This is a genomic window from Paenibacillus taichungensis, assembly GCF_003287275.1.
GTDB lineage: Bacteria > Bacillota > Bacilli > Paenibacillales > Paenibacillaceae > Paenibacillus > Paenibacillus taichungensis_A.
In genome coordinates this window covers 1-115,343 of the sequence record NZ_QEVW01000019.1, presented here as the reverse complement: position 1 = coordinate 115,343, position 115,343 = coordinate 1, and the positions used below count along the sequence as shown (strand labels likewise).

Below are 115,343 nucleotides of genomic sequence, written 5' to 3'. Positions count from 1 at the left end.
GGTCTATGCAGAAGATATTCTATGAGGACATCGATTTGTTTACACCAATCTTGGTGATGACCGTATCATACGGAGCCAGTTCGAGCGTTTGTTTTCCGTAGTCCGTATCAATTGTCGTTGTTTGAACTTGATCACTATTGTTAATGACGACCAGTATTTTACTCTCCGGATAATAAGTACACTCTGTAAATAAGTTATCCGTGATGTACTTTGAATCATGGAATTCATGACCTGCAAAGCGAATCAGATTCAGCAGCAGCCTTGTGTTCTCCCAACTGAATTCAAATGAAGGCAGGTAGATTCCTTTTCCTTTACCAAAATCATGTGTAGACAATGTAATCATACCATCCGTTTCATCCACCACAGCAGCTGTTCCATCGGTAAGATATATGTTATTCTTCGGCGTTATTCTTGCCCCTTCCGGCAACAAACCATGCTCATCGCAAGTCTCATATGTCCATTTTCCATGAACCACCCTGGCGCCAGTATCCTCATCCACCCCAAGAACATGTGCCATTCTGAAAAAGCTGTCGTACCCTTCTACCGCCGAGGGCTGGTTGATGCCAATAAAAGTACCGCCTTCATACACCCATTTGGTCAGCAGGTCCACACATTGGTGGTCATTCCAATGTTCTCCGCCGCTCCAGGCTGAACCGGCAGAGCCGGCATTAATCACGACATCTATATGTTGCAGAACGCCCTGACGGATATCTTCAAAATCAATGAATTGCACTTCAACCGGTAAGCCTGACAAGGCTTCATTTACATGAATCAAGTCATGCATATACGTCTCATGGAAATGGCCGGACAACGTCCACGATCTTAGTTTGCCCCAGCTATGCAGAACAGCTACCCTCGTCTTAATCTGATAGGGCTCGCCTGCATGATGAAGCTCTTTTATTTCCCTGAACTCGTTCGAAATCTTCTCAATATAATCGCAAAAGTCCGGGTAAGGCTCAACCAGATGCAGGTATCCACCCAGTCCAATCCGGTCAATTGGCTCTCTGAGCAAAGCTCGCCTGATATTGATCCAATACTTTTTGGCATCCAGCGTAGGGTCTCCACCCTCCTTAAAGGTCGGAAGCCCACCTAATCCCACTGGAAACAAGTAGGGATGCAGACGAATTTCATGGGTATCCACGTTAACACCTGAACACATCCTCGCCTCATAACCGGAAAACACACATTTAATCATCCCATCGAATCCAAACTCCTGAAAGCGGTCATTATAAGGCTCCATACCAACCCAGCTGTCATCATAGAAGACATACGCCAGCTTGCCGTGGTTATGCACGATATCAATTAACTTCTTCCCGAATTCGATCACAAAATCATTGATAAACGCCATCCAGTCCAGCTTGCGCTGCTGCGCCGGGATATGGCTTACGCGATATTTGCCGCCATTCACAAAATCCTCAGCAGAGAGTGAATATCCAAATTTTTTGGCAAACAAATCAAGTGCTCTTGAACTTACCGTAAAATCATATGATCCCCAATCCGAGAATAGATGGCGATTACGTTCGTCGCTGCCCCAGATCCATGCGAAATTATAAAATAATGAGGTAAAACGAACCACCGTTGTTTCCGGATGCTGCCGGCACCAATTCTCCATCCAATCCAGCAGATAGGTCTGCGTTTCCGAATAGATCGGATCAATTTGCATCAAATGCTCCTTGTCCCAATGATTCGTGGTGTGATTGTACATCGAAATCTCTTCCCAGATCCGATAGGCCATGAAGCTTACCGTGTATTTATGCCAAGGGACGATGCCGGTAATGACTACATGACCGGATTCCCTCTCATAATTCCACTGTCCTCTTGGCACTTCCTCCCCGGTTGTCCGGTCAAAGACCTGCCAATATTTAAACGCCTCTTTCGAATCATTCACCTTGAATTGTTCGGCAAAAAAATCCTCCATCAGATAGAACGATACATAATCTTGTACAGCTACCTTCGGATTTGTAATTAAAAAACATTGCTGCAATTTATCTTGATTGCGGGATGCCCACTCGTTATGATCCCGGATGATACAGATGGTCGAATAAATGCCATACCCCGCGTTGATAATTTCATCGGATAATTGTGTGCCATCACTGTCACGAATGACATCGGCACCCCACCGTTCGGCAAGTTCCAAAGTCAGTGCCTCATAACCGGATTCGCCGGGTAGCGTAAAGGAGCCTTTGATTGGTTTGGACAATTGGGTTCCCTCCCTATTTCAACATATCGGACAGGAAAGCGAGTGCCAGGCCCTGACCCCAGCCCTGAATCCAGTCTTTTGGAATATTGCGATATCCATCCCGATCTTTCATGACCGCTGTGCCACCCGATACACCCAGTACACGTCCGTCTTCACTAATATTTTTCAAGATGCCTTCCAGGGCCTTTTGCACGTATTTCGTATGCAACGGATTACCGTTATTAATCATCGCTGCTGCAATACCGGCGGAAGCCGACACCTCTTCATACGACTCTTGGTCATCCAGTACCGTGCGCCATAGGCCATTCTCGGTCTGAACGAGCTTCAACGCGGCCAGTTGATCCCGCAATGAGCATTCCACGTCCATGCACTGCGGATATAGATACCAGTCCTTCAACTGTGGTTTTACCTGTGACATGGTGTAGGCGCCCCAAGCGTTCGCTCTGCCCCAATATAATCCGGACATATGATCCTTGTTGACGTTATTGTAGCCGTGGTACCAGAAGCCGCTGCTCGGATCTTGCAGGTATTTGATATGCCAGTAATATTGATTAAGGGCATCCTGGATCATGTCCTGATCCTTTAATTTGCTTCCTACACGGAGCAGGAAAAATGCCGCCATAAACAAGGTATCCGCCCATGCCTGCTCGGGAAAATCATTAGAAATGGATACGGTATGCTGCAGCACGTTATCTCCGAATCTAAGCGCATGATTTTGAAGATAATCCACCTTGCTCATTACAATATCCCAGTATTTCTGGTTCCCTGTTTCTTCATATAAAGTAATCAGCATATGGCCCATCGCACATGTATTTACGGTCCAGTCCGGCAAGCCCAGCTCGATGTATTCATCCGCCCATTGGACAAGCCTGTCCAAGTACTCTTGATTGCCTGTCGTTTGGTAAGCTCTGGATACACCATAATATGCCACACCGCAAGGCCAATCCCACGTTAAATCCATCGCCAATGTTTTTTTCGTAACGTTATCAATAACTTTTAAAATTTCTTCCCTGTCATATTTCACTTGAAGCATCGGTGATTCCCCTCTCGTAGCGCACACGCCCCCAAATGTGCTTGAGAGCTGTCCGTCCATGGTTTGAAAACGCTTTACTTATACCATTGTACGCAGTAAAATAGTGTCAATCTAAGCATATTCGCAACAAAACTGCGCAATTTCAATCATTTATGAATGGGAGTTATTGAATGTGCCCAGAAAAAAGCAGCCTATTATTGAATATCGCCATTACAGCTTGCCGATCCACTTTCCTATTCTGCTGCTAAGCGGTGAACGTTGGAAGATCTCCGATATCAAAAGTGAACATCTTCATTTCCACAACCATCTGGAGATTGGCATTTGCCATTCGGATAGCGGCATTATGGAGATCAAAGGTGAATCGGTACCTTTTAAAGCCGGTGACGTAACCTTTATCCCCAGATATCTTCCTCATACAACATATAGTACACCCAATGAAGCCAGCTTATGGTCTTATCTCTTCTTCTCGCCCGAGGACCTCTTTCAACAGTCGTTTAAGAACAGTGCCTACAGTAACTTTCAGCCCAATTTGAAGGCAATTAAGGGATTGAACTGCATTTTAAACAGGGAGGAACATCCGAAGATTTATAACCTTGCGACATCTGTCGTAGAAGAATTGAAGCAGAAAAATCCTCTTTATCAGGAAAGCGCCTATGGCCTATTGTTATCCCTTTATATCGAACTCCTGCGAATCCATTCCCGGAATGAACCTTTGGCAGATCAAGAAACGCAGCATAATCTAAAAGGTGATCTTGTTATTTCTCCGGTGCTGGAGTATATCACCAAAAACTATATGTCGCCCATAACCATCGATTATCTCGCTGATCTGTGCCATCTGAGCACCACACATTTTCGCAGGAAATTTCATGACATTATGGGAACCGCACCTCTGGATTTCCTGAACAGCACCCGGATTGAAGAAGCCTGCAAGCAATTAAAAAGCACGGACGCTTCCATTCTTTCCATCTCTGAACAAGTCGGTTTTCAGTCCATTTCCAGCTTCAATCGTTGCTTCTCCAAACTTATGGGTAAATCGCCGAAAGAATGGCGCAAAGGCGCAAAGTCCGAAGTGCAATCTGCGAAAGCCTCCATTTTGGAGATTACAGGGTGGATATGAATTGAATTCATGTACACACCCGAATCACTTACGCAATATAAGCTAAAAAAGCCCGGAAGTCGCAATGACTTTCGGGCTTTTTTAGCTGGTATAGCTCACTTACATTTACAGCAAATCCAGTTCTGCAAGCAGTCTGCGGACTAGAGTCGCCATCTCGGCACGAGTTACCGGAGCTTTGGGCTCAAGTGTCGTTGCCGATTTGCCTTGAATCAGACCTAGCTTCACTGCTTGCGCAGCACTGTATTTGGCCCAATTGGACAACGTTGATGCATCGTTATAGCCTTCAAGACTACTCGCTGCACTACTCGCTGCTGGTGCAGCATGTCCTGCCATTTCGTATGCACGGATCAGCATGACCATCACTTGCTCGCGTGTCATGGCATCCTGTGGACCGAAACGGTTACCGTTATAGCCCGTCATCAAGCCATATGCAGTTGCCGTTTGCACCATATCATTGTACCAATCCGCTTCCTTAACGTCTGCAAATGTTGAACTTGCGGCTGTGTCCGGTTTCAGGCCGAATGCCCTCACCATCAATGCAGCAAGTTCAGCTCGAGTCATGCTGCGCGAAGGTTCATAGTGAGCAGATGACACGCCATTTACAACCAGACGTGATGCCAGATCGTGAACCGCTTCGCTTGCCCAGTGGCTCTTCATATCACTAAATAAAGCATCATATCGGATAGGCAAGTACACGCTGTTCGTCATACTGCTTGCGATGGCAACCATCCGACCTTCCCGTACTTCAAAGCGGGTCGGCACATGCCGCAAGCTTCCGTCAGCTTCAAGTACCACCACGGTCGATACGGAACGCTCGTCCTCTCCGAGTGGCAGAACCAGTTCTTTGGTTGTCATTTTCAAAAGCTTATCAATCTCGATTGACTTGGTGCCATCACTTGCCGTCATGTTGAAGGCAACCGGAGATCCTCGTGGGATCGTGCGTCCTTCATCGGCAAGCTTCGCAGCAAGCTGTTCGTATGCCTGATCCGATTTACCCACATTCAAGCTTACTTTGATGTCCTCGCCCTTTTGCGCCGGGAACGCTGCTTCAAGTGCCTTCAGATCGATGGCATTCCAATCCAAACGATAACTTCCCCAATCGCTCTCCAGATCCATTGCAATGTCCTTGCCAGCGAGCTGTTTAACCAGGTCCGCATCCAGTTCGAAGCGCAGCTGCTCCAGTTGCCCCGCAACGTGTAGACGAATTCGCTGTCCTTGCTTGGCTGCATCAAGCAGCGCTTCTCGCACAGGATGAGCAACCACGGTTGGACCATTGGCGCCTGGAATAACATCAACCAGCAACAATCCATCCTTATGCACTGCATCCAATTCCAGAGGTATCTTCATGTCTCTACCTCCAACGGCACTATCGATGGCTACACCACCCACCGTCAATGGACCAACAGGCACATTCGATGCCGGCGGTTTGCTGCCGCCCGAGCTTGGCACGCTTGGCTCCACGCTTGAAGAGATCCGCTCATTCACCTTCACGGCAGCAGAGGATGCTGTCGTGAGTTTTGGCTCACGGTTTGTACGTTTGGCGATTACAACCCACTCGCCTGGTTTTGCTTTGATCACTTTATCAGAAGGCAGCGTGTTCCATCCGCTGATATCCTGTTCAAATGTTGGCAGCATGACTTGGGATTTGTCCGCAAAGATGCGGTACGCCAGTTCACTGCCAACCATGTTGCCTTTATGTCCGGCAGCGCTGATCGAGACACGTGTCTCTCCCTTGTTGCCCGTGCCGATGGTGGATGCTTTGATCGTATCCATGTAATCCGGCGGCGCAGTTCCCGTCTTCGGTGCAACTACGGATACGATATCCGTCGTGCTGAGCTCCGTACCTTGCCACTCATAATCCGCTTGGATCAGAGCCGCCCCAACACGTTTACCCGCAATAACGCCATCATCCTGAAGGGCTGCATTCGCTTCACCCATAACTAGGCTGTATGTGATGTTATCGTTGTCCGCAAGTTCGCGAGTACCGTCTGTATATTCAACATAAGTCTGAACCGCAGCTTGCTCACCGCCAGCAACAACTTCCTCTGGCATGACCAGTTTCAGTCTGCGCGGCAGTTTGAACTCGCCGTTCAGCACCTCGACAACGGCAGAATTAACATTGCCTGCTGCGTCCTCGGTTTTAATCCGGAGACGTGTCTTCAATCGGTTCACATCAATCGGAACCTCATGTTTAAAGACCCCGTTCTCGTCCGGCTTGAACTGTGCCAATTGTTGATCACTATCCGCATCCGTTACCGTCACTTGGGCATCCGTCATCGTTGTGCCCTGTACGAGCGCCACACCTGCCTGTACCCGTTCACCTTGTGAAGGTGAATCCAGATAGATCATCGGAGCCGTTGTATCGATTGTAACGTACAGCATCGTGACAGACGTATCGCCCGTACTGGTGTTGCGGGCCTTGAGCTGGACGGCATAGACGCCATCGACCTCAAAGTTGAACTTCAACTTGTCTGTTGCAGCAAGGTTAAACGTACCGAGTGAACCATCGTCGGTCGAAGCCTCCACCACCACGTTTGGCTGATTGGCGGCCGCATTCACGGTTACCTGATTCGAACTTGTAACCACCTCGTATTGGTTGTTGACCACTTGTTTGTTATCGAGCGAAAGCACTGGCCCTGCAGGGACAGGAAGCAGCTTCGGCCCGCTGTATGTCGTCGTGGATAAACGAAGATTCGTTTGCTCATCCGATGCCGGTTTACGTGCAACCGTAACACCCATGCGATACGATTTACCTGGCTCCAGTCCGGAATGACGTACCTCTTTATCCTCCATGACAATCGTACCGTCTGCATTGCGCAGCAACTTGCCGTCTGCACCCAGCTTCGGTGTTCCCAATTCATTCCATCCGCCGACGGTTACATGATACTTGCCGTCCTTAAGTGTGCCTTTCAAGTCGGATTCACTGTATCCTTCCTCCCCGAACGGATCGTATAGATGTCCTTGCTCATCCGATGCGGTCAGGATATAAGTGAACTCCTCCGCTTCTTCTGCTGCTGTTTTGGTGATCGCCGGGAAAGCGACCTCGAACTGCCCGTTACCAATGCTTGTCGTTTCCACCGCTGCCACGGCGTTCGGGGCAAACGGGTCCACGAGCGTATACGCTTCCTGTGAAGATAGAACAGAGAACGCCATGACCGTTTTCAGTTCCGTACGCAGGTAATAGGTCCCTTGTTGCAGCAACCCACGAAGGTCTGCTCCGCCGAGGTACGCAATCTGCTTCACGTCAAAGGTCATTTCGCCGGATGCACGACCGTCCGCACCAATATCGGCACTTTCGATCTCGATGCCTTTGGCAATCATGATTCCTGGATCAACGGATTCATCCGGTGTAGGGGTTGCCTGCAAACGATCCGAAGACAGATACAGATCTACCGTATCTCCCGGCGAAGCGTTGTCCACGGTCCAGGTTGCCGTGAATTGATCCGAATTCTGTGTGTCTACTGCCAGTGCCGTTGATGACAGTTCCGGAAGTACCGGAATGTTCATCAGCTTGGACTTGACTGATTGACTGGACGTCAGCGTCCAGCTTCCCGTTTTTGCATCTTCCTGTGGAATCGCAATATAAATCCGACGGATATCGGTGCCCTGAAGCTCTTCTTTTTTGGTGACTGCTGAACCGTCGCTCTTCAGATCACCCTCTTTAGGTGCTTTGATAATCTGTTCAAATGCGGTTGCGTTCCGATCTGTTGCTTCTCCGTACACGATATCGTACGTGCTTCCGTCGTCCCGCTTGAGGGTCAGGGTAGGTCTGGTTGTTGTAAAATACTCCAATTCAAGAAGCGCATCCCCTGTCACTCCGCTCATCGGAATCACATGCGTTTTCCCTCCATTGGACGTACGAATGCCGCCAATGCCGAGATTTTGCGAGCTGTCCTCGATCATGTCGATGCCGTCCGCAACGGCGGTATAGCGAATCTCGTAACGCTCTGGCTCCTCATTCTCCCACGAGGTCGCAAGCGTCTGAATCCCTGTTCCGATCTCTAACAGGCGCGGCCCCTGCTCCGGATCATTAATCGACAGATGTGCGAGCGCCTCGTTGTCCAATGCCGATCCATCGGTCATGAACGAGATGCCGCCACCCCAGTAATATTTGATACCCAGGGTGAGGAATAACAAGGAGATCCCTGCCCACAGCTGGTCATTATTAGCTCCTGCTCGGACGCCGAATCCCAAACCACCAACAACCGGCACCGATCTCGGCACCTGTATTTTGGAGCTAACCATGCCTTCAAAATCGACTCGTCCCTTCTCCAGGTTCTCGCCGATAAACAAGCTGGCACTGCCCACGATAATATCCCATCCACCGACATCAATCTGTGCCCTGGCCCGGATAAACATCGGGCTGGCCCATTGGGTCTGGACAAGTGCTTCCGTCAGCATCGGGATGACTTTGCTGCCTTCACCGAAGCCAAGTTTGCCCACCACTTTGAATCCGGTAGCTTTGAGCGTCAGGTCTACACTACCTGAGAAAACAGCTGGCTTCTGTCCCAGCTCCATGTCGATACCTGCCTCCAGCGTCAGCGGCAAGCGCTCGGTACCACCGGCAATCGTCATCGCAAGTTCGCGGATTGCGCCGCGCAGGCTTGAAATTTTGGTAGCCGGATTGATCATGATACCCGGATCAGGAAGATCCGATCCAAAAGCAATGACGTCCGGAATAATCCGTCCATCCGGAACCCGTTTAAAGGCAAGCTCCGCACTGATGGAGAACATGTTCTCCAGTTTGGCCTCAAAGTTAACGCCATACGAATTCATGACGCCGTATTTGTTCGGATCTTTGTAGTGCGTAACATTGATACCTCCCTTTACACTATCCTCGGAGTCCGGTTTGAACAAACCAATTCGATTATCCAGTTCAAACGCCAGTGAGGAATCAATGCCCACAAAGCCCGACTGGTTGAACATAACGTTGCTAACTTCCCCGTTCACAATGAACATCTTCATGGAACCACCGAAGGCCACACCATCCTGCCGCAGCACGAAGTCATTAAGTTTCAACCCAAAGCCATTCAGCGAGAAGGTAGGTGTTGAGAACAGTGTATGTTTATTAAAATACACATAGGAGACAAGCAGATTACGGTAAGGATTGAGCGCATCGCCCAGCATACCGTTAGCCCATGTCAGAGTACCGTTCAAGGTAGGGTCTTCCGGATTGCGTCCGTTCTCCCATTCCTGCTCTTCATCCGTCAGCTTTGATTCCGTGCCGAGTGACTTATCAAATCCGTTGTAGAAATCAACGGTCCATTCGCCCGAATGGAACACGAACCCGCTATTGGCCACGCTCAGCGTACCGTCGCCACCCACAAAGAGGGTCTGCAAGAACGGCGTATCCGTATTTGCTCTCAAGTCTTGGGCAAGCGGAAAGTTCCCCATGGAAATGGTAAGATCTTTCCCTTTATAAGCAACACTCTTGTTGATAATTGCAGGCTCGGTATCGGATTGAACCGTGTATTGCGCATTCGCACCTGTACCGGACTGCACGATTTTACCGCGTACCTCCAGTACGATCTCCTGCTCGGTATCGTCATCCAGATCTTGTTCAAACGTTTCGAAGGCCGCTTCATTTTCGAACGTTTTGACTGCATATACCGGAGAAGCCGATACATCGATAGCTCCGGCTATATCCAGGGCAGGGTCCAGCTTGCGTGAAGCTGCCACCATTTCCTGCTTGGCTGCATTGAGTCTCGCCCGATCCTGATCGAGCTTGGTTTTGAACTGCGAGTCCGTCAAATTACCGTACGTCCATGGCAGCACGCTAGCAAATGTCGCTTTCTCGCTGGCGCCAGCATTTAAGTCCAGGTTGGTTTTGTATACAGCGAGAATGCCCGCCTGACGAACCCGGTTCTCTTCGTTCTCAGTTACGGCAAAGGTCTGATCTGTCTTGAAGCTGAGTGCTTCAGCCAGTTCGGGAATGGTTTTGTCCCGGTAATCCACCTGCACCGCATATTCACCCAGCGGCAAAATTGAATCATTCAGCACTTCGAGCGTTGTACCGTCCGCCCTCACCTTTTCACCGCCGCGATATACCAGCTTCAAGTCTCCCGCGAACCCGTTACCAAGCGGTTGGGACGTTACAGACCGGGTCACCGGCACTTTGTACCGATCTCCGTTCTTGACGTTCACCAGGTACATGTCAAAGTTAGCGGCGGTAGATGTCGCTTCATTGCCGACATTGTATGCGGCGATATTGGACACGTTCAGCGTGATGTACTTCTCATCCTTACTGTACGTTTCCTCCGGTGACATGGCGTACACCAACGTCTCTCTTAACTCCCCCACCGGCGGCAGGAAAATAAAACCTGCTCTCGACGATTCATAGATTGCACGAATCTCCGATTCCGGCAGTCCTTCGCTCTCACTAACCGCCGTCTCCAGCTTTTTCTCGGTCTCCGGGCTGCTCACCGTCACCATGTACTGGCGCGTTGAAGGCCAGGCTTTCCCTGTCCCCTTCACCCGCCATTTGGCAGCGACGACTTCTCCCGGTTTATACGGGATGAATTCGACGCCCTGTGCGGCTTGTTCCGGTGGAACATCCTTGCGAAACGTGAGTTTTTGGCTTGTCGAATTCAGCACCTTGCCGTCCTCATCCACGAAGCTCAAGCCGTTCTCCAGCGTCAAGGTTACATCGATCTGGCTATGGTTCATGTTGAACATCTCCAGATTCTCGATCTCCGTATTCACTTCGAACACGCCGTCATTGACGTAACCTGTCTCTTCCTCATTCGTCTCCAGCTTCTGCGTTGGATCAAGGAAACGTACATCGAATACCTTCTCAGGGGATACAATCTCACCCAAGCCATACACCAGTTCAAACGAGTGCTGGCCGCCAGCCTGAACCGTATCAGGCTCCCAATAGAAAGCGACCGCCGTATCGGCTGTACCGTAATCATTCGTATCCTGTGTAAAGTCGAAATTCTCGTCCGGTTCATACTCCCATTTCGTTCCGGCGAGGTTGGCCCAGTGCCCGACGATCATCTCATCGACGATGTTAATCCCGCCTTCGAACAAGTTGTTAAATCCATAGGCAATGACATTCGTCGCCAGCGGATTGCTTGGATCAAGCTTGTCCCGCATTACCCAGTAAGGTGGCAGTTTATGCAGATTATACGCCTGCTCGTCCACATTTTTGTCATAACCGAGCTTCTCTGGCTCGTGGACCAGCTTGCGCTCCACGGTAAGTGGAACGGAATAATTCTGCCCGATCTGGAAGGCCGGGCCATCATTGCCCCCGACCGACGTGTCCAGCAATACACGTGATCCAATTTCCACTTTGGCATTCGTCGTATTATCTACCATGTATTGGACACGCACATTGCCGCCCTGATCTTTATCTTCCTTCAACAGCAAGGTGATTACCTGACTGATACGAATGCCTTGCACTGTCCATACCGTAACCAGACTTTGGGTACCGTCATTTCCCGTTACGACCTTCGGAGGTGTAACCTCCGAGGTCCAATTCGGTGCCATTTTGTACGGATTACCGAAGATCAGATCTGTTCCGTTAATGCGGAATGTCGTGAACGACGTCTCCGGGTTATCTCCACCGAAGATCATATCCACGCCGTTGTCCTTTTTACGGATCGGCTGGCCGTCCTCTGTACGAATACTGAAGCGACCGCTTGCATTGTCCACCGTTACCTTGATCAACCCGTTCTTAATGGATGTCGTTCCCGCTGAGGAAACGGCCGCTGCCGCGATATGAAGCGGCAAGATGCTGATCAACATGATCATGGCCATCAACGTTGCGATTATCCGAATGATTTTGTTCCGTCGCATGGGTGAACCCCTTCCGTTTCTCTATTTGGCCCGATTAACGAGCAGCGTGGAATATACGCGTTCCCGTTCCTGATTCTGCACAATAATCGTATACCATCCCGCTTTGGGCAATGTTACCTTGAAATCTTTGCTGATTAGTTCCTTATAGGTCACTCTGGTCGCGATGTATTTCATCTGTCCTTCACGTACCAGACCCGGGAAATAATAAATGTCATACGTGCCGAATTCGTTCTCCATCTTGGTTCCGCCCGAAGTCTCGATCGTTCGGAAGTTGCTCACATTAAACGTAACGGTCCCTGTATTCACGATGGCTGTTTCGGACTCTGTGTCCGACAACGGAATGCCATTGGCTGTAACGAACATGCCGTCCGTCGAACGTACAAACACCGTTTGCAGCACATAGCCTGCATTGCCGAGCTGATCTTTCGCCGTGTAACGAATGGTGTGTTTACCCGCAACCATCAGGTTCAGCGGCTTCTCCACGTATTGTCCACCTTCCAGCACATATTCCGCAGCTGTTACCTGGATATGCTCCGCATCGGAGAGATTATCGCTCACTTCGTAGCCTCCCAGATCGGTGACCAGATCAAAGCCTGGTTTGTTTTGCAAAATCGTAGTGGAGGCTTTGTTCAAACGAATTGTTGGTGCGGTGTTATCCAGACCGCTAATCTTAAAGTTAACCTGTTTTTTGTTGCCAAGTGCGTCTGAAAGCAAGATTGAATGCTCGCCATTGCTGGCGTAATCGGTACTGAAGCCCGACACTGGAGTTGCCCCCGCATAGATCGTATTGCCTTCCACCACAGATGATGGCATAACCAGACCCACGCGCACTTTCCCTTTGGAGTATGCCTGATTGCCGATCTGCACCATTTTGCTGTCATCGATGATCTGTCCGTCATTGTCTACCCGAACCATCGTGATCTCTTCTACAGCCGGGATCGATCCTACCAGAGTTGTAATTGCTTCGGACTCCAACTTCGCATGGTTCCCGGCAGCATCTGCCAGTGAGAAGCGCGCTTTGCTGCCGGAAGTCATGACCATTGAAGACTGGTTCGTTCCCGCGCTATTGGAGACCACCTGATAATCCTGTACCTGTCCCTGTTTCGGTAACACTTGCGCCACAGTCAGATTGGATGCAATCACATTGCTGGTTGTCGGTGCTGCGAAATGAGTAAATTCTCCGTTTGCGTTGTACCCATCACCCGTGCTGTCCACAACAGCAGTCCCGCTGCCGTAACGAATCAACGCCTTGAGATCCGGATGGTTGTAATGCATAACAATATCTGCTTCCGGCGGCGTGGTATCAATATTGCTCACCATTGCCGTCACACTGCCTGTGAAGCCAACCGCATCTTCATACTCAAACGTGAATTCACCGTTCTCACGGAACGTTTTGGATGACGTCGGTAAATTGGTAATGCGGATCGGTTCACTCGATTGCAGACTTACTTTAACTGTGCCATTCGTTGCCGCAATGGTGGAATACTTCACGTTCACCATTGGCGGCGTATCATCAAAGTTAGAGACCACGATGAATACCGTTGCTGTATTGCTGCCATCCTTCACAGTAAAGGAGTAGCTTCCATTCCGGTATATTTTGAACCGTTTGTTCGCCTCCAGCGTTTCCGGCATTTCCGGGTTACTGTTCGTTGGCTTCACGGTTTTGCCATCAACGAGGTCAAACAGGATCTCTTGTCCTTCGTTCTGCCCACCATCCTGTACCTTCTCGCCACCACGAATCGGTATGATCTGCTCCAGGGAAGCAAGTCCATAAGCCGGGGCATCCTGAAGCTGAATCTCAGGTGTTACGATATCGCTGATATTGTCATAATAGCCTTTGAATTTGACCCGGACCTGTGATTTGAGCTGTGCCGCATCGTTGGTATCGACAGGAACGCCAACATAGTTCGTGTAAGGCAGCCATGTACTCCAATTGTCCCCGCCATTGGTCGAAACGGAATAGAAGTAACCTTCCTGTGCCGGTACATCTACCGTCAATTCCATAATCGCGGTGTATCCGCCATCTCCCGGACCTTCTGTCCGAATCAAACGTGCGCTTCCAACAGGCGGTTCACTGCTCAGATAGAACACGGCAAACAGACCACTTGTATGATAGAGCTTGCTGTTGCCCAGGCTGTCGCTGGCATGAACATAGAGACGGTAATTACCGTTGTCCTTTTTGTTGTCTACCTGCAATGTGATCAAACGATCCGCAGGCGACACGCTCCAGCCTTTACCTTCCGGATCTGGCTCCAGTTCGTCTTGCCCGTCAATCACCTTAACCCATTGGTAACGAATGTTTTTGGCTGCAACGCCGTTAAAATCCACCAGTGTGTCAGACACATCAATCTGTACCGTCTGCTCCGGCATCGGATATAGGTAACCCTGCGAACCAAATTTCGTAACAGGTGGCAAATGGTCGAATTTGTACTCCTGATAATAGTAGTAATAACGTCCGGTATCCTGCTGCTTGATGCGTACGTGTGCGTACCAGGTCCCGTTCAACGTTTTGTTGGCAGGAAAACTATAGCGCTCGGCGGGTACATCCCCCAGCTTCGTTTCCTTCGGTGCATCCTCAAAAGCAGCCCATTTACTGTTCCCGATAGGGCGCTCGGAGCTTTCCGTGTATTGATATTCAATCGTGTCGATCGGTACACCGCCAACGGTGAAGTCGGGTCCGTCATTGATCGCATAGGTGCCCGGGTAGGCTTTGAACTTGGTTGAGATGACGAGCACGTCCACCGCTTTGGGCTCGGCAATGGCTGTATGACCAGCCACATCCTCAGCTTTGGCATGCAGCTCGTATCGTCCGCCTTTGGCAATCGCCGGATCATTCAATGTCGATATCTCAGCTTCACCTTGTGCGTTCAGTGCAGCATCCTGCCACCCGGAAGTAACAGGGGTTTTGCCTGCTTGCACGAACTGGTATTGAACCTTGTTATTTTTAATAGAAGATGTCGGATCGGTAGCCTTAACCGTAATCTTCACATTGTCTGAATTATTGTCCACTACGTTCGCGACTTCGACGGTTGGATCATCGTTGTCAATCTTCAACAGGCCGACATGGTACGACCAATTGGAATCATCATGTTTGAAATCGGCCAAAGGCCACTGCGTTGTATTGCCGTAATCGGACAGATTTGGCAAAATACTTGAGCGATAATATTCCTCCAGCTCAGCAGATGTTGCATCCTGATGTTGGGCAAGGTAAGCTGCACGTTCACTGCTGCCTTTGTCATATTGAATCCGTTGACGTGCCGAGTCCCAGCTCATATCAGCAGTCCATGTATGCAAATACCAGTTCCCGTTCAAGCCTGTGCCATCATCCGGCAGTTGTACCTTCACGCCATTCTGTCCGGCAGACAGTACCACGTCCTGAAAACCAGATGTATACAGCTCCTCGGAAGGCTGCTTCTGCGTCAGGGAATACCGTTTCACCGCAGCAAAATTGTCGTTTTGTTCCGCGAAGGGATCATCCGGACTCTGGTTCAGCAGATAATATACAAGCCCGGAACCGCTACCTGGTCGGAACAATCCTTTGCTTGTCTGACCGTTCAAGTCAGGGTCGAACGCATTGATTGTGAACGAACCATTCCCCACATATTGCCCTTCGGGAATGATTTCTCCGTCCTGATTTTCATAGACAAAATTCACTTCGGGTGCCGTGTTATCCACGGACAATCCGGCCCAATCAATCTTCTTGATCGGCTCAGTAAGCACGTTACCGGCGTAGTCCGTCAGCGCCTTCCCATCGCCAGGGTTGCTGGCATGCTCCAAAGCAGCTGTCTCCAGCAATGACGTTTCGATACTCTTGCCTTCCGGCACCGTCATACGGAACGTCCATGTATTGGTGTTCTGACCGCCGACATATGCTGCGGTCAAGCCGTTGGCAAACTTGAGACGTGTATCCTCGGTTGGCGTAAATGAACTGATCACCTGTTCATTAAGGTTTACAGTAAAATCAACAACGTCGCCCTTGTTCAGTACAAGTCCCGTCAGCACTTCAGGCTGCACGCCGTTGCGGGATGCCGAGTACTGCGGTACTCGCGCGTCGATAATGGTACGGAACGTGCCGCCCGGGTTCGCATTATCGGCAAAAGGAACCGTACCAATGCCGCTAAAAGCTGCAACGGGATTACCAGCACCATCAATAAAGCCCGCTGCATTCATCCGTTCCAGCAATGTTGGACGATCCTCCTCCAAAGGCGCGATCAGGCGCTTCGGATCAATAGGGATGTTGCCTGTGCTATCATTTAACGCAGCCTGATAACGAAGGTTGAATATGGAGCGTGCATGACTGTTCAAGTTTAGTCCACCCGCCGCAAAGTCACTGTATCCGCTATCTGCGCTCGTTAGATAATAAACGGACGGATCGAAGCCGTCTCCACCTGGATTACTAAACAGTTCCGTACGCATAAAGCTGAATTTGCCATCAATCCGGTCAGAGGCATCCTCTGCAAAAGACGGAAATACCGGCTCGCTGAAGTTCAGCGCCAGGTTGAGGTTACTTCCCTGCTTCAGGAACAATTCATTCTTCTGTACCGCAGGGTCGGCATTGAACCGAACCACGCCATTATGGGTCAATGTATTTCCTGTATAAGTTGGCGGCGTGATGTCTGCGAAATACAGTTCAATGTCACTTGCCCCACGCAAGGCTCCTTCCATTACGATATCGATGGTATCGTTGGGACCAAAAGCAATCCATGACGAGTTTGCCGATTTATCGAAATTAAACTGGGTGAATTTTTCCTTCCCGTTAATGGCCACTTGGATCAGGGCTCCACCCAGAAATATGTCCAACGATCCGATTTTCAAGAGCATTCTGGCTTGTCCGCCTTCAGCTAATCGTCTAAGCGATGGATTCGCAGCAACTGAAATCGTGGCGGACAATGAACCAAAGCCATTCATTTTCACATGTCCTGCACTTAACGCTTCGACGCCTTCTTTCTTGGTTGATGTTCCCGGCGCACCAGCAGCAAATATGCCAAAGCTGTTGGCCTCAAACTTTTTAATATTGTTGTTCCAAGAGGACATATCCCCCTGATTAATGATTTTGCCACCGCCGTTCGGAATATAAATATCCGTATAACCCGCAGCTGCGGAAATGGTCGGCATTTGTGGCCAGCTCACTGACGTCAATGTCAGCAAGGCGACAAGCAGGCAGAGTGATAACTTTTTGAACATGCGAGATTCCCCTTTTTCCCGTTATGTATTCGACTTCTTCATCAGCTTGTGAATATCTTCGACCGTTACACAGATATGAATGCCGTTCATTGTGCGAAACGAACCGGAGATCAATCCGATCACGCGACCATCTTCGTTTAATAAAGGACCACCCGACATTCCCGCGGATACCTGCGCGGAAGTCAGCAACCGAACAACGTCGTTCACCTCGGCGGTTGGTGCATTCACAATGCCCTCTGTAATGATCTTGCCATCCTTCAGTGGGTAACCAATTGCGAAAGACCGTTGGCCATATCTTGCAGTCTTCTTGTCCCCGGACAGGGTAAGTACCGGACGTTTTTTGTTAACCTGCACAGACAACAAGGCAACATCGGTATTCTCATCGGCGCCCGAAACTGTTATTTTTTGAACGGAGCCATCTTCAAATACCGCCTCGAAAGACACCCCATCCTTCACAACATGGGCTGCTGTAAGTGCTTTACCATCACCGATTAGAAAACCGGTACCTACCGTTTTGAGCGTCCCGTCCTTTCGATATGCTTTCAAGTAAAAGACGGCTTGCGCCGCGGACTGATACACTTTTTCAGCCCCGGATACAGCCGCTTTTTCGGTTCCGGCTGCTTTGGCGACAGATAGACCCGTATATCCATTCAGACACGTCACAGCAATCAGAACGGCCAGCATGCCAAACATCCGCCACCGCAAACGCCAAGATGTGATGTTTCTCTCCATTTACTCAACTCCATCAGCCCATAGTCACGCAAAGATAGGTCTTTCGCCGCTTTTTCCGATCCCATTCGACATATCTTGCTTTCGCAGTATATAGGATCACAATAAACAAGCAATAAACAGAAGAAAATTGTCGAAATATGATTGCGTCCTTCTATGGATATCCTTTACAATGCCGATAGAATACTTGAGCTTTTTTCCAATCTACTAAAGGAGCAGCATTTCGTGTTATTAAAAATATCAGGCGTCGTCCTGACAGCCGTGCTTGCCATTTCTGTACTGCTCTTATCCACCATCAAGGAACCGCAATCTGCGGCATTTGATGCCCGTCAGGGCGTTCTGGACCTCTCCGCATGGAACCCGGAAAAGGACCAACGGATCAAGCTGGACGGAGAGTGGGAATTTTACTGGAACCGTTTGCTTCCTGCTGAATCTGTAAACCTGACCGGGCAAACGAGAGAACCTGATGCGTATGCTGATATTCCCGGCTCGTGGAATGGGCTTGAAGTGGATGGCAAATCGCTACCCGCCAACGGCTTCGCCACGTATCGACTGGTTTTGCAAAATGTACCTGTTGAGGGCACACTCGCTATCAAAAAAAAGAACATCCGTTTTGCCAGTGAAATCTACATCAATGGCAGCAAGCTGTTAGAAGACGGGCATGCCGCGTCAAAGCTCGCGGGGTACCAACCGGGCAATTCGCCCCAGATCGGCTTTTTCCCCTATCATGGTGGGGATATTGAAATTTTGATTCGTGTAGCTAACTACGATTACACCGACGCCGGGATTCCTGGTCCCATCTTCTTTGGCGAACAAGCGGCCATGCTGAAAACACATCAAACCAGCACAGCTGTCGAAATCGGTACATTGGCTGTACTGGCTACCATTTCAATCATTTTCCTGATTAGTTACTTAGGGTCTGCACTATATCGGAACAGGGACGACTCCCTGCTGCTGCTAGGTCTGATCTGTCTGCTCTATGCCCTCTACAACGGTATGATTAGTGAACGTGTGCTGGCCATGATAGGCCCCGAAATTTCCTTTAGCACGCTCTATAAAATAAAAGATTTCTGCTCCGTGGCATGCCTCGGTCTGATTATCTTTTACTTCTACCGATTCAGAACAGGCATCCTGTCTGGATGGCTCACGGCTCTAACACTGTTCATCTTCGGAGCTTATATATGCATAATCGCACTGCTTCCTATTTCAGTTTACGGGCTGGCTGCACCCTACGTCATCGTTCTATATACGCTGATGCTGATGTGGTTGCTGTACCAATGCGCATTAAAGTTTCTGACCAGTGAGCATGGCGATCGATTGTCTGCTTTTTTGTGGTATGCGGCTCTGCTCAGCATCACACTGTATTGCCTTGACATTAACCTCTTTTCGATCTCCATCAAGGAAAATATGAACATCGGGCAGGCCAGTATTGTCCTGTTCAGCATCCTGATGCTGTTTCTGGCCGTACTTCGGTTCTTCGAGGCCTATCGTACAGTCCATGCGCTCAAAGACCAGCTGCTCCTACTGGACAAGGTAAAGGATGACTTTCTGTCCAATACCTCGCATGAGTTGAAGACGCCGCTGAACGCGATCGTGAACATCAGTGAGAGCCTGCTCAAAGGTGCCGAAGGACCGCTTACCGACAATCAGGCACATAATCTGGCGATTGTGACGGGAAGCGGCAGACGATTGACCTACCTCGTGGATGAATTGCTGGACTATTCCAAAATGAAACATGGCGACGTGCCGCTCCATCGGTCTGCGACCGATCTGTCCTCGTTCGTCGAATCGGTCTTGCGTATGCACTCCTTTTTACTTGGCGCGAAAAAGGTAGAGCTCATTAATCGTATCCCTGCGCATTTTCCGCCCATCTTTGCGGACGGTAACCGTTTGATTCAAATTATGCATAATCTAATTGGCAATGCCATCAAATTCACAGAACGTGGAACGGTAATCATCACTGCTTCGGTTGTTCAAGGCAAAGCGGAAATACGTATTGTCGATACCGGCCGTGGCATCAGTCCGGACAAGCTGGAGCATATCTTCCTGCCGTTTGAACAGGAAGCGGATACGGGACCTGTCGTTGCTGGGGGCACCGGTCTGGGCTTGAGCATTACGCGTAAGCTGGTCGAGCTGCACGGCGGAACTATTCATGCGGAATCGGCACCCGGCATGGGTGCCTCATTTATCCTGACCTTTCCGTTGGCCGATGGCAAAGGAGAGAAACGGTCCAATATTTTGCCTCTCGCCATGGCCCCTAAAGGTGCTGGTAATCGGCTGCTTCGGTACGAAGAGCCTTCCATTGTGAAAGGAGTAAGGGACGAATGGATCGTTGTTGTGGATGACGACTCGGCCAATTTGCAGACAATTGTAAATCTGTTGAAGCTGGAGGGTTACAGTTATGCGGTAACCACCCGTTCTCCTTCCGTATTGGAGCTGCTGGTCAAGCTTCCTGCCGTGCATCTCGTTATTGCCGACATCATGATGCCCGACATGTCAGGTTACGAATTGCTGGAACGGATCAGGGAGCGCTTCTCCCCTTCCGAGCTGCCTGTACTTATGCTGACGGCGAGTAACAAAGCCCATCAATTGAAGCTGGCCCTGGAGAAAGGTGCTAATGACTTTGTCTCGAAGCCGTTTGAATCGGAGGAATTGCTGGCACGCATCGGCGGTTTAACACGGATGAAGGCCTCGGTTCAGGCCGCGCGAGATGCGGAGATATCCTTTTTGCGGTCACAGATCAACCCGCATTTTCTGTATAACGCTTTGAATGCCATTGCTGAATTGTGCGTGGATGCGCCGAATCGGGCTGAACAACTCATTTTGCAGTTATCAAGCTACTTGCGACGCAGCGTGCACTTTAAACATCTCGATTCCAAAACCAGCCTGACGAACGAATTGGAAATGATCGAAGCATATGTAGCCATCGAGCAAGCCCGCTTCGGCACGCGGCTGGAGGTTATCATTGACGTGGATGCGGACGTGGACCGGAACATGGACATTCCACCACTCACGCTACAGCCGCTGATCGAAAACGCGATTCGCCATGGCTTGATGTCCAGCATTCGCGGAGGTCGCGTCATGTTGTCCATACGTAATCTGAATGATACGGAAACACGCTTCACCATCGAGGACAACGGAATTGGCATAACCAGACAACGGATGGACGAAATTCGGCAATCCACGGACGGTAGTAAAGGCGTGGGACTATGGAATATCTCCAGCAGGTTGAAACTGCTGTATGGCAGACATTTTCAGATGGAGAGCCTGGACGGCGAGGGAACGCGGATTACATTTGATCTTCCAAATCAACGTATAGGCACAGATGGGAACGGGGGTTATGAAACATGATGAAAGTCATCATCGTGGACGATGAGGATTTGTCGCTCAAGCGACTGAATCGTATTCTTACCGAAAGTGGAGAAGTCGAAGTATGTGGTGCGTTTCACGACCCGGAGGAAGCTTACGCCTACGCGGTGGAGAATAGCTTCGATGCGGCATTTCTGGACATTACGATGCCCCGCATCTCTGGCATGCACCTCATTGGTGAATTGCGCAAACATCACCCTTCGCTCCCAATCGTGCTGGTGACCGGATACGAGGAATATGCAGTGCAGGCCTTCGACAAAGACGTTATTGATTACGTCATCAAGCCTGTCACAGCAGAGCGACTGAACCGCAGCATAAAGCGGCTGCAGCAGAAGCTTCACGAATCTAACACGTCTCCTGAACCAACCATGACGGAACCTAAACTGACTGTTCGTATGTTTGGTGAGTTCACCGTGTATGGTGGTGCCGGAGCAGACAGTCCCCTCAAGCTAAGAACGCCCAAGACGGAGGAACTGCTCGCCTTCTTGCTGTATAAAAAATCGACCAGTCGCGATGCGCTGGCCGATACGTTGTGGAAGGACCTCAGCCCACAGAAAGCCTGGACGAACATCAATTCTACACTGTACTATGTGCGACGTGCTATCGGCGACAACAGTGACGTTCCGATTATTTTAAAAGACAGGAACGGCATTCGTATCGACCGGGAAGCTATCAATTGCGATCTGTATGAATTCGAGGCTTTGTTCCGGCAGATGCGTCAGGTATCGGCACATTGCCCCGAGCTCTTTGAGCGAATGGACATGCTGTACGCGGGTGAACTCCTGAAAGGCAGGCACTACGAGTGGGCTTTCGCTTGGTCCAGGCAGCTGGAGCTGGATTTCATCAAGACGATGGAGACTGCTGCTCACTATCATGTGAAGGAAGGCGAGCCGCTGCGTGCGCTGTATTATTTTGAACGTATCCTGCAGATTGATTCGATTCGGGAAGATATCCACCGTGAAATCATCCTGCTGTATCTTTCTCTTGGACGAAGAACCGAAGCGCAGCGACAGTATCTGGTGCTGGAGGAATTGCTTACCGAGGAGCTTGGCTCCAGCCCGGCAGCGGATATCAGACAATTGCTGCGACAATCATAGAACAGCAAAAAGCCCATGCCTTGGCGATAATGCCTTAGGCTTGGGCTTTTGTAGAAACAGATTGCTATTCATCCATCGGTGCCGAATGACTTTAAATTGGTTTCTCCATTACCATCCGGCTAACCAAATTATGCTGTTCTATGCGATCCTCATGCGGGCTGCGTATGAATCGCAATTCGCCTAGAGCGTCTCCGTATTAAGCGTAAACCCTTCAATTACAACATCTTCATCCACTTCAATCATGATACACCGTCTGCCTTGAAAATTTACTTGTTTCACATATCTCAAGTCTTGTGGGCTAACCGAAATCGTAGCCACTTTGGTTTCAATCTTAATGGACTTGGATGTAAACTTCGGCATAACACTGGTCGCTTTCATTTCATAATTCTTGTTGTCGACGATGGTTTCAAATGCACGTTCCACTTTCTCCGATGTCAGATCCTCTACACCGCTTGCGGTCAGCACACGTTCCAGATCTTTATAATCCAGCTTCGGAGGTTCTTCTTCATGTGACTCTTCGTTAATTTCGATAACCCGGTTGATCTCCTCGTACACATGTGCAATTGTAGCTGAGTCGAGCTGTTCACCGGCAACTTCCTTCACGATATCTTCGAAGATCGCCCGTTCTTCCAGTGCTGTCACAGACCGTTCTCCATTCAACACATTTTCAACAAAATGCGGGTCCGGGAAATTGGATTTTCCCGTGCAATACAGAACACGGTTTACATCGGAGTAGTTGTCCGTCACGCTGGGGTACAGAAACCCTTGCTCTGGCGTGCTTAATTTGACAACTGGATCTACAATGACATTGTACTTAAATTCTCTCTCCACGTAATCAAACAAAAGTGTTTTCCGCTGCTTCTCCGTGGAATTCACACTGCACAGAATGAATGGATGTGCGAACACTTCGTTTTTCTCGCTCTCTTCCGCTTCATCGTTTCGAGCCTTGGTAGGCAAGTAATACTGTCCACGAACAAACGTGACCACCATATCCCGTTCATACTTGGCATCTGCCAACATTCGTTCCACCAACAGAAGCATCAGGTCCTGCCACTCCTCCGGATCTCCTGTTACCAATGCTTGGTGAAGCATCACCTGAGCCGGCTCCTCCGCTTGCTCCTGGAACCTCAGCTCAAACAATTTCTGATCCAGCTCGCCTGTCAGCAATTTTTTGAAATTGCCCATGTACAGCTCCTGCTTCTCTCTATCCACCAGTTCAAACGGATGTCGCTCCCAATGATAAATCTCGTTCGTTTCTTTTGTAATATACACGTTGAGAATATCGTAAATATTCAGTAGATCATGATCCATCTTAAACTGTTTGCGTATATGCGCGACTTCTTTTTTATTCATGATTCGTTAGACAACTCCTCAAGTAAATTGGCCTTACAAGTATAAACGATATAAAAAACCTTCGCTAGAAGGACCTTTATCTTTATAAGTCATCTGCGGTAACTAAACAGAAAGACGCATCAGGAATGATTCCCGTGCGTCTGTTTTCGTTTCACTGCTTATCTTTTCATTTAACTGCTGCTCGGCAATATATCTGCATTCAAAAGTGGTTCACGGCTGGGAGACACTTTGTTACCTTCACGCAAAAACAGTAACCCCATGAGCAAGGACACAACGCCAATAATAATCAGCAATGCCCCCAACTCCAGACTGTAGGCTGTAAGCGCTCCGTCCCGAAAAGCCATTCCACGAATCAAGCGGTTAAGCCAGTTCATCGGTAGTGCCCATGCGAAAATTTGGAACGGTTCTGGAAATGCCAGCGGTGTTAGTTGAATTCCCGTAGCTAGAAAGGACGGATACAACACAAAGCTGGTTCGTAGGCTTACTTTCGATATGTCTTTGGCTGTGTATCCAATCAACATACCCAGAAGTGACAAGGCAAAGGCATAAATAACGAGTGGAATGATAAAAAGATAAGGCTCAGCTTCAAACCGCATCCCCCCTACTTGCTTTAACAATCCATAGGATAGAAGCAGCGAAATCGAACTCAACACAGTGTAGGGTACACACCGAATCCATAGCTGGAAAGGTGACGTTCCGTTTGCAAACAGTTTCCCTTCCTGACGAAGCCGAGGTGCAATCGACCCTGCTGCGCTTGTCGTAATCATCAATACTACGATATTTACAAATCCTAGCACCATAAAACCGACATAACTGGTGGTTGGATTAAACAGCATCCGCTGTTGAAGGGATAACGGCGATACGATTCCTTTAGCTGTTTCGGCATCCATCCCTTTCTGAATCAGACGTGTCATGGAAAGGGTCATATTTTCCGTCTGGATGATCTCCTGAATCGCGGTCCGAATTCCGGTTAGCCCCGAAGGCATTGTGTTATCCATCAAGATGCCGATATTCGTCGATTTTCCCTGCTGTTGACGTAATCCCAATTGATCGGGAAGCATAATGACCGCTACTGCCTGCTCGTTAGCAAGTAATGTTTCCGGACTCATTCGGCTCGCATATACACTTTTGACGCTCATATATTGCGAGGCATTTATTTTGGAAATCAACTGCCGTGAATATTCGCTATGATCCTCATCAATGATCACAACTGGCGATTTGCTAATTTGATTCTGCGAGAACATTAAACCAAAGAATAAGGCTGCAATAAGCGGGCCGATAAAAATCAATCGAACATACTTACTTCCCGATACGTACTTCCACTCGTCAATCAGTGATTTCATCAAGTTTCACCTCTGCTGTCATCCCCGGAAGCAAATCAGCACTTGAATCCATCGATATTCGGACCAAAAACATACTTAGATCGGCTTGCCCCTTTTCTCGTGACATGCGCAAGCTCGCGAATTGTGGGGCAGATGAGATGGACGTAACCACCCCGCTCACCTGTGTTGGCTGATCCAAGTACGGAAAATGAACATCAATGCTTTGATTCACTTCAAGCTTTTGGATTTCACTTTCCTGGATATAGAGGTCCGTATAGTAATTATTTTTTTGCAGAACCGCCAGCGGCACTCCTGCTTGTACCTGATCTCCCTGCTTCACAGTAACGCGGTCGACCAAACCGTCATACGGTGCGAGTACATCCACATCTCCTTCCCCAGTTGATTTCACTTTGAACAGCACCTCTCCTTCTTTCACGGAGTCCCCTGCAGATGCACCAGCCTCTATAATCGCCCCAGGACTATTCTGATAAAACAATGTCGTTTGCTCTGCCTCAAGTAAGCCTTGTTTCCTGCTCTCGGCCTGACTTACAGCATCCTTGCCCTTAACAGCCAGAAGTGAACCTCCAACAATGAATACCACCGCAATTCCGATGTACAAACCTGCTTTTAACTTCATCCTTTTTCTCTCCCATTCCCAATCCTCGTGTATAGTCAAATTTGTTGACTATTTTTGCTTTTTCATTTTGGTGACCGCGTTCTCGGCAGCCTCCATGATCACTTCTCCCAAAGTGGGATGAGGGTGAATGGTCATGGCCAGATCCTCCACGGTTGCACCCATTTCAATTGCAAGTGCGAGCTCCGATATCAGTGTGGATGCCTCCACGCCAACGATTTGCGCACCAATGACAATTCCCGAGGTCGGGTCAGCCACTATTTTCACAAATCCTTCGATTTCCCTTAATGCCAATGCTCTTCCGTTGATCCCAAAAGAAGATTTTCCGATAATCACCGGAATGGCCTGTGCTTTGGCTTCAGTCTCACTTACTCCAACACTGGATAGCTCCGGATCCGAAAAGACGACAAGCGGAATCACCTTGTAATCCACTTTGGAGGTAAGACCCGCAATGGCCTCTGCTGCTACTTTGGCTTCATAGGATGCCTTGTGAGCGAGTGCCGGACCAGCCGTAATATCTCCAATGGCATAAATGTGCGGAATAACCGTCCTGCACTGTTCATCCGTCTCAATCAGTCCCTTATTCGTTACGGACACGCCTATGCGTTCCAATCCTAACTGGCCGTCTGTATTGGGTTTCCTGCCGATTGTGACCAATACATATTCTGCCGTAACCTGGTACTGCTCCTGATTTTTTGAATAATGCAGTGTAATGGAATCAGCATTCTGCTCCACCTTTTCAGCAATTGCTCCGGTTACGATGTGGATGCCGTCCGCCTTCAATTGTTTGACTACAGGTGCTGTAAGTTCCGCCTCGAATCCGGGCAATACTTGTGCTCCACCCTCTAGAATCGTTACCTTTGTTCCGAATTTGGCATACATCTGTCCAAGCTCCACACCAATATATCCTCCGCCGATAACAACCAGACTACTCGGAACCTCAGACAAAGACAGTGCTTCTGTGGAAGACAAGATACGACCTCCAACTGGAAATGCTGGCAGCTCAATCGGGCGAGATCCCGTTGCCAGTATGAGGTTTTTAAAAGAGATGTTTTGCTCCTGTCCAGTTTGCTGAATCAGCGCTGTGTGCTCATCCACCAGACTGGCATTTCCTTCGAGAATGGTCACACCCGCAGTTTTTAACAAATAGTGGACGCCACCTGCCTGTTTATTCACAACCCCCTGTTTAAAATCCTGTGCAATCCTAAATGTCGCTTCTGCGCCAGCTTGATTGAACTGTCTGAACAAATCATAGCGATGTGATTCCGCAATTAATGCTTTGGATGGTATGCAACCCACATGCGTGCAGACCCCGCCGAGCTGTTTACGTTCAACGATTGCCGTCTTCATCCCCAATTGCGAAGAACGCAGCGCCGCCACATATCCTCCCGGACCTGATCCAATAACTAACGTATCTACAGATTCAAGCTTACTCATATCCTGATTCCCCCGATTTGCAGTCAATTTAAAATATGATGATCATAATATATTATAACCATCATATTTTGAGACAGTCAATAACCGTAATTGTCCCCTTTGTAAATCAACAGATATCCAGTCGCCAAATTGACAGACTTTATTATGATGACTATAATATTTTGAAAAAGCAGGATTATTAACCTATGGAGTGAATGATAATGCCCTATCCCAAAGGCCATAAAATAAAAGTACGAGGTAAGATTGTTGAAAGTGCCGCTCGGGCTTTTCGCACCAACGGTATTCAGGACGTCAGTGTACCGTTCATTATGAAGGGAGCCGGATTAACTCATGGAGGGTTCTATTCGCACTTTGACAACAAGGAACAACTGGTTGCCGAAGCCTGTGAATATGCCATTAGCGATACCATCGCACTTCTTCAGAAAGTCGCAGATCAGGAAGAGCAGAACCCCAAGATTAATACAGTCATTGATTATTATCTCAGTCCCTATCACCGTGACAAAACGGAAATGAGCTGTATTTTCCCTGCCCTTTCCGGGGAAATATCCCGCTCCTCCGAAGAGATTCGGCAGGTATTCACTCATGAACTGGAGCGGATGGTTACTTTTATCTCCGATCTAGCAGATATGGATGTGTCCAAAAGTCGTGCACTGTTTAGTACACTAGTTGGTTCGCTTGTTCTTGCACGCTCTGTTAATGATCCTGAACTAAGCGACAGCTTCCTCGCGGCAGGCAGGCAGCAAGCTAAAGAAATGGTTAGAAGTAATTAAAAAGTAAACGCTCCGGGTCCTTATAAAATGCGTATATTTGATGCTGTTACATTTTTAGTATCCAGCTGTAAACACAAAAAACACGCCTATAAATGGCGTGTTTTCACTTATCTATATACAACTAAATAATGCTGATTTTAATGTTCTCTATACCAAAATTGACGACAACTATTCAGCTTAACATCTTACATATTTACGCTTGAATCCAGTGCGCTCTTTCTCCACTGCCTTTTGAATATTTTCGGATGCTTGCAGGAACTTGCTCTTGGGCTTGTCCTTGTTAACTTCAACAGGGCCAACGACCTTGGCCGTCTCCACCGCCTGATCATGCAACGGAAGGTAGGAAACTGCAACGGTGTAGAGGAAGTTGTTCATGGAATACTTGGTGCGCTCAGGTGATTCGTGAATCGTCTGTTCTACCTGTTTGAGCATATCGTTCAGCTTACTTTCGGAGAATTCGCTATCTGGTCGGCTACCGAGTAACCAGCAATAACAGCTCCATCCAGCTGACATTTTCAAATCATCCCCGCTCGCGATCCACTTGTCCGAAACCGCTTGGGCAATATCCGTCTCTGCCAACGTGACGGAAACGATGAAGTCAGAGATCATGTAAAAATAAGCGGCATCGATCCAACGGTCAAAATCAGCTTCTGTCATCGCTTGGGGATCGGCAATCACGCCAGCAAAGTACATGGCATCATAGTTCCCCGTAGCGTAAAGCAGCTCAGCCAAAGGTTGATCCTTTTTTATTTTCTTCGCGATAGGTTTCATCGCTCCAGTTGCGACTCCAAAAAGCGGTTCGTGTGCACCATTGGACATATATATTTTTTTTGTTCGTTCTTTCCCTAGCGCTTCTAGCTCCTCCATAACCTCTTCCAAATTCATTGTGCAAAACTCCTTTTTCATAGGACATATATATTTCTAATTTATCTTTTGAGGAAGTACAGCTTGCGAGATAATCCGTATAACAATTTCATTTTCATTGTATCACAGCCTGTTCTCACGCTATACATCCAGATTCCACTAAATTCACTCCCATTCCAACCTCACCAATGATGCTAACAACTCCTTTCTCTCCTACAGTGTCTTAATCACCGATCTGAGAAAGAGCCACTTATCGCGCAATACAATGGCGGTACAGATACATCCTGTGAGGCTGCACTTAGTTATGCTACTCGAGTATGGTCCTGCAACCTTAAGCAAGAAACGACGTTATTTTGGGGAGAAAAGAGGTATAAAAAAAGAGACGGCTCGCAGGTCCATTGCTGGTCCTACGAGTCATCTCTTATAGCTGAAAATGCTACTATTCGGAATTAGTTTTCCCAGTATTGCTTGGCAATCTTTTGACCTTGTACGATTTTGGCCCATTGCTCAGCTTCGCTTAGTTCGTTACCGCCATCGCAGGATGCAAAGCCACATTGGTGTGAAAGCAATAGACGATCCTTATCAATAATTTTGGATGCTTCATCAAGCAAACGGATTACGCGCTCTTCATCATCAAGTGTACTTGTCTTAGATGACAACAAACCTAATACGATTTCCGTTTCAGGTCTGTCCTTGAAAACTTCCAATGCTTCGATAGAACCCGCACGATCATCATCCCACTCCAGGAAGAAACGATCATATTTCAATTGCTTCAGGAACAGGTTCGCGATTTTCGCGTAAGATCCACCGCCCATGTTGCGGGAATCATAGTTGCCGCGGCAGTTATGTGTCCACATTTTCAATCCCAGGCTATGTCCGAAGTCAATCACTGTATTGTTAATATCAATAAATTCGGTAGCGAGACCCTGTACTTCCTCTTGGTTAATATGCTCCCCTGTAAACGGAGAGTTCGGGTTGTCGTCTGCAAACAGCTCCCACAAGCAGTCATCCATTTGCAGGATTTTACCGCCTACCGCAGCGAATTCTTCCACAAATTCCTTATAAGCTTTCACAAGACCTGCTTTGAGCTCCTGAATATTCTGATAAACAGCGTCAGTACCGCCGATATTATCCGACCAAGAGAGTTCACCAAAAATATGGGATGGCGATGGAACGCAAAGTTTCGTTTGCTGGTCACCCGCCGTGTCTTGCAGTTGTTTGAACAGTTGAATGAAATGATGATTTTTACCGCTCAATTCGCCCGTTATGCGCAGGCCAATATCTTTACGTGTTTCATATTTTGATGATCCATCGACATCACGGAAAAAATATCCATGGTCTGCAATATAACGCTCAACTCCACCAAAGCCCCACACAAAATCCAGATGCCACATCGATTTGGAAAACTCTCCATCTGTAATAATCGACAGGTCATGCTCGATTTCTTTTTTCACCACTTGTTTGATGGCCTCAGTCTCGCATTTTTCATAACCTTCAAAACTCTCATAGAATGGATATTTGATATCATCACGATGTTCAATTTGCGTTTTATATGTCAGCAGCTCTTCAGGACGCAACAAACTACCTACGATCTGGAACTTATCAGTCATGTCAAAAACCCCCTCGTTGTATACTACTATCATATCATGCAGAACGAGGTTGGCTGAGATACTTAAATGCCATAACGAGTTATAGTTAAAAGCTATAGCAAAAATTGAACAATAAAAAAGTAGACTTACCTACATGCGCAGGTTGAAGTCTACTTGATCATCTCTTTTCTTGTTAAGCTCATATTCAGTAGGACTAGCCTAAATACAGGGTGCCCGTCATTGAAATTTATTAATTTTCACAACGTACTGCGCCTTAATTCATAAAAATACTGCACAGCTGGATGCTTTAACTTTATCTGCTCGGACATATTTAGGATTCTCTTTTTACCAACTCGTCTGTCTATTAAAGCCAGAATATTCAACAAGATATCGTTGCTCTCCAGATTATCCTCTATCGAAGTAGATAAAAACGTAGTCGCTACAATAGTAAAATTCGATTTACTTAATGCGGCCTGCGCAGAAAGGAGCTCTTTGGCATGTCCTGAGCTTTTTCTGCTTCTTGCTATGACTTGAAGACGATCCTCTGGAACGATCCCTTTGGTATCTTTTCTGACGGCTTCAATCTCTTCATGACTTACAGGAATCAGCAAATCCGGGTCGTTTTTGATCTCCTGCTCCGTCAGATACCATCTGATCGAGCTAGTGATATCACTCATATTGAGTACGTTCCTTTTATCTACGGTAATGTAACAATTTCCTGATTTATCAGGTGAATAGCGGTAGCTGGTTGCCCGGTACTCGACCCTTCCAACTAACGCCGGACTAAGGAAACTCTCCAGTTGCTGTTTCAGTTTACTCCAGGACATGTGACCTCCTGTATTCTATTCATTTTCCTCTGCCCTATCATGTTCCTGAATTCCAAACTCATCGAGCAATTCCCGTACTCTAGTCGTTGTTTTGGCATTCATTAAGCTGTTTCTCAGCTCACTTGCCCCGCGGAATCCACGGACGTAGATTTTGAAAAAGCGGGCCAGCGGGCTGAACGAGCGCGGTTCAAGCTCTGAATATTGATCATGCAGTTCCAAGTGCAGCCGCAGCAAACGAAGGAACTCCTCTGTGGTATGCTCTCTTGGGTCCTTTTCAAAAGCAAACGGATTCTGGAAAATGCCTCGTCCAATCATAATGCCATCCACACCGTACTGTTCGGCGAGTTTGAGTCCGGTCGCACGGTCTGGGATATCTCCATTAATGGTTAGCAGCGTATTCGGTGCAAGCTCGTCCCGAAGTTTCTTGATCTCCGGGATCAGCTCCCAGTGCGCATCGACTTTGCTCATCTCTTCTCTTGTCCGCAGGTGAATGGATAAATTTACAATGTCCTGCTGCAAAATATGAGTTAACCAGTCGCGCCATTCGTCCACCTCGGTGAACCCGAGCCTTGTTTTTACACTTACGGGCAGTCCTCCGGCTTTAGCCGCCTGAATGATTTCCGCTGCAAGTGCAGGACGGCAGATCAGACCGCTCCCCTTCCCATTCTCTGCCACATTAGCTACAGGACAACCCATATTAATGTCGATGCCTTTGAAACCCTCTTTTGCCATCCCGATGCTCATCTCGCGGAAGAACTCCGACTTGTCTCCCCAAATATGTGCCACAATCGGCTGTTCATCCGCTGTAAAAGTCAAACGCCCACGCACACTTTTGTTACCCTCCGGGTGACAGTAACTCTCTGTATTCGCAAACTCCGTAAAAAACACATCCGGTCTGCCCGCTTCGCTTACGACATGGCGAAACACCACATCTGTCACATCTTCCATCGGTGCAAGTATAAAAAATGGCCGTGGCAATTCACGCCAAAAATTGTCTTTCGTCATATCCAAAACCTCTCTATGCATACTAGGGAAATCACTTATCCCGAAATAATTCATCATTTGTAGAACGATTATATCACACCCTTGAGAGAAGCATACTTCTCCCGTAAAAATGTCTAAACAAGTCGCCTGCGTCCCAGAGACTAACGAAGATTAGGAATATGAATATAAAACTCTACATCCTAAATGAAAAAAACGGAATGAAGGCTGGTTCTAGCCCTCGTTCCGCTTTTCTCTTAGCCAGGCGATATACCTGCCATTACTGCATGAATCGTTTAATCACCTATCACTACTTAGATTAAATTCGACTTCTGTAGCAATCTCTGCATAATCGTTGCAATCTCGGCACGTGTGATCTGACCCTTAGGTACAAGTAAAGATTGACTGCGACCCTGCACAAGACCGGACTTCACGCTGTCTGCTGCACTGCTGCGTGCCCAGGAGGATACAGCAGTCTCATCTTGGAACAACTGGAGCGTTGTATCTAAAGATTCTGTATCCAAGCTGTCTGTCAGCCCAGTAATCGTCATTGCTTTTGCCAAAATGACCATCGCCTGTTCTCTCGTAATGGTTTCTTTCGGATGGAAAGTACCATCCTCAAAGCCGTTGATCAGTCCATAAGCATGTGCTGTACGAATCGCACCGTTGTACCAATCCGTGGTTTGAACATCCGAAAATGGTGTATCTCCACTCTCCGGGCGAAGTCCTAGACCACGAACAACGATTGCGGCAAACTCTGCGCGAGTCACGGCTCGATCAGGGTTGAAGTTGCCGTTGCCAACGCCTTCCACAATCATTCGAGATCCCATGTCGTTCACAGCATCTTTACCCCAATGATTCGTTACGTCACCAAATTGTAGCGGATGCCATACCACTGCATATGTGCTATTGGTAAGACTGTTAATTTGAGCTTCGTATCTTCCATTGTTTTGACGTACTTTGGTCGGAACATGGCGAACCGATCCGTCTGGCTCCACGACAACGCCAGTTGTAATTTTGTTCGGATCCACGTCATCTGGGATAGCAATCGTTCTCTCGACATAAGCATCAAAATTTTTGACTTCAACGGACTTATCACCATAAACAGCATTAACTGTAAAGTTAAGCGGCTGTGCAACTAGCGTCAACTCATTCTGAGCGACTGCGCGCCCTACAATGTCCGATTGAACAGAGGTCGGAGCTGCAATTTCAATCTGTACCTTGATTCCCTGCAAGTCGTTAGACCCTCCAACTTGACTCGCAATCTTCCCAATGCGAATCTGCCCTGCAGGCACGGTGTATGAAGCTTGCTCCGTTTGGAATTCCAGTACAGCTTGATAATCTTCCATCGTCCTGATCATTTCGCCAGTAAGCTCACCAACAAAGATGTCAAACGTTTGACGAATGGGAATCGTAACAACAGCATGTTGTCCTTCCGCTGCCAATCTATCGTTCAGCTTCTGCTGATCCACCACAATCGTCAAAGCGGTTTGTTGATCACGCCGGGATATTGTCGCTTGTCCAGCATTCTCTACTTTCCCATTAACCAGAATATCAACACCTGTCGTTGCCGTTGTAGGCGCTGTTGTCGGTGGTTTGACAGGTGTTACTGGTGTGGTCGATGGAGCTTGTGTTACAGGCGGATTGGTTGGCGGAGTAGAGCCCGCTGTAGGCACAACTGCATTGGACTTAGCTGAGTCTGTGCTTTTACCTGCACCGTTAATGGCTTTCACCGTGAACGTATAGCTTGTTCCATTACTCAATCCTGGAACTATAATTGGACTAGCGTTTCCTGTAATTATCGTGTTCCCTGGCCATACAGTCACCTCGTATCCCGTAATTGGACTTCCACCATCATGGGCTGGCGCTGTAAATCTCACAGTGGCTTGTCCGTTGCCCGGAGTCGCCGTCACATCTGTTGGTGCCCCCGGAGCGCTTGATGGAGTAACGCTGACCTGATTGGAGGCTTCACTAAGCCCTCCCTTATTCTCTGCTTTTACAACAAAGTAATAGGTCTTACCGTTAACCAACTCAGGAATCGTATAAGGTGACGATGCTTTGTCTGTGATTTCAACCCTTTGGTCAGGATCATCATCTGTTGCCATATAAATCCGATACTCTACATCGGGTTCCGTTTCCCATTTCAACGTTACATGACCATCCCCAGGTTCAGCTGTCAGATTCCGAGGGTTGGCTGGCGCATTAGGCAGATTTACTGCCTGTGTTACTTTGAAAGTGACAGGCAACATGTGATCTGCCGTCAAAGTAACCGTAGCTGTATATGTTCCTGCTGGCAATCCGTCCTTGGCACGCAAGGTAAAATGGGTCTGTTCTCCAGCGGCCAATTCAGTATCCGGCTGTGTGATCACAAAGGCATCCGAATCATCCCCGCCATGAGATGCAGATAAATGAACCAGATTTCCCGTACCCGTATGCTGAATGGAAACGGTAGTCGTTTCCTGAGTACCAGATTCATAGCCGAGCAATAGAGATTCCAATGTGCGATCTTCAATCGCAGCAATCGTATATGTTGGAGCTGCTGTTACCGTAAGAACCATGCTACCTTTTTTGCTGATATCTACTGTAGAAGTCGCGAAAATGGTATATTCCCCTGGCTCAGCATCGGCTTCAACCGTAACATAACCTGTATCGCTGACCTTCACCTTATTCGTTGCATCGCTACTGCTCCACGTCACCGTTACATCGGCTCCGCCTACGGTGTCTACCGTTGCCGTCAGTTGTCTGCTCTCTCCCTGCATCAGGGTATCCGTAGTCGGATTAACAATGACGCTGTTTACGGCCGGGGCATACGTTACCTTAATTACTGCCGTTGCAACCTTGGTTAGATCGGACACTGAGGTTGCTGTAATGATATAGTCACCTGGCACAGCGTCGGAAGCAACGCTAACATTCCCCGTGGTGCTCACCGTTACCTTGTTGGTGGAATCGTTGCTTGTCCACATCACGGATGGATCGGCTCCACCCACCGCAGTTACCGTGGCGGTGAGTTGCTCGCTTCTTCCTTGCGCGACGTTAGCACTTTCCGGATTGACAGTGATATTGTGAATGGCTGGCGCATACGTCACTGTAACGGTTGCCCTTCCCGTTTTGCTGCCGTCTTCAATTGATGTAGCTGTAATCGTGTAGTCCCCTGGTACAGCGTCTGTTGCAACCGTTACATAGCCTGTATTACTTACCACAACTTTCCCGGTAAGGTCGCTGCTGCTCCACGTTACATCCATTGAGGCTCCACCTACTGCTTCAACGACAGCCCCTAACTGCAAGCTATCTCCTTGCACAATGCTTGCTGGATCAGGTGTAACGATAACTCCGTTTACTGCTGGTGCATACGTCACCGTCATGGTTGCTGTACCCAACTTACTACTGTCTACCGTTGAAGTTGCCGTAATCGTGTAGTTCCCTGGCACAGCATCTGCTGCAACCGTTACGAAGCCGGTATCGCTTACCGCAACCTTGTTATCCGTGTCACTGCTGACCCACGTCACCGTTGTTGCCGCCCCACCTACAGCGTTTACCGTTGCTACCAGCTGTCTGCTCTCTCCTTGCATCAAACTGTCGGTATCTGGGCTGACGCTAACGCTATTAACGGCTGGTGCATACGTCACCGTAATAATGGCCGATTCTCTCATGCCAGTATCATAAGCGGAAGATGCTGTAATGGTATAGTCACCCGGACTAGCATCTGTTGCCACACTTACCTTCCCCGTTTCATCAACTGTTACTTTATTACTGAGATCACCGCTATACCATCTTACCGTATCTGGCGCTCCACCTACTGCCACTACCGTTGCCGTTAACTGGGTGCTTTCTCCCTGCATCAGGCTAGCAGTACTTGGATTAACCGTTATACTCTGAACCGCTGGTGCATATGTTACCGTAACGGTTGCTGTTGCTTTTTTGGTGTTATCGTATGTGGAAGTCGCCGTGATCATGTAATCACCTGGTGTTGCGTCCCGTGCAACAGTTACTAAACCCGTAAAATTTACTGCGACCTTGTTCGTGGCGTCACTACTGTTCCATGTCACCGTCGTTGGCGCCTCTCCTACTGCATTAACAACAGCCGATAGTTGTCTGCTACCACCTTGCATGATACTTGTCGTAACTGGATTCATAGTAACGCTGGTGACGCTTGGTGGAGGTGGCGGCGTAAATTGGGCTGCCCTTATATTTACCACTGTTCTGTCATTCTCGTCCCACACCGCATACAGCGCTCCATTCATTGCTGTTATGGCAGGGTTGCTGGCGGTTTTAGTTCCAAAAGCATTCAAGCCACCATTTCTTCCATTTTCGGCTAAAACCCATCCATTGCCGTCATACTTTTTCACGCGGATCTTGAAAACGGGGACTCCGTTAGCCATTTCTCCCGAATTTTCGGACCAAATAGCATATAATTCATTATTCAAACCCGCTAATTGAACCTCGAAAGCTCGAAATCCAGTCCTTACATTTATGCCATATTCACCATCTCCATCTATATTAGTCCAAGTGATGCCGTCAAATTTCTTGACACGAATCTGATCATCCGTGCTATATTGACCCCCACGAGCTTCCACCCATGTGACGTACAAATTATCATTGATAACCGTTGGAAATGGGGTTATTGCGTTATTCCAACTTACCTTATTTAAGCCTGTGCCACCATCAGCCACAATCCAGTTGGTTCCGTCATACTTCTTTACCCGCAATATATTGAAGCCTGTGCCTACTTTTTCAGCCCACATTGCATATAGATCATTGCCAAATACAACCATAGCTGGCCCACTTGCTCCACTGCCAGGGTTTACATTCAACCCATCTGTTCCGCCACCGTCGAGACTTGTCCACGTGGTGCCATTGTATTTCTTCGCGCGAATTTTACCTGCCTCTCCCCATATAGCGTACAAGTCGCCTTTGAATGCAGTCAATTTCGGACCGGTCGCTTTTACGGAGGGATTGACGTTGATTCCGACCGGGTTCCCGCCCTCGGCACTCATCCAGCTTGTACCGTCATATTTTTTAACCCTAATTTGTTCAATAGAAGAAGCATTCTTCTCCGTCCATGTCAGATACAGCGCATTGTCATAAACAGCTAGAGCCGGAGACTCGACATCTTTGGTGACATCATAATTCAAACCATTTGTTTGATGAGCCCCATCAACACTAACCCAATTTGATCCGTTAAATTTCTTCACTCTGATTTGGTTGATCGTAGGCGTACTCTGGATACTTTCTCGCCATGCCACATAGATTTCACCATTCCATTCCACTATGGCAGGTTTTTCGCCCCTCATGGATGGATTTACATTGATTCCAGTTGGTCCGTACCCATCAATGATCGACCAGCCGGATGCTGCGGAAGTGACCCCGCCCCCAATCACCAAAGATGGTATAAAGAGAATGATGGCTAGCAACAAGTGTGCCATTCTTCGAAAATGTCTGTTGTATCTCTTACTTATTGTTCTCACTGAAATCATTGCGCATCTATCCCTCCGCCTTCTCGTTCTATTGATGCATCTATACATGTATGCTCAGCATAACGGACGGCACCTTAAAAAAACCTTAAAAATTGACTCCATTCGACATACTTCGACCATATCAATCGATATATTAACTTTTCAACGCATACAAAAAAGCCCCATCGCAAATACGATGGAACCCTGTGATACTACGCACTTTTCCCTTAAGACTGTATATCAGGAATACGAAAGGCAACACTCGTTCCACGCCCCGGCTCGCTCGCAAGTTCCAGTGAAGTCCCGTATTCAAATCTAAGTCTCTTATTGATATTCCGCAAGCCTACCCCGTGCTCACCATTCGATTCGTTTTGTTCCAATAGCAGATCTATTCGCTCAGGAGAAATTCCGACTCCGTCATCAATTACAGTGAATAACCAATCACCTTCGGATCTCTCTGCTGTCAACTTTACCGTTCCGCCTTCGATTCGAGCCCCGATGCCGTGACGAACTGCATTTTCAACCAAAGGCTGTAACAGCAGCGGCGGCATCTTCGAACGATAAGCCGCTTCGGGAATATCATATTCGAAGCAGATTCGATCCCCAAACCTTGCTTGCTCAATCTCCACGTACGTTTGAATAAGCTGGAATTCTTCATCAAATTCAATACGTTCATTCGTATTACTGAACCGGAAGCTTCCACGTAAATAATCTGCCAGAGAAACAATCATGTTCCTCGCACGCTCTACATCTGTATAACTGGAAGATACAATGCTATTAAGGACATTATATAGAAAATGTGGCTTGATCTGTGATTGAAGGAATGCCACCTCCATATGTACTGCCCGCCCCAACGATTCCTTCATGGCAAGCAAGCTTCCGATTCGAGCTTTCAGTTCTTCCAAATCAAATGGTTTCGGCAAATAATCGTTAGCTCCCACCTGGAAGGCTGCCACCTTATCCTGCGGTTGCAGCGCTGCTGTTACCATGAGTACAGGCAAGTCCAGTAGTGAATACCGTTTGCGAATTTCTAGACAGACTTCATATCCAGACATACCAGGCATCATGAGATCAAGAATGACCAGATCAATTCTGCCTGGTTGGTCGATCTGCTCCAGTGCCTCGTATCCATCTTTAACCGCAATAACACGATAATTGAGCGATTGCAACGCATCCAGCAAGACCTTCAGATTCACATACTGATCGTCGACGATTAATACCGTACGTTGGCCTTCAGCATTCATAACATAAGGCGTCGAAAATGAATATTCCTTCTCCAGGGGATGATTATAGGCAGTAGATGAAGGAACCCAAGGATCGCTATGTTGTAATGCCGTCGGCAGTGTAAACGTAAAGGTAGTACCCACTCCCAACGTAGACATTACAGCTAGCTTACCTCCTTGCAAATCGATCAGTTGCTTCGCAATTGGCAGCCCAAGCCCGAAGCCGCGTTTCCGTGTTTCCTCCATGGATTTAAACGGCTCGTAAATATGCGGCAGATTTTTTGGATCAATGCCTGCACCTGTATCCCTAACTTCGAATTGTAGCAACCCTCCGTGTTCTTTCCCGGTAACAACGATTGTTCCATGCTCCGTGTGCTTGATCGCGTTATCGAGCAAATTACTGATGACTTGGCTTATCCGATTTTCGTCAGCTTGCGCGAGAGGTAAGTCCGCTGGAACCTGATTGATGAGTTGAATATTCTTCTCTGTACAGAGATAGGCGTAGAAACGGATCTGAACCTCCACGACAGAACGCACATCCACTGGTGCAAGCACGATCCTGAATTCTCCCTGTTTCAGTTTGGACAAGTCCAGAATGTCATAGACAAGCTGAGACAGCTTTCTGGTGATCTCAATCATTAATTGTAGCTTTTCTCGCTGCCCAACTGTAACCGGATTGGCAACATCATTAAGCATGGATCGCGATATGTTCATCACGCCGTGCAGAGGCGTCTTGAATTCATGCGAGGTACGCGCAAGAAAATCGTCCTTGTGTTTGTCTGCCTCCAGCAATTGCTCGGAAAGCTCCTCAATCCGTTGAAAAGCATTGGAAAAGCGAAGCGACATCAACAGTGCAAGCATGAGGAGCACAAGGAACGGCTCGACTGGTGCCAACGAATAGATGGGTACTCCGAAATATACGTTCAAGTTCTGGTTCAAAATTAGAGCGTTTAACGCCATAGCCGCCACGGCAAGATACCAACTGCCAGCTACCTTATGTAGAACTGCGTGAACAAACACATAGGTTGCGTACAGCAATGCAAACGTGACATATAGTGACGTCACAAGACGTACCGGTCCTGTTGTAATCTGTGTAGCAAAGCCCAAATGCAAAAGGATTAAACATGTCCCTGTAACTAAGCTTCCTTTAGTAAGCCATTTGTGGCTGTAGGGGCGGAATGCGGTATACACATACAGGAAAAAGCCTACGCCTACCCCAACGGTCACCACCATTTGAATGCGGAAATAGAGCCAGAATGGGAATGGCCCAATCACATCAAACAACACCCGCTCGCCACTGACACTTGTAAACGCTGCGATAAACAAACAGACGAGTCCAAATACAACAAGCGAGAGATCGTTCCTCCGCTGAGAGAATAAACCGATAAAATATAGTCCCATGATCAGAAAGGCGGTCAATACCACCCAGTCATGTGCTGTCGCGAGATCCCGAATTCTTGAAATCTGATCAGCCTTACCAAATTGAATCGATTCACCAATTCCGCTAGCAACCTTAAATTCGTGATTAGCAACCTCGACCAGAATATCGTTCCAACCATGCTTTAGTGTGAAGTAACTGACATATGGCTTATTAAGTGCCCCATAATCTTCTTTCAGACTAGGGTCTCCGCTGGAGCCTACGACTTGACCATTGACGATAAGCCTGTTAGAGATCAGAACGGCAGCCGTTTTAATCCCATATACGACATTGTCATCATCAATTAGAACCCTCAACCGGTATGTAGCCACGCCCAACGTATTCATCTGCTTTGCCCAATAACCAGGTACCTGAATCAATGAAGGTGCCTGATCTCTCGTACTATCTGAATCGAGTGGCCGACTGAAGAGCAGTCGATGGGGATAAAACTCCCATTGTCCATCCAAGCGAACGATGCCGTTCTCTTCAAAAGCCCATTCGGTCAAATCCATCGTTCCATTTGTTGCAATCGGCATCGTTTTCTTATTCACTGTGAAATATGTCAGCAATAACCCATAAGTAGCAAACAGCATCGCTATTGTTATAAGTGCCGCAATGATTTTACGATTCATTAGACTGTGCACTCTGCCTTTCCATCGTTTGTTGAACCAGTAACATCGTTTCCTCCTCTAATTCTGTTCCAAGCTGAATGCGTACAGCCTGTTCCAACTGCAAACATACACGGTACGCCTCACTCCGGTTGCCGAGCTTCAGATGGAGTCTGATCAGCGCACGGCCGTCGATCTCGGAGTCTGGAAATATTGTCAGCAATCGCTGTAAACTATCTGCTGCAAGTGAGAGCTTCTCTAGGCCATGGTAATACCTATTCCATTTGCGAAGAACACGAACATACAATGATTTGATCTCCAACTGTCTGGCAATAGCCCAGTCGAAATTGCATTCACCCATATAATCTCCGGTGTACATCTCGTTCATCTGATGGTAATGCTTCTCATGCATATTCTCTTCGTCCAATATTCGGTTCAATAATGTCTCGAATGGAGAGGCATCTGTCGTAATATCGTTCAGTTCAGCGGAGAAACCTTGATTTCCTTTACGGATATGGATAGGAATACCTTGATCCGTCAAGCTTCTCCGAAGATAAGAAAGACAAGTGTACAAATACGACTTGGCTTTGTCGAGGTCATACCCCGGCCACAACGCTTCAATAATGACGCCAGCATTCACACTCTTGCCTTCATGATGAATCAGAAATGCGCAGAGCTCTCGCTCTTTTTTTGTTTTCCACACTATTTCTGTGCCGGTCTTGAGCGGTGAAACGATGTGAAACCCTCCAAGAGATTGAACAGACGGAACAGGAGCTTTATTGGGCGGCGCTAGGTCTGCCTTGTATAGGTTTTTGATTATCCGTGCTACTGTATTCTCTAATCTGCCTACCGTAAAAGGCTTCAGCAAATAATCCGTAGAATCGATCTCAAACGCTTCCAGTGCATATTCCGCGTAGGCAGTCGTGAAAATAATGGGTAGCTCAGGAGAGATGCTTCTGATGCGCCGGGCAGCTTCGGTTCCCTTCATACCGGGCATCTGGATATCTAAGAACACTGCATCGACCATTGTTTCGTTTAGAGCATCGATTGCCTGAATGGGATTGAGATACGTCCCGGCAATTTCGACATTCCCCACTTGTTTAAGCAATATTTCAAGCAATTTCAATGCATCTGCTTCATCGTCAATTAACATGACACGTATCATTGGCTGTTGACTCCTTTTTGGTTCAAGCTAAGGGCTGGCGGCTTTGAGTCAATGTTCACATTTGATGATGATTTATATATTTATCGGGCGGGTACCTTCGTCTCATTAGATTCTTTTCGTTTTCTGCCATGGGCAATCTTCAAACAACTAAGTTTCGCTGTTCATTTTTTTCCATTACTCTTGTCGAACTGGAGAAGCTGCTCTACAATAAAAGCTTGGCAGGCTTTTGTACCTGCAATTGTGACATGGAGGAGGCCTGGATCAAACATGGAAATTACACTGGATATTATCAAAGACAAAGTCGAATGCTTGCAGGCTTATGACTTCAATGAACTGGAACGGTCGATCGAGGACCGAATCGGAATGAACAAGGCATTGCTGCTGCGTGTGAAACAGGTTCAGCATCAAGTGACGTTCGACCCCCTTCGAAATAAGATGTTATATAGTGCAGTCGTGCATTTTGCTGCAGAGTGATGCACGAGGTTTTCACGTTGTTAACGCTACATGTGGCAGGTCATTTCGGAACCCATGGAATCTGTAGATTATGGTATCTACATTTACCCCGCCGCCGTGTATTAGATATAAACTAGCAGAATTACCCCCGTCTAGATAAATAGACGGGGGTAATCTTTTTAATCAGCTTGTTCAATTCAATTTTACAATTACATGTTCCAGATGCGGTACAGAATCACCGCTGCTTCAGCACGGGTCAATGGTTCGCCTGGCGCGATTTTGCCATCTTTGCCGTTGACGATTCCGCTTCCTACGAGGGAAGTTACACTATCCATCGCGTAAGTGGAAATGCTTGCAGCATCGGAATAAGGAGCCAGATTTCCGTTACCGGCAGATTGCTTACCTGCTGCCTTTAATGCTTTCGCCGTAAGAACCATCATATCTTGACGGGAAATCTTGTTGCCTGGCTTGAATGTGTTGTCTTCGAATCCAGAGGCAATTCCAAGTTCTTTGGCAATGGCCACAGCCTGTGCATAGTGAGCAGTTGGCTGTACATCGCTGAAGGCTGCCGTGTTCGTGCCCGGACCTTTCAACTCAAGTGCTCTGACAAGCAAGGTGATAAAGTCGGCTCTCGTGATGGAAGCTGCAGGAGCGAAGCTGTCATCAGAGATTCCTTTAATAATATCGCGTGCAGCCATCGCTTCGACTGCTTGTTTTGCCCACAGGACATTTTGCACATCGGCAAAGGTCTTGGTTACGTAGGCTACTGCATAAGTGCTGAAATGAGTTGTTTTGAACACCATCGAACCGGTTTTAGCATCATAGCGTCCGCTTGGCACGGCTGTTGCATGGCCTTGATTGTCAATGTAAAGAATCACGATTTGATGTGCATTGACAAGCTCCTGTGCAGCAGGCGTGTACGGAACAGATACCGTTACAGGCGCCGCAGGATTGTTCCAGGCAATTAGTCGGTCACCAGCTTTTACGCTTAGATCGATCACCGGACGGCTGCCCACAATAGCGCGAACATCTGCGCCCAGAAGATCTGCTGAGACTTTGTTAATCTGAATAGAGACTTGATCGGCTTGCTCCGTAATATTAGAAAGCATATTGGACGGAATTCGAAGTGTTGCATTCTCCGTCTTAAGCACAAACTCAACATTATTGTTGCTTTGCAGGATGGAAGTCGGCATCTGCACCACATAGGATTGGGCATTGGCCTGCTTCGGCACTTCGATAGTAACCAGCTTCTTGCCATTTGCACCTGGAGAAGCTTTTTCAATCGCTTTATTCAGGCTGTCGCTTGAAATGGTTGCTGTGGCTGTTCCATTTTCGACCTTAATTACCGGTACTATCTTGGAGTCGTTGTCTGGAAGCTGTGGTTGAGGTTGCGGAGTAGTCCCGGAATTTGATCCGCCACTGCTACCACCATTGTTCCCCCCGCTGTTATTACCGCCACCGTTGTTGCCACCAGAAGAAGGTTTGCCAATCAGCGTCAATTCACCGAATACGGACGTATCCTGGTAACCCTGACCAGATGGATCATTCCATGCATTCACGCTGATTCTGTTGCCGTCTTTCGCATCATTAATCTGCGCATCAAAACCAATTTTGGCATTGTTCGCAGGCTTAACCTTTTTGAACGGAATCTTCATTTCAACGGTGTAGTTGGTACCGGAAACAGTGACTTTGGATTCGAAGCCTGCAGCGATTTCCGCAGGATTAAAGGAAGCTGCGTTTTCAAAGTTCACTCTGTATTGTCCATCATCATCTTGGAAGCTGGACGTTTTGCCGTTATTTTCATCGACGAATACTTCAACGGAATCCTGCTCCCATGCATTCGGGTTGGACTTGTTCAGTTGATCATCTCTGACCTGAACCAACACATACAGATTGTCGTCATCCCACAGTGCTTTTGCTGTTCCTGTCGCACCTGACCATGCCATTTGCTTCGTATCCAGTTTCATTTCAGGAGCTTGGCTCCATACACTGTCTACAGAGCCATCAATAGTTGGTGTCCCATAGTGCGCGCTTGATTTCTTGTATTCAAGGGCTTCGGGTGGATTTTCCAACATGTACTTTTGCGGATCAACTACCGCGTAGAACGCCTTTTTTGCTTGAAAATTCTTGTCAAACAAGGTTGGATTCTGCTCGGCTCTCCAGCTCGTGCTGTCATTCAATCCCCAGAAGGTCACACGTGGAATATGCGCACTGTTCTTCTTATAGAGATCCATTAATTGAGCATACAGATAGGCCTGCTGCTTTGCTTCTTTTTCAGTAATTGTAGAATTGGTGCCTGCCATAATGTCCAACTCGGTGACACTGACTTCTACTCCCAAGGAAATAAAACGCTCGAGCGACATCTTGACATTGTCCAATCTCGTACCCAAATTATAGTGGGCTTGCATGCCGATGCCATCAATCAGTTTCTCGCCATGGTGATCTGCGGCGTACTTCTCATTGATCTCTTTCACCATGCTGTAGATGGCTGTAGATTTGTTCTGGTTGTCATCATTGTAATCATTGTAGTAAAGCTTGATATCCCAGCCATTTTCATCAATGACTTCTTTTGCCGCAAGGAATGCCTCCTCTATAAATTCAGGGCCGATGGCTTGTAACCAGCCTGAATTACGCAATGCATTTTTCCAGTCTTCCGGATTAGCCGGGTTATCGTTCATCGCTTCATTGACAACATCCCAGGAAATAACTTGGTCACCGAAGTGCTCAACAACCGTTTTAACATGTGTTTTTAGATTCGTCAGAGCTGCTTCACGGCTCAATGGTTTACCACTCTCTGCCGTATAAAGCCATGTTGGTGACTGCGCATGCCATACAAGCACGTGACCGTGCAAATCAAGGCCTGCATCCTTTACTCTTTGGACAAGAGCATCTTCTGCGGTGAAATCAAATTGTCTGTCCGCGTTATATGCATAATCCGGCTTCATGTCATTCTCAAACGTGACGACATTGTGATGTTTCTTCAGAAGCTTGAGCCGTGTCTCGTCAAAGGTAGACGGATTAACAATGTTCCCAATCAGGAAATCATCCTCGTAAATATCCTTGAGATTAGGAAGATTTTCTTGGATCGGAGGTGCAGCAGCTACGGGTCCCACATATTTTAGAGTAAAGTCATCCAAGAAGAAGGTACGGTTGCCGCCGTCATTGTTTGCTGTTTCAATGTAAGCATTAAGCACGCTTGGAGTAGTGGTGAGCGTATACTTACCCGTTAAGTGAACCCAATCCTGATCGGTAACGGTTGCATTTGATGAAACGTTCGCAAAGCCGCTGTCTGCATATTGAACACTAATACGAAGGGTTGTAGGTGCTTCGCCAGGAGCCATTTTCACCCAAGCAGAGAGCTCGTATTCATGATTCTTTGCCATTTTGCCATCAGCATTAACCAAGGCTGCATCATATTGTGCCGTAGTCGTCACAAGCAAGCTTTGCTTGCCGCCAGATGTATGATTATCGTCTTCGGAAAGGACTACCGTTTCACGGCCGTTCCGTGCTTTGAATCCTTCCAGACCATTCTCAAAGTCTGCAGAGATGCCCGTTTTATCTACATTTTCCGGCGCGGTTTGATCAGGGGTTACATCGGTGATGATGACTTCATCAATGTAAATATCCGAGGTTAACGTATTGTTTGATGGTTCAACATAGATGATGACCTCGCTCGTTTTGGAAGGCATTTCATAGCCTTTGGTTTCAAATAAAGTCCAGTTGGAATCGGTTACATTTTTATTCCCTATAATCCAAGGATACTTCTGACCATCCGGCAATATTTCAGAATCTATCTTGGAAGCCAGATGGAACTGACCTTCACCTGAACCGAGTCTAACCTTGAGGGAAATATCATACTTACGGTCGGATTTCATTTTGCCCGTAAGTACGAGAGCAGGAACAGCCTTCTCATCGGCCCGGTTGAAGAATTTCAGAGATTTCGTGCCTTCGGAGGCTAAGTTATCAACGACCGCAGTATCCCCGTTCGATCCCCAACCCAGCTTGCTCCAGCCTCCGGTATTTCCATCTTCAAAACTTTGGTTAAGGACTACCGTGGGTTCGACAGGTGTTACTGTCTGGGTGATCGTGATATTCCCAATATAGAAAGAGACACCCTTATCTGCTTCATCAGACTTGATTCGCAGAGCTGTCTTCTCCACACTGGTTACGGAGAGAGCGGCGGATAGCGTAATGCCTTGTCCTGCTTTAAAGTCAGCAGAGCTAATTCCAGTGTATCCTTCTGAGCCAGCAACGCCCTTATTAGATACAATCTCCAGAATGGCTTTACCAGCTGCAGGTGGGTTAGCATCCGTATCTACATAAACGGAAGCGGTTACAGAATACTCTTTGCCAACGGACAAACCAAGGTCATCAAAAGCAAGGTCCACGCCATCCCAGTTATTAGATCGGTTACTAACTTTTAAAGCTGCTCCATCATCATTGCCTTCAAACGACTTACCTGTTACAGTGCTCAACTGGGCACCACCTGATTGAGTCACCTTGCCTTGACCATTCTGGAATGTTTCCTGATACACAATTTGTGAATTAGATGCCGCTAGATCCGCAGCGCTAACTTCCGGAGCTATCAAGCCGCCCGGAAGAAGCAGAGCCGCTGCGAGTAACCCGGAAACGACCTGCTTAAATGATTTCCTCATTTCGAAGCATTCCCCCCACACCAAATTTTTTATAAAACATATGAAGCGCTTACATAAATTGCTGTAGCCAACCTCCTTTCACCCCAGATAATACCACTTCATGGAAGAGAATTCTTACTCCAAATTAAAGGGGAATCTTAGTTTTTTACAGAACTCTTCCAACTCTGATACTCGTACAGACTTGCTCTTCTTTCCGATGATCAGGTCGCGGCAATAAATTCGATAAGCTATATAAGCTGAAACGGTGTTCATTACTCGTCACGAAATTGTTATGTTCAATATCATGATAAATCTCTATCAAATACATAAAATCCACAGTCATGCATTTCCGTGAACGATGCTTGATATATCAGTTTAAGTACTGGATAATACCATTAATATACAGACAGTCACTTTTGCGGATTAAGGGGGAACATACAATGCAGGAATTTATATTTAAGAAGGATTATAGAAACAATGAAACACTTCGAACAAGTTTCTTCGAACTTGCTGCTAACACTTTTGATATAAAATTTGAAAATTGGTACCAACAAGGGTTTTGGGGAGAACGATATATACCTTTTTCATTTGTAGATGGAGACCAGGTTATTGCCAACGCTTCTGTTAACATCATTGAACTCATCATTCATGGGGAAAAGAAAAAAGCAATTCAAATCGGAACGGTGATGACACATCCCGATTATCGAGGGAAAGGACTATCCACTCGTTTAATGAACAAGATTTTAGAGGAATACGACAACAAGTACGACCTCATGTACCTTTTTGCCAATGAATCGGTGCTTGATTTTTACCCAAGTTTGGGTTTAAGCCTGTGGAAGAACATCTTTTTTCAATGGATTATAAGGCAAAAAAATCACCCGAGCCTGAGAACCTTCGGAAACTCGATGTTACTAACGCGGAGGATTTGCGCCTTATCCACAAATTTGCATCCGAAAGACTACCTGTTTCGCAGCATTTTGCAACCGATCATGCCCAGGGCATATTCATGTATTACTGCCTGAATGTTTTTAGTGATGATATTTATTACTTGGAAAATGAAAACGTCATCGTTATTTATCAGAAAGAAGACAATCATATTGAGCTCTTCGACGTTGTTAGCTTAAACGAAATGAATATGAAAGATATCTTGGATAAGATTGCAGATGAAGATACGGAGAAAGTAACCCTCCATTTCACACCAGATGCAACAGATCATATCGTTCTAAAAAGTACAATCACCAATGAAGGTTTATTTGTGAGAACCCCTGGTGATCATCTCTACCCTGTGCAAGTTAAACATCCGATTACTTCGATCGCTTAAAGACTTATGTAATAATGCCTACCACCAGCCTTACTTAAAAAAGATCAAAAAGGAGCAGGATTCCCCCTGCTCCTTCGCAATGTGAAACTTCTTACTCTCATCAAACGTAAATTCACAAGGTATAATGAAGTCAGATGACCATTCGGCATGATCTTATGACCATCATAATGAAGGAGGGGGACATTCGTGGCTTTTATCCCGTTAAACTGTCCCAACTGCAACGGAAGAATTGAATACAAAGAGGGTGAGATTTTAAAGTGTCCCTATTGTGAAACAGAGCTCTTATTGAAGCAAAATAATGTCTATTACGTAGACCAGACCATTAATCATTACCACGGAACGCCCCCTAAAGCACCGCTGAAGCAGGCTGTCTCCGTAAAGCTAATGCTGATGCTAATGTTAGTCCTAACTGGCGCCATCGGTACTTATTTTTATTATAGCAACAACTCCACCTATCCAAAAACAGAAGCCAATCTGCCTGTGCGAAAGATGCCCGAAAGCGAGGTTCTGCTCTCATTTTTGCGAGATATCTTCGATAAAGGCTCTGCCCTGCCTACCGAGGAGGAATTGGCTCGTCTTCGCTATTTAACCGTAGAGCATTCGGAGAATGATCAGTGGAAGTTTACATATAGCCTCTCCGATCCCTTCAGCGATGAACAGGCCGAGAAGATTACTTATGTTACTCAGGACAAGAAACTGAATACTCAGGAGATCAATCAGCGAGATTTTGAAGCCTTTACGGGACTGACGACGTTGGACCTGACGAATACCTATGAAATCTCCCAGACGGACCAAACCACTTTGGCTCATATGCCCGGATTAAAAAGTTATGGAGGCGCTTTTAACGAATCTTTCAGCACGTTTTCCGGCTACTTTGGCGACAAGTCCAAAGTTACGGAGCTTTCCACTCAGCTTCGCAGCAATCAGGAATTGGCCCTGCTGCTGGAATTTCCTAATCTGAGCTCTTTATCCATTACCTATGTGGATGAGTCCGTAACGGATTTCTTTCTGTTGAATAAACTGCCACTCAAGTCCCTGTCGCTCACCTTTGTCGATGAACTCGAATGGTTGTCGTCCATGACCGGGCTGTCATCCTTGTCCATACATTACAGTGAAGCTACAGACCTACAGCCGCTGTATGCCTTAACCCAGCTTCAGGAGCTTCAACTTTCCTATTTAACCAACGTAAAGTCCATCGACTTTGTGCAAAATATGCCTGCTCTACAAACGTTAGATATTGAAAATGTAAACTTCTCCAGTCTGGAGCGTCTGACCGACAAGACTTCCATCACGAAACTACGCCTGGCTTCTTTAAGCAAGCTCAGCTCGGTCAAACCCATCAATAGCCTATCCTCTTTGCGGGAATTAACGTTGTCCGGCTACTACGAGAATGCAGGAGCGCTGACATTGCCTAATGTAGAGCGGGTGGAAATTCCAAGCTCCTTTCTCACCGGGCTGAAAGCGCCCGCCGCAACCAGCCTGACGCTCCGTGGCGGAAGTGGAGAGTTGAATTTGGCGGCGCTTGGGAAATTCCCGAGACTTAAGCAGCTTTCCCTCTGGGAGATCAGTGAAATAACCCGCCTTCCCGCCCTGGACGGCTTGTCTCGCCTAGAGGCCCTAAGCATTTACGACTCGTCACTATATAAGGAGAGCGATGCTTTATTTCGTTTGAAGCAGGTCAGATCTCTGATGTGCTCCGAGTGCAGGCTGGATTTTGAACAAAAAGCGGCCGCGGAGAACAACGTGCTTGAACAATTGACCTTAGAGCAGCCTTATTTCAGCATAAACAACACCTCTGTTACTGAAGTTGACCAGATGATGCCTTACTTTGCCAACATGTCCGCTCTACGTTCTTTCACTATGCAAGACAGCAATCTGGATTCTCTCGAATTTATGAGTAACTGGCAGGCCATAGAAGAGCTTCATCTCGAGAACAATGCCATTTCCAATATCGAGACCCTAAGCCAGCTGCCTAATCTTCAAAAGGTATATCTATCCGGTAATTCCGTACAAAACAAATCCGTACTTGGTACGGGTGTGCATGTGTATTAATTAAACTTACTCCAGAATTACTCACAAATTAATGAATGGTATTGAAACAAAGACAAGAAGGGGTTCGAGAATCATGAATAAATTCTCGAACCCCTTCTGTTTTTGTTTAGCTTCTAACCAACATCGCCACTGACTCCACGTGGACCGTATGCGGAAACATGTCCACCGGCGTCACCTCAACCGTGCGATACCCGCCATCCTCCAATACACGCAGATCACGTGCCAACGTACTCGGATTACAACTCACGTACACCACGCGCTCCGGTTTCATCTCCAGAATCGTATCCAACAAACGCGGATCGCAGCCTTTCCGCGGTGGATCGACAACGATGACGTCTGCTTCAATGCCTTGTTCTTTCCAGCGTGGGATGACATCTTCGGATGCACCCACTTCGAACTTCACGTTTCGCATCTCGTTCAACAGTGCATTGCTGCGTGCGTCTTCGATCGCTTCAGGCACGATCTCAACCCCGTACACCTGATCCGCATGTTGCGCAAGGAAAAGAGAAATCGTACCGATGCCGCAATAGGCGTCAATTACCGTCTCTTTACCGCTCAGTCCTGCGTACTCTACCGTCTTCCCATAAAGTACTTCTGTCTGCACCGGATTCACCTGATAGAACGAACGCGCCGAGATGGCAAACTGCACATCCCCGATATAATCATAGATTACATCACGGCCCCACAGGACGCGGGTTTCATCGCCGAAGATAACGTTGGTCTGCTTCTTGTTTACGTTCTGGCAAATGCTCGCCACATGCGGGATCGCTTCACGGATACTGCCAATCCATTCGTCCTTGTACGGAATGTCGCGGCCATTGGTGACGAGAACAAGCATCATCTCACCTGTACGAAATGCCTTCTTCACAACCACATGACGCAGCAAACCGCGGCCTGTCTCCTCGTTGTAAGCACTAATCCCGAAATGGCTACCGATCTCCTTGACCTTCGTGACCACTTCATCATTATGCTCATGCTGAATGAGGCAGTTATCCATATCGATGATCCGGTGACTTCCTTTGGCGTAAAAACCACCTACCAGACCACCCTCGGCTGCACCGATAGGCACCTGTGCCTTGTTGCGATAGCGCCACGGCTCGTCCATACCCATGGTAGGCAGCACACGAATGCCCTGTTGCTCGGCACCTTCCTCATCCTCCACCATCACGTTCAGCTTGCCGATCCGCTGCAAATTATCCACCACCAACTGGCGTTTCCAGGCAAGCTGTCCGGCGTAACTCATATGCTGGATTTGGCATCCGCCGCACTGATCGTAGATCGGGCAAGGCGCGGAGACACGATCCGGGCTGGCCTTCACGATCTCCAACAGTTTGGCGTAGCCGTACTGCTTTTTGGTCTTCATCACGCGTACGCGGACGGTTTCACCCGGGAGCGCGCCCTGCACGAACAACGTGTATCCATTGGCACGGCCGACACCTTCACCGTCATGGTTCATACCGATGATGTCGATGACGGTCTCTTCATTTTTGCTGACAGGAAGTCCTTCGATTGGTGCAGATTCACGTTCCCGTCCCTTCGGACGAACGGCAGAAAGAGATGCGCCTTGTAGCCGCACCTCTTTCCCTTGCTGACGTGTAGATGGACGAGATGATTTGCTCGGCTGACGGGATGCTGAAGCATTCCCTTGCCCCTGAGAGGCAGCCGAATTCCGGCGGTTTTTTCCACGACCGCTGCGGTTCGTATTAGACAACGTACATTCACTTCTTTCTTCATATATGTTCATCCCTTGCGCAAGGGAAATTCCATTCATTTTCAGGCACCATGAGATTATACGTGATCCCACTGCACACAGCAACAGGAAATCACATTTTCTCCCCGATCCATACTACGCTTAACGATACAACATCAGGTGATGACGCAGATTCTTGAATGTCGCAGGCAATGTGCCGCCCAACTCGCCATCCAAATTCAACTGAACATAGCCCGGCGATGTTACTTCCATATAATCCGTTTGGAAATGAACAACTTTCTTGTCATTCAGATGTTCACCACGCAGCGCAAGGGTTACGAGGCGAATCATGTCAGCCAGATTACATTTGCGCACACCAATTACATCGAACAATCCATCATCAATGGTCGCACCCGGAGCCAGCTTCTCGAAGCCCCCGACAGAGTTTGTATTGGCAATGAGGAACAGCATGAATTCATCATGAATTTCTTCCTGACCCGCGGCACGGATAACCAGCTCCTGAGGAGACAGGCTCGCCATTTTCTCAATACCCTTCATATAGTAGGCGAGCTGCCCAATCATCGTTTTCAGACGGCTTGGCACCTCATAGGTCAGTTCGGTTAACGAACCCCCGCCTGCGATATTGATAAAATATTTATCATTCGCCTTGCCCAGATCGAGCGGACGAAGCTGCTGGTTAATGACCAGATCCACGTAATCTTCCCACTGTCTCGGAATGCCCAGCGCACGCGCAAAATCATTCGTCGTTCCCAAAGGAAATACACCCAGTGGAGGACGATTCTCCCGCTCGGCCATACCGTTAATGACCTCATATAACGTACCGTCGCCACCAGCGGCAATAATCATGTCATATCCGCGTTCGATCGCCAGCTCCGCTTCCCGGGTCGCATCTCCCTCACCCGTTGTTGCGTGACACGAGGCTTCAATACCACCTTGATCCAAACGCTGCAAAATATCTGCCAGACGTTTCTTCATTTCTTCCCGGCCTGAGGTCGGATTATATATCAAGCGAGCTTTTTTCATCTCATACGCCACCTATTCCACATTATCCATGAGTCTGAACGACCTCATATTCTTACTATCTGAGAGTGACCGTAGTCGGGTATCATTTTACACAATGACTCACGTCCGTTAATCCTGCCCCAACACTTTTTCTCTACTTATATATATGCATAAGGAATTCCGTCTCATTCCAAAGCCTTTATGTACTATCATATCATCAAATGTGAAGATGTCCTAGCCTGTGATACATAAGTAATTATTTTCATATCGATTATAGCGAAATTTACATTTGGATAACAATAACGATACATCCTAGAGAATTACCTCGTTCCAGCAATGGCCATACAATGGAGTTTAAGCTCTCTGTTCACTTCCGAACTTGTCTATCCTTTACAAAATAAACCTCTGGCACTCCTCTTGAATCTAATCCTATGAATTTGCTGTCATTTATAACCATCCATAACCATTCTGCCCGCTTGGGCCGTAAATAGTCTTATCCCCTCTCAAATCATGAGGACAACCATATCCTGCAAAAAATTAACAAAAACTAGAACGAGATGACAAATAAAATGAAACCTTTTCCAATATAGTCTTAGTGCATCCTTAACATATTCCAATATCCTACCCATGAAGGAGATCACCGAATGAAAAAACTTGTATTATTGCTTTTGGTTTCGCTCTTGGCCTGTATTCCCTTTGTCACAGCCGTTGAAGCGGCGGTCATTAACCATGATCAGGTTGTCGGATTCCAGGAAGCAACTCCCGTCACAGTCACGCAAATAGCAGCCAAGCGTTTCCAACCCTACTTAAAAGTCTACCATGGATGTGTTCCATTCCCCGCCGTGGATCAACAGGGCAATACCAATGCAGGCTTGCAAACCTCCGGTTCACCTAATGGAAATTGCAGCTCAAGTACAGGCCAAGTCTACTCCCGTTCGGCATGGCATAATGGCGTATGGGCGATTATGTACGCATGGTACTTCCCGAAAGACTCCCCTTCCTCCGGCCTCGGCCATCGTCATGACTGGGAAGGCATCGTAGTATGGGTAGACAATCCCGCAGCACAAAATCCTCAAATCCTCTCCATCGCCTATTCAGGACATGGGCAGTTCACGAATGTTGCACCAAGTAACACGAACCTGAACGGTACTAATCCTTTGATTAGTTACAATAGTACCTGGCCTCTAAATCATGAGCTTGGTGTGACTGGAACCGTGGGTGGAACGCAGCCTTTGATCGGCTGGGATGATCTGACGTCTGCGGCACGCAATGCTCTGAATACGACCGATTTTGGCAGTGCCAATGTTCCGTTGAACGATAGTAATTTTACGAACAATTTAAACAATGCCTGGTTTAGATAAAAAAAGTAAAAATCCCCTTCAAGTAGACCACAGAACTTGGAGGGGATTGTTTTTGCAACTACATTTAGTTTATAAGCCAATCTTTCTGCCCGCTCGGAGCTGTTTATACCAAAAATATACGGTGCAGCCCACACAGTAACCGAGCAATGCGGCACTTGCAGCCAGGAGAAGCATCGACGAGAAAATATAACCTGCTACCTGCCAACCAAGGCCGAATGAGACAAGTGCCAGCGTGAGAAACAATATGGCCAGAACATTGTTGAAGCGTTGCAGTTCCACTGCCTGTGTCTCTGTCCCTTTTCCCGTTAACACGGCCTTCCCAATCTGCACAAACAGATTAAGCTTGCCTCCAGATGCCAGACCGACAACTTGGATGATCCATAACGCTCCCAGAATTAACGGTTGATTGAACAGAAATGACAGAACAACAAATAGGACAATCCCAATCTGGTTTGCTTTGACATAGCGCATAGGCACTTCCCGCATCTGCATATCTCCTTATCCCCATTTTATTAGTTGGTTTAATTGTAGTCGGGATCGGGACTTTGAGCAATAGTCATCTCATTTGAGATCAGAATATTCTTTTTTGAGCACATCCCAATGAGGAGTAGGCGTGTTAGTAGCCTTTTTCCAATCGGTAAATGCATCATTTAAAGCCTCGATCTCCCCAAAGGAACCGGCAACCAGTTTATAGATCGGAAGCATACTGTAAATCTTCAACAGAAGATAAAACATCCGTTGATGTTTGCGAATCAGTTTGGCCTGAATCTCCGGTATAATTGTTATGCCCATAGCCTCAAGCACACTAAAGCCCTCATCCATCGCCCCAATCATATGCTGAATTTGCTTTCTGCTTCCTTCCAGCTTGATCATCTCACGCTTCTCATTAAAGCTCACCGCATTAAGCATCAGAATGGGCACAATATGGCTTTTCAGCCAGGCATCGATATCGTTCAGGTAATTCAATTTGTATTTCGTCTTCTCAAAAGCTTGATCCAGTATGGATTTAAAGGTAATCTCGCCGTCCAGCCCACCAATCACCATTTGCCCGCTTGCTCCACCAATGGATAACATACGGTCTTCCTGCCTCCGCCCGCCGCTGACCTGGAAACCAAAGGCGACCTTTTTCTCCACCTTGCTATTTTCCTCCAAAAAGATTTGCATGCTACGTGCATCTGCGTTATTGCCGACGATCACTATGTTTCTGCTCTGATTGGCAGCCAAAATAGGCAGCACCGATGGGAAATCGTTATACTTCATAACCACGAAAATAAGATCATAGTTATCGTTCACTTCCAACGTACGGGTTACCCGAACTGGATCTATGGTCGTTTTAAACTGAAACACATGACGAATGACAATACCATCCCTCTCCAGTTCCTCTGCCCGTTTCCCTCTAGCCAGAAGGGTAACGTTATTTCCCCCACGTACCAGAACCTGCGCCAACTGACTGCCCAGAACACCTGCGCCATATACTAATATATTCATTAGTTATCCCTCTATTTCAATTTTTATGGATATTCGTTGCTTTATCAACATTTGTTGATAAAATAAGAGTAACAAAGCAGGTGCAACGCTTCAATCGCTAAAATATCCGTTATTGTTGAATAATCAACGAATTGATCCATATTGTTGAATACATCAAAGGAGGAGCCATGGACAGACGAGTTGTCAAAACAAGAAAAGCCATAACCGATGCCTTTATCGGGTTGTTAGAAGAGCAGGATTTCGAGCAAATTACGATTAATGAGATTGCTGATCGGGCCAATGTGAACCGTGGTACCGTCTATTTGCACTACACGGACAAGTTTGATCTGTTGGATCAAAGCATTGAGACGTATTTGCAGCAACTGGTGGAGAGCTGTATGGTGGAGAGTCCTACAACGCCTATGACTGTTAGGGAGGCGTTGCTCCGAACCTTCCGTTACCTGGAGCAGCACGCCCCTGTTTATACCACGCTATTAACCCAAAAAGGGATTCCTGCCTTTCGAAACCGGCTGATGAAACTTCTGATCCAGGGAGTGGAAGAGCAGATTGATGCATGCGGTATTCACAAGGGAATCAACAGGGAAATCACTGTGCAATTTCTTGCCTGTGCTACCGCTGGCCTGTTGGAATGGTGGATCATGAATTCCATGCCTTATCCAGCCGAACAGATTGTTGAAGAATTGATGTCTTTGCTGGAGCTTCATCTGATTGTTCCCTCTTCGATAAAGATGACCGGACCAACACAAAAACGCCATCACGTGAAGTGATGACGTTTTTTTCTATTTGCAAGCTGGGGAGCCTGTCTCTTTTGGAATTGCCCCATTTAATCTTGAAAATCAGCATTTACCGATACTTCTTTCCATTCCTCGAATTTTTTCAGTTGCTCTGTATATTTGTTCACCACGGTATGGTAAGCATCCGCTCCAAGCAACAAGCGAAGCGGAGGCTCTTCCAACTCAGCGATGCTAACAATTGCTTCTGCAGCTTTTTTGGGATCTCCGGGTTCTTTTCCGTGGTTTTCGGCATTTACAAACGGTGAGATGAGTTCCTCATACTCCTTAATCGCTGATTTTGTTTTAGCGGCTGAGCGTCCGGACCAATCAGTACGGAAGTTACTTGGCTCAACCAACGTTACATTGATTCTAAACGGCGCAACCTCTTGGGCCAGGCTTTCCGATATCCCTTCAACAGCATATTTAGTACCATTATAGTAACCCACGCCAGGAAATGAAGCTAAACCTCCAATGGAAGATATATTGATTATATGTCCCGAGGACTGGACTCTCATATAAGGTAAAACCGCATTAGTCATATGCATAAGACCCCAGAAGTTTATTTCAAACATTTTCCGAGTTTCGACTTCATCGGCTTCCTCTATGGAGCTAAAGTAACCAACTCCGGCATTATTGACAAGTACGTCAATTCGGCCAAACTTCTCTATCGTGGCATTCACTGTTTTTTCAATCTGATCAGGCTTGGTAACATCAAGCTCCATAGCCAGAACTTTATCCGTATTTCCACGGACAAGGTCAGTAATTGAATCCAGATTTCTTGCTGTGACAACAACATGATAACCTGCTTTAATCGTTGCTATTGCAAGTTCTCTGCCGAATCCAGTGGAACATCCAGTGATCACCCAAACGCTTGGTTTACTCATTACACTCTCTCCCTACGATTAAAATTTTCGATGCAAAAAAATTCTAATCCTTAGAGTATTGTCTAAGTCAAACTTCTGGATGTATATGCTCCAACGCATTCATTATTTTGAATATTGTTTTGACTTAGAGTACACTCTAATCTCTACAATCATGAATATCTAATAACAAAGGTGGCTTATACATTGGGATATACAATTAGTCAGGTTGCAGATAGAACAGGATTAACCGCACATACATTACGCTTTTATGACAAGCAAGGCTTATTGCCCTTTGTTGATCGTAATCAGGCAGGTAACCGGGATTTCAAAGAAAGTGATTTTGAGTGGCTTGCAGTGATTACTTGTCTGAAAAAAAGTGGTATGCCCGTGAGAAAGATCAAAGAGTACGTCGATTGGAGCATAGAAGGAGACGCTACATTAAAGCAGCGTCTTGAAGTATTTGAAACACACAAAAACGTTGTTCTGGAGAAAATTGCTGAACTGGAAACGTATTTGGAGAAAATAGATTATAAGATTTGGTATTACAAAACAGCTATTGATTCTGGAACGACAGCGATTCATTCACAAAATAACTGTGTATGGACAGAAGAAGAGTCATTTCAAGAGTAACTGTTGCTAATATTACCTCGTCAGGGACTACACTAATGATTGAATGAACAGGAGATCATATGTTGCTGAAACTCCCCCCTGTATGCTGAACTTATCCTCGTACTCTTTATACATGTTGGTGAATAAACGTCGTAAACTATACACAGGAATCGCTGCTGCTTCTGAAGTACTGGCTCCCATTCCTTTAACCGAATACAGAAAATCTCTTGCCGAAGCATACTTTTCCATATGAATTGAATGCTCACAATGGACACCAGTATATCCGGATTCGTGGAGCATGGTTTCCCATTGAGCAGGCGATAGAAACGAAAGTCCATGCCGCTGTGGTTCCATCCCGTTGGCACGATAAACTTCATCAAATGCCTCATGCATTTCACGAAATGTATCAGGCCCGAAGGTCGTAAATATGAGCAAGCCCCCAGGTCGCAGCATTCGCCGTAGGTGACCCAGTGTTTCCTGCGGCGAACTTAGCCATTGAAAACAGGCGTTAGAGACGATGATATCCACAGAGCACTCCGGAGTATTTACGGCCCACATTTCGATATCTGCTTGTAGAAAACGTAAACGATCCGTTGTAGAATTCCCATTGCCTGGATGCTCTACTGATCGTAACCGCTTTGAAGCCACTTCGATCATCTCGGGTGCAATATCAAGTGCAGTAATATTTGCACTAGGCCATTCATTTACCAGGATTTGAGTCAAAGCCCCCGTGCCACAACCAATTTCGAGAATGCTCGGATCACTTAATAACCCTTTGTTCTTCCATTCTGCGAGGGATCTTCCTAACTGATCAGCCATAGAACGCTGAATATGAGCATGTGCATCATAAGAAGTGGCACTACGGTTAAATTGGCGTTGAACAGCACTACTTCTTCCAAGGGTCATGCCACCATCTCCTCCATTCATCAGCGATGTGTACTTCCTTTTCCAAAAAGGGTGCATGCCCGCAGCCGATAAATGTAATTAACTCGGCTTGAGGTAAATGAGCTGTAAGCTCCAAGCCAGCACCGTAAGGACATATCCTATCCTCAGTCCCGTGAATAAGAAGAACCGGACAATCGATATTGGGCAATTGAGACAAACATTCCTCTCTTCGTAAAATCTGAAGACCTGCAATTAGTGCTTGCGTTGTCCAGCTACCCATAGGAGGTAGACACTCAGCCAGACCTGCCTTCCATTCATGCTCTGTAAACATCCTTTGACGAAAATTGGCTTCAACTTCATGTCGATCCTTTAAAATCCCTTTGATCATCTGCCTAACATAGGCATCTGCTATGCCGCGGTCCAACTCTTCTTTCGGGCGGGTAAAACGAGCCGTTGCACCGAACAGCACAAGGCCATCCACGTAACCTTTAGCCGCTAGTCTGAGCGCGAGTAAGCCACCCAGCGACCAACCTGATATTAGAAGCGGACCGTGGAGCACTCTCTCTCTAGAAGAGGATTCTTCAATGCATAACATGTCTCTAACTGCTGTTTCAGTTAAACACAGCATTTCTTCTGGAGAATCCGCAGCACTATAATCTACAGACATATGACGAAATTCAGGCAATAACAGGCGAAGATGGTCAAACACCGCATCTGGCATGCTCCATCCCGTTAGCCATAATATGGTTCCACTTGTCTCCTGCTCGATTTGCAGCGGACTATTATCCAAGGCACTCATGAACTCAGTACCCCCAACTGAAGCCCGATTTCACTGATTTTTGCGCTGGCATCATTCAGCTCCATAGGGGTATGGTCGGCCGATAAGGAGAAGCGAATTCGTGCTGTGCCATCAGGAACGGTAGGCGGACGGATAGCGACCCCAGCAATACCGCCTGCTTCAAGTGCCTCACTGAAACGAAGAGCCCTTTCATTATCACCGACAATTACCGGTACAATAGGGGAGTCCCCGGTCCCAACGTTAAATCCGGCATCACTAAGCGAAGAACGAAATAATTGACCTGCCGAGTAGAGGCGTTCGCGGCGCCAATGATCTGCTTGTACCAGACTTAACGCTGTTGAAATACCAGCTACGAGAGAAGGCGGCAATGCCGTTGAATAGATAAGCGGTCTTGCTTTGTTAACGAGAAAGCGGATTAACGTTCGGCTGCCGCAGACATAAGCCCCATATAAACCTAATGATTTGCTAAATGTCCCCATATGCACATCCACATCATGATGCAGACCAAGCTTAAAGCAAAGTCCTTCCCCCCTTTTCCCGTAGATGCCCCCGCTGTGCGCCTCATCCACCATCAGCATGGCCCCGTATTCTTGTTTGAGCGCAACGAGTTCTTCCAAATGTGCTTGATCACCATCCATTGAAAAGACAGCATCCGTAACAATCAACTTACGTCGTTTATCCCGATGTTTGTTCAATAATAGCTTTAGATGTTCCATATCATGATGTCGGTACCTGGCATGTTCTGCGCGGCTCAGCACAATACCGTCCACGATGCTGGCATGGTTTAATTGATCACTAAAAACGACATCACCCCGGCCCACGAGTGCACGAATGACACCGGAATTAGCCATATAACCATTTGCAAAAACAAGCGCGGCTTCACTATGCTGCCAAGTGGCCAGCTCTTCTTCCAGACGGCCATAAAGCGGTCGATTCCCAGTAACAAGCCGAGATGCGCCAGAACCTCCCCCTTCGGCAAGAAGTGCCTCGCGAATTGTATCGATGATATCAGGATGCCGAGCAAGTCCCAGGTAGTCATTGGAGGCCAGGTTGAGGAGCACTTGGTCTCCTCTCCACGTATAACCAGGACGATCTGGAACCGCGGCACTGTCACGCAAGTAACGTTCATTGGAGGCATCAGCCAATAACGCAAGTTCATTTTCCATCCAATTCATAGTCTGTACCGCCTTAAAGTGCATTTAACTCAATCTCAAAACCCAAATCTTCAATCATTTGATGATCATTCGATATTTCCTGACCTGCTGTCGTTAAATAATCACCTACAAAGAGTGAATTTGCGGCATAAAGTGACAAAGGCTGCAACGTACGGAGGTTGATCTCGCGTCCACCCGCAACACGAATCTCTTTAGATGGACAAATGAACCGAAATAAGGCCAGTACCTTGAGCGCCTTCATGGCCGGAGTGCGCCCTGCTCCTTCCAGAGGGGTCCCCGGTATCGCATTCAGGAAATTAATCGGAATTGAATCCGCATCAAGCTTACGGAGTGCAAGAGCCATCTCGACAATTTCCAGATTACTTTCACCCATACCGATAATGACACCGGAGCAGGGGGACATGCCGTATGCTTTAACCTTTTCCACGGTTTCAATTCGCTGGTCATAAGTATGCGTTGTGGTGATCGACGGATAATTGGCCTTGCTTGTGTTCAAGTTGTGATTGTATCGGTGCACGCCTGCTTCAGCCAAGCGTTCTGCTTGACCGTCCTTCAAGATTCCCAGACACGCACAGATTTTAAGTGGCATTGTTTCACGGATTTCTTTTACCGCCTCTACCACTTGATCCAGCTCCTTATTCGTGGGACCTTTGCCTGATGCTACAATGCAATAAGTTCCGGCTTTACGCGCCATAGCTTCATGTGCTCCCGCAAGCAGCGTTTCTTTGTCGAGCAAGCTGTATTTTTGGATGGGTGCGGTCGATACGATGGATTGTGAGCAATAACCACAGTCTTCGGGACAAAAGCCGCTTTTGGCGTTGATGATCATATTCAGCTTCACTTTTTTGCCGTAAAAATATTGCCTCACTTGGAAAGCCGCTTGCATCAGCGGCAGTACCTCATCGTCCCTTGTTTCAAGCACTGCAAGTCCCTCTTCAATTGATAAACATTCGCCATTCAACGATCGATTCGCAAGCGACGACCAATTCAGATTAGTTACCGTTGTTTTCATCTTCATTTCTCCTCCATGAATTGAACTGTTAATGCCTGTCTGATCGGTGTTAACTGGATCTTCTCTTGAATCACCTGGATCAACATTTCCGTATTTAATTCGTCCCTCAAGCGGGGAAAACGCCCAAGAAAGGGGATGCCGCAATAACGTTCAATCAGCTCCGCGTTTGTTGTGATACTGGAATCGTTATAAATCTCGTCATATTCACCATCGTTCAGAATAAAACCTACGATCGGAATCCCGTGCTGCTGCAGGTACGATACCGTAAGAAGTGTGTGATTAATCGTACCCAGACCTGTCCGCGCAACGATGAGGGCCGGTGTTCGAAGCTCCGAGATTAAATCCACGACAAAAGAGTCCTCGGTCAGAGGAACAGCGACTCCCCCTGCCCCTTCAATAAGTACTGATTCATATCGATCTGCCAGCGGCTGACCAGCCTTAATAATCTCCTGTAACGTAATATCCATTCCATGTTGCTTGGCAGCGAGCAGCGGGGTCAGTGGGGCTTGGAATGTAAATGGCGCCACATCCTCGGCACACTCATCAATTCCGGTGTATTTCAACAGGCGTTCCGCATCGGTTTCTCCGCTCCCAAGAAGTGCACCGGATTGCACAGGCTTCCAGACGCCTATATTCCGCTCTTCAACACGAAGCGCAGCAACAAGAGCCCCTGTAACGATGGTTTTCCCAACCCCTGTGTCCGTACCTGTGACGAACAATCCGCGGATTACATTCATGATTCAAAGCCACCTTCGGTGATGTCAAAAATGGATTGCATCAAGATATCAATCATGGCTTCAAGCTCAGCCTCTGTGCTGGCAAGAGGAGGAATGAACACAACAACATTGCCAAGTGGTCTCGTAAGCATGCCAAGCGCTCTGGCCCGCTCCGTTACACGAACGCCGATGCGTTCGGCCCAATCATACGGTTCCCGAGTTGCTTTATCCCGTACAAGCTCAATTCCTAACATCAGTCCTTTTTGCCTGATATCCCCGACGTGCGGAGAATCTTTAAGTACTGAGAGCTTCTGCTCTACAAAAGCCGCCTTTGCTCTTACACCTTCCACCAGGTTGCGCTCTTCAAATAGTTTCAAGTTAGCCAAAGCTACGGCGCAGCCGAGCGGATTACCTGTGAAGGAATGACCGTGGAAAAATGTTTTTTGCTCCTCATAATCGGCATAAAACGCGCTGTACACCTCATCTGTTGCCAGTGTCGCTGCCACAGGTAAGTAGCCGCCTGTAAGACCTTTGCCTATCACCATCAAATCAGGTGACACTTCTTCGAGGTCACAAGCAAACATAGCACCTGTCCTACCGAAGCCTGTCGCCACCTCATCGGCTATGAACAGTACATCATATGTACGGCAAAGAGCTGCCATCTCGCGCAGACATCCCTCTGGCATAATGAGGATGCCGCTAGCTCCTTGCACAATTGGCTCCACGATAATAGCCGCGATTTCATCTGCACTGGTTTCAAGTACATTACGTAATGCGGTTAACGTAGCTTCCATGGCTTCCCGTTCGCCGTCCTCATGTCGATAAACGTAAGGATATGGAATGACATGAGTAGGAAACAGCATCGGACGGAACACATCATGGTACAACGGAATTGCACCGACACTTACCGCACCAATCGTATCTCCGTGATAGGCTTGATTCATCGTAATAAACTTCGTTTTACCGGTTTCTCCTCGGTTCTTCCAGTATTGAAATGCCATCTTCACTGCGATCTCGACACCGGTTGCTCCTGAATCGGAATAAAATACTTTATTTAATCCCTCTGGGGAAATCTCCACTAGTTTCTCAGCAAGTTCAATAGCTGGCACGTTAGCCATTCCGAGTAACGTAGAATGTGCAACACGTTCCAACTGATCCGTTATGGCTTGGTTCAGCTCGGGTATGTTATGTCCGTGAACATTAAGCCAAACCGAGGAGAAGCCATCATAATAAGCACGTCCCTGGACGTCATACAGCATGACGCCTTCGCCTCGTTCAATGATGAGAGGATCGGAGTTATTGTAATCTTTCATCTGCGTAAAAGGGTTCCATAAATGAGCCTTATTTATAGCTGCAAGCCGTTCATAATGTGTCACAAGTTATCACCTTCCGTAAGAGCTTTTCAATTGTTAACCTAAAATATTTATTTAGGTTAACAATTGAATGTTGACATCTTATCAGACAAAAACTTTCCTGTAAAGAGAATCATTTCAGAGTTAGAACCCTCAACCTCCACTCTGTCTCCGCGGATTGAACCCGAAATTTGGCTTCGTAGAGGGTTTTGCCTAATACAAAAAAACACGCCTAAATCGGCGTGTTTTGTCTAAAATACATACAAAAACAAAAAAACGGCATCTCTGCCGTTTGTGTTTAAGCTATTGTTAGAGATAACGGGAATAATCGCTAGCAGCGATCAGTTTTTCCTGAATTAAACCTTAACCTCATTACATTTTCCAGTAAAAGTTGAATTTGACGCTCCAGCCACGTTCCTAATAGCGGATGTGGAAGCAGCGTCTCACCACTATATGCATAATCCAGTTCCTTCAGTCGGCCCGGGATCACCTTCATGGTGAAATAACCGGCACTCAAAAACAGCGGCGCCACAATAACCCGGCTCCCCCGCTCTTCACTCCAGTATTTCGCCTTGTCGTACACACTATCCGGATTTAGCAGCGCATAATCGGTATGAGCAACACCGCTGACTTCATGCACCCGCTCTGCGAGTGAAGAAATACCCGCTTCCCATCGCTGACGGAATCCATCGTGAATACTCCCATGTCCAATTAACAGGATCGTCTCCTGTTCTGGTTGCTGCGACAGGGCCTTTACCTTGTCCCAGACCATGACCGCAATATCCGGGTCGTTATCCACAGGATAGCCGAAGTGGATTTGTGCTTTCACCTCGAATGGTTCCAGATCCGTCTCACGCTCCGGAGCGTCTTTGGCACCTATGGCATACTCAATCTCATCCACATGTGTACTACCGGATGAAACAAACAGAGGTACGACCAATATATCGGTAACTCCCTGTGCTTCCAGTCGGTTGATACCGTCCTGAATCAGGCGTCCTTCCACAAGTTCAAGAAACCCGGCTTCGACGGGCAAGGGTTCAGGCAGATTCAACCGGGAGACCGCGTCATCGACGGATTCAACCCAGGTTTTCTCCTGAGAACCGTGACTAATGATGAGTACACCCGGTTTCTTCATCCTTAACGTCCCAGGCGTTCCAGCGTCATTTTATAACCGTCATTACCGTAGTTCAGGCAGCGTTTTACACGAGAGATCGTGGCTGTACTTGCACCTGTCTCAGCTTCAATCTGGTTATAGGTATTTCCTTTGCCAAGCATACGCGCTACTTCCAGCCGCTGGGACATGGATTGAATCTCGTTTACCGTGCAGAGGTCATCAAAAAACACATAACACTCTTCAATATCTTTCAGAGTCAAAATAGCCTCAAATAATTGTTCAATGCTTTTATCATTTAGCTTTTTCAGCTGCATTTCATCATCATCCCCTAGCGGTTACTGTGTACCTTCATTGTACCCAGCCTGAGTTGGTATTTCAAGCGTTAACGATTTCACGCACTACAGAATAAAAATACATGTTACCGCTTTCATATAGCATTAATGTCCTCCCTGCGCGCACAATCCCGCTCTATCTCACGATTTATCCCATTTTTCACCGTATTTTTCCGATTAAATATGTAGGAATTATTACATTTAATATGTGACAATTTTGTGTCTAAAGTATATAATTCCACTGTTAAGCTATCATCCACTCCTGCGCCCAAATCCGCAAATATCCCGTTTTGCGGGATACTCGCCTACGCCGTCTCTCCGCTAATGACATACAGTATAGCAAAAGGGAGTTCCGACTCGGTCTGTTATGCACGTCCAGCAGCTGAAGGAACGCAATTCCGAAATCCAACATAGAAGGAACGTGATAGTTCATGCCACAGCATTATTATCACCGTCAGCCCGCTCCACGGCAGCGTCCGTCTTCTCATACGCAACGGCAGGCCCATACATCTGCCTATATGCCGCCACGGGCATTGAATGAAGCTCAGGTTCAACCCATGTATCCTGGAGTAGAGCCTTACTACCCTCAATTCCAAGAGGTTGAAGCATCCGGACTTGTACCTTATAGTCCAGGTGGTCCGGGGGGACCCGGTGGAAACTTTTTCGGCGGGGGAGCTCCTGTTGCTCCCCCCGTTCCGGTGGAAGCACCTGCGTCTTCCTCAGGCTTTTCCCTGGCCAACATCGGGGAACTGAAAGGAATGATCGACCGCTTCGGTGGAATTGATGGCATCATGAGCGGAATCGGCAAAATGCAAAAGGTCGTTGGCGGCTTCCAGCAGATGGCACCCATGATGAAACTGGTGATGGGGATTCTGCCTTTTGGAAAAGGAAAAAAAAGTAGCAGTCTTGCGGATAAAGATTATGAAGAGTATTCGCCACCTCGCTCACGCAAACGTCGTAAAAAAACGAACTCTACTCCGCGCAAACGGAACACGAGTAGTAAAACTGGCCGGAATAAATCCAACACCACCAAACGTCGTCCCCAAAAAAGCAAAAAGCTCTAACACTTTTCCCAGGCGCCCTCTTACATAAGGGGGTGCCTTAATCCACTTCCATCTTCTTTCTCTTCAATCCACTCAATCGTTCATATAAGAGAATATTTATTACCAATTCCTTAGGAACCTATGTTCTTATTCCCGTGAATTGAGGTATACTGAGTTTATAGATAAAGGAGGCGGACTATGGAACTATTTAAAGACAAATATACTCCCGCATTAATCGACCGGACAGGAGAATGGTTACACCAATTCTACCCGAAGTTGGACAAGCAACAGTTTCATGAACTTGTATTTGCCGAAGGCTGGGGAGAGCTGGAATTCAAAGGTCGTATCCGCCGCATTACGTCGGCATTGACCGAAGTTCTGCCTGACAACTATGAAGAGGCATTACACGTGATTGAGCAGGCAGCACCACAGATGCGAGGGGTCGAGTATCTGTTCGTTCCCGATTTTATTGAAGTGAACGGACTTGCGCCGGAAAACTACGAACTATCCATGAAGTACTTGACCCTCTTCACACCTTATTCCAGTTCCGAGTTCGCGGTACGCCCGTTTATTGAACGCTACCCGATCGAAACGATGAAACGCATGATGGAATGGACGGCAAGTCCCAATGAACATATACGCAGGCTTGCCAGTGAAGGCAGCCGTCCACGTCTTCCATGGGGTTCCAAACTTCGGGGATTCATCACCGATCCAACACCAGTACTTCCCATTCTGCATGAATTGAAGCAGGACGAGTCCCTGTATGTCCGGAAAAGTGTAGCCAATCACCTGAACGACATCTCGAAAGACCATCCAGAACTGGTTCTGGATTTGGCCTCAAGTTGGTACGGACAACATGAGCATACGGACTGGATCGTTCGTCACGCAAGCCGCTCTTTGCTGAAAAAGGGACATCCGAAAGCGCTGAGTCTCTTTGGATATGTCGAGCAGGATGCGACACATATCGAGCATCTTCAGCTTGCAAGAGATACCGTAGCCATCGGGGAAGATCTTCATTTTTCCTTTGATGTCGTTAATGAAAGTGGTCAGTCACAGATGCTGCGGATCGAATATGAAATCGGATATATGAAAGCAAATGGCAAGCAGGCACCCAAGCGGTTCAAATGCTCTGATAAAACATTCCCTACCGGGAGAACCAAGGTTGCAACGAAGCAATCGTTCAAAGTCATTACGACGAGAAAGCATTATGCCGGTTTGCATACGCTAACGATTGTCGTTAATGGACAACCTACCGCTACAGCCACATTTGTATTGGAACAAACAGAGTAACCTACAATACGATGGAGCCATCCAAATTATCACGAAAACGCAGCAGGGTTCATTTCATGATAAGAATCCGATATTAACATTCAGATCATGGAATCCATCCTTGAGAAATTCCCCGAGGCGTCTTCAATACTGAAGATGCCTTTTACTATTTTCACCCGGTTCGTAGCAGCTAAATATCCTTCAAAATAAAGTTATGCACATGATGCTTCTTCATTTATCTTATCCACATGTGGACATCTATTGCGAAAACAAATCTATATGTACTCCTAATTGCCCTCTTATGCACATCATACACAGGCTAAAGAAGCGATCTGTGCAGACCGCTAACTCTTCACTTGCTATCCAGTTTCTATTTTCCTACTTGAACCAGCCCCGCTTCACAAACCAGGCCACCATGCTTCCGCCCAGAACAAACATCAACAGCAGCACCGCTCCATACCCAAACTTCCATTGCAACTCAGGCATATAAGCAAAATTCATGCCATAGATCCCCGCGATCAGCGTCAATGGCATAAAGACGGTTGTAATCACAGTGAGGGTCTTCATAATCTGGTTCATTCGATTGGAATTCAAGGAGATGTAACTGTCGCGCAGGTCTGCCGTCATTTCCCGATCAGCTTCAATCATGTCTGTCAGCTTCAACAAATGGTCATAGATATCGGTAAAGTATACGGTATGCTCCCCTGTTCGCTGCACATGCTGAGAATTGACTACCCGATAGAGCAGATCCCGCATGGGCACTACCGTTCGTCTAAGCTTCAGCAATCGACTGCGCAAGTCGAACACCTGATTCATCAGGTCTTCCACCGACTCCTTGCCGCCCCGGTTCTCCAGTTCAGCCAGCTCATCCTCAATGGCAAACAGAGACGGGAAATAATGATCGACCAGCTTGTCCATCACCGTATATGCCGCTGCCACCGGGCCCCGGGCCCAGATGGTTCGTTCGTGCGCATGATGCAGCAACCTCTCCCAAGCTTCGTCGACTTCCTCCAGTGCCCCATGATGAAAGGATACCAGGAAGTTCGCACCCAGAAACAGGTCCACCTCTTCCGCTTCCAATGTGGTCGGATTCAGTGCATGCAGCACGAGGAACTGCAAATTGTCATAATAATCGAGTTTGGGTCGCTGCAGCACATGCATACAATCCTCAATAGCTAATGGATGAAAATGAAAATATGTATCCAGCAACTGGCTTTCCTCTTCGGAAGGCTGGTTGAAATCTGCCCATACCCAGGCGTAATCCTGCAGATCCAGCTGTGTCAGCGGTACATTTACAGATACCTGATGATCCCGTGAGATGGCGAGTGTACGAATCATAAATTAGACCACGTCCTTGTCTTGTATCCTTTACGTTATTGTACAACTTTAACCATTGAACCGTCCCCTGCAACAGCCCATTATACACACGTTATCCTGCAAACGCGACAACAAAAAAAGCCAACCCTGTTGGCTTCTCTCATTTCCCTATCCACAGTCTCCTGTATCCACAGGAATATCTTCTTTTGGTTTATCATTCCACGGATGGCTATCCACATATCCAGCCTGTCCACACGTTCATGCACAGGCGTCTCTTCTTTTTGGTTGTATAATTGTCCACATATCCCGATATTCACATAGTTATGAACAGTTTGTCTGAAACCCAGAGTTTGTGCCGAAACACTTTCTTGAATTAGAAAATGATCCAGTACAACAATCCTGCCAGCGCCCCGGTAATCGGAATCGTAATAAACCACGTAATAATGATACGTCCAGCAAGTCCCCATTTAACGGCTGAGAAACGTTTCGCGGAACCAACACCCAGAATGGCAGATGTGATTGCGTGCGTTGTACTCACCGGCAGGTGGAGCAACGTTGCTGTGAAAATAACGGATGCAGCTGACAGATCCGCGGCAAAACCGTTAATCGGTTCAATTTTGAAAATTTTGGTTCCCATCGTTTTGATGATTTTCCAACCACCAATGGAAGTACCAAGCGCCATCGCTGTTGCCGCAGAGATTTTAACCCACAACGGAACATCCAGATGATCCTGTACGCCTGCTGCGACCAAAGCAAAAGTAATGATCCCCATTGCCTTCTGCGCATCATTGGTACCGTGCGTAAATGCCTGAAGTGCTGCTGTGAAAATCTGTACCGTACGGAAACCTTTGTTCACGTTATGCGGACTGCGTTTGGCAAAAATATATTTGAGAATGGTCATGACCACATAACCGATGGCAAATGCGATCAGAGGTGATAATAACAACCCTCCGACGATGTCAATAAATCCACTCCATTTGACTTTATCAGCCCCTGCGCCAACAAGTACAGCACCAGCAAGAGCACCAATCAGTGCATGCGAGGATGAAGAAGGAATTCCGAACCACCATGTAACGAGATTCCAGATAATCGCGGCGATCAAGGTGACTATGACGACCTCAATCCCGTTATCCAGCTTGGTGGGGTCTGTTACACTCCCCCCAATCGTCTTCGCTACTCCAGTAAACATCATGGCACCGACAAAGTTCATCACGGCAGCCATAAGGATTGCTCGGCGCGGAGTCAGTGCCCGTGTCGAGACCGAAGTTGCGATGGCATTCGCCGTATCGTGAAATCCGTTGATGAAGTCAAACGCCAGTGCAAGGAAGACGACTATACCCAATACCCAAATCGTTGTTTCCATTATTCTCTGGCTCCTTAAGAATTACGCATGATGATGGATTCGAGCACATTCGCTACGTGTTCACAAGCATCCGTTGTCGTCTCAAGACGTTCGTAAATTTCCTTGCGTTTGATCAGTTCAATCGGATCAGGCACAGTAGCAAAAAGGTTCTTGATACAGTTGCGCAGCACTTCGTCGCCCTGGTTTTCCAGATCGTTCAGACGAATCGTGTACTCGCGGATCGCCAGCAACTTTTTCTGAGACAGCAAATGAATGGCCTTCTGAATTTCGTAAGCCGATTGGCGCAAAATTTCAGCGAATTGAACGATATAATCGTCCGGGTCAGTCAGTTGGTACATATAGAAACGGGAAGCCGTTGCTTCGAGTCCGTCCAATACGTCATCAAGTGTCGTTGTCAGTTCCATAATATCATCGCGTTCGATCGGCGTGATAAATGTCTTGTTGAGCTCTGTAATGATGGTATGAACATAATCATCACACTGGGACTCGTACTTCTTCATTTCATTGGCAAAAAGAGTCACATCCTGAAGGTTGGAAACATGTTGGGAGAAATAATCAGCCGCTTGCACGACCGTATCTGCCATGTTCTCTAGTGTCTCAAAAAATATATCCTTCTTCTTCTTAAGCTTCATAGCTCTATCCCCTTTACGAGAAATTGCCGATAACCGATGAAACATGAAATGACAACCTTTGATATCTTATCATAAATGTTTCACGGTTTGTACATAAGGCATGATCCTTTTTTATATTCTTATCACATAAATCTGAAATGAATCTTAATTATTTGGAATGGCTGGAAAAATGATGATGAAATTTTACACTGCGTTTACATTTCTCTTCATATTGGATTAATTTTCAATTTCGACATGCCCTGCAAAGTCAGGCTGATTCGGAACGATACTGATGAAAGTCTTGCCAGGAACAAGAGCAACTTCGGTCCCATTTTGTACAAATCGAATAATATCACCTGGCTTTTTGACCCACTGTCCTCGAATCATCTTGCCTTTTTGAAACAGCATGGCTTCACCGCCCTGCTCCAAATTAACGGAAAGTCTGCCCACATTATCGAGTACCTTGTGATCCGCACCCGCTACAATAATATTTGCCGCTCCAATGGGACTGCCATTATCCAGATCCTGATCTGCCTTTCCGTTCACCAATCTCATATATCGTCCGCTAACTTCATCATAATCATACGTGACCCGGTAACTCTCCAATAAATAATGAATATCGAACTGCTTGGCCAACTCTCCGGCGGACGTGGAACCTTCTTCGTTATACGTATATATAGGGGACTTAAAGTCGTGACTATAGCCTTTGGTATCCGCGCCTTCTCTCAGCTTGTCCGCCGACGTATATAGATTGTGCGGTGCTTTACGATCCGAGGAACGCCAGAAATAAGGGCCGCTATTCGATATCTCATCCATATGCTGTTTCTGCTGCTTTTGTAAAATGGAATAGGCATCCGGGCTGCCACCCGCATGTACCAACACACCATCGTAACTCTCACCAAGCTCGATCAGATACGGACGGATACTGCGCACGGGTCCGACCGTTTCTGCCCCGCCTTCACTTTGGAAGATGGCAATAAAACGGGTAATGCCTCCCTCAGCGAGCACTTCGATAATAATATCTGCCGCGCTTAGACCGGATTGAGGCCGCGCTGCAGGAGCATTGTTAATCATGACTGCCAGTGGGCGACGCATAATTGCTTCATCAACAGGCAGACCCGTAAGTGGTGCTGTGTAGAGCGAAGTGGCAGGTTCTTCTGTCTCTTGTTCTTCCTGTATCGGTGTAGGAACGGACTCCGGCTTTGGAATCTGCACCATCTCCTTATTCTGACAAGCGACCAGACTCAGGGCCAGAATAAGCAGCGACGCCGCTGACGTCGTTTTGTTCCATTTCAATTGCTTCAATATATGTACCTCCTGAACGATATGGCTGAAATCTAGGCTGTAGTTGCTCTTATGTAAGTGACCATTTCACGTATTTCTTTCCATTTAATCACACACAGCACCATTTGTCTTCGATAAGGAGAGCATTTTCTACCCTTCATTTTACGTTTGAAACTTGAGGCAGACTGAAAAATATGTCCTAAATGTGAACTTCTCAAACCTTACTTAAAATTTGAACTAGATTGTGATAATAATCACAAACAGAATGACTTTTGAACTATACAATAAAGACATCAAAGGTGATCACTTAGAAAAACAAAAAAACAACACACACTAAATTCCATGAAGGAGTGGTTTATATGTTCAGCTTCAACCAATGGCTTAGAGAAAACAAAGTGGCAATGTGGATTTTGACAGTACTTCGGGTGTATATCGGTTACGACTGGATGACGCACGGATGGGGCAAATTAACAGGTGGATTCCAAGCTGGCGGATTCCTTGCAGGCGCTGTAGGAAAAGCAACGGGTGAAAACCCAACCGTTCAAGCTTGGTGGGGAACATTCCTTGAGAACTTCGCGGTACCAAATGCAGGACTGTTCGACTTCATCATCCCACTAGGTGAATTCCTTGTAGGTTTGGGTCTCATTCTTGGATGCTTCACAACACTGGCAGCACTGATGGCGATGGTCATGAACTTCGCGTTCCTCTTCTCGGGAACAGTAAGCACGAATGCTCAGTTAGTCCTGATGGAAATCTTCCTTGTAGTCGCCGGTGCAAATGCTGGTAAAATCGGTTTGGATCGTTGGGTAATGCCTTACCTTCGCGGATTGTTCACTCGCAACAAAGGCAGTCAGCCGAAAGACACACCAACGATAAACCATACACACAAAACAGCCTAAATATTAAATAGACATTTTCCGGTCCTGCTCCCCTCCCCCTGGAGAGCAGGACTTTTTGTTTTTTTATATATGCTTGTAGGTCATCTGACTTGCCCATCGACAGAAACACGTATTATGATGAACATATCGATCGACTACAATTAAAGGAGTACAATGACATGCCAACCCAGCGCCGTCTTGAGACCGATGCCGACTTCCAGGAAGCGATGGAAATGAAGCATAAAGTCCGTGTTTTCAAAGATAATCACCAGATTGATTCTGGTGGCGTCATTATCCGTTTTGACAGCAATACCGTTGTGATTCAATCCAGTGTAAGCGAACTGGCATATCACTCGCGTACAGCATGTGAGCTCTTCGAGATTCGCAAGTGATTATACTAAATTGCAGAATGCTCAACTTATAGAAAAAGGTTCCTGAGGCCCACAACGCTGGCCGCAGAAACCTTTTTTTGTTCAGCTAATTCATAACCTAAGTCCTGCTGGTCGATGAACTAGGTGTATTTGCAAAATAAAACAAAAAGAATTGTTCACATACTCTTGTCTGTTCCAAGTTATACGCCGTCACCAAACTGCCAGCAGTTTAAACTGAGCGTACCATAAGGATACGACTGGAATAGACGCTTTGCAGATCGTGACATATCAGCCGTACCCATGGCATAGAACAAAGGCGCAATGTGCTCCGTCCCATAAGATGGAACCGCCGTGCGGGCATGTGGCGCTTTTTTGTCATATTGAAACAGCTCTCTCGTATTCCACTGTTCAAGCCGCTCGCCAATCCAGTTATCGAATTCCACTGCCCAGTCTTGGGGTTCATCATTGCTGCCAAGCATGCGCAAGTTATGAACCGTTCCGCCGCTGCCAATGATCAGCACATTATCATGACGCAGCTGCTCCAGCATCCGCCCAATATCATACTGTTCCTGCGGGGAACGCAGCGAATCGACAGATACCGCAATAACAGGAATATTGGCCTCTGGATACATGTGTAACAGCGGTACCCATACCCCGTGATCCAATCCCCGGCCTCGAACCGGTTGATGTGGAAGATTACTACGGGTGAACAGAGCGCAGATCTCATTCGCAAGGTCTGGCTGACCAGGCGCAGGGTAATTCATTGTATACATATTAGAGGGAAATCCGTAAAAATCATGCAAGGTCTGATGTGTATCATCCATTGTCACGGACGGTTCGGGACGATCCCAATGCGCCGTAAATACAACAATGGCTTTCGGAGCCGGCAGCCTGTCTCCAAGCTGGTTCAAAAAGTGAGTGTAGTCATTGCTCTCCACCGCCAGAGCGGGAGAACCATGCGCAATGAATAGTGCGGGTAATGTCATTGCTGCCAACCTCCAGACACGGATAGGATGCTTACCCTTCTATTTTACCCCGAAGAAGGCGCTTTTCCAAGCTAACATCCCAATCAGATGCAATCTGGACGCGCATGTTGCCTTATGGACCAAGCCATGTTGGATAAAGAATGTTCCAGCCTAAGGATAAAGATTGATATTCAACCTCTCTTAGATCATCCAGTGCTGCCAATCCTGTTCGATCTTCTGACGTTCTCCCAGCCATTCTCTCGTACGCGTAATTAGCTGTTCACGCTCTTTACCGGAAGAGAAGGTATGATCGCCCTGGAAAATAATCTCCTTGTCGCAGCGGCCTTCCTGGCGCATCCAGAATACCTTTTGATATAGGAATGCGTAATCGACAGGAATGATCTCATCCGACGTGCCGTGCACCACCAGAACATCCCCATTAAATTTAACGGCTTCCTGGAATGGCTGATGTTCAGCCAGTGATTCAAAGAATGCTGGTGTAAACTTGTAGCCGAGATAATCAGCCGACCCCAGCTTCACCCCTTCATCGTACACATCACGTCCCGTAATCTTCACGATATCATTGAACGGGTATCCTACGGATGACCACATGACGAGATTCTTGACGCGTTTGTCACGGACAGCAGTCAGCAGAGCAACAGCTCCACCCAGACTATGACCGATCAGCGTTACACGGGTTGGATCTACATCACTGCAGTTTACCGCATAGTCCAGCACAGAACGTGTTTGGTTAATCATGGATTCTAGTCCTTCAGCTCCGTACTCACCACTGCTCTCCCCGCAGCCGATGTAATCGAAGCGCAGCACCAAATACCCATCTTCGGCCAGCTCACGGGCGGTCTTCACAAACAGACGATCTACACCGATCCGACTTCCTACGAATCCGTGGCAGATAACAGCAAGAGGCACGCGCTGTTGGTGATTTCCCTCCTTGATGTCTTTGACGACCGGATAATGAATCGTGGCTGTTAATTCTTCCTGCCCATGACGAATACTGATCTGACGCTCCATGCCCATTTCCCCTTTCCATTCTTCCCTGCTCATGTTCATTTTGTTAATTATATATAAATCCGATAAGTTTAATGTGTATTAAAGTGATATTAGTATATTATCATCCTGTGAACCTCAAGTCAACGAGAGGAAATGTCCATTTCGAGACGTACCTTGTCTACATTTTATCGGCAATTTCGCAAAAAAAATGAGCCAAGCTGGCAACAGCTGACTCGAGTCATTCCTAATACTTTAAGCCACTACTCATAACTGCGACGGAACATCTCATGGGTCTCCACTCGACCCTGCCATTCATGATCATGAGCTGAATTCGAATTCCCCCAGAAACTCCCTGATTGGAATGTTCCTTCTGTGTAATCTTCCGCGTATTCAGCTTCCTCCAACGTCTCATCCATTGGCACAACCTCATCCCTTACTCCACGGGAGTTGCTGTTCAGCAGCAGCTTCCTAGTTAGTTTATCCGTTTGTTGATCCATTCCTGCCACACTCCAATCCCTGGTTTCTGTTGGAAATGCTACTATTGTGGTGGAATCGGCTGTACTTTATTCATTCTTCACACAATCGTTAGAACTGGACGAGCAGTTACGCATATTAATGGCGAACCAAGGAGAACCTAAGCAATATATCATAGCCAACATTTGCCTCCGATTCCTTCTGGCGAAAGGGTTGAATTCATGGAACACATCTTGGAATGGATTCGTAGTCACGGAAAACTGGTTCTGCTTTGCACATGTGTCATTCTGGCCTGCGCAGGGCTATGGTCGAATCGTAAACAGTTGTTTTATAAGGAATGACTTTGCGAAACGAGAGCCCTTCCCGTATACTAAAATACCGTCAGGGTCTCCAGATTCACCGGGGATCAGAACGTGTGTAGACAGGGGGAGCAATCATTGGGGATTTCCTATAAAAAGTTGAAAGAAATACAGAATCGGCAAATGACCGAAATGAGTAAAATGACACCGGAACATGTAAAACTGTTTGATCAGATTAGCACCATTGCGCGTCAAGCACCTGCCGATGAGAGAACGCAGGAAGAATGGATTCTCTCGGCTGGAAGAGCCATCGTACAAGCTCAGCGTGACGGCAAGCCTGCTCGTGAGTTATATGGACCTGATATGCAAAAGGATATCTATTCACAACTAGGTGTAGCAGACAATAATCCGTCCGTAACTGCTGGTGAATCAAATATGGACTCATCCAGAACTTCAAGTACGGCCGTACGGGGCGGAAGCAAATCCAATAAAACCAGTACGTCAGCCAAGAAAACAGAAGCAGTTGAAGCCCAACCTGTGGAGACTCCGGATCAAGTGAAACGGACGCCCAAATGGTACTTCATGATCTCCTGGGCAGCTTTGTCTTTTGTCATGCTGATTCAAGGTGCGGTTGGGCTATTTATTGGCTGGACGGGTGGAGATACGGAACCATTTAGCCATATTAGCCTGTTCTCCTTGATCGTTGCGGCGGTTGGAGGTATTGCACTGGTTGAAATGCTTCGTCGCCTTGCTGAACGGCCGGACGATCAGGGAGCAGACAAGACTGCCCGGCCACAGGTTAATCTGCGCGGAATCGTCATCTATATCGTTATCGTTGTGCTTGTCCTATTTGTAGGATATCCGCTGCGTGACAGCCTTCCCGTTTTTACGCTGGCTCCGTGGATTAGTCTTGTAATCGGGATTGTGGGATTGGCTACGTTGAGACCACTATTTGGACAAAAGAAAGCATAAGGATGCTGATGCCCTTTGTGGGGCAGCATCATTGGGTATATCGTACAGTTATGTGATGTGCGAAGATGAATTACAAGTGAAGTGCGACAATTCGGTGATGAGATAGAATATCGTGTGTTAAAAAAAGGGCCATAATGGCCCTCAACCAGCTGTTGAGAAGTTCTCGACAGCTATTTTTTATTTTCAGACGTATAGGAAACCTCATAATGCTTTTTATCTAGCATAGGTAAAGGTAATCACTTACTACAACTCATAAGTAACCTTATATTACGGCCAGTAGCTCGTTTGAAACTGAATCCATATCCGAAAGGATGACCTTGTCATACTTCATACAGACGATCCACAGGACCCGTAGAGTCTCTCTCCATTTTGAGCTGAATGCGATGCTTGATCTCCTTGCCCGGGGTCTCTCCGAATTCTCGCTTATACATGCGGATAAAGTAGTTCACTTCCATACCAACCGTCTCCGCAGCCTCTCTTACACTTGCGCGTGGGTGTTTGTCCAACCATTCCGATGCCTTCTGCAAACGCAATCGCTGCATGTACTGATGTCCTGTCACCCCATGTCTCTGGTGAAATAATCGGTTCAGGTGCTGCACCGAATAACCAACGGCTTCAGCTATATGCTTCAACAGCAGATCATCCTGGTAGTGTGTATGCATCAGCGACACTGCTCGAGTGAATGCTTCATTTGCCGATTCCGACTCGCGCTCAGAACGTGTTAAAGACCTACTCCTTGCTTCTCGCTCTTCTGTCGCATCATGAAGCGGGAAGATGGACTGTGAAATATCCAGAATAAGCTGATAGATGATTGTTGAGCTGCTCCACATTTCTGTCATGCCACTGTCCAGGGAATGCCAGATGTCCGCCACTCGAGACCAGAACTCATCAAATCTGGACAAGCTCCGTGACCCCATTGGCAACAGTCCCGCGGACCGAAGCACTACTCCCGCCGCCTCTCCGCCAATGCCGATATATCCGAGCTCCCCGTGTGTTTTGGAATGCGGAATATACTCATGGGCCACCCCAGGTTCGATCACGAACAGTTCACCTGCCGATACTGTCCATGCTCCTTCACCTGGAACCTTAAATTCCCCTTTGCCGCTGCGTAATAAAAAAAGCTGATACACCGGAAATCCATCCGGTCTAAAATGAACTTTCTCTTCTTGTGTTCCCACACAATACAGATACAGAGGCAACCGGGAATCCGGCAGGCCGGTTAAGCGAAATGCAAGCATCCCATCATTCCTTTCGGATCATGCTCTTCTTTCTCCTATTATCCATCGGTTTGCCTTGTTGCAGCAACGGCCAAAGGAACCTTTTTAGTGACAGGATTTTTAAAATTAATGATTCTCCTCTATGGTGTAAATTCTATTTTGAACTGACCTTGGTTCAACGAACAGAAGAAGCTCCCTTCCATGTTGGAAAGAGAGCTTCTTCTGTTGATGTAGTTACTTCATAATATTTATTTTAGGTCTGAAGTGTGGCGTCACTGGACCGGATTGGTAGAACCAGCATTTGGTTGTGGCGTTTGAACTTGAGTTACCGGCGCAACTGTTTGCAACATAACTGTACCAGATGGAGCAGAAAGGGCACTAGTATAGGTTGTTGTATTTCCAGCAACAGACAAAATATATGCTTTGTATTCATTTCCAACCGCAATGTTAGTTCCAGTTGAATCCTTAATACCTGAAGTCAGGTTAATTTCCCCCGCCAAAAGTTCTTCCGGAGAAATAACTCTATAGTTGTTGTTTGAGCTTGCCGTGATTGCATTCAGACTATCTGAGCCTTTAACAATAAAAAGTCGATATTGGGATATTCCAGTTTCATCTGATGCTTTATTGAATAGCACCTTGTAACTTGCATCCGTTGCTGAACTAGTATTTCGAAGTTCATTAATCGTTGCTGTTTTTACTTCAGTAGCTTGTGCAAAGATATTAAATTCATTAGAAGCAGCGGATAGATTGGAAGCACGTGCAGTACTATCTGATACGGACAAGACAAACACTCTATATTTCTGCCCCACAACAAGTCCACTCCCGTTAATATCCCGGTGACCATTGTTTAATACAATTGGATTTCCTGCATCGTTTTTATTGATATCAATACTATAGGTGATCCCAAGTGCAGAACTTGTATTAAAACCACTTACCTGGCTTGCAGGCACAATCAAAACACGATAGCTGGCAATACCATTTTCGCTGGATGGTTTGTTGAAAGTAATTTTCACATCCGAAGAATTTCCTAATTGCCCCTGATCTTTCACAGTTGCATTTACATTACTCACTGCGGCTACAGCCGTATTGGAAGTCAATGTGATTACTCCCGAGCCTGAAGACAATGCATTGGCAAGAGAAGCGTTGTTATTCACTGCCATGACATACACACGATAGCCCACACCATTCACAATATCACTGCCGTCCACGGTTTTCTCATTTGTAAAATTAACAGTCTGGTTGTTTCCATTTTTGCTTACATACTTATAATTCGCACTGCTAACTGAGTTCGCATATGTCAGATTAAAGCTCGTATTTGTCGATTTCACCACAAACACCCGATAGTGACTCACATTCGTCTCATCTGTCGAACGATTGAATGTCACACGCAGATCACTACCATTGCCGTTATCCCCAATATCCGTTGCCACCACATTGCTCGGTGCAGTCACAGCTGCATTGGCAGTCAACATAATCTGTGAAGAATAAGAAGATAAAGCATTCTGACTGGAGTTTCCACTTGTGCTTACCGACAGGACAAACACGCGATAGTTATTGTTATTGGAAACTGTGTAACCGTTGGTATCCACCATATAGTTAGGGAGGGTAAATGACTGATTTCCACCCGTTTTGCTCACCTGATAATAATTGTTCGATGCGTTAGCCGCACTCAGTGTGAAGCTGCCTGCATTGCCGGAACGGACAACATATACACGATACGCAGAAACATTGGATTCATCTGAAGCTCTGGTAAACGAAACCCGAAGATCGCGTCCATCGCCGTAATCACTCACATCAGCAACCCCAATATTACTTGCGACTCCAGCATTACTATTCGTTGTCAGTCTCAACAACGTCGACGACGAAGACAGCGCATTGGTATATCCATTCTGCTGGTTGCCTACAGCCATAACATAGATCCGGTAGTCTTGCAGATTTGTTACGTTATAACCACTTGTGTCCTTCATGGAGGATGGCAGTGTTGTTGTAATATTGTTTCCTGTTTTGTTCACGTTATAGTACAAGCTGGAAGACAGATTGCTCGCCGTAGTCAGATTAAAGCTGCTGGATACCGAGTTACGCACTACGAAAATTCGATAATTAGCAACTTTGGATTCATCGGATGAACGGTTGAAGCTCACCTGAATGTCACGACCGTCTCCATAATCCGAATTATCTCTCACTGATGTGATAACTGGTGCCGTTGCTGTGTTTACGCCCAGCGTGAGCGAAGAGGATACTGTGGACAGTTTATTGTCTGCAGTTGCCGCATTGGAGCTCACAGATACAATATACACGACATAGGATGTGCCGTTTTTGATCAATTCCCCGGATGTATCACGTGTCGAGGAACTTAACTGGGTTTTGACCGCTGTGCTGTTGCCTTTATAAATAATGGTTGAATTAGAACTGGACACATTATTTGCCGTAGTCAGATTAAATGAAGAAGCGTCTTTCGCCTTAACTACAAAAGCACGGTAATACGTAATATTTGATGTTGTACTCGGCTGTGTGAAGTTAATTTCCAGGTCACGTCCATCGCCATAATCACTGATATCTGCGATCTTCAGACCTGTGACAGGCTGCACCGTTGTTTTCACATTGTTTAATTTCAAGGACTGGGAAGACCACGCCAGCAGATTTTTGTAGCTGTTGTTGCTGTTCCCTATTGTAAGTACGTACAGACGATAGGTTTCACTTGTGTTTAACAAATCCCCGTTCACGTCGCGTGTCTGAGAATTCAGCGTCAATCTTGGATCAGTGCCATTTGGAGAAATGGCTGTGTAATTACCGGATGGCACGACTGATGCCGAAGACTCATTAAAGCTGTTTACATCACGGGTTTTCACCAGCATCACACGATACTGGGATACAGCTTTTTCGGACGTCGGGCGTGTGAAGCTTACAGTCAGATCACGACCATCCCCATTACTTCCGGATACTGAACCGTAAATGTTCCATGCTGCATATTTCGTCTCATCTACAGGAGGTGTGGACGTTGTTTTGATATCTACCCGCTGATTGCGGGAATTCCAGAATACTTTCTCCCCAAAAGCTTCACTGACAAAACGAATTGGAACCATTGTGTTTCCCTTGATGGTATTTGCAGGTACATCTAGCGCTACCGCTTCGCCGTTGATGTAAGCCGTTTTGGAACCCAGCGTCAGTGAAACTTCCTGATCTCCCCGGTTCGCCGTGATCGTTTTGGTTTTGTTGGTGTACTGTACAGTGGCATCTAATCCTTCAAAAATGGACCGCAACGGAACCAGTACACGTCCACCTTTCATGACAGGTGCCTGTGCGGACGAAAGCTCCGCATCGTTGATATATATACTAATTCTCGCAGCTGCATCCATAACCGACGTTGGTAGTGCAGACATCAACATAGCCGATACGGCCAGTGCTGACATCACCTTTTTCACTTGACGTCCTCCCGCTTTCTTCATATCCAATATCCCCATTCTCTTCATTGTTTGAGTTAAAATGTGATCTTTTTTGAATTTCAATTTATTCCTGTAATTTCCTGTGCACATCTAAGACGTATGAACATCAGTAAAAGTTTCCAATCCCACAAAAAATATTTTCGCAGAAATGTCCTTATACCATCTACCCTCCAAAGGTTAAAAATAACAGAAGAATTTGTCATTATTCCGCAACAACATCCTTTCCAATTTCGTTTAATGTATAGTGAATAACAACCTACTATCTTTTAAATTACGGGAGGTTCACACAGATGACATCATCGTCTTTATCTGGCCAACGCAAAGGGGCTCGATTCTTCATCACAGTCCTTACCATTGCTGCAATCTTTACAGGAACTGCAGTTACACCTGAACTCGCTACCGCAGCTCCTTCAAGCCCGGATACCAAAGTAACTACCAGCAGTTCAACCGCCATATATAAAACATTTCAGTCCATGCTCAAAAAAAAGAACGGCTTACCCGCCGCTGACACCTTTCTCGAATCCAATATCAAAAAAGTAACAACGCATCATGCCACCCTGATGGTGCTTCAATTGGAGAATGCACGTCTGAAGGCTCTAACCGCCATGACGGACCGTCTGCTCGTTCCTAACATTCAGGCCAAGATGCTCAAGGTATACCAAATGAATGACAGCTTCACCAAACTTATGGAGCGTACTCAGGACTCTGATCTGCGTGTACTGTTAAAAGAAGCCCGTGACAGCGGCTATCGCCTCGTCATGCTCGAAGGCTCCCTCTATCCCATTATGAATTATGCGGCACTCGTGAAATATACCTCTGATATTACAGAAGATATCTCAAGCTACATCATGATCATGACGAAGGAAACGAAAAACTTGCCTGCGGATGACGGTGCTCTGGTCATTGGCTACCAGGAAATTCTCCTTCGAGCACTCAGCCAGGAAAGATTCCTGGAGCTTTATCCGAAATCGAATCGGGCCAAGCAGGTGCAGGATTTGTTGAACAGTTATACCCTGTATACCTTTTATGGGCTGAACAACACACCGCTGTTTGATTATGATACGAACAAAATGGTTGCGAACGCCCAAAGAGGCTACAACGGCGTCTTGCAGCGTCTTGCATCCGTCGATAGTGAATTCCTCACCAAGCTGGATGCCTTTATGGATGTGGTTAAGGAAGCGAAATATGAGAAAACAGCTGCTGTGGAGAAATGGCTGGAACAGAATGTTCCGACCAAGGCTGATACCGGCTATTAAATAATTCATGATATTAATCACCTAATGCACATAAAGAACGCAAAAGAAGACCGACACAGGATCGCTCCCATGTCGGTCTTCTTTTTGATTCTATCGTTGAATTGGCTTGACCATATGGTTATACTCATGTCCAGCAATGACAATCACTTCATCCTTGATATAGCCCTGCCGTTCGTACAGCATCAAGGCCCGGCCATTGTCACGTTCAACAATGAGGGACACCTGTGAGTGTCCCAGTTCCCTGCCCTGCTGCTCAAAAGCAGCCATCAATGCCTTGCCGATCCCCTGCCCCTGATACGCTTCGCTTACGGAGAGAGTATCCAGATAATACTCCCCGGGACGGGTTTCTTTGACCAACGTATATTTCTCATCTGTACTCCGACCAGGCCGATCCAGAATTGGCTGATCCAAACGATCTGCTTCACCGCCATCATATGCCACCAGTATTCCAGCGACCTGTTCGTTCTGCTCCATTACCGTTATATTGCGATAACTGATCCGATTGTCTTCCTGCACGTAAAATTGCTGCAGTATCTGCATCGCTTTCTCATGCACCCCTTCACCCGCCAGAGAATAAGCAATATCACCAATCGCCTGATAAAGCAGAGGGATGACTTGTGCCGCATCTTCTATGCGAGCAGGTCTCAACAGAGGCTGCGCCTCACTACGGTCCGACTTCACATTGGAATAATTCATCAGATTAACATGTTGAACAGATTGAGATTTTTGTTCAGCTCGGTATACGCGAGACCTTTACGATTCATACGTTCAATCAGCGGCTGGTAATCTTCCTTGTACATCAACTCGATGCCCACCAAGGCAGGTCCATTTTCCTTATCATGCTTCTTCGTATATTCAAAACGGGCAATGTCGTCATTGGGTCCCAGTACTTCCACAAGGAATTCACGCAAAGCTCCCGCACGCTGTGGGAAATTGACCATGAAATAATATTTCAGACCTTCATAAATCAGCGAACGTTCTTTGATTTCCTGCATCCGATCGATATCATTGTTGCCGCCGCTGATTACACAGACAACCGTCTTGCCCGCAATTTGTTCGCGATACTGCTCGAGTGCAGCAACCGCCAATGAACCAGCAGGCTCCACAACAATCGCATTTTCATTATATAGCTCCAAAATGGTGGTGCAGGCTTTGCCTTCAGGCACTTTCAGGATGTCATCCAACGTGCCGCTACAGATGTCGAAGGTCAGGTCACCAACGCGTTTTACCGCAGCACCATCCACGAATTTATCAATATCATCCAACGTGACAACCTGCTTGCGGAACATGGCCTCACTCATGGAAGCCGCACCAAGTGGTTCTACGCCAATAATGCGGGTTTCCGGGCTAACCGTCTTCATATAGGTTCCAACGCCAGCAGCCAGACCGCCACCACCGATTGTGACAAATACATAATCCGCTTTTTCATCCAGACTCTCCATAATCTCCATCGCTACCGTACCATTACCCGCAATGATCTTCGGCTGGTCGAACGGATGGATAAACGTCATGCCCTGTTCATTACACGCACGCATAGCTTCTTCATAAGCATCGTCATACGTATCACCTGTCAGCACAACTTCAACATTATCTCCACCAAATCGACGTACCTGTTTCACCTTCTGGTTTGGAGTTGTGCTCGGCATGAAGATCTTACCGTGGATGCTAAGCGCGTTACAGGAAAAAGCAACGCCCTGCGCATGGTTGCCCGCGCTCGCACAGACAATGCCTTTCTCCAGTTCAGCTGGAGTCAGACTACGAATCATGTTGTAAGCTCCGCGAATTTTAAACGAACGTACTACCTGCAGGTCTTCCCGTTTAAGATACACATTACAGTTATATTTGGCCGACAATACAGCATCCCGCTGCAAAGGCGTTCTTACAATGACTTCACGCAGCACATGATGTGCGCGCACGATATCTTCCATGCCAACACCGGTACGGCCGGGATTGGCAGTTCCCGTTGGTTCTTGTTCCACTGGTTTCATCTCTTATCCACACTCCGCTTATCTTGGTTGGCAATGCAAGCATTGCTTTTTCTTTTTATTGTATCACTTTTATTCAGTTCTTGCGCCTGAGCTCGAACCATTTACCATTCGCAATATTTCATCAACAATGACCTGTGGATCTGTAAACATGACCATATGGCTGGATTGATCAGCTCCAATCCATTTTGCATTCGTTAAAGTACTCACAGTCCGGTGGTGTGCCTCGATAATAGCAGGTCTTATTTTACGTTCTCCCATGCCTGTTTTCGTACCTGAGATGATGCTGACCTCTAAATCACCAAGATCGAGAGGAGTAACCAGCAAGGAAGCCAAGTCATTCAGAAAAGGTTTCGACTCCGCAACCATTGTCCTGGCCGCCTGTACAGTAAAATCTTCTGCACGGTGATCGCTGACAACATCGTCAGGCTGTACACTTCCAGGTCTGCTGCCAACTAATCTGTACAATCCTGTACGTGCCATGAGTGGAATTAGGAGACTGTTCAAGGCAAAATTGAATTGGGCTGCTTTGGAAAAGTACAATTGGCAATGCTCGTCTGAAGGATCAACCAGGATGATTCCCCTTAATCGTGACAGGTTCGAGGCCGCAGCTGCTCGTACAATGGGGCCTCCCCAGCTGTGCCCTACCAATATAAACGGACCAGGCCCCAATGCAGTCAGCAGATCGTCAAGGTCTTCTGCTATTCTACGGAGATTGCGCGCAGACGAATCGACTTCACTTCGTCCTGTCCCCGACCTGTCGTACACGACGGCACATGCATGTTTAGCAACAGCCGGTGCTACCAGCCCCCAAGTCGATCGTGAGAAGCCCATACCGGACTCAAATACAACGGTCAGATCGCCTGTTCCTCTGGACATATAATGTAGTTTGCGACCATCCCGAGTCTGAATAAATGCACTTGAACCAAAAGAATGTGAGCTATGGTTAGGCTTCATCTTCCCCTCCTGATTACACGCATAGTCATAACAAACCGAATCTAATTGAAAATGATTATCAATTACTTGATTATAGATTATTCCACACTCTAGGACAAGGCATAGTGTCGCTCTGATTCATTAAAAAGTGGATCGTTGGAAATTGGCAATAGTAGCATGCTGCTCGGTTCGTTAAACCTTAAAAACGGCAAAAAAGGGGTGTCCCCGTCATTTTCATGACATATGGGACATCCCTTTTAAAAGAAGTATTTAAGCAGCCATTCAAATTTTTTAAGCCTGAGTCTTAAACCACGCCGCAGCAGATTCCGCCTCGGTACGGGTCAACTGATGCCCCTGACGCTCCCAGTGCATGTGCACGGCTGCGCCTGCTCCACTAAGCAGTGAAGCGAGTTCATCCGTTTCTCGTTTCTGCACAATTGGATCGTTCTCTCCTGCTCCGATAAATACAGGCAGCCCTTTCAGTTCTGGCAGTTCCAAACCGCGGAGCGGTACCATCGGATGGTGAAGAATCGCCCCTTTAAATACGTCAGCCTGATGGAAAATCAGACTTGCTGCGATATTTGCTCCGTTGGAGTAGCCCAGTGCGAAGACATTGGCACGATCAAAGCCATACTGAACAGCAGCTGCATCCACAAAAGAACCCAATTCCGCTGTCCGTGCAATGAGATCCTCTTCGTCAAACACCCCTTCCGCCAAACGGCGGAAGAAACGGGGCATTCCATTTTCGGATACGTTACCACGCACACCCAGAATACCTGCTCCTGGCGCGATCATTTCGGCCAGACCTACCAGATCGTTCTCCGTTCCACCTGTCCCGTGCAGCAACAAAAAGGTGGGTGCATCTGGCTGAGAACCTGCTTTATAAATATGTTTCATTGTATTGATAGTACTCATGATTTGGACTCTCCTTTCCATTCACGTACTTGAATAGGTGGCAGCAACTGTTCAATCTGCTCACGTTGTGGTTCATACCATTCAGGCAACATCAGCTTTTGGCCCATGCTGTCCTGTGGTTCATCCCGTGCAAAACCTGGAGGATCAGTCGCCAATTCAAACAGTATACCTCCCGGTTCCCGGAAATACACAGCGTTAAAGTACTGACGGTCAATGACCGGCGTTGGATGATATCCCGCATTTTGAAGCTCCTGCTGCATTTGTTCGTGCTCGACATAATCTTTTGCACGCCATGCGATATGGTGAACCGTGCCTGCTCCACCAATTCCTCGCTGGATTCCAGTCGATTGAATGTCGATCAGTTGCCCGATATCACCACTCGCCTGAAGACGAATGATCCCATCCTCTTCTCCTACCTGCTCCAGACCGAGCATCGTTGTCAGCACATCTGTTGTTTTGTCAGGTACATGGCTGAATAATACAGCTCCACCAAAACCTTTGATGGCATGTTCCGACGGTACACCGTTGAATGACCAATGGCTTGGCTGACCTCCTTCACGCTCGACCAATTCGAGCAAGAGACCGCCTTTATCGAAGAAGCGAATGTACTGTTCGCCAAATCTTGTTTTATTTTCAAATGGAATATCGAAGGATGTCAGACGTTCTTTCCAGAATGGCAGACTGCCCACCGGAATCGCATATACGGTTACCCCCGTCTGTCCTGCGCCGATGACACCTCTTCTGGCATTCTGCTGAGGGAAGAAAGTGATGATGGTGCCAGGTGCGCCATCCTCATTGCCATAATACAGATGGTACACATCCGGTGCATCAAAGTTAATCGTTTTTTTCACCAGTCTCAGTGCCAATACACCTGCGTAAAAATCAACATTTTTCTGTGCATCATCTACAAAAGCCGTAACGTGATGGATTCCTGAAGTTCTGAACATAATCTCCACTCCCTTGGTTTTATTTAGTTCATTGTTATATTTAGCAGTTTGTTATGCTTCGCTTTTTGTTATTTATCTTTAAATTAAGATTCTTTAAATTTATATTAATCCATTAGGACTAAATAAGCAAGCTTTTGTTTTAAAGTTAAGATATATCTAGGCTTTAACCTGCTGAATGCCGCTTGAGTATACTGAGATGGGCAAAAAAACAGGCCCCGATCACTCGGAAACCTGTCTTCCTTGAATCTTATTCAATTGCCGCCGCACAAGATCGATCCTTATAATCTCGCATTACTTTTAGGTTAATTTTAATCGCTTAGTCGGTTGAACCAGATCTTTGCCATCATACTCGTCCTTGATATCTCCAACAATTTCTTCAAGAATATCCTCCATCGTAACCAGACCAACTGTTTCCCCTTCTGTATTATGCACTGTTGCGATATGGGAACGACTTTGCTGCATCTGGACCAAGACATCCTTAATCGGCGATAACTCCGAAAATTTTAACATGTCGTGTACAAACGTATCCATGTTGAAATCCCGGCCTGCGGCAACACTCGTGAGCATTTCCTTTGTATGGATAAATCCAACGAAGTGATCCTGATTTCCTTTTTCAATCACCGGGAAACGTGTATATTCATGCTGCTTTAGAACCTCGATCATACGATCCAGCGGCATTTCTTTGTCCAGCGTAACGATTTTTTCTTTGCGGATCATAATCTCCTGAAGCAGACGTTCATCAAAAGCAAATATGTTTTTGAGGTAGTCCAGCTCTGTCTGATTAATTTCTCCACTCTCATAACTTTGCGCCATAATCAGCTTCAGCTCCTCTTCGGAGTGAACTGTATCGTGACCGGCAGGTTTTATTCCAAAGATACCAAGCAATAGACGGGCAGCCCCATTCAGCGCGTAGATAAACGGATTCATGATCTTACCAAACCAGTACAGCGGTGGTGCAAGCAATAGTGTCATCTTCTCTGCAAACTGGATCGCAAGTGTTTTCGGTGCCAATTCACCAATAACGACATGCAGGAACGTGATAATTGCCAGGGCAATCCCGTACGAAAGTACCGTAGACAACGCCGCTGGGACTTCCAGTCGCTCAAACAGCGGATGCAGCATTTTCTCAACAGTGGGTTCACCCAACGCACCCAATACCAGTGCCGTGATCGTGATACCCAATTGACACGCAGATAGATAATAATCCAGATTGTGAGCCACTTTTTTGGCCAATACCGCTTTTTTGTTCCCTTCCAGGATCAACTGATCTATTCGGGACATCCGTACTTTCAGAATTGCAAATTCCGCTCCAACGAAAAAAGCGGTCAGTCCGATAAATACGGCTACTAAAAATAAGTTTAAGGCTATTATTCCGTCCAATGATTTCCCTCAATATGAGGGATTCACCTCCAAGTAAAATTTATATTAAGCTTGCACAAGTGACGTTCCGGTGACGGCTCGTTCTTCCGATCGCCATTGCCTCCAAATTTCCCTGATTGTTGTTTTCAAAGGTTTAAAATTGGTTTGCAAACGCGAACGCTACGCTTCTTCAGAATTGATTCCGTCCCCTACACTGCTACGTTGCCAAAACATTTAAATTCTGAGGGCAGTAGCCAAATGGGCAGTCATACCCTAGATTACAGTCATGATCGAACCAACATCACGCCAGGTCACTGGAAGATTCTTCGACCTGAGCACCATTTACACGTTCAAGCAGAACCTGCTTAATGTGAAAATTTTCTGCGTCCACAACGGTCCAGACGTAATCACCGTGTTCTACCGTATCGCCTTGTTCCACACCGACACCCTTCTGGAACTGAATCCATCCGGCCACGGTATCCATCTCCTCGTTGCCTTCAAAGACAAGCCCAAACTGTCGCTCCAACTCATCCAGCAGCACCCGGCCGTTAATGAGATATTGGTTCTCTCCAGTTTCCTGAATGTCAGCAACTTCATCAGCGTCGAACTCATCCCGAATCTCGCCGACAAGCTCCTCCAGAATATCCTCCATAGTAATAATTCCCGAAGTACCTCCGTATTCATCCACTACCACAGCCATGTGCACGCGTTCCTGCTGCATCTTGATCATGGCATCCTGGATACTTGTCACTTCAGAAACAAAAGGAATCTCCCGAACAAAATCGATAAGTTGGTGTTCCCTAAGGGCAACCATGTCAGGCAAAATCTTTTTCACATTTACTACACCGACAATTCGGTCCTTGTCCCCATCCTCGATGACGGGATAACGTGAATAATTATGCTCATCCAATATCGGAATAATATCGTCGTAAGTCATATTCTGATTCAGTGTCACAAGCTCTGTCCTCGGAACCATGATGTCTTTGGCATCACGCTCATCGAACACGAATACGTTTTCCAGGTACGAAAGCTTGGTCTTGTTGTTCTCGTCTCCTTCATAGCTCTGGTTCATGATGATTTTGATCTCATCCTCCGAGTATGCCTGTTCATGTCCGGCAGGCTTCACGCCAAATGCCCGCAGAATTACCCGGGATGCACCATTCAGCGCCCAAATGAAGGGATACATAATTTTTCCGAACCAGTACAGCGGCGGCGAGAGCAACAGTGTCAATTTTTCCGAAAATTGAATCGCCATTGTTTTGGGAGCCATCTCCCCAACCACAACGTGCAGGAACGTGACAAGGATAAAGGCAATCGCATAGGAAGCAACCGCCGATATGGAAGCTGATACGTCCAGATAATTAAATACCGGGTATAACAACCTTTCAACGGTTGGCTTACCGAGTGCACCCAATCCAAGGGCAGTTACGGTAATACCGAGCTGACAGGCTGACAGATAATAATCGAGGTCCGAGACTACTTTCTTGGCCAATATGGCTTTTTTATTCCCCTCGGCAACCAGTTGATCCACTCTTGATGTACGAATCTTAACCACAGCGAACTCAGATGCAACGAAAAATGCGGTCAATGCAATCAAGATAATGAGTAATACAATATTTAATATGGTGATTATGTCCAATGATTTCCCCGCTTCTCAGGGATTCACCTCCAGAGATAGTTACAGCGTCATCGGTTAACTTGGTTAACCATTCAACAGCTGATTGACGTTCAATATGGCCTATGCCTTATATGAAATCGTTAAATGATAAAGTGTGTATAGGTTGTACTTTGACCTTGTAAAATTGCAAAACAGGAATTCAGGATGAAGTCCATCACTTATAGAAACTACTTCACTAAAAACAGGGTTCCCCCTCTTGCTGTCATTGTTTCTCGATTTACTCCACCAAAATTCTCCATTTGGACAGTTTACAATATCGCCTTCCCAATAGATATCCACCTCCCCTCTTGTTCATTCCTGTTTCAGAAAAGTATAACATGTTCTACGCCAAACCATCCAGTTGCACGTTATGGTTTGGAATATAGATTATAAAATGAGTTCACAAAATAAACTTTTATGTATGTGGTCTTTCTCGATCTACAGTTTTATTTTATGTGATATGGTTCACATGGTTAGTATAGACCAGCTTATAGAAATGGTACCCTTTACTTTAGTCGATTAAACCTGCTTCGGGCCTTTATTTATAGCCATTCTTCTTTGCCGTATCCGGACTATAACAAGTCCGGCAATGACACCATAATGATGTATACGTTGAAAAGGGCCCGCAGGATGCAAACACCTTTTCCGGTGTACATCTGTACGGACCCTCATGTTTCAATTTATCAAGTTAGAATTTGTTATACCAACGCTTTGGCAGCAATATCAGACCGTTGATGTTTACCATCAAAATGGATACGTTCGGCTTGAGCGTAGGCTTTGTTTCGGGCTTCGGCAATATCAGAACCAAGACCCACAACGCCTAGAATCCGTCCACCATTGGTGACCCATTCTCCAGATTCATTACGTGCCGTTCCAGCGTGGAATACCACGGCTTCATCAACTTGATCCAGTCCTTCAATAACTATACCTTTTGCATACGGACCAGGATATCCTCCAGATGCAAGCACCACACATACAGCGGCTTCGTCGCTCCATTCAATCTCAATATCCGCCAATTTCCCGTGCACGGTTGCCCAGAAAATATCGAACAGATCACTCTTCAGACGTGGCAATACAACCTGTGTCTCGGGATCGCCGAAACGCGCATTGAACTCAATCGTTTTGGGCTTACCATCTGGTGAAATCATCAGCCCGGCAAACAATACACCTTGGAACGGACGCCCCTCGGATACCATCGCTCTGGCTGTTGGTTTGATAATCGTCTCTACCGCTTCTTCAATGATGGAGGCCGGGATATGTGGCAATGGTGAGTATGTACCCATTCCGCCCGTGTTTGGCCCCTGATCATTGTCGAATACCGGTTTGTGATCTTGTGCAGCAGCCATCGGACGAACGGTCTCCCCATCGACAAAAGCCAAAATCGACATTTCCTGACCTGCCAGGAATTCTTCGATGATGACTTTGGCTCCTGCTTCACCAAATACTTTCTCCACCATAATGCTGCGGAGTGCCTGGTCAGCCTCATCACGTGAATAGGCTACAGTAACACCTTTTCCAGCTGCCAGCCCATCGGCCTTGATTACCACAGGGATAGCCTGCTCATTCAGATAAGCCTGCGCTTGCTCATAATTGTCGAACTTCTCATAGGCTGCAGTCGGAATATTGTATTTGTGCAGCAGGTCTTTCATGAACGTTTTGCTGCCTTCAATCTCTGCTGCATTGCGGCGTGGTCCAAATACCGGAATGCCTGTTTTATCAAAAGCGTCTACAATGCCGTCTGCGAGCGGATCGTCTGGCCCAATAACAACTAATCCCACGTTGAGCTCCACGGCAAGCGCCGTCAGTTTATCGAATTCATTTACCGAAATTGGGTGACACTCGGCGAGCTGCGCAATGCCTGCATTTCCCGGAGCACAATGAATCTTGCCTGCCTTCGGGCTTTTCGCCAGTGCCCATATAATTGCGTGTTCCCGGCCACCGCCGCCCACTACCAGAATATCCATTAGTGTTGTTCCCCCTCCGTGCATAACTGGTTTTGTTATACTATTACGTGTTTGAATAGCTTAAAAAGAAGGGGTGTACCATAAGTCATAAGCATGACAGGCGACACCCCTTATTAAACCTTTTTCGTTCTAGTGTTTGAAGTGACGAACGCCTGTGAAGACCATGGCAATACCGTATTCATTCGCTACTTTGATGGACTCTTCGTCCTTGATCGAACCACCTGGTTGAATAACGGCTGTAACTCCAGCTTTCGCTGCAAGTTCCAGTGTATCGCCCATTGGGAAGAATGCATCGGATGCCAGAATGGCTCCTTTGGCTAGTTCTCCAGCTTGTTCGATAGCAATCTTGGCTGCGCCGACACGGTTCATTTGCCCTGCGCCTACACCAACAGTCATGTCGTTTGCTGCAAGCACGATGGCATTGGATTTCACGTGCTTAACCACTTTCCAGCCAAACAAAAGCTGTTTCAGTTCTTCTTCCGATGGTGCACGATCTGTAACTACCTTGAGCTCGCCCTCTTCAATGGAATGCACATCGCTTTGTTGCACAATCATGCCGCCGTCGATGGAGGTTACTACGAACTTACTCTCCCGATTGCGAGCAGCGTTCAGTTCACCCGTTTTGAGCAAACGAATGTTTTTCTTTTTGGTCAGGATGTCGAGTGCCTCTTGTGTAAAATCAGGAGCCAGTACGATTTCCAGGAAAATCTCACTCAGTTTAGCCGCTGTATCGCTATCGATAATGCGGTTGGCTGCCACGATTCCACCAAAGATGGAGGTTGGATCAGCCGCATAAGCTTTGCCATAAGCTTCGTAGATGCTTTCACCAATACCCACGCCGCAAGGATTCATATGTTTAACCGCCACAACGGCCGGTTCTTCAAATTCTTTCACAATCTGCAATGCTGCGTTCGCATCGTTGATATTATTGTAAGACAACTCTTTGCCATGCAATTGCTCGGCTGTTGTCAATGTATCTTGAGCTGCCAGCGGTTTGCGGTAGAATGCCGCCTGCTGATGTGGATTTTCGCCGTAGCGCAAATCCTGGAGTTTTTCGTAAGTAACCGTCAGACGCTCTGGCAGTGGATCACCGTTCAGGTTGGAGAGATAATCGGAGATAACTGCATCGTATGCCGCTGTATGGCGGAACACTTTTGCCGCAAGCCGTTTGCGTGTCTCAAGTGTGGTATCCCCATTGCTGCGGACCTCTTCAAGCACCTTGCCATAATCTGCTGTGTCTACAACAACACTAACATAAGCATGGTTCTTAGCAGCAGAACGAAGCATGGTTGGACCACCAATATCGATGTTCTCGATTGCGTCCTCATACGTTACGTCCGGTTTGGCGATGGTGTCCTGGAACGGATACAGGTTTACAACAACGAGGTCGATATAATCCAGTCCATTCTCTTCCATCTGGCGCTTGTGCTCTTCGCTGTCACGAACAGCCAATAAACCACCATGAACTGCTGGATGCAATGTTTTAACACGTCCGTCCATAATCTCCGGAAATCCGGTCACATCCGAAATTCCGATGACAGGTACGCCTTCCTTCGACAACAAGCTGCTTGTACCTCCTGTCGAAATAATCTCCACACCCATTTGCGACAGCTCGCGGCAAAAATCCACGATGCCTGTTTTATCCCATACGCTGACCAGCGCTCTTTTGATACTCACAATATGCTCCTCCTTTAATGTCCCATGGCTTCGCGTTTCATGGCGAAACACAACCGATTTATTTCCCGAGAAATATCACAAAATGCGTACCAATTTTCGACTTCTGTTATACAAGTTGATAAATGAGTTTACACTAAAACACTACGAGTCCAGAATAATCTTTCGATCGCTGTTATTCCCAGATTTTTCGAACAATTTCTCAAAGGTAAAAATCCAGTAATAAAGGCGAGCGCTTCGCTTCTCCAGCTTATTTCTGGCCTCTCCGTTAACATGTAAAAGGTTCCAACTTATATCAAACCGGTTTCCGTACCGTAACTTGTCGACCTACGAGTTGAACCCATCCCTGAGCAAACCAGGACACAACCTCAGGGTACAGCTGCTGTTCGGCAGCATGGATGGAACTACTAACGGATTCAGCCGTATCCTCTGGCAAAATCGGAACAGGATGCTGGGCAATAATCGGCCCTGTATCCATGCCCCCATCCACAAAGTGAACGGTAACGCCGGTGATTTTAACGCCATATTCAAGCGCCTGCCCTATGGCATCTTTGCCTGCAAACGCTGGCAACAAGGACGGATGAATGTTAATAAGTCGTCCTGCATAGCGATCTACCACAACTGAAGTCAACAATCTCATGTAGCCGGCAAGAACAACCAGGTCAATGTTTCTGGATTCAAGCACTTCCACGATCTCAGCCTCGTAGGCTTCGCGGGAATCATAATTTTTGGGAGTAAACAGATGGCATTCCACACCTGCATCCTGCGCCCGCTGCACTACACGTGCAGCCGGTTTGTCACATACCAGCAGATCTATCGATGCCCCCAGCCCTCCGTTCCGTGCTGCATCCACCAATGCCTGAAAGTTCGACCCTTCCCCAGAGGCAAATACAGCAATACGGTAATTCGTCATTAAACATCCGCTCCCGTGAAGGTTACTCGCGCATCTCCTTCGGTCACACGTCCAATGATGTACGCTTCTTCACCGGATGCTTTCAATTGTTCCAATGCTTCACCTGCATCTGCTTCGTTCACGACCAGGACAAGTCCGATCCCCATATTAAACGTGGTGAACATGTCGCGGTTTGAGACAGATCCTTTTTCTTGCAACAGGCTGAAGATTGGCAGAATCGGCCAAGACCCATAATCAATAACTACATTCACGCTGCTTGGCAGCATACGCGGGATGTTCTCGATGAAGCCACCACCAGTAATATGGGCCATGCCTTTTACTTTCACCTTTTCAAGCAGGGACAGGAGTGGTTTTACATAAATTTTCGTTGGTTCCAGCAGTGCGTCACCCAGCTTGCCACCCAGTTCAGCGACTTCATCCTGCAAGTCCAATCCGGCTTGTTCCAACAAAAGTTTGCGTACCAAGGAGAATCCGTTACTATGCACTCCGCTGGATGCAAGTCCAATCACCGTGTCGCCAGGAGCGATCGTTGTACCGTTAATGATTTTTGCTTTGTCCACGATACCTACGGTAAATCCGGCAATATCGTATTCACCTTCACTGTACATGCCCGGCATTTCAGCCGTTTCGCCACCGATCAGAGCACAGCCCGACTGATGACATCCTTCTGCGATTCCCGCAACAATGGCTTCGATTTTCTCCGGGATGACTTTGTCACAAGCCAAATAGTCGAGGAAGAACAACGGCTCTGCGCCCTGTACCACAATGTCGTTCACACACATGGCCACCGCGTCGATTCCGATGGTATCATGACGGTCCATGGCAAATGCGATTTTCAGCTTAGTTCCTACACCGTCTGTACCGGATACAAGCACCGGCTCATCATATTTATCTTTGTTCAAACCGAACAGGGCGCCAAAGCCCCCCAGATCTGTCATCACTTCCGGACGGAAGGTACGCTTCACGTGTTTTTTCATCCGTTCAACCGCTTCGTTGCCTGCCGCGATATCGACGCCGGCGTTTTTGTATGCTTCGGACAAGTGGAATCAGCTCCTTTTTTTTCGCCCCTCCTAAATCCTCCCGCCCGGGAGGACCCCAAAGGACCTTGGCAGGCCCTCTGGACACCCGCCAAACAAGCGGTGCAGGGGTGGCTGGTATGATCTTGCTATGGTTGGTTCGTTCGTGTGCTCGCGTGGTTGTTCGCCGATTCCGTTGGCCGCAGGCCACTGGTCGGCGAACCCCGCTCGGCTGCGCTGCGGGGCAAGCCCGGAGGCAGCTGCTTCGCCTGGCTGCCTGAGCCCCTGTTGCTCCGCAAGGCGGGGCTTAAGAGCTGGGCTACGCCAGGGGGCAGCTGCTTCGCTTGGCTGCCTGGGCCCCTGTTGCTCCGCAAGGCGGGGCTTAAGGGCTCGGGCTGCGACCCGGGGCAGCTGCTTCGTCTGGCTGCTTGGGCCCCTGTTGCTCCGCAAGGCGGGGCTTAAGGGCTGGGCTACGCCAGGGGGCAGCTGCTTCGCCTTGCTGCCTGGGCCCCTGTTGCTCCGCAAGGCGGGGCTTAAGGGCTCGGGCTGCGACCCGGGGCAGCTGCTTCGCATCGCTGCCTGAGCCCCTGTTGCTCCGCAAGGCGGGGCTTAAGGGCTAGCAGCTACAGCCGAATTTCTCTTCGCCGCCGAAATCGAGGCGGGTTGGATAATCATTATCAAAGCATGCGAGGCAAAGCCCGCCTTTGTAGTCATCCTGATTATCTCCCTGAATCGATGTAATCAGCCCATCGGGGCTGAGGAATGACAGGGAGTCCGCGTTGATTTCACGGCAAATTTCTTCCACCGACAGTTGAGAGGCAATCAATTCGCGACTGTCAGGCGTATCAATACCGTAGAAGCACGGGTTTTTGAACGGTGGTGATGTAATCCGTACATGCACCTCTGTTGCTCCGGCATCCCGCAGCATGTTTACGATCCGGCGGGAAGTGGTTCCCCGTACGATGGAGTCGTCAATCATGACCACGCGTTTGCCTTCTACCACACGGCGCACGGCGCTCAGTTTCATCTTCACGCCTTGCTCCCGCAGTTCCTGGCTTGGCTGGATAAACGTACGTCCGGTGTATTTGTTTTTGATCATACCCATCTCATACGGAATCCCTGTCTGCTCGGCGTAGCCAATTGCCGCGGAAATACTGGAGTCCGGTACACCTGTTACCAGATCTGCATCGACAAACGACTCAATCGCCATCCGGCTGCCCATCCGTTTACGCGCAGCGTGCTGGTTTGCACCATTCATGTCACTGTCCGGACGGGCAAAGTAGATATACTCCATCGCGCACAGTGCCTTGCGGTGTTTGTGATGATCAAAGCGGTCTTCATGAAGACCATCCGCATCCAGTACCAACAGTTCGCCTGGCTCAATGTCACGAATCAACTCTGCGCCAATCGTCTCCAGCGCACATGTTTCGGATGCAAACAGATAAGCATCTCCCAATTTACCCATTGTGAGCGGACGCAGACCATGGGGATCAGAAGCAACCAGCAACTTGTCGTTGGTCATGATCAGAAATGCATAACCACCCACAATCCGTTGGAACGCATCCTTCGCAGCTTCTACCAATCCTTTGGAAGATCTCGCGATTAGATGGGCAATAACTTCGGTATCACTGGTCGTTTGAAAAATGGATCCGCCCTGCTCCAATTCACGCCGGATTGTTGGCGCATTTACAATGTTTCCGTTCGTTGCTACAGCCAGATCACCATCACGGTATTTGAATACCAATGGTTGTGCGTTCGTCAGCTTACTGTCACCACTCGTTGAATAACGAACGTGTCCGATGGAGATATCCCCGGTTAACGTCTGCATCAGGTCTTTGGTGAAGACTTCCTTCACCAGACCCATACCACGGTGGTAGTGAAACTCGTTACCGTCACTTACACACATCCCTGCACTTTCTTCACCCCGGTGTTGAAGGGCATGCAGGCCATAATAGGATAGCGATGCGGCGTCAGGATGTTTGAACACCCCGAATACTCCGCATTCTTCCTTTAATTTGTCGAGTCCTTCCTTGCCGGACCCTTCGTTATAATAATCACCTGTCCACAATGGTCCTGTCGTCAGTTCATGAGACATGGAATCGCATCCTCCCAGACCTGAGTTAAACCTCCTACAGGTTCGTTCACGGCTGATGTTCCGTTCAATTCAATTGTCAGGTTACTTCCTTCTACACGTCCAATAACAGCTACAGGCACACCACGTTCACGTACAAAAGCTTCCAGCTTACCTGCTTGCTCCGGCGAAGTCGACAGCAAAATACGAGATTGGCTCTCACTGAATAGGGCGTGATCTGCCCGCAGTGCAGTCTCGACATTCACCTGTGCTCCAACGTTACCACTGATACAAGACTCTGCGAGTGCAACAGCCAAGCCGCCTTCAGACAAGTCATGTGCCGAGCGAACAAGACCGGATTGAATAGCTTCCAGCACGGTGCTGAGCAACGCTTTTTCCGTTTGCAAATTCAGTTCTGGCGGACGACCTTCCGTCTGGCCATGAACCGCGTATTGCAGCTCGCTGCCACCCAGCTCAGCTTTTGTTTCACCGAGGAGGATGATAACATCACCTTCGGATTTGAATGCTTGTGTTGTGATGTGATCTGTATCATGAACGAGACCAACCATACCAACCACTGGTGTTGGATAGATAGAGCCTTTAGCGTTTTCGTTGTACAGACTCACATTACCACCGATAACTGGCGTATCCAGCACGCGGCAAGCTTCCGCCATACCGTCTACTGCTTTTTCCATCTGCCAGAAAATATCCGGCTTCTCCGGGTTACCAAAGTTCAGGTTGTCCGTAATCGCGAGTGGCTCTGCACCGGAACATACAATGTTACGGGCAGCTTCACTGACTGCAATCCGTCCGCCTACTTCTGGATCCAGATATACATAACGTCCATTACAGTCCGTTGTCATCGCGAGACCTTTGCGTGTGCCACGAATCGTGACTACGGCTGCATCCGACCCCGGACGAACGGCAGTGCTTGTACGTACCATGTAATCGTATTGATCATAAATCCATTTTTTACTTGCTACTGTTGGTGAAGCCAGCACTTGTTTCAGCGCTCCGCCGAGATCCGACACTTCGTCGTAACGAAGCGTGTCGATGGAAGCACTTTGCTCATAGTATGCAGGTACAGAAGAAGGTTTGTCGTACACTGGACATTCGTCAACCAGTGCCGTTACTGGCATATCTCCAACCACTTCACCGTGGTGGATCAATTTCAGACGTCCGTCATCCGTTACTTTACCGACTTTCGCACAGATTACGCCCCAACGTTCAAAGATTTCCATCGCCTGCGCCTCATCCTTCGGCTCAACAACGAACAACATCCGTTCCTGGGACTCGGACAACATCATCTCGTAAGGCGTCATGCCTTCTTCACGCTGTGGTACCTGATCCAGATACAATTCCAGACCGTTACCCGCTTTACTTGCCATCTCTGCACTCGAACATGTCAGACCAGCAGCACCCATATCCTGAATCCCGAGCACGATGCCCGTGTCGATCAATTCCAGACAGGATTCCATTACCAGTTTCTCCATAAACGGATCACCGACCTGAACCGCTGTCCGTTGGGACTCGGATTCTTCCGTCAGTTCAACCGATGCAAAGGTTGCTCCATGAATTCCATCACGGCCTGTTGGCGGGCCCACATAGTAAACCGGGTTACCTACGCCTTTAGCTACACCGCGCTGAATCTTGTCATGATCAATCAGACCCACACACATCGCGTTAACCAGCGGATTACCTTCATAGCTCTCATCAAACATCACTTCGCCACCAACGGTAGGAATACCGATACAGTTACCGTATCCAGCAATACCCGCTACCACATGTTCGAACAAATATTTAACGCGATCGCTCTCCAGCTTACCGAAACGCAGGGAGTTCAGTATTGCTACGGGTCTTGCACCCATGGAGAAAATATCACGGATAATGCCGCCCACACCTGTTGCCGCACCTTGATAAGGCTCAACCGCGGAAGGATGGTTATGGCTTTCAATTTTGAATACAACGGCCTGATTGTCACCGATATCCACGATACCGGCACCTTCACCAGGTCCCATCAGGACACGTGGTCCAGTGGTTGGGAAACGGCGCAGCAATGGCTTGGAGTTTTTATAAGCGCAGTGCTCCGACCACATCACACTGAAAACACCAATTTCCGTGTAGTTCGGCTTACGCCCCATGAACTCACAGATCAGCTCATACTCGCTGTCAGACACGCCCATTTGTGCGTAAAGTTTATGTTCTGCGACCTGTTCTGCCGTCGGTTCCTTAGCGGATAGCTGCTGCGTCATGCCGATCCCTCCATGCTTTCAAAATAGATGTAAACATACGTTTGCCGTCTTCCGAACCCAGCAGTGAGTCCACCGCGCGCTCTGGATGTGGCATCATGCCAACCACATTTCCACCCTCATTACAGATTCCCGCGATATCACCCAGGGAACCGTTCGGGTTGCTGCCATACGTAAAGACGATCTGGTTGTTTGCCTGCAAACTTGCTAGTGTTTCTTCGTCACAGTAATAGTTTCCTTCACCGTGAGCAATAGGAATAACGATCTCTTCCCCAGGTGCATAGTCACGTGTAAATGGAGTATCTGCATTCGCCACTTTCAACACCGTATCGTGACAACGGAATTTCAGCGACATGTTGCGGATCAACGCGCCAGGAAGCAATCCTGCCTCAGTGAGGATCTGGAATCCGTTGCAAATGCCGAGAATATATTTACCTTGTTCAGCAGCCTTAGCTACCTCATTCATTACGGGTGCAAAACGGGAGATCGCTCCGCAGCGCAGATAGTCTCCATAAGAGAAACCACCTGGAACAAGGATACAATCATAAGCCGATAAATCTGTAGCCGTGTGCCATACATAATCAACCTCTTGTCCAATCGCATCTTCTACTGCTTTGTAACAGTCGATGTCGCAGTTGGATCCAGGAAACACAAGAACTGCAAATTTCATGGGATTAACCCTCCAATTCGTAGCGGTAATCTTCAACAACGGTGTTAGCCAGCAGCTTCTCACACATTACTGTCAATCGTTTCTCCGCTTCCGCACGGTCTGTTGTATCCAGAGTCAGTTCCATGACTTTACCAATCCGTACACTTTCCACTTCATTGAATCCCATCGAGTGCAGGGCACCTTGAACAGCTACTCCTTGCGGGTCGAGAACGCTTTGCTTAATAGTGACATAGACGGTTGCTTTAATCATGATCCTTATGTTCCTCCTCAGTAATGAACGGGATAAATGCTTTACGCTGTTAAAAAAAGTGACTTGGGAGCTTGCTCCTGGGCGGATTGTTCTTCCGGTCGCTGTTGTCCCCAGGTTTTTCTGAATTGTTTTGAACCGCTGTGCGGTCAAAACCCGGGGACAAAGGCGAACGCTATCGCTCCTTTAAGAACAATTCCGCCCCTCCGCTAGTCCATACGACGTTTTTTTAAAGGCCTAAACCCTTTACGTTGCACGGTGGGTAATGGTCGAGCCTGACCATTACGTGAAAAAAGTGAATGGTCTATAAAATAGTTTAGTAATCAATGAATTTAATTCTCGTAATTTTTTCAGGCTTCCCTATCTGTGGGAAGCCACCGCTCTAATTGCCCTACCCCCAGTATGAGACTGGTGGAGGGAAAAATTTGAGCTGGAGAAGCGTTAGCGCTCGCCTTTGCAACCGGAATGTTTCCTTTTGAAGAAAGGATTCCAATCCAAACATTCCGGGGGCAACAGCGATCGAAAGCCAAACTTTCCCGTAGCCTACACTCAAACGTCCCTTACTCAAACTTATTTTTCCGTTAAACGGTTATAAATATCGACGTATCTTGCGGTTGTGGCCTCCACTACCTCTTGTGGCAGCGGGTCAGGTTTGCTGTTCTTGTCCCAATCGCTGCCTAACAGATAGGTACGCACTGGCTCTTTATCCATGCTGTCGATCTCGATGTCGAGTGCATAATTCTCCTGGGCCCAGAAGCGAGAAGCGTCTGGCGTGAAGATTTCATCGATTAGAATGACTTTGCCATCGACCATGCCGAACTCGAATTTGCAGTCTGCGAGAATGATGCCCCGCTGATCGCAATAGTCGCGAGCGAATTCGTAGAGACGCAGGCTCTTTTCCTGAAGCTCAATCGCCAGAGCATCTCCGACAATTTCTTTCATTCGATCCATCGGAATGTCTTCGTCATGACCGACATCGTTTTTAGCTGCTGGGGTGAAGATGGGAACGTCGAGCTTGGCGTTTTTGCGAAGTCCCTCCGGCAGCTTGATGCCGTTGACCTCTCCGCTTTTCTCATATTGTCTCCACCCGCCTCCGGTAATGTATCCGCGTACCACACATTCAATATCAATGCGTTCGGCTTTGCGGGTCACCATGATGCGGTCTTTGAGCTGTTCAGGATCAGTGATGACATCGCCCAATTGGTTTACATCCGTATGCACCACGTGGTTATCCATCATGTCGTCCGTCAGTTCAAACCAGAAGCTGCTCAGTTTATTAAGCACATTGCCCTTCTCGGGAACGGCCGGGTCCAGCACATAGTCAAATGCCGAAATCCGGTCCGTAACCACGATGAGAAAATGTTCACCCAGATCGTACAACTCACGCACTTTTCCCTTGTATAACAAAGGAGCTTTAACGAGATCTGCCGCAGTGGACAGCGCCATGGAGGCTCACCTTCTTTCAGGAGATGTAGGGCTATAAACAGAGCCGTGATGGTGCACACTTCACTCCGATGACAGAACAATCTTCCGATCGCTGTTATCCCCAGATTTTTTGATTCCACTTTTTCAAAGTGAAAATCCGGGGATAAAGGCGAACGCTTCGCTTCTTCAGCTTATTTCTGTCCTCTGCGTTCCCTGCTGACCCATCATTCTGTTCTCTAGCCTTATGAAAGGATTATATTAGTCGTTCAAACCAAGTTTTTTGAAGATTGTATCCACATGCTTCAGGTGCCATGACGGGTTGAACGCATCTGCGATTTCCTCGTCGCTCAGCACTTCCGTAATTTCCGGTGTGGATTTCACGATATCCTGGAACTGGCGTTGTTCTTCCCATGCTTGCATCGCACGTGGCTGAACTGTATCGTATGCCTGCTCACGGCTGAAACCTTTGTCGATCAACTTCGTCATTACGCGACCGGAGAATGGTACACCGAAGGTGCGCTCCATATTGCGTTTCATATTTTCAGGGAATACCGTCAGGTTCTTCACAATGTTACCGAAACGGTTCAGCATGTAGTTCAGCAGCATCGTTGCATCCGGCAGAATGATACGCTCTACGGAAGAATGCGAGATATCACGCTCGTGCCACAGCGTCACGTTTTCGTATGCCGATACCATATGTCCGCGAATAACGCGGGACAGACCGGAAATATTTTCACTGCCGATTGGGTTACGTTTGTGCGGCATTGCCGAAGATCCTTTTTGACCTTTTGCAAATGCCTCTTCCACTTCACGGAACTCACTCTTTTGCAGCGCACGTACTTCTGTAGCGAACTTGTCCAGTGATGTTGCGATCAATGCCAGTGTAGCCATGTATTCTGCATGACGGTCACGTTGCAGCGTTTGAGTCGAGATTGGTGCAGGCTTCGTACCCAACTTCTCGCAGACAAACTCTTCAACAAACGGATCAATGTTCGCGTAAGTACCAACTGCTCCAGAGATTTTACCGTATTGTACGTTGTCTGCCGCGTGGCGGAAACGCTCCAAATTCCGTTTCATTTCTTCATGCCAGAGTGCCATTTTCAGACCAAACGTCGTAGGCTCCGCGTGTACCCCATGTGTACGTCCCATCATTGGCGTGTGCTGATAGGTCTTCGCTTTTTCACGTAAAATTTCGATAAAGTTCACAATGTCACGTTCCAGGATTTCGTTTGCCTGACGCAGTACATATCCAAGAGCCGTATCAACGACATCCGTGGAAGTCAGTCCGTAGTGCACCCATTTCCGCTCAGCACCCAGACTTTCAGATACCGTACGTGTGAAAGCAATAACGTCATGACGTGTTTCCTGTTCAATCTCGTAAATGCGGTCGATGTCAAAAGAAGCGTTCTGACGAAGCAATGCTGCTTCTTCCTTAGGAATGACGCCAAGCTCCGCCCAAGCTTCACATGCACAAATTTCAACTTCCAGCCATGACTTGAATTTGTTCTCCTCCGTCCAGATGGCTCTCATTTCGGGTCTGCTATAACGTTCGATCATAAATTTGTATTCCTCCAAAGATTAGTTTGTTCAATCCATTGTAATCCTTCTTCGACATCCTGACAGAGCAGATTGACATGCCCCATTTTTCGTCCTGTCTTTGCTTCGGTTTTACCATATATATGAAGCTTAGGAATTACACCGAGTTCCAACGCTTCCGCGTCAGCCTGACCCGTTCTGGCAATTATACCTTCCAGATGTTCTCCAAGCACATTAACCATAACAACCGGGCTCAATAATGAGGTATCTCCAAGCGGCAATCCGCAAATCGCACGAATATGCTGTTCGAATTGCGATGTGGCGCAGGCTTCCATCGTATAGTGGCCGGAATTATGCGGCCTAGGGGCCAGCTCATTCACATACAGTCTTCCATCTGCCGCAACAAACAATTCCACTGCGAGCAATCCAACGGCCTGTATGGATTGAGCCACTGCTGCCGCCAATTTCTGCGCTTCAATCTGTATTTCGGTCGCCACTCTTGCGGGTACAATCGAAGCATGCAAAATGTTGTTCACATGAATGTTCTCCGCAGGCGGGAACGTCTTAATCTCTCCATTCGTGCTGCGTGCAACAACCACTGAAATCTCGCAGTCAAACTTGATAAATTGCTCCAATACCAGTTCCGCACCGGTAGCTGCAAGTTCTTCATAAGCAGCTAGCCCCTGATTTGCTTCGCGAATAACCCGTTGACCCTTGCCGTCATATCCGCCTGTCACCGTCTTCAGTACACAAGGAACACCAAGTTCACTCACGGCTGCCTTCATGGTGTCCTTGCTTGTAATTTCCCGGTAAGGGGCTACACGTACACCAGCCGCCTCAATGGCTCGTTTTTCACGCAAACGATGCTGGGTTGTGTACAATAACGCACTTCCTTGCGGTACATAGGATTCCCGTTCCAGGAGAGAAGCAACATCTGCATCTACATTCTCGAACTCATAGGTGATTACATCACACTGCCGAGCCAGTTCGATTGCAGCCTTTTCATCGTCATATCCCGCTTCAATCTGATCGGCAATTTGTCCACAAGGAGCATCAGCTGCCGGATCAAGTGTAACGAACCGATACCCCATCGCTGTTCCGGCAAGTGTCAGCATCCGTCCAAGCTGCCCGCCTCCAAGAACACCGATGGTTGTTTTACCTGGGAGCAGAACACGTTCTGCTTTACCTGCTGATCCGGGTTGAATTTGTGTATTCGTCATATTTCGTCACTGCTTTCGAGCACTTCTTGTTTGATTCGCTCTCTGCGGGCTTCGCTGCGGCGTTGGACATCCTGGTCAAAAGCACCGATGATCTGAGCCGCAAGCAATCCGGCATTCGTTGCACCTGCCTTGCCAATCGCTACCGTTGCGACGGGAATGCCACCAGGCATTTGAACAATGGACAGCAAGGAATCGAGACCATTTAGCGCCTTGGATTGCACCGGAACTCCAATGACCGGAAGCATCGTCTTGGAAGCGACCATACCGGGCAGATGTGCTGCCCCGCCCGCACCTGCAATGATAACCTTGAATCCACGGCCAATCGCTTGCTCCGCGTATTCAAACATCAAATCTGGCGTGCGATGCGCGGATACGACCTTTTTTTCATACCCAATCTCCAGCTCGTCCAGCACCTCACAAGCATACTTCATCGTTTCCCAATCCGACTTACTGCCCATAATCACAGCCACCTGTACTGACATGAATACATCCAACTCCCGTCTGAGCGTTTTGGTTTCATCCTGTTGCTTCTCGTTTAATTGTGAAATGAAAAAATCCGCTACCCGCGAAAACATCACATTTTCTCCGGACACCGGACTCCAAGAAATACGTATCCCGCATTTGGGCATGCCAAAGGCAGGCTTGCTGTCCGCATCTGATTTCATGCGTCTCTCAGCCGTATCTCCTCGTAGTCCGGAAATTTACGGTTCCCGGGTAGATACTTCCGGGCCCTATTCCCGGCGTTATACGAGCAAATATCTATTTCAACAAATTAATTCAATAATAATGAAGATTCCACATCTTTCGAACCTACTCGACCTTATATATAACTGATCGACACATCTAACATTCTAACAATCCCCTACAGCTAATGTCAACTTAAAGACGAACATTTAACATATTGACAAATATAATGTTCGGAAATAACCGATCATTCAGAGGTGGTGCATCCCTTTTATTCCAAAAAAGAAAGCCGACCCCTCTTCAACCTATCGAAGACAGCCGGCTTTTCTCTTTCATGTGTACACACACATTCTATAATTATTTCACGATAAGTACCGGAACCTGAGCATGCTGAACTACGTTGTGACTGACGCTGCCCAAGACAAATTCCCGAATTCCACCAAGACCACGACTACCAATAATGATAATGTCCGATCCGTTCTCTTTGGCATAACCGAGAAGGACCTCGGCAGCTGCTCCTTGAATCAGATCCACGTTCGCTGTAACGCCAGCAGCCTGAATCCGCTCTTTCGCTTCATCCGTCGTTTGCACCGCCAGATTATAGTAGTCATTATTCAATGAAGGTGGCAAAGGTGCCAACCCTTCCCCGATGAATACACGTGGAAAGTCAAAAGCATGGATAACATCCAAGACAGCACCCGGAGAAACTTTGGCTAACTCAATCGCACGATCAAGTGCCTTATTTGAAGCTTTCGAACCATCATATGCTACTAGTATTTTGGAGAATAACATGTAAATCCCGTCCCTTCCTTTATATGTAGAACATTCGAAGCCAGCTTCGGTCTGACATAAAATACAAGAACCATGTAACTCCTTAAACATCCCCAGGTCAAAATGAACCATTTATAAGAAACATTTTACATAATCATTCAAGCCATTCACCTAGAGTACAGCAGATCCTAACCATTCAATCCATACCTTATTGCAGAAAATACCCATAGATTACCGCATTCAGGAATAACAACAACGGAATGCCGATCGTAAAACTGGGATGCTTGGTCTTGTGACGTTTACGATACATTGCAATCCATACTCCCAATGCCCCACCAATAAAGGCCAGCAGGAACAGCGTTCGTTCGGGTGTACGATCTCGACGGCGCTGCGCACGTTTCTTGTCGTCCGACATGACCAGGTAACCTACGACATTGATAAATAAAAACCACAGTATCAATCCGGTTTGCATATAATTCTAGCGGTCCCCCTGTCCCGGGACATCTCCCTGTACCTCCATTATAGTCCTCTGAAGGAACATGATCAACGCGAGAAGGGAACCGCAAAGATATTTAGAAGCAATGAATCCCTAATACCGAACCTATGACTCCTGCTTAGGAATACCATTCAGGTTTGGTGCTCTTTTTGCTGCCTTTTCGGGACGTACAGAGATACTCTCTTCCCGGATACTGTCTTTGTTCTGCTGATTATGAATCTTTTCTGGTTTGTTATGTGGCATCTGCGTATCACCTCCTAGGCTTACGTTGCCTGAAAAAGGAGAATCTTATACGACAGTCTTACTCTCCCTTTTTCTCCATGGCTGCCTTCAACAGTTCTCCCAGATTGGAACCGATCGACTCTTGTTTAGCATATTGTTTGACCAGCTTTTGCTGATCACGTTTGTTCACATGCTGTTTGTCTTTATCCAATGTTTCCGTTATGCCGCAAGGCAAGCATTGCACGTACAAACCAGCCTTACCCTCTTTAATTTCCATCTTTTTGTGACACTGTGCACACCGACGGTTGGATAATCGTTTTTCTGCCGAACGACGATATCCGCAATCCTCTGTTGGACACACGAGGAACTTGCCGCGTTTGCCCTTTTTCTCCAACAAGCGCGCATTACAATCCGGACAGTGACTGTTGGATACATTATGTGGCTTATACTCCGCTTTGCTTCCTTTTACCGTAGATACAAGCTCTTTCGCCATTGAACGAATGCTTTCCAGGAAAGGCTCTGGCTTCCCTTGCCCACGAGCAATTCGCTCCAGTTCAGCTTCCCATCGGGCTGTTAAATCAGGTGTACGCAGCTGAGGAGCAGCCAATTCAATTAACTGCTTTCCTTTTCCCGTTGGATGCATGCAGTTCCCTTGACGATCGATAGTGTCGGAACTTACCAGCTTCTCAATAATATCCGCTCGTGTAGCTGGAGTACCCAGTCCATACTTCTCCATTTGGGAAAGCAAAGCTGCCTCCGTATACCGTTTGGGCGGCATCGTCCGTCCACTTTTGATATGACAACGTTGAACCGTCACGGACTGACCTTGCTGCACGTCTGGTAAAAGCGCACGCTCATGTTCCGAAGAATCGTCAGCACGATCATCATCCTCATTGCTGTAATCTCCGCCGTACACTTCCCGCCAGCCGCTTTCTTTCACCGTTGTTCCTTTCACATGAAAGGAATCGTCGCCCACCTGAATAGTGATCGCAACAGAATCGTACCTCGCAGCCGGATAGAACAAGCTGATAAAACGGCGTACGATCAGATCGTATAACTTACGTTCCTCTGGATTCAGCTGATTGAGGAGAACCGTCTGTTCTGTTGGAATGATCGCGTGGTGATCGGTTACCTTGCTGTCATCCACGATACGTTTGGTGATATTCAGATTTTTGCGCAACAACGGACGAGCCAAAGACGCATAAGGGCCAATCGCCACACTATCCAGTCGTTCTTTTAGTGTTCCCGTCATATCCGATGTCAGGTAACGGCTGTCTGTACGTGGGTAGGTTACCAGCTTGTGCTGTTCATAAAGACGCTGCAGCACATTCGATGTTTGCTTGGCGGAGAAACCGTATTTCCGGTTGGCATCCCGTTGTAATTCCGTCAGGTCATAAGCCAGCGGATGCGGCTCAACCTTTTCGCTTTTTTTCACTTGGGCAATCGTACCTTTGCGACCCTCTATTCGTTTCTTCAATTCTTGTGTCTCTTGCGGATTGAAGATGCGTGAATCCCCACCTGCAGCACGCCATACCGCCTGAAAAGCTCCCAAATCCGCCGTTAACGTCTCATACTCCTGCGAACGGAAACCATTGATCTCATTTTCCCTGTCCATAATCATGCCAAGTGTAGGGGTCTGTACCCGTCCAGCTGACAATTGTGCATTAAATCGAACCGTCAATGCACGCGTCACGTTAAGACCGATCATCCAATCCGCCTCTGCCCGGCAACGTGCCGATTCATAAAGACGATCAAACTGGCTGCCTGGCTTGAGTGATGCAAATCCATCCTTGATTGCCTTGTCCGTCTGGGAAGATATCCACAGCCGCTTGAACGGCTTTTTCCACTGCGCCATTTGCATAATCCAACGAGCCAGCAATTCACCCTCACGTGCTGCATCCGTTGCAATGACCAATTCACCAACATCCTGACGTTTCATCAGCTGCTGAACCGCTTTGTATTGATGGTTAGTTTCTTTGAGTACCTTCAGCTTGGTACGATCGGGCAGAATCGGCAAATCCTCCAGATTCCATGTTGCATACTTTTTGTCATAGTCCTCTGGTTCAGCCAACCCGACCAGATGTCCAAGCGCCCAGGTCACGATATATTTCGGGCCTTCCATATAACTTTTATGTTTATCACGCGCCCCCATCACTCTGGCTATTTCGCGTGCCACAGATGGTTTTTCTGCGAGTACTAATGTTTTCACTCCATCTCTTCCTTTCTTTAATAAAACCTATAACTTTATTGCTCCCATCGATGACTAAGATTAATCTTCCACTTCTATCTTTTCATTATATCATTTCATGGTATGGGTTTGCTTTGGCTTCAAAAAGAGCGATTCCCCTAATGAGATACCTATCTCACGTTATTAATGTCAGGTTATTTGACACAATATTGTTCGACAATTTTCTTCCGCGCATGAAATTAGGAGCATTTTGTAGGAACTATGGCGTGAATATAGTATGTATACGTTTTTTTGGATAAATATCAGTGTTGTAAGAATACCTTACATCTATTTAGAATGTGACAAAAGCAACTATATCAGATTCGCTAACACACATCATTGATACACAGGAAGGGAGCGTGGATGCATGACTAATCATGGATCTGTATTGAAAAAAAGTGGGGCCTTGTTACTGGCCGGAGCAGTTGTTGCCACAACATGGGGAGTAACGGTCCCCTCAGCTTCAGCTGCAATATCTACGCCTTCTAGCAAAACTACGGTTGCAGCCGTAACCGCTGGTAAGGCTCCTGTCACTGGAACAGCATTTGTTCAAGCCATGGAAGAAGCGGCTACACTTGCAGGTGTTCCTTTTTCCATGGACAAGCTTTCTGGTACAACAGTACAGCGTAAAGATGCTGCTTTAGCATTGCAAACCTGGCTGAAGCTGGAGTCCACTCCAGAATCGTTCAAGGATGTCCCGGATCAGGCGAGCTTTGCCGGTGCTGTTGGTGCGTTGAACACCGCTGGGTTGATGAAAGGATATACCGACACCCTCTTCCTTCCTAATGCAGTACTTACCCAAAATGATGTCGCCATATTGAAAGAACGCATTTATAACTACATACAACCATTTGTTCTGGAGGAAGCCACCATTACGGATCTCCAGGCTGCCATGACGCAAGGAAAGCTGACATCCAAAGAACTCGTTCAGAAGTACCTGGATCGCATTGAAAAATACGATGATCAGGGTGTGAGCATTAATGCAGTTCTGACGTTGAACCCGGATGCTCTCAAAATCGCTGAAACGTTAGATGAAGAACGTGCAGCTCAGGGCCCCCGTGGACCTTTACATGGTATTCCGGTTTTAGTTAAAGACAACTTTGATACCAACGATATGCCTACAACCGCAGGATGTATCTGTTTGAAAGATTCTGTTCCTGCTCACGATGCTGAACAAGTGAAGAAACTCAAAGCAGCCGGGGCCATTATTTTGGGCAAAACCAATCTGCATGAATTCGCATTCGGCATTACCACGTCCAGCTCGCTGGGTGGACAAACACTGAATCCTTATGCGCTGGATCACTATCCAGGCGGGTCAAGTGGTGGTACGGGTGCCGCCATTGCCTCAAACTTTGCAGCTGCAGGCATGGGTACTGACACGGGCGGATCAATCCGTATCCCTTCCAGCTTCAACAGCCTTGTCGGTATTCGTCCAACGATCGGACTGTCCAGCCGTGAAGGAATCATCCCTCTCGCATTGACACAGGATGTCGGTGGTCCTATGGCTCGTACCGTGAGTGATGCCGCAATCATGCTGGATGCTACAGCTGGCTATGATAAAAATGATGTCGCTACAGCTTATGCTGTAGGCAAAATCCCTTCCAGTTATACAGATTTCCTGGATGTAAACGGTCTGAAAGGTGCACGGATCGGTGTGGCCACCGAACTCATCCCAAGCACCAAAGCTGAGGAAAAAGCCGTTGCTGACGTGATTAACAACGCTGTAGAAGAACTCAAAACGCTGGGAGCTACGGCAGTCCCAATCAGCATTCCGAACCTGGCTGAAATAAACAAATACCCAAGCTTGAGTGGATACGAGTTCAAATTCCAACTTAATGACTATCTGGAGTCTCTTGGTGACGAAGCCCCTTATCACAGCTTGTCTGAGATTATTGCTTCCGGACAGTTCGACAAATCACAAGAACAGTCAATGAAGACTCGTGATGCACGGGAAACGTTGGAAACTGCCGAATACAAGGACATCGTCCTGAAACGTACTCAAATCACACGTGAGTCCTTGCTGAAAGTTATGGCGGACAACAACCTGGATGCCATCATCTATCCTACGTCCACGCAAGCCGCTGGTGTTATTGGCGAAGGACAAAACTCCGGCGGTAACAACCGATTGAGTCCATTCTCCGGCTTCCCGGCAATCACCGTACCTGCTGGATTTACAACTGAAGGTTTACCAGTAGGTATGGAATTCCTGGGCCGCGCCTTTGATGAAGGAACCTTGATCAAGCTGGCTTACAGCTATGAGCAAGGGACTCATCATCGCCAAGCACCGAAGCTCACGCCATAAATCGTTCATCAGGTTAATTAAACTACGATTAGAATAATGCAAACTTTTATGGTAATAGCCTGCTTCATAGGAATTGAGCGGTATCAGATACAAAGCTAATCGTTATGGAGTTATTATTGAGTTAGAGAACCTTCAATCAATCTAATAAACAAACAAAAAAGTACATCCCTTTCATGCGTTCATGAAAAGGATGTACTTTTTTTGTGTATTATCTCCATTCAAGCATGAAAAGACTTATATCTGTTTCTTTAATGGGTATCAGGTACGCTCCATCTAAGCACGAGACCTGCATAGGTCAGGCCGCCCCCAAAACCAAAGAGGGCCACTTGATGCCCATTCTTTAATTTTCCTTCGTCTACTGCAAGCTGTAAAGCAAGCGGAATGGAAGCGGCAGAGGTATTCCCTCGGTACTCCACACTTGTTAAAGTGCGTTCCAGCGGAATAGGACCGCGTTCACACACCGCTTCAATCATTCTTAGATTCGCACTATGGGGTACAAACCAATCAATCTGCTCCGGACTCATCTCTGCTTTGGCTATAAGCCCACCCAATTGTTCTGGAATCGTGCGTACTGCCCACTTATAGATCTCTCTGCCATTCTGGACAAGACATCCCTCACCCTGTAGAGGTACGCCATTCATCTCAGAAGAAAGACCCGTTTTATAGAGATGAATACCTCCTTCTCCACTCGTACCTGAGATGGCTGCCATAAGGTCACCTTTACCAACAGCCCTTTCTACCAAAAACGCTCCTGCCCCGTCGCCGAACAATACACATGTCGTACGGTCTGTATAATCGGTAATCTTGGACAACGTCTCTGCTCCAATAACCAACACTTTATGATACATGCCACTGGTTACCAAACTGTCCGCCAGCTGTAATCCATACGTAAACCCCGCACATGCCGCATTCAAATCAAGCACTCCCGTATGTGGAATCTTGAGATTCGCCTGTACTCTGGATGCTGTGCTTGGGAATGAATATTCAGGTGTGCTGGTAGCAACCAAAATCATATCCACATCTTCTACCTTAACATTATAACGACGCATCATATCCTCTACAGCCTTGGTGGCCAGGTCAGATACAAATTGATCATCAGCTGCTATGCGCCGTTCTCTCATCCCTGTACGCTGTACAATCCATTCATCACTCGTGTCGACCAGCTTCTCCAAATCAGCATTACTTAATATTCGATCCGGTACATACGTACCCATTGCGGTAATGGTTGACATTGATTGATTCATACCGGTAGTCACCTCGTTTGTTTTTTACCATTATAGCACTAAGTATTAGTACTTGGTACTAATTTTTAAAAAATTTATTATTATGCTTCATACCTCACTTGTTTATATTAAGCACTCTATTCATCCTATTACCCTGAGTCATGCAAGCTATCGCATGCAGTTTTAATGAAGAATTGTGGATATCCTCTGAGTAACATGAAGAATGCCTTAATTTAATGTGTTCTCTATAGACAGTCCATTCCAACAGTAGGAAAATAAACAGATTGCCCTACATTACTAAAGAATAGAGATGATGTATACCTATGAAAAAAGAATATAATATCCTTGCGATTTCCGGCAGTCTGCGCAATCAGTCCTCTAATACGTTACTAATGCATGCCATGATTAAGCTAGCTCCTTCTTACCTTAAGTTTGAAGTATATGGTGGATTAAATGATCTACCACATTTTAACCCTGACCTTGATGTAGAAGAACCTCCTGAGTCCGTGCAGAATTTAAGAGCCCAACTGAAACATTCGGACGGAGTTCTGATCTGCACGCCGGAGTATGGGAACGGAGTTCCTGGAGTATTAAAAAACGCATTAGATTGGATTGTATCTTCTGGAGAATGGATTAATAAACCCACTATTGCCATTGCTGCTTCTCCAAGCCCTATGGGCGGTGACAAAGCCCATGCTTCACTATTGCTGACGTTAAACATGATTAATGCCCAAGTTTTACATGAGGCCTCTCTAACCATTCCTCATATTACAATGAAGATAAATAAACAAGGAGTCATCATTGATTTAGAAATCCAGCATGCATTGGAAAACACCCTTTTGTGCCTAGGGGATGCATGCAACCAAATGGATAAATAGACAGACAGTCTACTTAAATTAAACTGACTATAAAGAAATGGAAAACCTAAAAAGTTTTAGTACTTCGCATAAATTGGAATAAAAAAACAGCCCTGGATTTCCTCCGGGCTGTTACGGTTTATATTAGAAATATAATATTAGACAAATAAAAACCACCACCGA

Annotated in this window: 84 protein-coding genes and 1 riboswitch; of the genes, 21 read left to right on the top strand and 63 right to left on the bottom strand. The window is 47.2% G+C overall.

The annotated features are described in order from the left end of the window. Positions 1-19: 19 nt before the first annotated feature. Positions 20-2,200, bottom strand: coding sequence for a 1,3-beta-galactosyl-N-acetylhexosamine phosphorylase (gene gnpA / locus DC345_RS25730; RefSeq protein WP_113055633.1), 2,181 nt, complete (start codon positions 2,198-2,200; stop codon positions 20-22). A 13-nt stretch (positions 2,201-2,213) separates the two neighbouring features. Next, positions 2,214-3,233, bottom strand: coding sequence for a glycoside hydrolase family 88/105 protein (locus tag DC345_RS25725; protein ID WP_113055632.1), 1,020 nt, complete (start codon positions 3,231-3,233; stop codon positions 2,214-2,216). Between the two features lie 172 nt (positions 3,234-3,405). On the opposite strand from DC345_RS25725, the gene DC345_RS25720 reads away from it, so the two are divergent. After that, positions 3,406-4,350: an AraC family transcriptional regulator gene (locus DC345_RS25720; protein ID WP_113055631.1), complete on the top strand. Its 945-nt coding sequence runs from the start codon at positions 3,406-3,408 to the stop codon at positions 4,348-4,350. Between the two features lie 105 nt (positions 4,351-4,455). On the opposite strand, the gene DC345_RS25715 is transcribed toward DC345_RS25720, so the two are convergent. The 3 genes from DC345_RS25715 to DC345_RS25705 are packed head-to-tail and all read right to left on the bottom strand — an operon-like array spanning position 4,456 to position 18,063. Next, positions 4,456-12,147 carry an S-layer homology domain-containing protein gene (locus tag DC345_RS25715; protein WP_113055630.1) on the bottom strand — a complete coding sequence of 2,564 codons (7,692 nt, stop codon included), beginning with the start codon at positions 12,145-12,147 and terminating at the stop codon, positions 4,456-4,458. 21 nt (positions 12,148-12,168) lie between these two features. Then, positions 12,169-17,331: a hypothetical protein gene (locus DC345_RS25710; protein WP_113055629.1), complete on the bottom strand. Its 5,163-nt coding sequence runs from the start codon at positions 17,329-17,331 to the stop codon at positions 12,169-12,171. Positions 17,332-17,352: 21 nt separating this feature from the next. Beyond that, positions 17,353-18,063 (bottom strand): S1 family peptidase, encoded by a 711-nt coding sequence (locus tag DC345_RS25705; protein WP_113055628.1) that lies wholly within the window; start codon positions 18,061-18,063, stop codon positions 17,353-17,355. Between the two features lie 222 nt (positions 18,064-18,285). Between DC345_RS25705 and DC345_RS25700 the strand changes: the two genes are divergently transcribed. Beyond that, on the top strand, positions 18,286-21,411 hold the full coding sequence (locus DC345_RS25700; RefSeq protein WP_181586734.1) for an ATP-binding protein: 3,126 nt from the start codon (positions 18,286-18,288) through the stop codon (positions 21,409-21,411). After that, positions 21,408-22,526, top strand: coding sequence for a response regulator (locus DC345_RS25695; RefSeq protein ID WP_113055626.1), 1,119 nt, complete (start codon positions 21,408-21,410; stop codon positions 22,524-22,526). Before DC345_RS25700 ends, DC345_RS25695 begins: the two co-directional genes overlap by 4 nt. A gap of 180 nt (positions 22,527-22,706) precedes the next feature. Here DC345_RS25695 and DC345_RS25690 read toward each other — a convergent pair whose 3' ends face one another. The 4 genes from DC345_RS25690 to lpdA form a co-directional block, all read right to left on the bottom strand. Continuing rightward, the gene (locus DC345_RS25690; RefSeq protein ID WP_113055625.1) at positions 22,707-23,879 is read right to left on the bottom strand and encodes a DUF4317 domain-containing protein; all 1,173 of its coding nucleotides are present in this window, start codon (positions 23,877-23,879) and stop codon (positions 22,707-22,709) included. 170 nt (positions 23,880-24,049) lie between these two features. Further along, a complete protein-coding gene (locus DC345_RS25685) occupies positions 24,050-25,222 on the bottom strand; it encodes an ABC transporter permease (protein ID WP_113055624.1) in 1,173 nt (390 codons plus the stop codon). Next, positions 25,206-25,838, bottom strand: a complete 633-nt coding sequence (locus DC345_RS25680) for a biotin/lipoyl-containing protein (RefSeq protein WP_113055623.1) — start codon at positions 25,836-25,838, stop codon at positions 25,206-25,208. The genes DC345_RS25685 and DC345_RS25680 overlap by 17 nt, the downstream gene beginning before the upstream one ends. A gap of 48 nt (positions 25,839-25,886) precedes the next feature. Next, positions 25,887-27,272 carry a dihydrolipoyl dehydrogenase gene (lpdA, locus tag DC345_RS25675; RefSeq protein ID WP_113055622.1) on the bottom strand — a complete coding sequence of 462 codons (1,386 nt, stop codon included), beginning with the start codon at positions 27,270-27,272 and terminating at the stop codon, positions 25,887-25,889. 200 nt (positions 27,273-27,472) lie between these two features. Here lpdA and DC345_RS25670 point away from each other — a divergent pair, with 200 nt between their 5' ends. Further along, positions 27,473-28,042, top strand: a complete 570-nt coding sequence (locus tag DC345_RS25670) for a TetR/AcrR family transcriptional regulator (protein ID WP_113055621.1) — start codon at positions 27,473-27,475, stop codon at positions 28,040-28,042. A 177-nt stretch (positions 28,043-28,219) separates the two neighbouring features. On the opposite strand, the gene DC345_RS25665 is transcribed toward DC345_RS25670, so the two are convergent. The 7 genes from DC345_RS25665 to DC345_RS25635 all read right to left on the bottom strand — a co-directional run bounded on the left by DC345_RS25665 (position 28,220) and on the right by DC345_RS25635 (position 42,169). Next, positions 28,220-28,927 (bottom strand): DNA alkylation repair protein, encoded by a 708-nt coding sequence (locus tag DC345_RS25665; RefSeq protein ID WP_113055620.1) that lies wholly within the window; start codon positions 28,925-28,927, stop codon positions 28,220-28,222. A 428-nt stretch (positions 28,928-29,355) separates the two neighbouring features. Next, positions 29,356-30,516 (bottom strand): uroporphyrinogen decarboxylase/cobalamine-independent methonine synthase family protein, encoded by a 1,161-nt coding sequence (locus DC345_RS25660; RefSeq protein ID WP_113055619.1) that lies wholly within the window; start codon positions 30,514-30,516, stop codon positions 29,356-29,358. A gap of 236 nt (positions 30,517-30,752) precedes the next feature. Continuing rightward, positions 30,753-31,322, bottom strand: coding sequence for an SF0329 family protein (locus tag DC345_RS25655; protein WP_113055618.1), 570 nt, complete (start codon positions 31,320-31,322; stop codon positions 30,753-30,755). A gap of 15 nt (positions 31,323-31,337) precedes the next feature. Further along, entirely contained in the window at positions 31,338-32,327 is a 990-nt protein-coding gene (locus DC345_RS25650) for a tRNA dihydrouridine synthase (RefSeq protein ID WP_113055617.1), read from the bottom strand. A gap of 290 nt (positions 32,328-32,617) precedes the next feature. Further along, positions 32,618-37,726 carry an Ig-like domain-containing protein gene (locus DC345_RS25645; protein WP_181586733.1) on the bottom strand — a complete coding sequence of 1,703 codons (5,109 nt, stop codon included), beginning with the start codon at positions 37,724-37,726 and terminating at the stop codon, positions 32,618-32,620. A 257-nt stretch (positions 37,727-37,983) separates the two neighbouring features. Further along, the gene (locus DC345_RS25640; RefSeq protein WP_113055615.1) at positions 37,984-41,028 is read right to left on the bottom strand and encodes a sensor histidine kinase; all 3,045 of its coding nucleotides are present in this window, start codon (positions 41,026-41,028) and stop codon (positions 37,984-37,986) included. Then, positions 41,018-42,169: a response regulator gene (locus tag DC345_RS25635; RefSeq protein ID WP_113055614.1), complete on the bottom strand. Its 1,152-nt coding sequence runs from the start codon at positions 42,167-42,169 to the stop codon at positions 41,018-41,020. Before DC345_RS25635 ends, DC345_RS25640 begins: the two co-directional genes overlap by 11 nt. A 267-nt stretch (positions 42,170-42,436) precedes the next feature. Between DC345_RS25635 and DC345_RS25630 the strand changes: the two genes are divergently transcribed. Beyond that, positions 42,437-42,643 carry a DUF2536 family protein gene (locus DC345_RS25630; RefSeq protein WP_110001732.1) on the top strand — a complete coding sequence of 69 codons (207 nt, stop codon included), beginning with the start codon at positions 42,437-42,439 and terminating at the stop codon, positions 42,641-42,643. A gap of 188 nt (positions 42,644-42,831) precedes the next feature. Here DC345_RS25630 and DC345_RS25625 read toward each other — a convergent pair whose 3' ends face one another. Then, positions 42,832-47,277 carry an endo-1,4-beta-xylanase gene (locus DC345_RS25625; protein ID WP_113055613.1) on the bottom strand — a complete coding sequence of 1,482 codons (4,446 nt, stop codon included), beginning with the start codon at positions 47,275-47,277 and terminating at the stop codon, positions 42,832-42,834. A 419-nt stretch (positions 47,278-47,696) separates the two neighbouring features. Here DC345_RS25625 and DC345_RS25620 point away from each other — a divergent pair, with 419 nt between their 5' ends. From DC345_RS25620 to DC345_RS25615, 3 genes are all read left to right on the top strand, one after another. Beyond that, positions 47,697-48,278, top strand: a complete 582-nt coding sequence (locus DC345_RS25620) for a GNAT family N-acetyltransferase (RefSeq protein WP_258530806.1) — start codon at positions 47,697-47,699, stop codon at positions 48,276-48,278. Between the two features lie 26 nt (positions 48,279-48,304). Beyond that, on the top strand, positions 48,305-48,577 hold the full coding sequence (locus tag DC345_RS32270) for a hypothetical protein (protein WP_258530805.1): 273 nt from the start codon (positions 48,305-48,307) through the stop codon (positions 48,575-48,577). A gap of 285 nt (positions 48,578-48,862) precedes the next feature. Beyond that, a complete protein-coding gene (locus DC345_RS25615; protein WP_258530804.1) occupies positions 48,863-50,629 on the top strand; it encodes a leucine-rich repeat domain-containing protein in 1,767 nt (588 codons plus the stop codon). Positions 50,630-50,735: 106 nt separating this feature from the next. Here DC345_RS25615 and rlmD read toward each other — a convergent pair whose 3' ends face one another. Continuing rightward, positions 50,736-52,373: a 23S rRNA (uracil(1939)-C(5))-methyltransferase RlmD gene (rlmD, locus tag DC345_RS25610; protein WP_113055691.1), complete on the bottom strand. Its 1,638-nt coding sequence runs from the start codon at positions 52,371-52,373 to the stop codon at positions 50,736-50,738. Between the two features lie 108 nt (positions 52,374-52,481). Then, on the bottom strand, positions 52,482-53,363 hold the full coding sequence (locus DC345_RS25605; protein ID WP_063568189.1) for a diacylglycerol kinase: 882 nt from the start codon (positions 53,361-53,363) through the stop codon (positions 52,482-52,484). Positions 53,364-53,986: 623 nt separating this feature from the next. Here DC345_RS25605 and DC345_RS25600 point away from each other — a divergent pair. Next, entirely contained in the window at positions 53,987-54,703 is a 717-nt protein-coding gene (locus DC345_RS25600) for an NPP1 family protein (protein WP_113055611.1), read from the top strand. A gap of 69 nt (positions 54,704-54,772) precedes the next feature. Here DC345_RS25600 and DC345_RS25595 read toward each other — a convergent pair whose 3' ends face one another. Both DC345_RS25595 and DC345_RS25590 read right to left on the bottom strand, forming a co-directional pair. Then, the gene (locus DC345_RS25595) at positions 54,773-55,189 is read right to left on the bottom strand and encodes a DUF4395 domain-containing protein (RefSeq protein WP_113055610.1); all 417 of its coding nucleotides are present in this window, start codon (positions 55,187-55,189) and stop codon (positions 54,773-54,775) included. Positions 55,190-55,264: 75 nt separating this feature from the next. Further along, complete coding sequence (locus DC345_RS25590) at positions 55,265-56,191, bottom strand: ketopantoate reductase family protein (protein WP_113055609.1); 927 nt, start codon at positions 56,189-56,191, stop codon at positions 55,265-55,267. A gap of 167 nt (positions 56,192-56,358) precedes the next feature. On the opposite strand from DC345_RS25590, the gene DC345_RS25585 reads away from it, so the two are divergent. Further along, positions 56,359-56,958, top strand: coding sequence for a TetR/AcrR family transcriptional regulator (locus DC345_RS25585; RefSeq protein ID WP_113055608.1), 600 nt, complete (start codon positions 56,359-56,361; stop codon positions 56,956-56,958). A gap of 56 nt (positions 56,959-57,014) precedes the next feature. Here the strand turns inward: DC345_RS25585 and DC345_RS25580 are convergent, their stop codons facing one another. Continuing rightward, a complete protein-coding gene (locus DC345_RS25580; RefSeq protein WP_113055607.1) occupies positions 57,015-57,848 on the bottom strand; it encodes an oxidoreductase in 834 nt (277 codons plus the stop codon). 183 nt (positions 57,849-58,031) lie between these two features. Between DC345_RS25580 and DC345_RS25575 the strand changes: the two genes are divergently transcribed. Next, the gene (locus tag DC345_RS25575; RefSeq protein WP_113055606.1) at positions 58,032-58,457 is read left to right on the top strand and encodes a MerR family transcriptional regulator; all 426 of its coding nucleotides are present in this window, start codon (positions 58,032-58,034) and stop codon (positions 58,455-58,457) included. Positions 58,458-58,484: 27 nt separating this feature from the next. On the opposite strand, the gene bioC is transcribed toward DC345_RS25575, so the two are convergent. The 8 genes from bioC to DC345_RS25535 all read right to left on the bottom strand — a co-directional run bounded on the left by bioC (position 58,485) and on the right by DC345_RS25535 (position 65,803). Beyond that, positions 58,485-59,342, bottom strand: coding sequence for a malonyl-ACP O-methyltransferase BioC (gene bioC, locus DC345_RS25570; RefSeq protein WP_113055605.1), 858 nt, complete (start codon positions 59,340-59,342; stop codon positions 58,485-58,487). Further along, positions 59,323-60,120, bottom strand: coding sequence for an alpha/beta hydrolase (locus DC345_RS25565; RefSeq protein WP_258530802.1), 798 nt, complete (start codon positions 60,118-60,120; stop codon positions 59,323-59,325). Before DC345_RS25565 ends, bioC begins: the two co-directional genes overlap by 20 nt. Then, complete coding sequence (bioF, locus tag DC345_RS25560) at positions 60,117-61,295, bottom strand: 8-amino-7-oxononanoate synthase (protein ID WP_113055604.1); 1,179 nt, start codon at positions 61,293-61,295, stop codon at positions 60,117-60,119. The genes DC345_RS25565 and bioF overlap by 4 nt, the downstream gene beginning before the upstream one ends. A 13-nt stretch (positions 61,296-61,308) precedes the next feature. Next, on the bottom strand, positions 61,309-62,307 hold the full coding sequence (gene bioB, locus DC345_RS25555; RefSeq protein WP_113055603.1) for a biotin synthase BioB: 999 nt from the start codon (positions 62,305-62,307) through the stop codon (positions 61,309-61,311). 2 nt (positions 62,308-62,309) lie between these two features. Next, positions 62,310-63,044, bottom strand: coding sequence for a dethiobiotin synthase (gene bioD / locus DC345_RS25550; RefSeq protein WP_113055602.1), 735 nt, complete (start codon positions 63,042-63,044; stop codon positions 62,310-62,312). Beyond that, complete coding sequence (gene bioA, locus DC345_RS25545) at positions 63,041-64,399, bottom strand: adenosylmethionine--8-amino-7-oxononanoate transaminase (protein ID WP_113055601.1); 1,359 nt, start codon at positions 64,397-64,399, stop codon at positions 63,041-63,043. Before bioA ends, bioD begins: the two co-directional genes overlap by 4 nt. Positions 64,400-64,706: 307 nt before the next feature. Next, complete coding sequence (locus DC345_RS25540) at positions 64,707-65,510, bottom strand: sirohydrochlorin chelatase (protein WP_113055600.1); 804 nt, start codon at positions 65,508-65,510, stop codon at positions 64,707-64,709. 2 nt (positions 65,511-65,512) lie between these two features. Continuing rightward, positions 65,513-65,803: a YerC/YecD family TrpR-related protein gene (locus DC345_RS25535; RefSeq protein WP_017690665.1), complete on the bottom strand. Its 291-nt coding sequence runs from the start codon at positions 65,801-65,803 to the stop codon at positions 65,513-65,515. Positions 65,804-66,252: 449 nt separating this feature from the next. Between DC345_RS25535 and DC345_RS25530 the strand changes: the two genes are divergently transcribed. Both DC345_RS25530 and DC345_RS25525 read left to right on the top strand, forming a co-directional pair. Further along, the gene (locus DC345_RS25530) at positions 66,253-66,885 is read left to right on the top strand and encodes a tyrosine protein kinase (protein ID WP_113055599.1); all 633 of its coding nucleotides are present in this window, start codon (positions 66,253-66,255) and stop codon (positions 66,883-66,885) included. Positions 66,886-67,062: 177 nt separating this feature from the next. Further along, a complete protein-coding gene (locus tag DC345_RS25525) occupies positions 67,063-68,154 on the top strand; it encodes a DNA alkylation repair protein (protein WP_113055598.1) in 1,092 nt (363 codons plus the stop codon). 357 nt (positions 68,155-68,511) lie between these two features. Here the strand turns inward: DC345_RS25525 and corA are convergent, their stop codons facing one another. The 4 genes from corA to DC345_RS25505 all read right to left on the bottom strand — a co-directional run bounded on the left by corA (position 68,512) and on the right by DC345_RS25505 (position 72,729). Continuing rightward, complete coding sequence (gene corA, locus DC345_RS25520; protein WP_113055597.1) at positions 68,512-69,471, bottom strand: magnesium/cobalt transporter CorA; 960 nt, start codon at positions 69,469-69,471, stop codon at positions 68,512-68,514. Positions 69,472-69,823: 352 nt separating this feature from the next. Further along, entirely contained in the window at positions 69,824-70,813 is a 990-nt protein-coding gene (locus tag DC345_RS25515; protein ID WP_110001756.1) for an inorganic phosphate transporter, read from the bottom strand. Between the two features lie 14 nt (positions 70,814-70,827). Next, positions 70,828-71,445 carry a DUF47 domain-containing protein gene (locus DC345_RS25510; protein WP_113055596.1) on the bottom strand — a complete coding sequence of 206 codons (618 nt, stop codon included), beginning with the start codon at positions 71,443-71,445 and terminating at the stop codon, positions 70,828-70,830. Positions 71,446-71,661: 216 nt separating this feature from the next. Further along, positions 71,662-72,729 carry a DUF3048 domain-containing protein gene (locus tag DC345_RS25505; RefSeq protein ID WP_113055595.1) on the bottom strand — a complete coding sequence of 356 codons (1,068 nt, stop codon included), beginning with the start codon at positions 72,727-72,729 and terminating at the stop codon, positions 71,662-71,664. Positions 72,730-73,067: 338 nt separating this feature from the next. Between DC345_RS25505 and DC345_RS25500 the strand changes: the two genes are divergently transcribed. After that, positions 73,068-73,607, top strand: coding sequence for a DoxX family protein (locus DC345_RS25500; RefSeq protein WP_113055594.1), 540 nt, complete (start codon positions 73,068-73,070; stop codon positions 73,605-73,607). Between the two features lie 158 nt (positions 73,608-73,765). After that, positions 73,766-73,978, top strand: a complete 213-nt coding sequence (locus DC345_RS25495) for a hypothetical protein (protein WP_063568075.1) — start codon at positions 73,766-73,768, stop codon at positions 73,976-73,978. 179 nt (positions 73,979-74,157) lie between these two features. Here the strand turns inward: DC345_RS25495 and DC345_RS25490 are convergent, their stop codons facing one another. From DC345_RS25490 to DC345_RS25480, 3 genes are all read right to left on the bottom strand, one after another. Continuing rightward, positions 74,158-74,943: a DODA-type extradiol aromatic ring-opening family dioxygenase gene (locus DC345_RS25490; protein ID WP_079697187.1), complete on the bottom strand. Its 786-nt coding sequence runs from the start codon at positions 74,941-74,943 to the stop codon at positions 74,158-74,160. A gap of 180 nt (positions 74,944-75,123) precedes the next feature. Further along, a complete protein-coding gene (locus DC345_RS25485) occupies positions 75,124-75,954 on the bottom strand; it encodes an alpha/beta hydrolase (RefSeq protein WP_113055593.1) in 831 nt (276 codons plus the stop codon). 239 nt (positions 75,955-76,193) lie between these two features. Beyond that, positions 76,194-76,430: a hypothetical protein gene (locus DC345_RS25480; RefSeq protein ID WP_113055592.1), complete on the bottom strand. Its 237-nt coding sequence runs from the start codon at positions 76,428-76,430 to the stop codon at positions 76,194-76,196. 414 nt (positions 76,431-76,844) lie between these two features. Between DC345_RS25480 and DC345_RS25475 the strand changes: the two genes are divergently transcribed. Then, the gene (locus tag DC345_RS25475; protein WP_113055591.1) at positions 76,845-77,678 is read left to right on the top strand and encodes a DUF1129 family protein; all 834 of its coding nucleotides are present in this window, start codon (positions 76,845-76,847) and stop codon (positions 77,676-77,678) included. A gap of 320 nt (positions 77,679-77,998) precedes the next feature. Here the strand turns inward: DC345_RS25475 and DC345_RS25470 are convergent, their stop codons facing one another. Next, on the bottom strand, positions 77,999-78,916 hold the full coding sequence (locus tag DC345_RS25470; RefSeq protein WP_113055590.1) for an AraC family transcriptional regulator: 918 nt from the start codon (positions 78,914-78,916) through the stop codon (positions 77,999-78,001). A gap of 251 nt (positions 78,917-79,167) precedes the next feature. Next, a complete protein-coding gene (locus DC345_RS25465) occupies positions 79,168-82,341 on the bottom strand; it encodes a copper amine oxidase N-terminal domain-containing protein (protein WP_181586732.1) in 3,174 nt (1,057 codons plus the stop codon). 287 nt (positions 82,342-82,628) lie between these two features. Between DC345_RS25465 and DC345_RS25460 the strand changes: the two genes are divergently transcribed. After that, entirely contained in the window at positions 82,629-83,594 is a 966-nt protein-coding gene (locus tag DC345_RS25460) for a hypothetical protein (protein WP_113055588.1), read from the top strand. Positions 83,595-83,684: 90 nt separating this feature from the next. Here the strand turns inward: DC345_RS25460 and DC345_RS25455 are convergent, their stop codons facing one another. The 11 genes from DC345_RS25455 to purM form a co-directional block, all read right to left on the bottom strand. Further along, entirely contained in the window at positions 83,685-84,290 is a 606-nt protein-coding gene (locus DC345_RS25455; RefSeq protein ID WP_113055587.1) for a GNAT family N-acetyltransferase, read from the bottom strand. Beyond that, the gene (gene ilvA / locus DC345_RS25450; RefSeq protein ID WP_113055586.1) at positions 84,290-85,582 is read right to left on the bottom strand and encodes a threonine ammonia-lyase IlvA; all 1,293 of its coding nucleotides are present in this window, start codon (positions 85,580-85,582) and stop codon (positions 84,290-84,292) included. The genes DC345_RS25455 and ilvA overlap by 1 nt, the downstream gene beginning before the upstream one ends. Before the next feature lie 69 nt (positions 85,583-85,651). Then, positions 85,652-86,536, bottom strand: coding sequence for an alpha/beta fold hydrolase (locus DC345_RS25445; RefSeq protein WP_113055585.1), 885 nt, complete (start codon positions 86,534-86,536; stop codon positions 85,652-85,654). Positions 86,537-86,806: 270 nt separating this feature from the next. Further along, on the bottom strand, positions 86,807-87,412 hold the full coding sequence (locus DC345_RS25440) for an alpha/beta hydrolase (RefSeq protein WP_113055689.1): 606 nt from the start codon (positions 87,410-87,412) through the stop codon (positions 86,807-86,809). A 14-nt stretch (positions 87,413-87,426) separates the two neighbouring features. Beyond that, positions 87,427-88,377 (bottom strand): ring-cleaving dioxygenase, encoded by a 951-nt coding sequence (locus tag DC345_RS25435; RefSeq protein ID WP_397333752.1) that lies wholly within the window; start codon positions 88,375-88,377, stop codon positions 87,427-87,429. 297 nt (positions 88,378-88,674) lie between these two features. Then, positions 88,675-89,757, bottom strand: a complete 1,083-nt coding sequence (locus DC345_RS25430; RefSeq protein WP_113055584.1) for a hemolysin family protein — start codon at positions 89,755-89,757, stop codon at positions 88,675-88,677. A 280-nt stretch (positions 89,758-90,037) separates the two neighbouring features. Then, positions 90,038-91,375 carry a hemolysin family protein gene (locus DC345_RS25425; protein ID WP_113055583.1) on the bottom strand — a complete coding sequence of 446 codons (1,338 nt, stop codon included), beginning with the start codon at positions 91,373-91,375 and terminating at the stop codon, positions 90,038-90,040. 716 nt (positions 91,376-92,091) lie between these two features. Then, complete coding sequence (gene purD / locus DC345_RS25420) at positions 92,092-93,357, bottom strand: phosphoribosylamine--glycine ligase (protein WP_113055582.1); 1,266 nt, start codon at positions 93,355-93,357, stop codon at positions 92,092-92,094. A 129-nt stretch (positions 93,358-93,486) separates the two neighbouring features. Continuing rightward, entirely contained in the window at positions 93,487-95,034 is a 1,548-nt protein-coding gene (gene purH, locus DC345_RS25415) for a bifunctional phosphoribosylaminoimidazolecarboxamide formyltransferase/IMP cyclohydrolase (RefSeq protein WP_113055581.1), read from the bottom strand. 292 nt (positions 95,035-95,326) lie between these two features. Then, positions 95,327-95,944 carry a phosphoribosylglycinamide formyltransferase gene (gene purN, locus DC345_RS25410; protein WP_113055580.1) on the bottom strand — a complete coding sequence of 206 codons (618 nt, stop codon included), beginning with the start codon at positions 95,942-95,944 and terminating at the stop codon, positions 95,327-95,329. Beyond that, complete coding sequence (gene purM, locus DC345_RS25405) at positions 95,944-96,984, bottom strand: phosphoribosylformylglycinamidine cyclo-ligase (protein ID WP_113055579.1); 1,041 nt, start codon at positions 96,982-96,984, stop codon at positions 95,944-95,946. Before purM ends, purN begins: the two co-directional genes overlap by 1 nt. Before the next feature lie 65 nt (positions 96,985-97,049). Between purM and DC345_RS31530 the strand changes: the two genes are divergently transcribed. Both DC345_RS31530 and DC345_RS31865 read left to right on the top strand, forming a co-directional pair. Then, positions 97,050-97,241 (top strand): hypothetical protein, encoded by a 192-nt coding sequence (locus DC345_RS31530; RefSeq protein ID WP_146752162.1) that lies wholly within the window; start codon positions 97,050-97,052, stop codon positions 97,239-97,241. A gap of 7 nt (positions 97,242-97,248) precedes the next feature. Further along, on the top strand, positions 97,249-97,422 hold the full coding sequence (locus DC345_RS31865; protein ID WP_181586731.1) for a hypothetical protein: 174 nt from the start codon (positions 97,249-97,251) through the stop codon (positions 97,420-97,422). Positions 97,423-97,576: 154 nt separating this feature from the next. Here DC345_RS31865 and purF read toward each other — a convergent pair whose 3' ends face one another. The 12 genes from purF to DC345_RS25345 all read right to left on the bottom strand — a co-directional run bounded on the left by purF (position 97,577) and on the right by DC345_RS25345 (position 110,760). Further along, positions 97,577-99,055 carry an amidophosphoribosyltransferase gene (gene purF, locus DC345_RS25395; protein ID WP_079697175.1) on the bottom strand — a complete coding sequence of 493 codons (1,479 nt, stop codon included), beginning with the start codon at positions 99,053-99,055 and terminating at the stop codon, positions 97,577-97,579. Beyond that, complete coding sequence (gene purL, locus DC345_RS25390; protein ID WP_113055577.1) at positions 99,040-101,283, bottom strand: phosphoribosylformylglycinamidine synthase subunit PurL; 2,244 nt, start codon at positions 101,281-101,283, stop codon at positions 99,040-99,042. The genes purF and purL overlap by 16 nt, the downstream gene beginning before the upstream one ends. Next, the gene (gene purQ, locus DC345_RS25385; protein WP_024633543.1) at positions 101,261-101,950 is read right to left on the bottom strand and encodes a phosphoribosylformylglycinamidine synthase subunit PurQ; all 690 of its coding nucleotides are present in this window, start codon (positions 101,948-101,950) and stop codon (positions 101,261-101,263) included. Before purQ ends, purL begins: the two co-directional genes overlap by 23 nt. A gap of 4 nt (positions 101,951-101,954) precedes the next feature. Next, on the bottom strand, positions 101,955-102,200 hold the full coding sequence (gene purS, locus DC345_RS25380) for a phosphoribosylformylglycinamidine synthase subunit PurS (RefSeq protein ID WP_024633544.1): 246 nt from the start codon (positions 102,198-102,200) through the stop codon (positions 101,955-101,957). A gap of 567 nt (positions 102,201-102,767) precedes the next feature. Continuing rightward, entirely contained in the window at positions 102,768-103,643 is an 876-nt protein-coding gene (locus DC345_RS25375; protein WP_113055576.1) for a phosphoribosylaminoimidazolesuccinocarboxamide synthase, read from the bottom strand. A 237-nt stretch (positions 103,644-103,880) separates the two neighbouring features. Then, positions 103,881-105,179 (bottom strand): adenylosuccinate lyase, encoded by a 1,299-nt coding sequence (purB, locus tag DC345_RS25370; protein ID WP_113055575.1) that lies wholly within the window; start codon positions 105,177-105,179, stop codon positions 103,881-103,883. Continuing rightward, a complete protein-coding gene (gene purK / locus DC345_RS25365; RefSeq protein ID WP_113055574.1) occupies positions 105,176-106,378 on the bottom strand; it encodes a 5-(carboxyamino)imidazole ribonucleotide synthase in 1,203 nt (400 codons plus the stop codon). Before purK ends, purB begins: the two co-directional genes overlap by 4 nt. After that, entirely contained in the window at positions 106,375-106,860 is a 486-nt protein-coding gene (purE, locus tag DC345_RS25360; RefSeq protein ID WP_090904914.1) for a 5-(carboxyamino)imidazole ribonucleotide mutase, read from the bottom strand. Before purE ends, purK begins: the two co-directional genes overlap by 4 nt. Positions 106,861-107,047: 187 nt before the next feature. Further along, a riboswitch (purine riboswitch) is annotated at positions 107,048-107,149 on the bottom strand. 270 nt (positions 107,150-107,419) lie between these two features. Continuing rightward, the gene (locus DC345_RS25355) at positions 107,420-107,854 is read right to left on the bottom strand and encodes a universal stress protein (protein ID WP_113055573.1); all 435 of its coding nucleotides are present in this window, start codon (positions 107,852-107,854) and stop codon (positions 107,420-107,422) included. Between the two features lie 187 nt (positions 107,855-108,041). After that, positions 108,042-108,305 (bottom strand): DUF1294 domain-containing protein, encoded by a 264-nt coding sequence (locus DC345_RS25350; protein ID WP_063568208.1) that lies wholly within the window; start codon positions 108,303-108,305, stop codon positions 108,042-108,044. A gap of 129 nt (positions 108,306-108,434) precedes the next feature. Continuing rightward, entirely contained in the window at positions 108,435-108,572 is a 138-nt protein-coding gene (locus DC345_RS31860) for a hypothetical protein (RefSeq protein ID WP_181586730.1), read from the bottom strand. A 58-nt stretch (positions 108,573-108,630) separates the two neighbouring features. Then, complete coding sequence (locus DC345_RS25345; RefSeq protein WP_113055572.1) at positions 108,631-110,760, bottom strand: DNA topoisomerase III; 2,130 nt, start codon at positions 110,758-110,760, stop codon at positions 108,631-108,633. 385 nt (positions 110,761-111,145) lie between these two features. Here DC345_RS25345 and DC345_RS25340 point away from each other — a divergent pair, with 385 nt between their 5' ends. After that, positions 111,146-113,080, top strand: coding sequence for an amidase family protein (locus DC345_RS25340; protein ID WP_113055571.1), 1,935 nt, complete (start codon positions 111,146-111,148; stop codon positions 113,078-113,080). A gap of 248 nt (positions 113,081-113,328) precedes the next feature. On the opposite strand, the gene DC345_RS25335 is transcribed toward DC345_RS25340, so the two are convergent. Next, entirely contained in the window at positions 113,329-114,324 is a 996-nt protein-coding gene (locus tag DC345_RS25335) for a ketoacyl-ACP synthase III (RefSeq protein ID WP_113055570.1), read from the bottom strand. Between the two features lie 302 nt (positions 114,325-114,626). Here DC345_RS25335 and DC345_RS25330 point away from each other — a divergent pair, with 302 nt between their 5' ends. Beyond that, positions 114,627-115,181 (top strand): NADPH-dependent FMN reductase, encoded by a 555-nt coding sequence (locus DC345_RS25330; RefSeq protein WP_113055569.1) that lies wholly within the window; start codon positions 114,627-114,629, stop codon positions 115,179-115,181. Positions 115,182-115,343: the final 162 nt, after the last annotated feature.

What these genes read in the sequence shown, in the direction of transcription:
- DC345_RS25725 (WP_113055632.1), bottom strand. Translation starts at nt 3,233, where the DNA reads ATGCTTCAAGTGAAATATGACAGGGAAGAAATTTTAAAAGTTATTGAT.
- DC345_RS25715 (WP_113055630.1), bottom strand. Translation starts at nt 12,147, where the DNA reads ATGCGACGGAACAAAATCATTCGGATAATCGCAACGTTGATGGCCATG.
- DC345_RS25710 (WP_113055629.1), bottom strand. Translation starts at nt 17,331, where the DNA reads ATGTTCAAAAAGTTATCACTCTGCCTGCTTGTCGCCTTGCTGACATTG.
- DC345_RS25705 (WP_113055628.1), bottom strand. Translation starts at nt 18,063, where the DNA reads ATGGAGAGAAACATCACATCTTGGCGTTTGCGGTGGCGGATGTTTGGC.
- DC345_RS25695 (WP_113055626.1), top strand. Translation starts at nt 21,408, where the DNA reads ATGATGAAAGTCATCATCGTGGACGATGAGGATTTGTCGCTCAAGCGA.
- DC345_RS25690 (WP_113055625.1), bottom strand. Translation starts at nt 23,879, where the DNA reads ATGAATAAAAAAGAAGTCGCGCATATACGCAAACAGTTTAAGATGGAT.
- DC345_RS25685 (WP_113055624.1), bottom strand. Translation starts at nt 25,222, where the DNA reads ATGAAATCACTGATTGACGAGTGGAAGTACGTATCGGGAAGTAAGTAT.
- DC345_RS25680 (WP_113055623.1), bottom strand. Translation starts at nt 25,838, where the DNA reads ATGAAGTTAAAAGCAGGTTTGTACATCGGAATTGCGGTGGTATTCATT.
- lpdA (WP_113055622.1), bottom strand. Translation starts at nt 27,272, where the DNA reads ATGAGTAAGCTTGAATCTGTAGATACGTTAGTTATTGGATCAGGTCCG.
- DC345_RS25670 (WP_113055621.1), top strand. Translation starts at nt 27,473, where the DNA reads ATGCCCTATCCCAAAGGCCATAAAATAAAAGTACGAGGTAAGATTGTT.
- DC345_RS25665 (WP_113055620.1), bottom strand. Translation starts at nt 28,927, where the DNA reads ATGAATTTGGAAGAGGTTATGGAGGAGCTAGAAGCGCTAGGGAAAGAA.
- DC345_RS25660 (WP_113055619.1), bottom strand. Translation starts at nt 30,516, where the DNA reads ATGACTGATAAGTTCCAGATCGTAGGTAGTTTGTTGCGTCCTGAAGAG.
- DC345_RS25655 (WP_113055618.1), bottom strand. Translation starts at nt 31,322, where the DNA reads ATGTCCTGGAGTAAACTGAAACAGCAACTGGAGAGTTTCCTTAGTCCG.
- DC345_RS25650 (WP_113055617.1), bottom strand. Translation starts at nt 32,327, where the DNA reads ATGACGAAAGACAATTTTTGGCGTGAATTGCCACGGCCATTTTTTATA.
- DC345_RS25645 (WP_181586733.1), bottom strand. Translation starts at nt 37,726, where the DNA reads ATGGCACACTTGTTGCTAGCCATCATTCTCTTTATACCATCTTTGGTG.
- DC345_RS25640 (WP_113055615.1), bottom strand. Translation starts at nt 41,028, where the DNA reads ATGAATCGTAAAATCATTGCGGCACTTATAACAATAGCGATGCTGTTT.
- DC345_RS25635 (WP_113055614.1), bottom strand. Translation starts at nt 42,169, where the DNA reads ATGATACGTGTCATGTTAATTGACGATGAAGCAGATGCATTGAAATTG.
- DC345_RS25630 (WP_110001732.1), top strand. Translation starts at nt 42,437, where the DNA reads ATGGAAATTACACTGGATATTATCAAAGACAAAGTCGAATGCTTGCAG.
- DC345_RS25625 (WP_113055613.1), bottom strand. Translation starts at nt 47,277, where the DNA reads ATGAGGAAATCATTTAAGCAGGTCGTTTCCGGGTTACTCGCAGCGGCT.
- DC345_RS25620 (WP_258530806.1), top strand. Translation starts at nt 47,697, where the DNA reads ATGCAGGAATTTATATTTAAGAAGGATTATAGAAACAATGAAACACTT.
- rlmD (WP_113055691.1), bottom strand. Translation starts at nt 52,373, where the DNA reads ATGAACATATATGAAGAAAGAAGTGAATGTACGTTGTCTAATACGAAC.
- DC345_RS25605 (WP_063568189.1), bottom strand. Translation starts at nt 53,363, where the DNA reads ATGAAAAAAGCTCGCTTGATATATAATCCGACCTCAGGCCGGGAAGAA.
- DC345_RS25600 (WP_113055611.1), top strand. Translation starts at nt 53,987, where the DNA reads ATGAAAAAACTTGTATTATTGCTTTTGGTTTCGCTCTTGGCCTGTATT.
- DC345_RS25595 (WP_113055610.1), bottom strand. Translation starts at nt 55,189, where the DNA reads ATGCGGGAAGTGCCTATGCGCTATGTCAAAGCAAACCAGATTGGGATT.
- DC345_RS25590 (WP_113055609.1), bottom strand. Translation starts at nt 56,191, where the DNA reads ATGAATATATTAGTATATGGCGCAGGTGTTCTGGGCAGTCAGTTGGCG.
- DC345_RS25585 (WP_113055608.1), top strand. Translation starts at nt 56,359, where the DNA reads ATGGACAGACGAGTTGTCAAAACAAGAAAAGCCATAACCGATGCCTTT.
- DC345_RS25580 (WP_113055607.1), bottom strand. Translation starts at nt 57,848, where the DNA reads ATGAGTAAACCAAGCGTTTGGGTGATCACTGGATGTTCCACTGGATTC.
- bioC (WP_113055605.1), bottom strand. Translation starts at nt 59,342, where the DNA reads ATGACCCTTGGAAGAAGTAGTGCTGTTCAACGCCAATTTAACCGTAGT.
- DC345_RS25565 (WP_258530802.1), bottom strand. Translation starts at nt 60,120, where the DNA reads ATGAGTGCCTTGGATAATAGTCCGCTGCAAATCGAGCAGGAGACAAGT.
- bioF (WP_113055604.1), bottom strand. Translation starts at nt 61,295, where the DNA reads ATGAATTGGATGGAAAATGAACTTGCGTTATTGGCTGATGCCTCCAAT.
- bioB (WP_113055603.1), bottom strand. Translation starts at nt 62,307, where the DNA reads ATGAAAACAACGGTAACTAATCTGAATTGGTCGTCGCTTGCGAATCGA.
- bioD (WP_113055602.1), bottom strand. Translation starts at nt 63,044, where the DNA reads ATGAATGTAATCCGCGGATTGTTCGTCACAGGTACGGACACAGGGGTT.
- DC345_RS25540 (WP_113055600.1), bottom strand. Translation starts at nt 65,510, where the DNA reads ATGAAGAAACCGGGTGTACTCATCATTAGTCACGGTTCTCAGGAGAAA.
- DC345_RS25535 (WP_017690665.1), bottom strand. Translation starts at nt 65,803, where the DNA reads ATGCAGCTGAAAAAGCTAAATGATAAAAGCATTGAACAATTATTTGAG.
- DC345_RS25530 (WP_113055599.1), top strand. Translation starts at nt 66,253, where the DNA reads ATGCCACAGCATTATTATCACCGTCAGCCCGCTCCACGGCAGCGTCCG.
- DC345_RS25525 (WP_113055598.1), top strand. Translation starts at nt 67,063, where the DNA reads ATGGAACTATTTAAAGACAAATATACTCCCGCATTAATCGACCGGACA.
- corA (WP_113055597.1), bottom strand. Translation starts at nt 69,471, where the DNA reads ATGATTCGTACACTCGCCATCTCACGGGATCATCAGGTATCTGTAAAT.
- DC345_RS25515 (WP_110001756.1), bottom strand. Translation starts at nt 70,813, where the DNA reads ATGGAAACAACGATTTGGGTATTGGGTATAGTCGTCTTCCTTGCACTG.
- DC345_RS25510 (WP_113055596.1), bottom strand. Translation starts at nt 71,445, where the DNA reads ATGAAGCTTAAGAAGAAGAAGGATATATTTTTTGAGACACTAGAGAAC.
- DC345_RS25500 (WP_113055594.1), top strand. Translation starts at nt 73,068, where the DNA reads ATGTTCAGCTTCAACCAATGGCTTAGAGAAAACAAAGTGGCAATGTGG.
- DC345_RS25495 (WP_063568075.1), top strand. Translation starts at nt 73,766, where the DNA reads ATGCCAACCCAGCGCCGTCTTGAGACCGATGCCGACTTCCAGGAAGCG.
- DC345_RS25490 (WP_079697187.1), bottom strand. Translation starts at nt 74,943, where the DNA reads ATGACATTACCCGCACTATTCATTGCGCATGGTTCTCCCGCTCTGGCG.
- DC345_RS25485 (WP_113055593.1), bottom strand. Translation starts at nt 75,954, where the DNA reads ATGGAGCGTCAGATCAGTATTCGTCATGGGCAGGAAGAATTAACAGCC.
- DC345_RS25480 (WP_113055592.1), bottom strand. Translation starts at nt 76,430, where the DNA reads ATGGATCAACAAACGGATAAACTAACTAGGAAGCTGCTGCTGAACAGC.
- DC345_RS25470 (WP_113055590.1), bottom strand. Translation starts at nt 78,916, where the DNA reads ATGCTTGCATTTCGCTTAACCGGCCTGCCGGATTCCCGGTTGCCTCTG.
- DC345_RS25465 (WP_181586732.1), bottom strand. Translation starts at nt 82,341, where the DNA reads ATGAAGAAAGCGGGAGGACGTCAAGTGAAAAAGGTGATGTCAGCACTG.
- DC345_RS25460 (WP_113055588.1), top strand. Translation starts at nt 82,629, where the DNA reads ATGACATCATCGTCTTTATCTGGCCAACGCAAAGGGGCTCGATTCTTC.
- DC345_RS25455 (WP_113055587.1), bottom strand. Translation starts at nt 84,290, where the DNA reads ATGAATTATTCCAATGTGAAGTCGGACCGTAGTGAGGCGCAGCCTCTG.
- ilvA (WP_113055586.1), bottom strand. Translation starts at nt 85,582, where the DNA reads ATGAAACCAGTGGAACAAGAACCAACGGGAACTGCCAATCCCGGCCGT.
- DC345_RS25445 (WP_113055585.1), bottom strand. Translation starts at nt 86,536, where the DNA reads ATGAAGCCTAACCATAGCTCACATTCTTTTGGTTCAAGTGCATTTATT.
- DC345_RS25440 (WP_113055689.1), bottom strand. Translation starts at nt 87,412, where the DNA reads ATGAAACATATTTATAAAGCAGGTTCTCAGCCAGATGCACCCACCTTT.
- DC345_RS25435 (WP_397333752.1), bottom strand. Translation starts at nt 88,377, where the DNA reads ATGTTCAGAACTTCAGGAATCCATCACGTTACGGCTTTTGTAGATGAT.
- purD (WP_113055582.1), bottom strand. Translation starts at nt 93,357, where the DNA reads ATGGATATTCTGGTAGTGGGCGGCGGTGGCCGGGAACACGCAATTATA.
- purN (WP_113055580.1), bottom strand. Translation starts at nt 95,944, where the DNA reads ATGACGAATTACCGTATTGCTGTATTTGCCTCTGGGGAAGGGTCGAAC.
- purF (WP_079697175.1), bottom strand. Translation starts at nt 99,055, where the DNA reads ATGTCTCATGAACTGACGACAGGACCATTGTGGACAGGTGATTATTAT.
- purL (WP_113055577.1), bottom strand. Translation starts at nt 101,283, where the DNA reads ATGACGCAGCAGCTATCCGCTAAGGAACCGACGGCAGAACAGGTCGCA.
- purQ (WP_024633543.1), bottom strand. Translation starts at nt 101,950, where the DNA reads ATGAAATTTGCAGTTCTTGTGTTTCCTGGATCCAACTGCGACATCGAC.
- purS (WP_024633544.1), bottom strand. Translation starts at nt 102,200, where the DNA reads ATGATTAAAGCAACCGTCTATGTCACTATTAAGCAAAGCGTTCTCGAC.
- DC345_RS25375 (WP_113055576.1), bottom strand. Translation starts at nt 103,643, where the DNA reads ATGGCGCTGTCCACTGCGGCAGATCTCGTTAAAGCTCCTTTGTTATAC.
- purB (WP_113055575.1), bottom strand. Translation starts at nt 105,179, where the DNA reads ATGATCGAACGTTATAGCAGACCCGAAATGAGAGCCATCTGGACGGAG.
- purK (WP_113055574.1), bottom strand. Translation starts at nt 106,378, where the DNA reads ATGACGAATACACAAATTCAACCCGGATCAGCAGGTAAAGCAGAACGT.
- purE (WP_090904914.1), bottom strand. Translation starts at nt 106,860, where the DNA reads ATGTCAGTACAGGTGGCTGTGATTATGGGCAGTAAGTCGGATTGGGAA.
- DC345_RS25355 (WP_113055573.1), bottom strand. Translation starts at nt 107,854, where the DNA reads ATGTTATTCTCCAAAATACTAGTAGCATATGATGGTTCGAAAGCTTCA.
- DC345_RS25350 (WP_063568208.1), bottom strand. Translation starts at nt 108,305, where the DNA reads ATGCAAACCGGATTGATACTGTGGTTTTTATTTATCAATGTCGTAGGT.
- DC345_RS31860 (WP_181586730.1), bottom strand. Translation starts at nt 108,572, where the DNA reads ATGCCACATAACAAACCAGAAAAGATTCATAATCAGCAGAACAAAGAC.
- DC345_RS25340 (WP_113055571.1), top strand. Translation starts at nt 111,146, where the DNA reads ATGACTAATCATGGATCTGTATTGAAAAAAAGTGGGGCCTTGTTACTG.
- DC345_RS25335 (WP_113055570.1), bottom strand. Translation starts at nt 114,324, where the DNA reads ATGAATCAATCAATGTCAACCATTACCGCAATGGGTACGTATGTACCG.
- DC345_RS25330 (WP_113055569.1), top strand. Translation starts at nt 114,627, where the DNA reads ATGAAAAAAGAATATAATATCCTTGCGATTTCCGGCAGTCTGCGCAAT.